Origin of the sequence: Nitrospina gracilis 3/211, assembly GCF_000341545.2 — a bacterium.
Taxonomy (GTDB): Bacteria; Nitrospinota; Nitrospinia; order Nitrospinales; family Nitrospinaceae; genus Nitrospina; species Nitrospina gracilis.
Genome location: NZ_HG422173.1, coordinates 596,313 through 679,633 on the forward strand (window position 1 = coordinate 596,313; position 83,321 = coordinate 679,633).

Annotated in this window: 70 protein-coding genes and 1 pseudogene (1 of these 71 only partly in view); 46 read left to right on the plus strand and 25 right to left on the minus strand. The window is 59.4% G+C overall.

From position 1 onward, the window contains the following. On the minus strand, positions 1-36 hold the 5' end (the start) of the coding sequence (locus tag TX82_RS02755) for a DUF4384 domain-containing protein (RefSeq protein ID WP_005006588.1). It extends 2,118 nt beyond the left edge of the window; 36 of the gene's 2,154 nt are visible here — the first part of the coding sequence; its start codon is at positions 34-36; its stop codon lies off the left edge, out of view. A gap of 609 nt (positions 37-645) precedes the next feature. On the opposite strand from TX82_RS02755, the gene TX82_RS02760 reads away from it, so the two are divergent. The 7 genes from TX82_RS02760 (at position 646) to TX82_RS15015 (ending at position 8,711) form a co-directional block, all read left to right on the plus strand. Next, complete coding sequence (locus TX82_RS02760) at positions 646-1,236, plus strand: LPP20 family lipoprotein (RefSeq protein ID WP_005006592.1); 591 nt, start codon at positions 646-648, stop codon at positions 1,234-1,236. 5 nt (positions 1,237-1,241) lie between these two features. Further along, positions 1,242-2,342 carry a trypsin-like peptidase domain-containing protein gene (locus TX82_RS02765; RefSeq protein ID WP_237100562.1) on the plus strand — a complete coding sequence of 367 codons (1,101 nt, stop codon included), beginning with the start codon at positions 1,242-1,244 and terminating at the stop codon, positions 2,340-2,342. A gap of 90 nt (positions 2,343-2,432) precedes the next feature. Further along, positions 2,433-2,993: an MORN repeat-containing protein gene (locus tag TX82_RS02770; protein ID WP_005006594.1), complete on the plus strand. Its 561-nt coding sequence runs from the start codon at positions 2,433-2,435 to the stop codon at positions 2,991-2,993. A gap of 126 nt (positions 2,994-3,119) precedes the next feature. Further along, the gene (locus TX82_RS17270; RefSeq protein ID WP_187291898.1) at positions 3,120-4,235 is read left to right on the plus strand and encodes a hypothetical protein; all 1,116 of its coding nucleotides are present in this window, start codon (positions 3,120-3,122) and stop codon (positions 4,233-4,235) included. 9 nt (positions 4,236-4,244) lie between these two features. Further along, positions 4,245-5,858: a caspase family protein gene (locus TX82_RS15010; protein WP_005006598.1), complete on the plus strand. Its 1,614-nt coding sequence runs from the start codon at positions 4,245-4,247 to the stop codon at positions 5,856-5,858. 9 nt (positions 5,859-5,867) lie between these two features. After that, positions 5,868-6,305, plus strand: a complete 438-nt coding sequence (locus TX82_RS02785; protein ID WP_005006600.1) for an MORN repeat-containing protein — start codon at positions 5,868-5,870, stop codon at positions 6,303-6,305. An 84-nt stretch (positions 6,306-6,389) separates the two neighbouring features. After that, positions 6,390-8,711 carry a caspase family protein gene (locus TX82_RS15015; protein WP_005006602.1) on the plus strand — a complete coding sequence of 774 codons (2,322 nt, stop codon included), beginning with the start codon at positions 6,390-6,392 and terminating at the stop codon, positions 8,709-8,711. 36 nt (positions 8,712-8,747) lie between these two features. Here TX82_RS15015 and TX82_RS02795 read toward each other — a convergent pair whose 3' ends face one another. After that, the gene (locus TX82_RS02795) at positions 8,748-10,622 is read right to left on the minus strand and encodes a polysaccharide biosynthesis protein (RefSeq protein ID WP_005006603.1); all 1,875 of its coding nucleotides are present in this window, start codon (positions 10,620-10,622) and stop codon (positions 8,748-8,750) included. 308 nt (positions 10,623-10,930) lie between these two features. Here TX82_RS02795 and TX82_RS02800 point away from each other — a divergent pair, with 308 nt between their 5' ends. The 9 genes from TX82_RS02800 to pbpC all read left to right on the plus strand — a co-directional run bounded on the left by TX82_RS02800 (position 10,931) and on the right by pbpC (position 27,825). Further along, positions 10,931-11,746 (plus strand): aldolase/citrate lyase family protein, encoded by an 816-nt coding sequence (locus TX82_RS02800; protein WP_005006607.1) that lies wholly within the window; start codon positions 10,931-10,933, stop codon positions 11,744-11,746. 122 nt (positions 11,747-11,868) lie between these two features. Then, positions 11,869-13,236 carry an aminomethyl-transferring glycine dehydrogenase subunit GcvPA gene (gene gcvPA / locus TX82_RS02805; RefSeq protein ID WP_005006608.1) on the plus strand — a complete coding sequence of 456 codons (1,368 nt, stop codon included), beginning with the start codon at positions 11,869-11,871 and terminating at the stop codon, positions 13,234-13,236. Continuing rightward, on the plus strand, positions 13,233-14,669 hold the full coding sequence (gene gcvPB / locus TX82_RS02810) for an aminomethyl-transferring glycine dehydrogenase subunit GcvPB (RefSeq protein ID WP_005006611.1): 1,437 nt from the start codon (positions 13,233-13,235) through the stop codon (positions 14,667-14,669). Before gcvPA ends, gcvPB begins: the two co-directional genes overlap by 4 nt. 38 nt (positions 14,670-14,707) lie before the next feature. Further along, complete coding sequence (asnB, locus tag TX82_RS02815) at positions 14,708-16,447, plus strand: asparagine synthase (glutamine-hydrolyzing) (RefSeq protein WP_005006613.1); 1,740 nt, start codon at positions 14,708-14,710, stop codon at positions 16,445-16,447. 24 nt (positions 16,448-16,471) lie between these two features. After that, complete coding sequence (gene glnT, locus TX82_RS02820; protein WP_005006617.1) at positions 16,472-17,767, plus strand: type III glutamate--ammonia ligase; 1,296 nt, start codon at positions 16,472-16,474, stop codon at positions 17,765-17,767. 30 nt (positions 17,768-17,797) lie between these two features. Further along, positions 17,798-18,427: an acetyltransferase gene (locus TX82_RS02825; protein WP_005006619.1), complete on the plus strand. Its 630-nt coding sequence runs from the start codon at positions 17,798-17,800 to the stop codon at positions 18,425-18,427. Beyond that, a complete protein-coding gene (locus TX82_RS02830; protein WP_005006622.1) occupies positions 18,424-19,575 on the plus strand; it encodes a DegT/DnrJ/EryC1/StrS family aminotransferase in 1,152 nt (383 codons plus the stop codon). The genes TX82_RS02825 and TX82_RS02830 overlap by 4 nt, the downstream gene beginning before the upstream one ends. 137 nt (positions 19,576-19,712) lie before the next feature. Next, positions 19,713-25,598 carry an alpha-2-macroglobulin family protein gene (locus tag TX82_RS02835; RefSeq protein WP_005006623.1) on the plus strand — a complete coding sequence of 1,962 codons (5,886 nt, stop codon included), beginning with the start codon at positions 19,713-19,715 and terminating at the stop codon, positions 25,596-25,598. A 4-nt stretch (positions 25,599-25,602) separates the two neighbouring features. Further along, complete coding sequence (gene pbpC, locus TX82_RS02840) at positions 25,603-27,825, plus strand: penicillin-binding protein 1C (protein ID WP_005006626.1); 2,223 nt, start codon at positions 25,603-25,605, stop codon at positions 27,823-27,825. Position 27,826: 1 nt separating this feature from the next. Here pbpC and TX82_RS02845 read toward each other — a convergent pair whose 3' ends face one another. From TX82_RS02845 to lexA, 3 genes are all read right to left on the minus strand, one after another. Continuing rightward, positions 27,827-28,960: an aminotransferase class V-fold PLP-dependent enzyme gene (locus tag TX82_RS02845; protein ID WP_005006629.1), complete on the minus strand. Its 1,134-nt coding sequence runs from the start codon at positions 28,958-28,960 to the stop codon at positions 27,827-27,829. A gap of 170 nt (positions 28,961-29,130) precedes the next feature. Beyond that, complete coding sequence (gene dinB, locus TX82_RS02850) at positions 29,131-30,300, minus strand: DNA polymerase IV (RefSeq protein ID WP_005006631.1); 1,170 nt, start codon at positions 30,298-30,300, stop codon at positions 29,131-29,133. A 247-nt stretch (positions 30,301-30,547) separates the two neighbouring features. Beyond that, positions 30,548-31,144, minus strand: a complete 597-nt coding sequence (gene lexA, locus TX82_RS02855; protein ID WP_005006633.1) for a transcriptional repressor LexA — start codon at positions 31,142-31,144, stop codon at positions 30,548-30,550. Positions 31,145-31,275: 131 nt separating this feature from the next. Between lexA and TX82_RS02860 the strand changes: the two genes are divergently transcribed. The 4 genes from TX82_RS02860 to TX82_RS02875 are packed head-to-tail and all read left to right on the plus strand — an operon-like array spanning position 31,276 to position 33,120. Next, positions 31,276-31,713, plus strand: a complete 438-nt coding sequence (locus TX82_RS02860; RefSeq protein WP_005006635.1) for an arsenate reductase ArsC — start codon at positions 31,276-31,278, stop codon at positions 31,711-31,713. Beyond that, positions 31,704-32,006 (plus strand): hypothetical protein, encoded by a 303-nt coding sequence (locus TX82_RS02865; RefSeq protein ID WP_005006637.1) that lies wholly within the window; start codon positions 31,704-31,706, stop codon positions 32,004-32,006. The genes TX82_RS02860 and TX82_RS02865 overlap by 10 nt, the downstream gene beginning before the upstream one ends. A 15-nt stretch (positions 32,007-32,021) precedes the next feature. Beyond that, on the plus strand, positions 32,022-32,750 hold the full coding sequence (locus tag TX82_RS02870) for a metallophosphoesterase family protein (RefSeq protein WP_005006639.1): 729 nt from the start codon (positions 32,022-32,024) through the stop codon (positions 32,748-32,750). Beyond that, entirely contained in the window at positions 32,659-33,120 is a 462-nt protein-coding gene (locus tag TX82_RS02875; RefSeq protein ID WP_144079063.1) for a metallophosphoesterase family protein, read from the plus strand. Before TX82_RS02870 ends, TX82_RS02875 begins: the two co-directional genes overlap by 92 nt. A 10-nt stretch (positions 33,121-33,130) precedes the next feature. On the opposite strand, the pseudogene mdh reads toward TX82_RS02875, so the two are convergent. Next, positions 33,131-34,076: pseudogene (mdh, locus tag TX82_RS02880) on the minus strand (malate dehydrogenase). 604 nt (positions 34,077-34,680) lie between these two features. Here mdh and glnD point away from each other — a divergent pair. Next, on the plus strand, positions 34,681-37,461 hold the full coding sequence (glnD, locus tag TX82_RS02885; RefSeq protein ID WP_005006646.1) for a [protein-PII] uridylyltransferase: 2,781 nt from the start codon (positions 34,681-34,683) through the stop codon (positions 37,459-37,461). Between the two features lie 23 nt (positions 37,462-37,484). Next, on the plus strand, positions 37,485-38,333 hold the full coding sequence (locus TX82_RS02890; protein WP_005006654.1) for a GNAT family N-acetyltransferase: 849 nt from the start codon (positions 37,485-37,487) through the stop codon (positions 38,331-38,333). A gap of 69 nt (positions 38,334-38,402) precedes the next feature. Here the strand turns inward: TX82_RS02890 and TX82_RS02895 are convergent, their stop codons facing one another. Then, positions 38,403-38,711, minus strand: a complete 309-nt coding sequence (locus TX82_RS02895; protein WP_005006655.1) for an MTH1187 family thiamine-binding protein — start codon at positions 38,709-38,711, stop codon at positions 38,403-38,405. A gap of 123 nt (positions 38,712-38,834) precedes the next feature. On the opposite strand from TX82_RS02895, the gene pheA reads away from it, so the two are divergent. From pheA to TX82_RS02940, 9 genes are all read left to right on the plus strand, one after another. After that, positions 38,835-39,908 (plus strand): prephenate dehydratase, encoded by a 1,074-nt coding sequence (pheA, locus tag TX82_RS02900; RefSeq protein ID WP_005006656.1) that lies wholly within the window; start codon positions 38,835-38,837, stop codon positions 39,906-39,908. 5 nt (positions 39,909-39,913) lie between these two features. Beyond that, positions 39,914-40,789 carry a prephenate dehydrogenase gene (locus TX82_RS02905; protein WP_042250416.1) on the plus strand — a complete coding sequence of 292 codons (876 nt, stop codon included), beginning with the start codon at positions 39,914-39,916 and terminating at the stop codon, positions 40,787-40,789. After that, positions 40,786-41,481: a (d)CMP kinase gene (gene cmk / locus TX82_RS02910; protein ID WP_005006658.1), complete on the plus strand. Its 696-nt coding sequence runs from the start codon at positions 40,786-40,788 to the stop codon at positions 41,479-41,481. The genes TX82_RS02905 and cmk overlap by 4 nt, the downstream gene beginning before the upstream one ends. A gap of 54 nt (positions 41,482-41,535) precedes the next feature. After that, a complete protein-coding gene (locus TX82_RS02915) occupies positions 41,536-43,227 on the plus strand; it encodes a 30S ribosomal protein S1 (protein ID WP_005006659.1) in 1,692 nt (563 codons plus the stop codon). Positions 43,228-43,266: 39 nt separating this feature from the next. Next, complete coding sequence (sppA, locus tag TX82_RS02920; RefSeq protein WP_005006660.1) at positions 43,267-44,181, plus strand: signal peptide peptidase SppA; 915 nt, start codon at positions 43,267-43,269, stop codon at positions 44,179-44,181. A gap of 230 nt (positions 44,182-44,411) precedes the next feature. Next, positions 44,412-44,726: an integration host factor subunit beta gene (locus TX82_RS02925; RefSeq protein ID WP_005006662.1), complete on the plus strand. Its 315-nt coding sequence runs from the start codon at positions 44,412-44,414 to the stop codon at positions 44,724-44,726. A 168-nt stretch (positions 44,727-44,894) separates the two neighbouring features. After that, positions 44,895-45,962 carry a chorismate synthase gene (gene aroC, locus TX82_RS02930; protein ID WP_005006663.1) on the plus strand — a complete coding sequence of 356 codons (1,068 nt, stop codon included), beginning with the start codon at positions 44,895-44,897 and terminating at the stop codon, positions 45,960-45,962. Positions 45,963-46,008: 46 nt separating this feature from the next. Beyond that, a complete protein-coding gene (locus TX82_RS02935; RefSeq protein WP_005006664.1) occupies positions 46,009-46,815 on the plus strand; it encodes a nitrilase-related carbon-nitrogen hydrolase in 807 nt (268 codons plus the stop codon). A 90-nt stretch (positions 46,816-46,905) separates the two neighbouring features. Then, positions 46,906-47,331, plus strand: coding sequence for an Lcl C-terminal domain-containing protein (locus TX82_RS02940; RefSeq protein ID WP_005006665.1), 426 nt, complete (start codon positions 46,906-46,908; stop codon positions 47,329-47,331). 21 nt (positions 47,332-47,352) lie between these two features. Here TX82_RS02940 and TX82_RS02945 read toward each other — a convergent pair whose 3' ends face one another. The 5 genes from TX82_RS02945 to TX82_RS16470 form a co-directional block, all read right to left on the minus strand. Beyond that, positions 47,353-47,979, minus strand: a complete 627-nt coding sequence (locus TX82_RS02945; RefSeq protein ID WP_005006666.1) for a hypothetical protein — start codon at positions 47,977-47,979, stop codon at positions 47,353-47,355. A 127-nt stretch (positions 47,980-48,106) separates the two neighbouring features. Continuing rightward, positions 48,107-49,348, minus strand: a complete 1,242-nt coding sequence (locus TX82_RS02950) for a cation:proton antiporter (RefSeq protein ID WP_005006667.1) — start codon at positions 49,346-49,348, stop codon at positions 48,107-48,109. Between the two features lie 30 nt (positions 49,349-49,378). Next, positions 49,379-49,816 (minus strand): hypothetical protein, encoded by a 438-nt coding sequence (locus TX82_RS02955; RefSeq protein WP_187291899.1) that lies wholly within the window; start codon positions 49,814-49,816, stop codon positions 49,379-49,381. 179 nt (positions 49,817-49,995) lie between these two features. After that, on the minus strand, positions 49,996-50,544 hold the full coding sequence (locus TX82_RS02960; RefSeq protein ID WP_144079065.1) for a hypothetical protein: 549 nt from the start codon (positions 50,542-50,544) through the stop codon (positions 49,996-49,998). A gap of 171 nt (positions 50,545-50,715) precedes the next feature. After that, the gene (locus TX82_RS16470) at positions 50,716-50,961 is read right to left on the minus strand and encodes a YHS domain-containing protein (RefSeq protein ID WP_042250420.1); all 246 of its coding nucleotides are present in this window, start codon (positions 50,959-50,961) and stop codon (positions 50,716-50,718) included. Positions 50,962-51,231: 270 nt separating this feature from the next. Here TX82_RS16470 and TX82_RS02975 point away from each other — a divergent pair, with 270 nt between their 5' ends. From TX82_RS02975 to TX82_RS02985, 3 genes are all read left to right on the plus strand, one after another. Next, a complete protein-coding gene (locus tag TX82_RS02975) occupies positions 51,232-52,248 on the plus strand; it encodes an RNA polymerase factor sigma-32 (protein WP_005006680.1) in 1,017 nt (338 codons plus the stop codon). Between the two features lie 73 nt (positions 52,249-52,321). Continuing rightward, positions 52,322-53,710 (plus strand): class II fumarate hydratase, encoded by a 1,389-nt coding sequence (gene fumC, locus TX82_RS02980; protein ID WP_005006683.1) that lies wholly within the window; start codon positions 52,322-52,324, stop codon positions 53,708-53,710. Between the two features lie 57 nt (positions 53,711-53,767). Beyond that, positions 53,768-54,547 carry a hypothetical protein gene (locus tag TX82_RS02985; RefSeq protein ID WP_005006684.1) on the plus strand — a complete coding sequence of 260 codons (780 nt, stop codon included), beginning with the start codon at positions 53,768-53,770 and terminating at the stop codon, positions 54,545-54,547. Positions 54,548-54,592: 45 nt separating this feature from the next. Here TX82_RS02985 and TX82_RS02990 read toward each other — a convergent pair whose 3' ends face one another. Together TX82_RS02990 and TX82_RS02995 are read right to left on the minus strand one after the other, a co-directional pair. Further along, entirely contained in the window at positions 54,593-55,366 is a 774-nt protein-coding gene (locus tag TX82_RS02990; protein WP_005006687.1) for an ABC transporter permease, read from the minus strand. Beyond that, positions 55,356-56,096, minus strand: coding sequence for an ABC transporter ATP-binding protein (locus tag TX82_RS02995; RefSeq protein ID WP_005006689.1), 741 nt, complete (start codon positions 56,094-56,096; stop codon positions 55,356-55,358). Before TX82_RS02995 ends, TX82_RS02990 begins: the two co-directional genes overlap by 11 nt. A 141-nt stretch (positions 56,097-56,237) precedes the next feature. Here TX82_RS02995 and TX82_RS03000 point away from each other — a divergent pair, with 141 nt between their 5' ends. The 4 genes from TX82_RS03000 to TX82_RS03015 all read left to right on the plus strand — a co-directional run bounded on the left by TX82_RS03000 (position 56,238) and on the right by TX82_RS03015 (position 63,250). After that, positions 56,238-56,708: a hypothetical protein gene (locus tag TX82_RS03000; RefSeq protein WP_005006691.1), complete on the plus strand. Its 471-nt coding sequence runs from the start codon at positions 56,238-56,240 to the stop codon at positions 56,706-56,708. Between the two features lie 128 nt (positions 56,709-56,836). Then, positions 56,837-58,210: a TolC family protein gene (locus tag TX82_RS03005; protein WP_005006693.1), complete on the plus strand. Its 1,374-nt coding sequence runs from the start codon at positions 56,837-56,839 to the stop codon at positions 58,208-58,210. After that, positions 58,207-60,018 (plus strand): efflux RND transporter periplasmic adaptor subunit, encoded by a 1,812-nt coding sequence (locus tag TX82_RS03010; RefSeq protein WP_005006696.1) that lies wholly within the window; start codon positions 58,207-58,209, stop codon positions 60,016-60,018. Before TX82_RS03005 ends, TX82_RS03010 begins: the two co-directional genes overlap by 4 nt. A gap of 16 nt (positions 60,019-60,034) precedes the next feature. After that, on the plus strand, positions 60,035-63,250 hold the full coding sequence (locus tag TX82_RS03015) for an efflux RND transporter permease subunit (RefSeq protein WP_005006698.1): 3,216 nt from the start codon (positions 60,035-60,037) through the stop codon (positions 63,248-63,250). A gap of 97 nt (positions 63,251-63,347) precedes the next feature. Here TX82_RS03015 and nadA read toward each other — a convergent pair whose 3' ends face one another. The 8 genes from nadA to TX82_RS03055 all read right to left on the minus strand — a co-directional run bounded on the left by nadA (position 63,348) and on the right by TX82_RS03055 (position 71,155). After that, positions 63,348-64,376 carry a quinolinate synthase NadA gene (gene nadA / locus TX82_RS03020; protein WP_005006700.1) on the minus strand — a complete coding sequence of 343 codons (1,029 nt, stop codon included), beginning with the start codon at positions 64,374-64,376 and terminating at the stop codon, positions 63,348-63,350. Between the two features lie 4 nt (positions 64,377-64,380). Continuing rightward, entirely contained in the window at positions 64,381-64,725 is a 345-nt protein-coding gene (locus TX82_RS03025) for a histidine triad nucleotide-binding protein (protein WP_005006702.1), read from the minus strand. Between the two features lie 139 nt (positions 64,726-64,864). Continuing rightward, positions 64,865-66,322 carry a proteasome accessory factor PafA2 family protein gene (locus tag TX82_RS03030; protein WP_005006704.1) on the minus strand — a complete coding sequence of 486 codons (1,458 nt, stop codon included), beginning with the start codon at positions 66,320-66,322 and terminating at the stop codon, positions 64,865-64,867. Positions 66,323-66,325: 3 nt separating this feature from the next. Then, positions 66,326-67,072, minus strand: a complete 747-nt coding sequence (locus TX82_RS03035) for a proteasome subunit alpha (RefSeq protein WP_005006706.1) — start codon at positions 67,070-67,072, stop codon at positions 66,326-66,328. Then, positions 67,073-67,876, minus strand: coding sequence for a proteasome, beta subunit (locus tag TX82_RS03040; RefSeq protein ID WP_005006708.1), 804 nt, complete (start codon positions 67,874-67,876; stop codon positions 67,073-67,075). It abuts the gene before it with no gap. After that, positions 67,873-68,052, minus strand: a complete 180-nt coding sequence (locus TX82_RS03045) for a ubiquitin-like protein UBact (RefSeq protein ID WP_005006709.1) — start codon at positions 68,050-68,052, stop codon at positions 67,873-67,875. The genes TX82_RS03040 and TX82_RS03045 overlap by 4 nt, the downstream gene beginning before the upstream one ends. Continuing rightward, on the minus strand, positions 68,043-69,536 hold the full coding sequence (locus tag TX82_RS03050) for a proteasome accessory factor PafA2 family protein (RefSeq protein ID WP_005006710.1): 1,494 nt from the start codon (positions 69,534-69,536) through the stop codon (positions 68,043-68,045). The genes TX82_RS03045 and TX82_RS03050 overlap by 10 nt, the downstream gene beginning before the upstream one ends. Further along, positions 69,533-71,155, minus strand: a complete 1,623-nt coding sequence (locus tag TX82_RS03055) for an AAA family ATPase (RefSeq protein ID WP_005006712.1) — start codon at positions 71,153-71,155, stop codon at positions 69,533-69,535. Before TX82_RS03055 ends, TX82_RS03050 begins: the two co-directional genes overlap by 4 nt. Positions 71,156-71,459: 304 nt before the next feature. On the opposite strand from TX82_RS03055, the gene TX82_RS03060 reads away from it, so the two are divergent. The 3 genes from TX82_RS03060 to TX82_RS15020 all read left to right on the plus strand — a co-directional run bounded on the left by TX82_RS03060 (position 71,460) and on the right by TX82_RS15020 (position 73,868). Beyond that, complete coding sequence (locus TX82_RS03060; RefSeq protein WP_005006715.1) at positions 71,460-72,746, plus strand: glycosyltransferase family protein; 1,287 nt, start codon at positions 71,460-71,462, stop codon at positions 72,744-72,746. Positions 72,747-72,924: 178 nt separating this feature from the next. After that, positions 72,925-73,167: a hypothetical protein gene (locus TX82_RS16130; RefSeq protein WP_005006717.1), complete on the plus strand. Its 243-nt coding sequence runs from the start codon at positions 72,925-72,927 to the stop codon at positions 73,165-73,167. Next, positions 73,113-73,868, plus strand: coding sequence for a TonB family protein (locus TX82_RS15020; RefSeq protein WP_005006720.1), 756 nt, complete (start codon positions 73,113-73,115; stop codon positions 73,866-73,868). The genes TX82_RS16130 and TX82_RS15020 overlap by 55 nt, the downstream gene beginning before the upstream one ends. A 129-nt stretch (positions 73,869-73,997) precedes the next feature. On the opposite strand, the gene TX82_RS03075 is transcribed toward TX82_RS15020, so the two are convergent. From TX82_RS03075 to smc, 3 genes are all read right to left on the minus strand, one after another. After that, complete coding sequence (locus TX82_RS03075) at positions 73,998-75,347, minus strand: leucine-rich repeat domain-containing protein (RefSeq protein ID WP_005006722.1); 1,350 nt, start codon at positions 75,345-75,347, stop codon at positions 73,998-74,000. Positions 75,348-75,692: 345 nt separating this feature from the next. Further along, the gene (locus TX82_RS03080; RefSeq protein ID WP_042250429.1) at positions 75,693-76,301 is read right to left on the minus strand and encodes a hypothetical protein; all 609 of its coding nucleotides are present in this window, start codon (positions 76,299-76,301) and stop codon (positions 75,693-75,695) included. An 8-nt stretch (positions 76,302-76,309) separates the two neighbouring features. Beyond that, positions 76,310-79,870 carry a chromosome segregation protein SMC gene (gene smc, locus TX82_RS03085; protein WP_144079066.1) on the minus strand — a complete coding sequence of 1,187 codons (3,561 nt, stop codon included), beginning with the start codon at positions 79,868-79,870 and terminating at the stop codon, positions 76,310-76,312. Between the two features lie 279 nt (positions 79,871-80,149). Here smc and TX82_RS03090 point away from each other — a divergent pair, with 279 nt between their 5' ends. The 5 genes from TX82_RS03090 to TX82_RS03110 all read left to right on the plus strand — a co-directional run bounded on the left by TX82_RS03090 (position 80,150) and on the right by TX82_RS03110 (position 83,286). Further along, positions 80,150-80,500: an arsenate reductase family protein gene (locus TX82_RS03090; RefSeq protein WP_005006726.1), complete on the plus strand. Its 351-nt coding sequence runs from the start codon at positions 80,150-80,152 to the stop codon at positions 80,498-80,500. A 28-nt stretch (positions 80,501-80,528) separates the two neighbouring features. Continuing rightward, the gene (locus TX82_RS03095; protein ID WP_005006727.1) at positions 80,529-81,080 is read left to right on the plus strand and encodes an NUDIX hydrolase; all 552 of its coding nucleotides are present in this window, start codon (positions 80,529-80,531) and stop codon (positions 81,078-81,080) included. A gap of 146 nt (positions 81,081-81,226) precedes the next feature. Beyond that, entirely contained in the window at positions 81,227-82,078 is an 852-nt protein-coding gene (locus TX82_RS03100; RefSeq protein ID WP_005006728.1) for a tetratricopeptide repeat protein, read from the plus strand. 17 nt (positions 82,079-82,095) lie between these two features. Beyond that, positions 82,096-82,797, plus strand: coding sequence for an orotidine-5'-phosphate decarboxylase (gene pyrF, locus TX82_RS03105; protein ID WP_338038030.1), 702 nt, complete (start codon positions 82,096-82,098; stop codon positions 82,795-82,797). Positions 82,798-82,830: 33 nt separating this feature from the next. Then, a complete protein-coding gene (locus TX82_RS03110) occupies positions 82,831-83,286 on the plus strand; it encodes a DUF4149 domain-containing protein (RefSeq protein ID WP_005006729.1) in 456 nt (151 codons plus the stop codon). Positions 83,287-83,321 lie beyond the last annotated feature (35 nt).

The following is an 83,321-nucleotide window of genomic DNA, read 5'->3' on the forward strand; positions in this document are numbered from 1 at the left end:
GAGAAAACTGACTGTGGTTCGGAAATGGTGGCGCATGGATGTCCCCTTCTCGAATGAGTCGTTGCCGGAAAGAAAGCAAAAGCCGTGCCCGGTTCCCCCCCGGCCCTGCGGATGGACAGGGAGGCGGTGTTGATTTCCAGATTTACGGCGGTACCCCGTTTCGCGAACCGCCCTTTATTTCCTTCAGCTCTGAGGTCGGCGTTCCTCAGTTTAAACAGTTTGCCCTGCAAAAGGCATTTCTTTTTGCCCACTGCTGCTGATAGACCGGAGGAAGTGCGGTTCTTTTACAAAAAAATCAACGCGTTTCCCAAAAAAGTTGAAATGGAACGCTGGAGACTCGGTCCCCGGTGTGGTGGCCCTGCATGAATCGTGCATGAATTCATGCAGGGCCGGGCGTCCTCATGCCGGAATTTGGCGCGTTTCGACAGACAACTTACTTTTGCCAAACCCACCCCCTTCCACTACACTAGAAAAATCAATCCTGGATGCCGCCAATCGAAGGGGGAGTTCGGTTTGGCACGCTTTTCGCTATATACACTGCATGGATCACCCGGCCTCCGGGCCCGGGGACGCAGTTTAAGAATCCATCGGTTTATCAGGTTTCCTTTAAATGACATTTCAATTTAATCCGAGGAGGGAGTATCGATGAAAACGATTTCACGATGGAACCTTGTTTTGATGGTGGTGCTGGCGGCATTTTTGAGTGCGTGCAGCAGCACTCCGGAAAAACCCACCGGCGGTTTCGTGCCGATTCAGGATCTGGGCGCTCCGGACTGGGTGCTGAAGGGCCAGGGCGCTTTTGACGACCGCGCGTTCTATGGCGTCGGTTCCGCCGTGGGCATCCGCAACACCTCCCTGTTGCGCACCGCTTCGGAAAACCGGGCCCGTGCCGCTCTGGCGGACGTGTTCGAAACCTACGTCAAGAAGCTCTATAAGGACTACCAGGAATCCGCCACCACCGGCGACATGAGCGCCACCTCCGAGACGCAGTACGTCGAGCAGGCGCTCAAGAACATCACCAACATGTCCCTGCGCGGTTCGACCATCGTCGATCACTGGCAGAACCCGAACAACGGGGAAATGTTCTCGCTGGCGAAGATCGACCTGGAGCATTTTGAGAAGAACCTGTCGCAGTACAATGACCTGTCCAAGCAGATTCGCGACCAGATCAAGGAGCAGGCGGAGAAATCCTTCGACGAGCTGGACGCTGAAATCGACAAAATGGAAGGACGTTGAATACCATGAGAATCTGGATCGCACTGACACTGGCCATCGTACTGCTGGCGGGGCCCGCCTCCGCCAGGGAGTTCAATCCCAAACGGGTGTACCAGACCGTCTCTCCCCGGGTCGTGCTCATCACCGGGTTTGAACCGGGCCAGAAGTTCCAGGGCATGGGCACGGGGAGCATCATCCGCGAAGACGGGCTGGTGCTCACCAACGCCCATGTGGTGGTCAACGCCTCCGCCGGGCGGCCGTATTCCGAACTGCGGGTGTTTCTGAAACCCCAGCGGCTGACCGGCAACCTGAAAAAGGACACGCAACACCGGTTCAAGGCGCGGCTGTTGATCCACAACCGGGATCTGGACCTGGCGCTGTTGCAGATCGAATCCCCATCCGGATCCTATTCCCCGGTGGGATTCCTCAACGCCAACCAGATCGGCATTGGCGACCGCGTGCTGGCCATCGGCCATCCGGAATCCGGGGGATTGTGGACGCTGACCACGGGCACCATCAGTTCACACATGCAGGATTTCCAGAACATCCCGGGCAAGAACGTGTTTCAGACCGAAACCAGCCTCAACCGGGGCAACTCCGGCGGGCCGCTTCTCGATGCCAACGGGTTGATGGTGGGCATCAACTCCAACATCGCGCGCAAAAGCAAGGACGGCCTGGCCATCACGGACATCAACTTTTCCATCAAGTCCAACGTGGCTGTGGCGTGGCTGAACGAGAACGGCTACCACTTCGGATTCACCGCACCGCAGATGGCCAAGGCGGAGGTGGAGGAACCGTACCAACCCTCCGGTATCGTGCCCACTCCGAAACCCAAGGCTCCGAAGGGCATGGCTGAACCGGAATCGAACGCCATCACCAATCCGGTGAAGGAAACGGTGCGTCCGAAGCCTGAGGTCGAGATGAAACCCAAGCCGAAGCCGCCGGTTCAGGAAACCGCGCCGGAGCCCGGTCCTCAAAAGGAAGCCGAAATCCTGACCGAGAAGCGTCCGTACAAGATGGACGACCTCTTTGCGGCGACAGAAGAGGAAATGGAAGAGATGATGGACGACATCAAGAAGAAGTTGAAGGGCCGCAACAAGGGCCGGTTCAATTTCGATGATTTCTAACAGGGACATCCGCTCCCCCCGGCGGCAGTCGCCGGGGTGGGGGGAACTTTTTCCACTTCATCCCGGTTTGCAGGGAAACGGGAGGCATTTATGAACAAATTGACCCTGATCCAACGCACATCGCGTTTCTGGCTGGCCTGCGGGGTGCTCGCCGCCTGCCTGTTGTGGCTCGCTCCGCCCGCGGTTGCAGGGTGTATTTCCGGCGATTGCAGTAACGGCTACGGTGAATTCCAGTACGACAACGGGGATCGCTACACCGGCCAGAACCTCAACAACCAGGCCCACGGTTACGGAAAGTACTTCTGGGCCAACGGCGATATTTATGAAGGGTACTGGGCGAACAACAAGAAAAACGGCTACGGCGTCTTCACCTGGACCTCGGGGGAACAGTACATCGGCAAGTGGCAGAACGACGAACGCAACGGCGCCGGGACCAACCTGTGGCCCACCGGGGAAAAATACACCGGCGAATGGGTCGGTAACAAACGCAACGGCTACGGCACCAATATCTGGCCCAACCGCGAGATGTATGTCGGACAATGGAAAGAAAATCGGCGGGACGGACACGGTATTTACGTGTACCCGGACGGCAAAATTCTGAACGGCACCTGGCAACAGGACTCGCTGGTCAAATCGTACGATCAGGATTGACTCCGGGCGGAGTCAACACCGCCCGATTATCAGAAATTCAACGTAAAGAACCCATTGGAGGCGAACCATGTCTTCCTTTACATACAACGCCCCCCTACCCCGCGGACCCTGCCTTACGCACTGGCCGTGCTGACTGCCGGATTGTGGCTCTCGGCGGCCGCACCGGCTTCAGCCAAATGCCTGAACGGGGTATGCAGCAACGGTTTCGGAACATTCGAGTTCGACAACCAGGACCGGTACACGGGTGAAAACCGCAATAACAAAATGCACGGCTTCGGCAATTACGACTACAACGTCGGGGACCACTATGCCGGAGAGTACAACAACGACAAGCGCAACGGATACGGTATCTATTACTATTCCAACGGCGACCTCTACGTCGGCAACTGGAACCAGGGTAAGAAACACGGCGTGGGCATGTTCCTCTGGAAACAGGGCGACCGGTATACCGGCAACTGGGTGATGGACAAGCGCGAAGGCCAGGGCGCCTACCTCTACGCCAGCGGCGACAAGTACGTCGGAGAATGGAAGCAGGACAAACGGCACGGTCAGGGAACCTATTTCTGGGCCAACGGCGACAAGGAAGTCGGCACCTGGGAGAACGGCGAACGTAAAAACGTCAACATGGTGAAAGCCGGAGAATCCGGCTCCTCCAACTCCCGCCAGAAGGAGCCCACACCCGAACCGCTGAATCAAAAGGACGTCAAGGCCGGGTGCTTATCGGGTGACTGCTCCAACGGTTTCGGTACCTATGTCTATAACAACGGCGACAAGTATGTCGGCCAGAACCAGGGCAACCTCCCCAATGGGCAGGGCAAGTACTATTACGCCAACGGCGATGTGTACGATGGCCAGTGGATCCAAAATAAAAACAGGGCAAGGGCACCTTCCTGTGGTCCAACGGCGAAAAGTACGTCGGCGATTACAAACAGGACCAGCGCGAAGGCTTCGGCAGTTATTATTACGTCAACGGCAACAAGTACATCGGCGAATGGAAAGACGGCCAGAAACACGGACAGGGCACCTTCACCTGGGTGGAAGGCGACAAGTACATCGGCGAGTGGATCAATGACAAACGCAACGGTCAGGGCACCTACCTCTATGCCAACGGGGACAAATACATCGGTGGCTGGGAAGAGGACAAGAAACACGGCCAGGGAACGTACATTCACACCGACGGCACCCAGGAAACCGGAAACTGGAGCAATGGAGAACTGGCCGAACGCTTCTGAACTGACATAAGGAAACGCTATGAACCCGCAACGCAACCCATTCATTTCCGCCCTGCCGGTTTCCCTGCGGGCGGTTTTACTACTGGTCCTCCTCACCATGCTGGCGGCAGGATGTGCCACCGGGCGCACCATGGCGGTCTGCCCGGACTGCACCTACACCGGCGACACGCAGGATGGCCAGATGCACGGACAGGGTTCCGCCCTCTACCACAGCGGTGACAAGTACGAGGGCGCGTTCGTCCAGGGGCAGCGCCACGGCCAGGGCGTCTACGTCTGGGCCAACGGCGACAAGTATGTCGGCGAATGGGTGGACAACTCGCGGGAAGGCCAGGGCACGATGACCTTTCACACCGGCGACCGGTATGAAGGCGCGTGGAACAACGACACCATGCACGGTCAGGGCACCTTCACGTGGGCGAACGGCGACCAGTACGTCGGTTCCTACGTCAACGGCAAACGGCACGGCGAGGGCACGCTGACCTACGCCGACGGCCGGGTGGAAAAGGGCATGTGGAAGTTCAACAAACTGCCGTCGGAAGAAGAAACCCAGCCGCCGGTCACGGTGGAAGAAAACAGCCGCGACACACAACCGCCCCACATCCGCATCACCTCGCACGAGATGTTTCGCGGTATCGCCATCGTTCCGGTGGTTCCCTACATCCTCGTCACCGGCGTGGCGGAGGACCCGAGCGGCGTGTCGAAGGTAACGGTGAACGGCGAGACGGCGAAGGTCGATCCTTCCGGCCGTTTCTCCATCAAGATCCCGCTGGTCGAAGGGCGCAACGAAGTGACGGTGCTGGCCCGCGACGCCTTCCAGAACCAGGCGCAGAAAATGTTCTGGCTGGAAGCGAAGGAAGAAACACGCAGCCTGCCGGATGAAATCGAGGCGGCGATCGAGCCGGTGGTCAAGACCGGCAAGTACCACGCGCTCATCATCGGCATCAACAACTACCGTCACCTGCCGCCATTGGAAACCGCCGTCAACGACGCCAAGGAAGTGGACCGCATCCTCAAACACGAATACGGCTTTTCCACCACGCTTCTACTGAACGCCGACCGCGCCGACATCATGAACGGCTTCAATGAAGTGCGCGAGCAGTTGACCTCGGACGACAACCTGCTCATCTACTACGCCGGGCACGGCGAGTTCGACAAGGCGGTCAACAAGGCGTACTGGCTGCCCGTCGATGCGCAACCGGACAACGACACCAACTGGATCATCGTCGACAACATCACCACCAACATCCGGCGCATGTCCACGCGCCACGTGCTGGTGGTCGCGGACAGTTGCTATTCCGGCACGCTCACCCGCTCGTCCATCACCAAGCTGACCACGGCGGATGAAAAACAGCGCTTCCTCAAGAAAATGATGGAACGCTCGTCACGCACGCTGATGGCCTCCGGAGGCAACGAGCCGGTGGCGGATGGCGGCGGCGGTGGACACAGCATCTTCGCCAGCGTCTTTCTGCGCGCGCTTCGAAGCACGGAGGAGAGCACCTTCACCGCCGAGCAGTTGTTTCACTCCTACATCAAGGAAGCGGTGGCGGGGCAGGCCCAGCAGGTACCGGAATACAACATCATCAAAAACTCCGGCCACGCCGGAGGGGATTTTGTGTTCATCCGCAAACCGTGAGGAAACGTCATGCGTCACCGCGTAGCCCGGCCCGCACCTTTTTTCCAGTTGGCCGCACTGGCTCTGTTGATCGGCATGACGACCCCCGCCTGCACCACGTATCCCAAATGCCTGGGCGAATGCGGTAACGGTCGCGGCACGCTTCTGCTGGAATCGGGCGACCACTACGTCGGCGAGTTTCAGGACGGGGCCTATCACGGTTACGGCACCCTCAACCAGGCCACGGGGGAGCACTATACCGGCGAATGGCGACATGGACTGCGCCACGGCCAGGGCACCCAGGTGTGGCCCAACGGCGACCGCTACACCGGCGGCTGGAAGCTGGACCGACGGCACGGGCCGGGCATTTTCAACAAAGCGGACGGTACGGGGCAAAGCGGCCGCTGGCAGGACGGACGGCTGATGGACCCGGATTCGGAACGTGCGGAATCGGGCCGGCGGTTCTGATTTTCCCAAACACGCTTGCCAACCGCTGCCGTCAGCCTTAACTTAGGAATATACGGCACACCGCGTTTTTGTGAAGGGGGCAGTATGAACGGCAGGAATGATAACTCTCGGCACACCGGTACGGGTGCGTTTCGGCGAGGCTTTGCCGCGGCGGCGCTCGCTCTTTGCCTGGTGTGGTCCGCCCTCCCCGCCTTCGCAGACAACTGCGTCTCCGGCGACTGCCGGAACGGATTCGGCACCCTGGTCCGCGACAATGGCAACAAGTACGTCGGCGAATTCAAAAACGGCAAGTTCCACGGCCACGGCACCTACTCCTTCAACGAGGAAAAGTGGAAGGGCGACCAGTACACGGGAGAATTCAAGAACGGGCAGTACCACGGACTCGGCACCTACTCCTGGGCCAACGGCGACAAGTACACCGGCGACTTCAAAAACGACGCACCCAACGGACATGGCACCTACACCTGGGGAAGGGAACCGTGGCTGGGCGACAAGTACGTCGGCGGGTTCGTCAACTGGAAAAAGGAAGGCTTCGGCACCTATTACTGGAAGGAAGGCGACAAATACGTCGGCGAATTTTCAGGCGATGCCTCCAACGGGGAAGGTACCTATTATTACGCAAACGGGGATGTGTACAAGGGCGAGTTCAAGGAATGGAAAAAGGACGGCCAGGGCGAGTTCACCTGGAAACGCAAGCCCTGGACCGGCGACCGTTATGTGGGTTCGTTTCAGGCCGACGAATTGAGCGGGCAGGGCACCAAGTATTATTCCAGCGGCGACAAATATGAGGGTTCCTGGGAAAACTGGAAACGCCACGGCTTCGGCACCTACACCTGGAAGAACGGCAACCGCTACATCGGCAATTGGGTTCACGGAAAAAAAGACGGCCACGGAACGCAGTACTACGCCAGCGGCGACCAGTACGACGGCGAATTCAAGGAAGACCAGTTCCACGGCCAGGGAGTGTACATCTGGGGGCGCGACCCGTGGAAAGGCGACCAGTACAACGGCGAGTTTTCAAAAGGCAAGTTGACCGGCTTCGGCACCAAGGTGTACGCCAGCGGCGACAAGTACACCGGCGAATGGAAAGACTGGAAAAAACACGGCTACGGCACTTATACCTGGAAAAAGGGCGACGCCTACACCGGCGAATGGGTGGACAGCAAAATGCATGGCCAAGGTACCTTCACCTACGCCAACGGCAGTCGTGACGTGGGTACCTGGGAAAACGACAAGCCGTTGAAAGTCATTCACTACGATCCGGGTGAAAAGAAGCAGGACAAGCAGCCGCCGATTGTCGTGCAGAAACCGCAAACCGTGAAGCCGATGGATAATTCCCCGCCGATCATCACCGTTACGTCGCATGAGGTGTCCCGCGGCATCGTGCCCGTACCCACTTCCCCGACCACCCACGTCACGGGCATCGCGCAGGATGAGAGCGGCATCGCCGAGGTCCTGGTCAACGGCCAGCCGGCCCAGGTTCAATCGTCCGGTGAATTTGCCGCCACCATCCCGATCAACCCGGGCAAAAGCGAGATCGTCATCCTCGCCCGCGACATCCACCAGAACACCACGCAGAAATCGTTCTGGCTGGAAAGCCGCACGACCACCGAGGAACAGACCGTCATCGCCAAAAAGCCGGACGTCAAGAAAAGCTTCATGGAAGAGATGGGGAGGCTGGACTCCGGCGACTACCACGCCATCATCATCGGCATCAACGACTACAAACACCTGCCCAAGCTGGAAACCGCCGTCAACGACGCGAAAGAGGTGGAGCGGGTCCTGCGTCAGAAATACGGGTTCAAGACCAACCTGCTGATCGACGTGTCGCGCACGGAGATCATGCGCGCCTTCAACAATGCCCGTAAGATGATGGGACCGAACGACAACATTCTTATCTATTATGCCGGACACGGCGAATTCGATAAGACCGTCAACAAGGCCTACTGGCTTCCCGCCGACGCGGAACGCGACAGCGACGCCAACTGGCTGATCGTCGACAACATCACTACCAATATCCGCCGCTTCGCCTCGCGCCATGTGCTGGTGGTGGCCGACAGTTGTTATTCGGGGACGCTCACCCGCTCGGCGATCACCAACCTGTCCACTCCGGACCAGCACAAGCGTTTTCTTGAAAAAATGCACAAGCGGTCGTCTCGCACGCTGATGGCCTCCGGCGGCAACGAGCCGGTGGCGGACGGCGGCGGCGGCGGGCACTCGGTGTTCGCACGCGCCTTCATCGACGCGCTACACATGGTGGAGGAGGAAATCTTTACGGCAGAACAGCTGTTCTATAAATACATCAAGGAGCCGGTGGCGGGACGCGCCGAACAGGTGCCGGAATACAACATCATCAAAAACTCCGGCCATGCGGGCGGCGATTTCGTCTTCGTCAAAAAACAGTGATTCAATTCGGCACAGGACGCGCCGTTCAGAGACAATTCAGGGTTTGTTATGGAAAGGGGACGGTGAGACCGTGCGGGTGCACTCTTCCTGAATAAAGTTCACCAGCCGCTGCCGGTAGAGAGCCGGTTTCAAGCGCGCGCCATCCGCCACCAGCGTATCCACCTTGTCGGCGAACCCCTCGCCGGGCGCGGTGCCGGAACACAACCGCTTGATTTTCTTGTGCAGGGTGTCGATCACCTCTTCGCCGTCGTCCACCAGCTCTTCCGACAACTTTTCACCAGGACGCACGCCGGTGATTTTGATTTCCATGTTCTCGCCCGGCGTGTAACCCAGAAGCCGGATCATCTTTTCAGCCAGGTCCATCAGTTTCACCGGACGGCCCATCTCCAGCATCAGGATCTCGCCGCCGCGGCCGATGGTCCCCGCCTGCAGGATCAACTGCACCGCCTCCGGAATCAGCATGAAAAACCGTTCCATGTCCGGATGCGTCACCGTCACCGGTCCGCCGCGCTCGATTTGCTTCTGGAACAGCGGCACCACACTGCCGTTGCTCCCCAGCACATTGCCGAATCGCACGGTCATGAAATCGGTTTGCGACCTCTGCGCCTTGTATTGAATGTACCGCTCGGCGATCTTCTTGGTCATCCCCATCACGCTGGTGGGCCGCACCACCTTGTCCGTGGACACGAGGATGAATTTTTCCACGCCATAGCGTTCGGACAAATCCGCGGTGATGCGTGTGCCCTGCACGTTGTTGAGCACCGCCTCGTCCGCATTTTCCTCCATCAGGGGAACATGCTTGTGCGCCGCCGCGTGAAACACCAGCTGAGGGCGGAACCGCTGGAACAGGGTTTCCAGTTTTTTCTCCTGCGTGACCGATAAAAAGAAATACTTCCGTTCGGCATTGGTCTTCTCCCCGTTCAACTCCATGTTCAGGTCGTACAGGTAGTTCTCGCACTTGTCGATCATGATGAGCATCGCCGGGTCGTACTCCAGCAACTGGCGGCACAGCTCGGAGCCGATGGACCCGCCCGCGCCGGTCACCATAACCTTCTTGCCTCCGACCATGTTCTGGATCATCGACAGGTCTAGATAGACCGGTTCGCGGCCGAGGAGGTCGGTGATTTCAATGTTGCGGATTTTCGAGATGTGCGGCTGATGGGTGGCCAGATCGAAAAACGAGGAGACGGTTTTGTATTTCACGTTGGCGTCGCGGCACACCTTCACCACCTCTTCCATGCGCTCCGCGTCCATGCTGGTCACCGCCACCAGCACCTCCTGGATGCCCAGCGACTCCTTCAACTCGGGCAGGTCCTTGTGCCCGCCCAGCACCTTGACGCCCATGACCTGGTGATGGAGTTTCTTGGGATCGTCGTCGAGGAATCCCCGCACAGAGTAGTGCGGCGAGAAACGGCGCAGGTGTTTGAGCAGGTAGGCGCCCGTGTAGCCCGCACCCAGGATGAGAATCGGCACCCGGCCCTTGCCGCGGATGCCGGCTTCCTGGTTTTCGCGGTCGGTGAGAAGTTTCCAGCCCAGGCGCGAAGAGCCGAGCATGAGGACCACAAGGATGAGGTCCATGAACAACACCGACCGGGAAACGAGGTGCGCGCGGTTATACAGGAACATGAAGATCAGCACCAGCGCCGTGCCCATCGCCGCCGCCTTCAGGATCTGCTGAAGGTCTTCCCAGCTCGCATACTCCCAGAACCGCGAATAAAAACGGCACAGGGCGAAAGAAAACGCGCGGCACAACAGGACAATGGGAGCGAGGTCCAGAAAGACCTCCATCTGTTCCTTGGGGAGAGTGCCTTCGAACCGCAGCAGAAACGCCAGGTACAGAGCCACCAGGCTAACCGTCAGGTCGAAACCCAGCAGGATGACCTTCCGGAATTTTTTCTTAAAAGCACGCATGACTGGTGTTCCTTCGTGCGACCCGGTTTTGGATGCCGGCGCTTGTAAAAATTGGTAGGGCTCCTCTTCGCCGACTGTTCAGGGGCACAATCTGGAATATCGAGTTTACCATAAACGGTTGTTTTTCATTATGAAAATCCCTTATAGAAAGTGGTGAGCCCAAACTTTCCCCGTTTTTGCGGAATGTGATACAATTCCTTGGTTTTATTGAATTTATTAAATTTGGAGCACTGCAGTCCGGTTTGTTACTGCCGCCGTGCCGCCCAACAGACGGAAATTCAATTTTTTTTTAATCCGAGGGAGCGTGCATGCTCACCCTGATGCTCATCACCAACCACCCCGATCTGGCGAAAAACGCCGTGGCCGCCGGCGTGAACCGCATTTTCGTCGATCTGGAGGTGATGGGTAAAAAGGAGAGGCAGGGGCATCTCGACACGTGGATCAGCGGCCACAGCATGGACGACGCCCGCCGCGTGCGCGAGGCCATCCCGGATGCGGAACTCCTCATCCGCCTCAACCCGCCGCACGACGGGCTGGGTGACGAAATCGAACAGGCGCTGGCCATAGGGCCCGAGTTGTTGATGCTCCCCATGTTTCGAACCGCGGACGAGCTGGCGCAGTTTTCGGAAATGGTGGCGGGACGTGCCGGGGTGGTGCCGCTGGTGGAAACGCCGGAGGCGGCGGACGCGCTGGAGTCGATCGTCCGGGTACCGGGACTCAAAGAGGTGTACATCGGCCTCAACGACCTGCACCTCGGGCTCAAGCAAAATTTCATCTTCCAGCCTCTGGCCGACGGCATGGTCGATGCGCTGGCCAAGACCGTACTCAACGCGGGCCTGCCCTTCGGCTTCGGCGGCATCGCTCGCATCGGTGAGGGGCAACTGCCAGGCGAGATGGTGCTGGGGGAACACCTTCGGCTGGGGTCATCGTCGGTTATCCTGTCGCGCACCTTCCAGCGCGGCCTGGTGGAGGAGGACGATCGCGTGGACCACACCAAATTGAAATACGAAATCGAAAAGCTGCGGGAACACGAGGAATACATGCAGGCACGCACGCCGGAACAAATTGAGCTGGACCGTTCCAAGGTCGTGGAGATCGTCAAACTGCTCAGTAAAGTGCGGTAGGCCCTGACTTTATGCCCGCTCGCCCAAAATGAGGTCTGCTATAATGTCGGGTCCGTTCACAACCGCCCGGCCGCCGCACCCGGAACAACCCGGAACAGTCCGGTCGTTTTTAAAACTTTGATATGATCGACGCACCCAAATCCTTCACGCCGCACCGACCCGAAGACCGCAGGGCGATGCTGAATTTCATCGGCGTCGAGTCCATCGACGACCTGCTCACCGGCATCCCGAAAGGCCTCCGGCTGCAACGCACCCTCAACCTGCCCGACCCGCTTCCCGACTGGGAACTGGAAAAGCACCTGCGCGGCCTTGCCGGAAAAAACGCCACGGTCCACACCCACCTCAATTTCATCGGCGGCGGCATGTACGATCATCACATCCCGGCGGTGGTCGATGTCCTGGCCGGCCGCGGCGAATTCCTCACCGCCTACACCCCGTACCAGCCGGAGATGAGCCAGGGCCTGCTGCAGATCCTTGCCGAATACCAGGAACAGATGGCGAAGGTGATGGGCCTGCCCATCGTCAACTGCTCGTCGTACGACGGCGGCACGGCGCTGTTCGAACTGGGCTGGATGGGCTGCCTCGCCTCCGACCGCGGAGACGCGGGTGTGCTGTATGCGGATTCCATCTGGCCGCAGTGGAAGGACATCATAATAAGCCACCTCACGCCCCGCCGCGTCGCCCTCGACACGGTGGAACACGAGGCGCAAAGCGGACGGCTCGATTTGAAATCGCTGGAAGACAAACTGAAATCCGAACGCCCCGCCGTGTTCCTGTTCCAGACACCCAACCGCTTCGGCGTGCTGGAAGACATCCCCGCCATCGTGAACCTGTGCCGGGCGCATGGGGTGCGGGTCGGCATGTCGTTCAATCCTTTTTTGAGCGGGCTGTTCCCCACACCGGGGTCGCTCGGTGTCGACTTCGCCAGCTGCGAGGGGCAACCGCTCGGCATCCCGCTGTCGGCAGGCGGACCCAGCCTGGGCGTCCTCGGCTGCAAAAAGGAGTACCGCAAATTCATGCCCGGGCGGCTGGTGGGCAGGGTTGCGGACATCTACGGCAACCCGGCTTACGCCCTGGTGTACGAAGACCGCGAGCAGCACGTGGCCCGGGAAAAAGCGACCAGCAATATCTGCTCCAACCAGGCGTGGTGCGCGCTCCGCGCGGTGATCTACCTCAGCCTGCTGGGCGAAAGCGGCTATGGCCGCCTGGCAAAAATCATCGCGCACAAAACCGATTACCTGATCAAACAGCTGACCGCCCTCCCCGGCATCGAACGCGGCCACAGCGGGCCGGTGTTCAACGAGTTCGCCTTAAAACTTCCCAAACCGGCGGACACGGTGCTGGATGCCCTGCGCGAAGAAAACATTTTCGGGGGGCTCGCCATCGACGACACACCGCACGGTGAACTGCTTTTGATCGCCGTCACGGAAACAAAAACCCGGCAGGATATGGATCGCCTCGCCCAAGCCCTGAAGAAGGTGTGCACATGATTCCTCATCTGACCGCAAAGAGCCGGCCGGGAATCGGCGGCAGTTGGGTGCACGACCTTGAGTTCGAACAGGAGGACACCGCCTGCCTGTTTCCCGGCATGCCCCTTCGAGAAGAACCGCTGGGCCTGCCTGAGGTTTCGGAGATTGAGATCGTCCGTCACTTCATGGAACTGAGCGCGCACAGCCACGGCGTGGACAACGGTCCCTACCCGCTCGGTTCCTGCACCATGAAGTACAACCCCAAACGCAACGACGCCATGGCGAACCTGGACGGCTTCCGGGGCGTCCATCCCCTGCAACCGGTCGACACCATGCAGGGCATCCTGGAGTTGCTGTACAACCTGCAGGGGTTCATCGCGGAATTGATGGGTGCAGACGCGGTCACCCTGCAACCATCGGCGGGTGCACAGGGGGAGTTGACCGGCCTTCTCATCATAAGAAAGTATTTCGAGAAGAAAGGCGAGGACCGCCGTGTCATCCTGATCGCCGATTCGGCGCACGGCACCAATCCGTCGTCCGCCGTCATGGCGGGATTCGACTGCGAGATCATCCCGACCAACGACGCGGGAATCATGGACCTCGACGTGGTCCGCGAGAAAATGAACGAACAGGTCGCCGGCATCATGCTGACCAACCCGTCCACGCTCGGCCTGTTCGAGGAGAACATCGCCACCATCGCCGAGATCGTTCACGCCAAGGGCGGGCTGTTGTATTACGACGGGGCGAATCTCAACGCGCTGATGGGCATCGCGCGGCCGGGTGACATGGGATTCGACGTCATGCACCTGAACACGCACAAGACCCTGTCCACGCCGCACGGCGGAGGCGGACCGGGTGCGGGGCCCTGTGCGGTGAAAGCGTTCCTGGAAGAACACCTGCCGGTGCCGCGCATCGCCAGGCGTGATGACGGCACGTACGTGTTCGAAAGCGACCGGCCACATACCATCGGCCGCCTGAAATCCTTTTACGGTCACGTGGCGGTGATGATCCGCTGCTACTGCTACATCCTGTTCAACGGGCCGGAGGGGTTGAAACAGGTATCCGAGGACGCGGTGTTGAACGCGAATTACTTTCAGCAGAAACTGCGCGACATTTTTCCTCCGATTTATCCGAAACCCTGCATGCACGAATGCCTGCTGTCGGGAAAAAACCTGCCGACCACGCCGTACAATTTCGCCAAGCGGCTCATCGACTACGGCGTGCATCCGCCGACGCTGTTCGGCGCGGGGTGCGTGTATTTCCCGAAGGACCTCGACCACGCCATGCTGATCGAACCGACGGAAACGGAAACCAAGGCCAGTCTCGACCAGGTGATCAACGTGTTCCGCAAGGTGTATCACGAATCGTTCTCCGACGCGGAGTATGTCAACACCGCACCGCATTCCGGGCGCACGCGCAAGATACCGGAAGGGTCGCAGGCTTTGGACGACTGATGAATTTAAAATTTTTACCGAGGTAACCAGTTTATTTTATGTGTGGACTCGCCGGAACCATAGGCACCAGCAATCCCGATCCAAAACTCGTCGAGAAAATGGTCGAGACCATCATGTACCGCGGCCCGGACGAATGGGGCGTGAAGCGACACGGGCCCGCCGTGCTGGGCCACGCACGGCTCGCCGTCGTCGATCCGGAAAACGGCCACCAGCCGATGTTCAACACCGACGGCACCGTCGGCGTGGTCTTCAACGGCGAGATCTACAACCACGTCGCCCTGCGCGAGGAGCTGAAGAAAAAAGGTTACGTCTTCAAGTCACGGTGCGACACGGAAGTGCTGGTCCACCTGTGGCGGGAGGAAGGCGAGGCCATGCTGCAACGCCTCATTGGCATGTTCGTGTTTTTCCTCTGGGACGAGAAAGAGCAGCGCGGCGTGCTGGTGCGCGACCACACGGGCATCAAACCGTGTTACGTCATGGAGCACGATGGCGGCTGGGCGTTCTGCAGTGAGATCAAGGGACTGCTCGCGCTTCCCGGCGCGAAAAAGGAAATCAATTACAACGGCCTCGTGCGCATGTTCGCATTGAACTACTGCCCGCCGCCGGACACCTGCTTCAAGAACATCCACCACCTCGAACCCGGCACTTACTGGCGTTTTGACAGCGAACTGAAAATCACGAAGCACCGTTACTGGGAATGGCCCTTTTTCGACGAACGCCACACGCCGGACTTCGATGAATTCGGCGCGCTTCTGCGCGACGCGGTGCGCATGCAGAAGGATTTTGACGTGAAGGGCGGGCTGTACCTGAGCGGCGGTATCGATTCCTCCGTCGTCGCCAAGTACCTGGCCGAGCAGTGGCCGGGCCGGTTGGAGGCGATCGGGCTGGACTTTCCCGTCGAGGGCTTTTCCGAATACGCTTATTCGCGACTGGTTGCCGATCAGCTGGGGCTGGGATTGAAACCGGCGATGATCGACCACACCCTCATCCCGGAGCTTGCGGAAAAGGTCATCTACCACACCGACCAGCCGCACGGCGACTTCTCGTTTTTCCTGTTTTACCTGCTCGCAAGCAAGGCCCACGGCGAAGACAAAATCGTCATGTTCACCGGCGACGGACCGGACGAGACGCTGTTCGGCTTCAACCACAACGTGGAATTTTTTCAGAACACCACACGCACCAACTTCGCACTCCGCGCCTACTACAACGTCATCTGCTACATGGACGACCACTTGCGCAAGCGGCTTCTGCGCGACACCGTTCACAAGCACACGCAGGACCCGTTCGATTACTTCGAAAAGAGCATCGAACCGTGGCGTGACCTGCAACCGATCGAGCAAATCATCGCCTACGAATGCACGCAACTGATGCCGGGCAACAACCTGGTGAAGGGCGACCGCATGGGCGCGTGCTGGTCCACCGAGGGCCGCTCGCCCTTCATGGACCACCGCGTCATCGAGCTGTTCACCCGCCTGCCGGTGACGGAGAAGATCTACCGCGGCATCGGCAAGAGCTATCTCAAGAAACACGCGGCGGAAGTGTTTTCCAGGGAATTCGTGTACGGCAAAAAACGGATGCCGACCACGCCCATCGGCAACTGGCTGCAGGATCCGCTTTACAACTGGGCGCGGGATCTGCTGGCGGGCACCAATGACGATCTCATCAACACTCAGGAAGCGGTGAAGCTGCTGGACGAGCACAAGGCGGGGAAGGCCAACCACACGCGACCGCTGCGCACCCTTCTAATGACCGCCCTGTGGCTGAAAACCTTTTTCTAATTTTCATCTAACCCGGACCCATTCATGCTCAGTGAATCCATCAAGAAACACAAAACCGAATACCTGTTGGTGAGCTTCGTCGACCTGTTCGGCGTGATCCGCTCCAAACTGATCCCCGCTTCCAAGGCCAAAGAGGCCGAGAAAGCCGGTGCGGGGTTTGCGGGATTCGCGGCGCACCTCAACCTGACTCCCGCGCACCCCGACATCTTCCTCATGCCCGACGCCAAAACGTTCACGCCGATGGCGTGGCAGCCGAACGTGGCGTGGATCACCGGCGATCTGTATATGGACGGCGAACTCATCGACCACGCGCCGCGCACGGTTTTGAAACGGGCGATGGCGGCGGCCGCCAAAAAGCGGGTGACGATGATGACGGGCGTGGAGGCGGAATTTTTTCTGCTGGCCCCCGACGGTTCCCGCATCTCCGATGAATACGATCAACTCAGCAAGCCCTGTTACGACCAGCTCGCGCTCATGCGGCGTTTCGACTTCATCAAGGAAGTTTGCGACGCCATGCAGGGGCTCGGCTGGGAGCCGTACCAGAACGACCACGAGGACGCCAACGGCCAGTACGAGATGAACTGGCATTACAGCAGCGCACTGGAGACGGCCGACCGGCACGTGTTCTTCCGCTTCCTCACCAAGTCCATCGCGGAAAAACACGGCCTGCGTGTGAGCTTCATGCCCAAGCCGTTCACCAGCCTTACCGGCAACGGCTGCCACACGCATTGCTCGCTATGGGACGCGTCGGGAAAAAAGAACCTGTTCCTTGACAAAAACAATTCGCATCAGCTTTCGGAGAAAGCGTACCAGTTCATCGCCGGTGTCCTGCACCACGCACCGGCCCTGTCGGCGCTGACCAATCCCACAGTCAACAGCTTCAAACGACTTAACGCCAAAACTCCGGACTCCGGCGCCACATGGTCCCCCAACGGCATTTCCTACGGCGGGAACAACCGCACGCACATGATCCGCATCCCCGACGCTGGACGCTTCGAACTGCGGCTCCCCGACGGCGCGGCGAACCCGTACCTCCTGCAGGCGGGAATCCTGACAGCAGGCATGGATGGGATCGAGAACAAAATGGACCCCGGCGTGCCGCGGCACGAAAACATGTACGACGTGTTCACCAAACTCAAGGTCAAGAAACTTCCCGCAACGCTGTACGACGCACTGGCCGCGCTGGAAAAAAACCACGTGTTCAAGACCACGCTGGGAGACGGGTTCGTTGACAGCTACCTGAAACTGAAACGCGAGGATTGGAGCCGTTACATGAGCCAGGTGAGCGAATGGGAGCGGCAGTCCACGCTCGATTGTTGAACCGAATCTTTTTTAAATGGATGGGTATCCGTGGCAGCGTTGCTGATATTCGGAGGCGGGGGACACGGCAAAGTGGTGGCGGCCATTGCAAAGGATGTGCAGAAGTGGGACCGCATTGCCTTCGCCGACGACCGCCATATGGAACTGAAACGGGTCGCCGACTTCGAAGTGCTGGCGGGATTCGATGATGCCGCATCCGGCCTCAAAGACTTCACGCATTTCTTCGTCGCCATCGGCGAAAACGCCCTGCGGCTGAAACTGCTCCTGCGTCACTGCGAAGCCGGACACACCGCCGCCACGCTGGTGCACCCCACCGCGTGGGTGTGCGAAACGGCAATCGTTGGCCAAGGCACGCTGATCGGTCCGCAGGCGGTGGTCCACACCGGGGCGCGGGTCGGCAGGGGGTGCATCGTGAATACCGCCGCAACGGTCGACCACGACTGCATCCTCGAAGACGGCGTGCACCTGTCACCGGGGGTTCACCTGGCCGGAGAGGTGAAAGTGGGACGGGAAACCTCCATCGGCGTCGGCGCCTCCGTGTCCAACCGCATGGACATTGGCCACAATTCCGTCATTGGTGCCGGATCGGCAGTGGTCGACCCGATTCCCGACAACGTCACGGCAGCAGGCGCGCCCGCCCGAATTTTGAAACAAACATGAGCACACAACCCCCACGCATTTATCTGTCACCGCCGCACCTGGGCGGGCAGGAACGCCAGTTTGTCGAAGAAGCGTTTCAGTCGAACTGGATCGCACCGTGCGGTCCCAACCAGGAAGCGTTCGAAGCCGAGATGGCGGCCTACGTCGGCGCACCGGGTGCGTTGGCGCTCAGCTCCGGCACCGCGGCGATTCATCTGGCCCTCAGGCTGTGCGGCGTGGAACCCGGCGACACCGTATTTTGTCCGTCGCTCACGTTCATCGGCTCCGCCACGCCCATTCAATTTTTGGGAGCGGACCCGGTGTTCATTGACTCCGACCCCGCAACGTGGAACCTGTCACCGCAGGCGTTGGAGCGCGCATTGAAAGAAGCGGGACAGCAGGGCCGCGTGCCGAAAGCCGTCATCGCCGTCAACCTGTACGGCCAGAATGCCGACATGGACGCGATCCAGAAAGCCTGCGACAAGTACCGCGTCCTCGTGATCGAGGACGCGGCGGAATCGCTGGGAGCCACCTACCGAGGCAAGGCCAGCGGCACGCTCGGCAAATTCGGCATCTATTCGTTCAATGGCAACAAGATCATCACCACGTCCGGCGGCGGCATGCTGGTCTCCAAAGACACCGCCGCGCTCGACAAGGCCCGTTACTGGGCGACGCAGGCGCGCGATCCCGTCCTGCATTACGAACACAGCGAGCTCGGTTACAACTACCGCATGAGCAACGTGCTCGCCGCCATCGGCCGCGGCCAGTTGAAGGTGCTGGACGAACGCATTGCCCAGCGCCGCGCGGTGTTTGATCGATACCGCACCGCACTGGAAAGTTTCGAAGGCATCGAGTTCATGCCGGAAGCCGGTTTCGGCACCTCGACGCGTTGGCTCACGGTGCTGACGCTTGATCGCGGTCTATCGGTGAAACCGCACGACATCATCGCCGCGCTGGACAGAGAAAACATCGAAGCCCGCCCGGTTTGGAAACCCCTGCATCTGCAACCGCTGTTCAAGGGGTGCACCTACCATACCCACGCGGACGACTGCAATTTCTCGGAAAACGTGTTTGAGCGCGGGTTCTGCCTGCCCTCCGGCTCCAACCTTGCCCCCGCCGACCAGGACCGCATCATCGATATCGTGCAATCCGTTCTTAAACGGGGTTGAGCTTCATCTCGCCCAACACAGAACACTCCTTTTTTCATGACATATCTCCCCGGCTGAAATTCAATTTGTGCATCTGCGCAAAACTCATTAACCTGTCTTCATACCTGCATTTCACAAATTCGAAGAGGAAGGGCTCCATGCGAAAATCTGCCGCCCCCGTGCTTGCGTGTCTGTTTTCCTTCATTGGCTTTTGTCTTTCATTCCCTCCAATCTTAGCCGCCGCACAGGGCCAGCCGCTGAAAGTGGTGCGCATCACGCCCAGTGGTACGGATGTGCCCTCCGGCCGGCAGATCGTCATCCAGTTCAACCGTCCGGTGGTGCCGCTGGGGCGCATGGAGCGGACGAAGGAGGAGGTGAAGGTCGGCGTTCACCCAGAACTCAAATGCCAGTGGCGGTGGCTCAACACCAGCGCGCTGGCGTGCCAACTGGGCGAGGACGACAAACTGCAACCGGCGACGCAGTATGAAGTCAACGTCCGTCCCGGAATCCAGGCCGAAGACGGCGCGACGATCGATCCGCCTTACCTGCATCGCTTCATCACGCACCGCCCGCGCGTGCGCTATGCGTGGTTCCAGACCTGGAAAGCGCCCGGCTGGCCGGTCATGCGCATCACTTTCGACCAACCCGTCACGCAAACGTCGGTGGCCGAACACCTGTATCTGCTGGGCGAAGGCAACAAACGCCAGCGGTATCCATTGAGCGTCGAACCGGACCCCAACGACCGCCAGCTTCCGGTGATCGTGCCCATCCCCGGTGACAAAGGATTGTTGCACCTCGACCGCCCACCCAGCCAGAAAAGTGACGACCAGACGACGGTGAAAGACGGCGTCGAGGCCCGGCGCGTGTGGCTGGTGCAACCGCAGAAAGAACTGTCGTGGGATGCAGATGTGTTCCTGAACATCGAGCCGGGACTGGTCTCGGCTCTCGGACCCGAACCCGGCGTCACCCAACGCACGGTGAAAAAGTTCCGCACGTTTCCTGAGTTCCGCTTTATCGGCGTCTCCTGCTGGAACAATGAGAACAGGCAAATCATCATCGATTCCAACACCACATTGTTGCCCAGATACAAATGCAATCCGTTGCGTGGCGTCTCCCTCACCTTCAGCGCTCCGGTCATCAACCAGGAAATCAAGCAGCATGTGACGTTCGTTCCCGACTTGGCCGGCGGCCGGACCGATTACGATCCCTGGGCCAACGCTTATGATCATTCGCGCCTGCGCCGTCCCCACCGAAAAGGCCGCCGCTACGACGTCCACCTGCCGGAAGCATTGCAAGCGGCGCAGGAATACAACATTTCTTCCAGCGCAGGAGCTTTGAAGGATGAGTTCGGCCGCTCTCTGCCCAAAGGATTCGACCTGACGTTCAACACCGATCACCGCAATCCAGATTTTCATCTTGAGCACACCACCGCCACACTGGAAAAACAGGAACAGACCGAAGTGCCGCTCGTGGTCACCAACCTGAAAGAAATCACACTCAAATACAAACGGCTGACCGCCACCGACCGCAAGGGCAACCTGGTGCACAAAGTGAAACCGGACGATGCGGAAGACATCGCCTACGCCCTGCCGCTCGACGTGCGTGGCGCGTTAGGCGGCAAGAGCGGCGTGCTGTATGGCCATTTGGATACAAAACCCGATGTCCCGAAACCGACTTACCAGCGCACCCTGTTGGCGCAGGTGACGCCATTCGGCGTGCACGTCAAGATGGGACATTACAACTCGTCCGTGTGGGTGACGGACCTCGCCACCGGCCAGCCGGTTCCCGACGCGCATGTCATGATCTACAAGGACAAAATCGCCGACCTCTCCGCCGATAAACAAATCCTTAGCGACGCGTTGACGGGGGACGACGGACTCGCCCTGCTCGACGGCACGCAAAAACTCGATCCCAAACTGAAAGCCATGGGCTACGGCTGGTACGATGACACGCGCGAACGCCTGTTCGTGCGCATCGAGCGCGGCGAGGACATGGCGCTGGTGCCGCTCGACGACCAGCGCTTCGGCGTCGATTCCGGACGGGTTTCCAATTACGAGGCCTACCCCAGCATGCAAAGGCAGTACGGTCACATCCAGACCTGGGGAACCACGGCGCAGGGCGTGTACCGCGCCGGCGACACCATCCAGTTCAAATTGTTTGTGCGCGATCAGGACAATAAAAAATTGATCGCGCCGCCGCTCGAAGGCTACCGGCTGGAAGTGCGCGACCCGATGGGCAAAAAAGTACACGAGATGAAGGACATCACCCTGTCGAAATTTGGCACGTACGCCGGCGAGTTCTCCGTGGCCAAGTCGGGCGCGGTCGGCTGGTACGAGTTCCGCCTGCGCGCCAAATTTTCCAAATCTCTGTGGACGCCGCTGGAGGTGCTGGTCACCGACTTCACCCCCTCGCCCTTCCGTGTGAGCAATTCGCTGAACGGCGAGGCGTTCGAACCGGGAAGTGAAGTGGAAATCACGACGCTCGCACGCATGCATGCCGGGGGACCCTACGCCGATGCCCCGGCGCGGCTCACCGCGACGCTTCGCGAACAGACGTTTTATTCCAGACATCCCCGCGCAAAACAATTCCGATTCACTGCGGAAGGCGGTCATTATTACCAGACGCTCACCCTGTACCAAAAAGAAGACGCGGTCAATGCCAAGGGCGATCTCCTGCGTTCGTTTAAAATCACCGACCAGAACGTGGAGAACATTTTTTACGGCACGCTCAGCGTGGAAAGTGCGGTGAAAGACGACCGTGGCAAGTTCGTGGCATCGCTGACCACGGCGAAGTTCCATGGACGCGACCGCTTCGTCGGCCTGCACAGTCCAAAGTGGCTCTACAAGGAAGACGAACCGGCGAACATCGAGTACATCGTGGTCGATGGCCACGGCAAGCCGGTGAGCGGCACGCCGGTGTCGATCAAAATCGAGCGGCACGTCACCAAGGCCAGCCGGGTGAAAGGCGCGGGCAACGCGTATCTGACGCAGTACACGCATTCATGGGAAAAGGCGGGCGACTGCAAAGGCACACCCTCCGCTGAGGCGAAGGTCTGCACGTTCACGCCTGAGGAACCGGGATCGTATCGCCTCACCGCGACCATCACCGACACGAAAGGCCGCACGCACACGGCAAGTCTGCGCACCTGGGTGGCGGGCAAGGGCCGCGTGGTGTGGGCGGAGGACAACACCCACGCCCTGCAGTTGATCCCGGAAAAAGAAGAATACCAGATCGGCGACACAGCGCGTTTCCTCGTGCAGAACCCGTTTCCCGGCGCGAAGGCGTTGATCTCCGTCGAGCGTTACGGCGTCCTCAAGCAATGGGTGACAACGTTCGACACGGCGACGCCGGTGGTCGAGTTTGATGTGGAACCGGATTTCCTGCCCGGATTCTATCTGTCGGTGCTGGTGGTGTCGCCGCGCGTGGAGAAGCCTCTGGATGAAACCGGCGTCGATCTCGGCAAGCCGACCTTCCGCATGGGCTACACCCGCGTGCCCGTCAAGGACCCGTACAAGGAACTGGTGGTCACCGCCCGGACGGAGAAAGGCCAGTACAAACCGCGCGACACCATCAAAGTCGCGCTCAACGTGAAGCCGCGTTTCGACGCGGGCGACCGGCCTTATGAACTCGCCGTCGCCGTGCTCGATGAAGCGGTGTTCGATCTGTTGCAGGGCGGACGCGACTACTTCGACCCCTACAAGGGACTGTACCACCTGGGCGCACTCGACCTCAAAAACTTCAGCCTGCTGACCCGCATCGTCGGACGGCAGAAATTCGAGAAGAAAGGAGCCAATCCCGGTGGCGATGGCGGCGCGGACCTCGCCATGCGGTCGCTGTTCAAGTTCGTCAGCTACTGGAACCCGGCGCTCACCCCCGACGCCAACGGCAACGTGTCGATCGAGTTCGAGGCGCCGGACAACCTGACCGGCTGGCGCGTGCTGGCGTTCGCGGTGACGCCGAACGACCTGATGGGTCTGGGTGAAGGCACGTTTAAAGTGAATAAGGAAACCGAACTGCGTCCCGTCATGCCCAACCAGGTGACGGAAGGCGACGCCTTCAATGCGGGTTTCAGCGTGATGAATCGCACCGACAAGGCCCGCGACATCACCGTCACCATCAAAGCCGAAGGTCACATCGACATTCGCAAACAAACCGCAATCACAAAAACCATCACTCTCGAACCGTTCAAGCGGCAGACGGTGTTCCTCCCCATCACCACCATCCACCTGCCGCAAACGCGGGACATCGAAAAGGGTGAAGTGCGTTTCCGCGTGACCGCAGGGGATGACACCGACCGCGACGGCCTGATTTACAAAACACCCGTGCTCAAGCGGCGCTCGCTGGAGACCGCCGCCAACTACGTCTCCACCATTCTGCCGCACACGGAGGAATCGATCGCGTTCCCGAAAAACATTCACCCAGACGTGGGCTCCGTCGGCGTGGTGCTTTCACCCACCGTCATCGGCAACGTGGCGGGGGCGTTTGAGTACATGCGCAATTACGCCTACATCTGCTGGGAGCAGGTGTTGAGCAAAGGCGTCATGGCGTCGCACTACCTTAACCTCAAAGACTACATGCCTGCCGATTTCAAATGGGAGGAAGCGGATGACGTGGCGCGCGATATGTTGAAGTCGGCGGTCAACTACCAGGCGCCGAATGGCGGCATGGTGTATTACATTCCCCAAGACCGCTACGTGAGCCCGTACCTGAGCGCCTACACGGCGCTGGCCTTCAACTGGATGCGGTCGGCGGGTTATGAGATTCCGTCGCACGTCGAGGAGGCTCTGCATAAATATTTAAAACGTATGCTCAAGCGCGATGTGCTGCCCACGTTTTACAGCAAAGACATGGCTTCCACCGTGCGTGCGGTGGCGCTGGCGGCGTTGTCGAAACACCGCAAGGTGAGAAAGAAGGACATCGAGCGCTTTCGGACCCACATGCCGTTCATGAGCCTGTTCGGCAAGGCCCACTTCCTACAGGCGGCATTGAACGTGAAAGGAACTCTGCCGGTGGTGGAAGAGACGCTGGATGCCATCCTCGCGCATTCGACGCAGAGCGGCGGCAAGTTCGTTTTCTCGGAGACGCTCGACGACAGCTACTCGCGCATCCTCGCCTCGCCGCTCCGCACCAATTGCGCCATCCTGACCGCGCTCACCCAGACGGCGGGACATTCCAACCTGAATAAAAAACTCGGCAACGCGCCGTTCAAATTGGTGCGTTACATCACGCAGACGCGCGGCCAGCGCGACCACTGGGAAAACACGCAGGAGAACATGTTCTGCATGAACGCCCTCATCGATTACAGCCGCGCCTATGAGCAGACCGACCCGAAATATCTGGTCACCGCCCTGATGGACGGAAACAAGCTGGGCGAGCATGAGTTCAAGGACAAGCGCGATCCCACGGCGCCGCTGACGCGTCCCATAGAACAAGGCGACCCTGGACGCAAGACCAAGGTCGTCATCAAGAAAAAAGGCATGGGACGCCTGTACATCTCGACGCGCCTGCAATACGCACCTCTTGAGGAACACGCTGAGCACATCAACGCCGGCATTGAGATCCGCAAGGAGTACGCAGTGGAACGGAACGGCGAATGGGTGTTGCTCAACGACGGAGATAAAATCCAGCGCGGCGAACTGGTGCGCGTCGATATTTTCCTGTCGATTCCCGCAGCGCGCAACTTCGTGGTGGTGGACGACCCGGTGCCCGGCGGACTGGAGCCGGTGAACCGCCAGCTCGCCACCGCCTCCACCGTCGATGCCGACAAGGGCACGTTCAAGGCGGCGGGCGGGTCGTGGTGGCTTCAGTACTCCGACTGGCGTTCGTACAACTATTCGCGCTGGAGTTTTTATCATAAAGAACTGCGTCACGACGCGGTGCGGTTTTACTCCGATTACCTGATGCCGGGCAACTACCATCTGTCCTACGTGGCGCAGGCCATCGCCACCGGGAAATTTCTCAAGATGCCGGTGCACGCGGAGGAGATGTACGATCCCGATGTGTACGGCAAGGGTATCCCGTCGCACCTGATCGTCGAGGAGTGATCCGATGCGCTGGCGCGAACGCTCACTGCGTTTTAAATTTTTCATAAGTGGCACTCTCGTTGCGATGGTTGGCGCGCTGTCATTGTTTGTCGCCACGGCGACTTCGATCTCGCCCGTTGAGAAAACCTTTCTTTCCGTTCAGACAAAAACGCAGGAGCGCCAGCAGGTGACCGACCGCTATGGCGCGCCGCTTCGCGTCACCTACCAGACACGCTGGAACACGCACGACACCGTGCCGCTTCACGCCATACCGGATTTTCTGAAACGCGCCCTCATCGTCTCCGAGGACAAACGGTTTTACGAGCACACGGGCATCGACTGGCTGGCGCGGTTGCATGCCGTGTGGCAGAACGTGAAGGCGCTCGGCAGGGTGCGTGGAGCCAGCACGCTCACCGAGCAGGTGGTGCGCATCCTGCATCCCCGGCCGCGCACAGTTTGGTCGCGCTGGATGGAAGGATTCGAAGCGCAACGTTTGGAAACCGCGCTCAGCAAGTCCGACATCCTCGAGCTGTATCTCAACCAGGTTCCCTACGCGTCGCAACGGCGCGGCGTGGCGCAAGCGGCGCATTATTATTTCAACCGCGATCTCGACACCCTGACGCAAAAAGAAATGCTGGCGCTGGTGGTGCTGGTGCGCGCACCGTCGCGATTCGACCTCTACCGCGACCCGCGAACGGTGAATACCGCCATTGGACGACTCGCCCGCACATTGCACGAACAAGGGGTGCTGACCGATGCGGAAGCCAAACGGATTCACACTGAGATTTTCAAGCTCGAACCGCCGTCACTTCCGGTTGGAGCGACCCATTTCGTGCGGCACGTCACGGCGCAGTCCGCACAGCAATGGCAACCCAGCCTGCGCACCACGCTGAACGGTACGTTACAATCGACCCTGCAAACCCTGCTCGACCAGAGGCTGGCGCAGTTGACGCGCCGGTCGGTGCGACACGGCGCGGTGCTGGTGGCCGACCACACCACGGGCGAGATCCTCGCGTGGGTGGTGGCGGGCGAACCGGATGAATCCGTGCCAGGCAGTTTCATCGATACCGTCACCACGCCACGCCAGCCGGGATCATCTTTAAAACCGTTCGTGTACGCGCTGGCGCTGGAGAACGGCTGGACGGCGGCGACACAAATCCTCGACGCGCCGCTGGCGGAGTCGGTGGGCACGGGCCTGCACGCCTACCGAAACTACAGCCGCAATTTTTACGGGCCCGTGACACTGCGCAACGCGCTCGGCAACTCGCTCAACATCCCCGCCGTGCGCGCGGCGAAATTCGTCGGCGTTGAAAACTACCACCGCTTTCTGCAGACGCTCGGCTTCACCACCCTCGACGAGCATCCGGATTTTTACGGCGACGGGCTGGCGCTGGGCAATGGAGAAGTGACGCTGTACGAACTGGTGCAGGCGTACTCGGCTCTGGCGCATGGCGGGGTGTGGCGTCCGTTGACGCCGTGGATGAACGACCCCGCGCCGCGTGAAGAGATGCGTGTGGTATCGGGTCCGGTGGCATCGCTCATCGCAAACATTTTATCCGACCCCGAAGCGCGACGGCTGGAGTTCGGCGCGGGAAGCGTGCTGAACCTGCCGGTGCAGACAGCGGTGAAGACAGGCACCTCCACCGATTACCGCGACGCGTGGGCGGTGGGCTTCAACGACCGCTACACCGTCGGCGTGTGGATGGGCAACCTCGACCAGAACCCGATGGAAGACGTGACGGGCTCGACAGGTCCGGCGCTCCTGCTGCGCTCCGTGTTCGCCGAGCTCAACCGGCATAGAGAAACGCGGCCGCTTTACATAGACCCGCGGCTGGTGCAACGCGACCTGTGCCGCGAGCCACAGAACGGAGTCATCAACGTGTCTTTGGATGATGAATCCGCTTGCAGGTGGGTGACGGAATGGTTCGTGCCGGGCACCGAACCGCAGGATGTGACGATGCGCCCCTACCGCGACCGCGAGGTGAAATGGGTGAAACCTGTGTGGGGATTGAGGATGGCGATGGACCCGCGGATTCCGGACGAACACGAAGCGTTCGAGTTCGCCATCCAGGGCGTCGAAGACACCGACACGGTGGAATGGAATTTAAACGGCACGCCGCTCGCGGTCACGGAAGGCGGAAAGTATTTATGGAACCTTGAGCGCGGACGGCAACACCTCACCGCCACCATCCACAAACCCACCCAGCCCACACCGCAAACACTTCACGTTGTTTTTTATGTGAAGTGATTCACTTCTTCAAAAATGCGTCGATATTTTCGAAGCAGAGGTCGATGTCCGATTCGTTGTTGTAGAAGTGTGGGGAGAGGCGGATGAGTCCGTCGCGGATGGTGAGCGACACGTTGGTATCCGCAAGGTAGGTTTTCAGTTTTTCCAGATCGCAATTCAAGGTGAACGACACGATGCCGGAGCGCTCGCCGGGCTCGGTTGAGTTGACGATCTTGCCGCCCCGCTGCTTGACGCGATCCATGATGACGTCGCCCAGACCCTTCACCCGTTGTTCGATGTTCTCAATCCCCACCTCCAGCAAAATATCCAGCGCCGCGCCGAAGGCGAAGATGCTCATCACGTTGAAGCTGCCTTCCTCGTAGCGCCGCGCGCCGGGACGGAAGGTGAAGTCGTAGTTCAAATAGTCATTGGCGTTGACAACGCTGTCCCATCCCACCACCGCCGGATAAATATTCTCCAGCACGCGCTTCGAGATGTAAAACCCGCCCAGGCCTTCGACGCTCAACAACCACTTGTGGCCGTCGGCGGCGAGGAAGTCGATGTGGTCGCGTTTCACATCCATCGGCAGAACGCCGAGCGACTGAATCGCATCGACACAGAAATAGATGCCCTTCTCCTTGCAGAACGCGCCGATTTTACCCAGGTCGTTGCGGAATCCGCTGTTGCATTCGACCGACGACACCGAGACGACGCGCGTGCGGTTGTTCACCTGCGCCGCGATCTGCTCGAACGGCACGCGGCCGCGGACGGACTTCACCCAGCGCACCTCGACACCGAGGCGTTTCAAATTCATCCAAGGATAGACGTTGGCGGGGAATTCGATGTTGGGGATGACGACGTTGTCGCCTGCTTTCCAGTCGATGCCGTTGGCGACGATGGAGATACCTTCCGACGTGTTCTTGACGAACGCAACCTCGCCTTCGTCGGCGTTGATGAGTTCCGCAAAGCGGGCGCGGACGCGGTCGGTTTCCGCCATCCATTTCGGATAGTTTGCGGTGCCGTGCTCGCAGGCGTCTTTGAGGAAGGCGGCGACGCGTTCCTGCACGCGCTCCGGCAGGGGCGCGACTTTCGCGTGGTCGAGGAAGATGCGGTTCTTTGTGACGGGAAATGCGTCACGCCATTGATCCCAATTCATAAGCATCCTTGAAACTGATTAAACCAAAAAAAATTTAACCACAGATGAAGACCGGACTTCGTCCGGATGAAGCATAAGGATAACAGAAAAGGAAGAACCCCCCTAGCCTCCCTTACAAGGGGGAACCGGGGCTGTACCCCGTAAGAGGAGAGGGAGCGGGCGTGACCCGGTTACTCTTCATTATGACTGGTGGCGCGGAGGATGGAACGGAAGCCGTACTTGGTGCGGATGCGGTCGATACCCGCATAAAGCGTTTCACGGCCGGCACTGCGCGCAGGCGTGTCGAACAGGTCCATCTGCTGGAGTGCTTCACGGGTGAGCGACGTCAACCCGACACCGATCAGCCGCACGCGCGTGCGCCGCGTGAACAGTTTGCGGAATAGATCGACAACGGTCGCGAACAGGATGTGGTCTTCACAGGCCGGGACGGTGAGCGTGCGCGAGCGGGTCACCGTCTTGAAATCCGAGTAACGCAGCTTCAAGGTCACGCACCGGGCGCGCAGGCCCTCGCCGCGCAGCTGGCCAGCGGCTTTTTCCAGCAGGTAACTCAGGACCGATTCCAGATACTGCGGATCGGTGGAGTCCTCTTCCAACGTGGTTTCGCGGCTGATCGATTTCGATTCTTCGCGCGGCTGGACGGGCGAATGACTGATGCCGCGCGCCTTGTCGTGCAACTGCGCTCCCCATTCGCCGAACACCTCTTCTAAAAACTCAAGCGGCAGTGCTGCGAGATCGCGCACGGTGCGGACACCCAGGCGGCGGAACTGCTGCACGCCTTTGGGTCCGATGCCCGGCAGGGTGCCTACGGGAAACGGCGCGAGGAAGCGCGCCGCCTGGTCCGGAAGCACGCGGAAACAGCCGTTGGGCTTGGCAAATTCCGACGCCACCTTCGCCATCAGCTTGTTGGCGGCGATGCCGATTGAAGCGTTGATGCCGACGGTGTCGCGGATTTCATCGTGCATGCGCTGGGCGGTGGCGACGGCGGGGCCGTGCAGTCGCTCGCACCCGGTGAGGTCGAGGTACGCTTCATCCAGCGACATGGGTTCGACCAGCGGCGAGTAGTGTTCGAGGATGGCGAAGACGCGCGCCGAGAACTCGCTGTAGCGTTTGTGCGCGCCGCGTAAAAAAATGGCGTGCGGGCACAGTTTGCGCGCGCGGGCGATGGGCATGGCGGAGTGCACGCCGAACCTGCGCGCCTCGTACGAGGCAGCGGCCACCACGCCACGGCCTTCCGGACTGCCGCCGACGATCACCGCCTTGCCCTTGAGCGACGGGTCGAGCACTTCCTCAACGGAAACGAAGAAGGCGTCCATGTCGATGTGCAGGATGGTGGGGGTCATGACTCATTTACCGGAAGGAAAAACATTGCAACCACCTTGGAAGAGTCATTAGTAACCCCTCCCAGCCCTCCCCTTGAAAAGAGGAGGGATGATTTAGGCCACCCCAGCCCATCACCCAAGGAGTACTCCCGCCAGGGGAGAGGGGAATGAATAAATAGGAATGTGCGTAAATCCAGAATTGCGCCCACGGACCATCGTTCGCTTACGAACGCATTAGCCATCTGTCACCGGACGCAGTCCGCGCCCGCTAAAACTTACGGAGGACGCCGACAACCACGCCCTGGATCTGGAAGTCGCCGTCTTTCACTATGATCGGCGGCATGGCGGCGTTGGCCGGTTGCAGGCGCACGTGATCCTGCTCCCGGTAAAACCGTTTCAGCGTCGCCGAGTCGTTGTTCACCAGCGCCACCACCGTCTCTCCGTTCTTCGCCTCACTGCGGCGCTCGACGATAACGTAGTCGCCGTCCTGAATGTGGTCGTCGATCATCGACTGCCCCCGCACCTGCAGGACGAACAAATCTTTCCCCTCCGGGCTGGGCAGGAGCGACATCATCTCCTTCGCCTCGAACACCTCCAGCGGACGGCCCGCGGCGATGGTGCCGAGCAACGGATACTCCGGCGTGCGCGGCGTGAGGTCCTCGACCAGCTCGATGGCGCGGCTCTGGTTCTGCTGGCGGCGGATGAGGCCTTTCGCTTCCAGGTGACTGAGGTGCTTGTGCACCGTCGCCGGCGACGACAACTGGAACTGTTTGGCGATCTCCATGATGCTGGGCGCGTAACCGCGCTGGCGGATGTGATGCTCGATGAACTGGTAGATTTCCTTCTGTCGCCGGGTGAGGTACATGACCGTCTCCTTAAAGAGGATGCGTCCCATGCTAGGCGAAATTTTAGCGAAAATCAAGAGGGTTGATTAACGCCGTATTTTCAAAGATTAAGGCTTTCCCGGCGAACCGCCTGTGCTACACTTGGGCCACCATGGGCCAGAAATGCAAAATCCTGTTTTTGTGCACCGGCAACTCGTGCCGGAGCCAGATGGCGGAGGGCTGGGCGCGCCACCTGAAAGGCGACGCCATCGAGGCCCATTCCGCCGGAGTGGACCCCAATGGCCTGAATCCGCTGGCGGTGAAAGCCATGCGGGAGGCGGGGGTGGACATCTCCGGCCACGCTTCCAAGCACGTCGATGACGTGATGTCCGTGCCTTTCGACTATGTCGTCACCGTGTGCGGTCATGCCGACGCCACGTGCCCGTCGTTTCCCGGCAAAGCCCAGGTGGTGCACCGCGGTTTCGACGATCCGCCGAAGCTTGCCGCCGATGCCAAAATCGAAGAAGAGGCGATGGCGCATTACCGCCGCGTGCGGGACGAGATCAAAACCTACATTCAAACCCTGCCGGAGAGCCTGCATTGCCCATAATCCCGCATAAAGTGTTTTACTGGACGTGCCCCTTGCCGCTGATCCTGTTCGGGGCGTTCTGGTGGTACGTCAACCAGTTCGAAGGCTGGGGCCAGTGGGCGGCGGCGCCGATGCTCATCCTGCCCATCGCTTTCAGTTTCCTGGTGTCGAGCTGGGGGGTGGTGCTGATCGTGCAGGAACGCCTGCGCGAGCAACCCGTCACCAACCTGGTGCTGGGTACGCTGGTGGGGGGATCGGTGGTCCTGCTCGCCATCGTCCGCTGGCTGCAGATGGAAGTGACGCAAAGTTTTTAGATCGAGGAGGCTCCCATGCTTCGCCGATTCCAACCGTACCGACATTGCCTTCTTTCGTACTTTCTCGCGCTGATTTTCAGTGTCACCGGCATCCAGCCCGTTGCCGCTCATAAAGAAGAACAGATCAAGATGGTGGTGGTGGGCGACACCGGTATCGGCGAACGCGCCTACCGTCCGGGCTTCGATGCCGTGGTCTCCGCCATGCGAAAGGAAGGCGCCATGGTCCTTTTGCACCTGGGCGACTTCGTTTACCAGGACCGGCTGTTTCCCGACACCTGCCCCCACCGTTACATCAATACGATCAAGCAGACCCTGACCGCCCCGTTTCCGGTGCGCGTGTTCGTCGCCGGGGACAACGACCTGCCGCCGGTCAAATGGAAACCGAAGGCTTCCGGTTGCTGGGACCAGATCGCGCCGATGGCCACGCCCTTCGATGCCTTTAAGGGCGAACCCGGCCCCGGTCCGCGGGAAGGCGTCATGAACCTCGAACTGGCCCTGATGGTGGTCCTTGATGCATACGACTGGAAGGACCCCGCGCCGTGGCTTGCGCCGCTGATCGAGAGAGCACGGGCGAAGCACCAGTGGGTGATCGTGGCGCTCCACGAACCGGCACTCACCACCGCGTGGTACGTGGAAAAAAAGGCAGACGGTGTTGAAACAGATCAACGCGCTTTCGCCCGACCTCGTCTTCGCCGGCAACCAGCATTCCTACGAGCGGTTTTATCCACTGGGTGTGCCGGATGACTACGGCAACCTGCCGTTTGTGGAAAAATCGGATTACCTGCAGGGGGAAGGGGTGACGCACATCGTGGCGGGGGGCGGTGGGGCGACCTTCAAACCGTTCGCCGACCTTTCCGGCAGGGACAAAAACGCGGCGCCGCCGGAGGTGAAACAGGCCTTGGCCAAACGCGCGCTCATGTTTCATTACCTGACGGTGGAGATGGACGACCACCGGCTGACCGTTAGAACCTTCCGCGTTTGCACGCCGGAGTCGGCGGAGGGGAACCCGCGCTGGCGGCCGAAGATGAAAGCGTGGAAAACCATACCGCTGGAATGCGACGGACAGCCGCCAGGGGTGACCCTTTACGATACGGTGACGATCCGCAACCCGTGAGCGGTAGCGGTCACACTTTCTTGCCGAGGAACGCGTCCACTTCGTCGATGGTGACCTGCACGTCTTTCGCCGAGGTGTCCAGCATTTCTTTTTCTTCCGCCGTGAGGTCGAGCTCGATGATCTTGGTGATGCCGTTGTAACCGAGCTCCACCGGCACGCCGAAGAAGATGCCCTTCCAGTTGTATTCCCCGTTGAGATAGGCCGTGCAGGGCAGAATGCGTTTTTTTGTCCTGCAGGATGGCTTCCACCATTTTCACCACCGATGCCCCCGGTGCGAGGAACGCACTGCCATTCTTGAGCAGGCCCACGATCTCCGCACCGCCCTTTCGGGTGCGGTTCACCAAGCGCTCGATCTGGTCGGGTTTCATCAGGTTGGTGATGGAGATACCGGAGACGGTGGTGTAGCGCGGCATCGGCACCATGGAATCGCCATGCCCGCCCAGCACCATGGCGTCCACATCCACCATCGAGCAGTTGAGTTCCAGCGCCACGAAGGTGCGGAAACGGGCGGAATCCAGCACGCCCGCCATGCCCATGACGCGTTCCCTCGGCAGGCCGGAAACTTCCTTGGCCAGGTACACCATGGCGTCGAGCGGGTTGGAAACGACTATGATGATGGGGTTTTTGGAGTACTTCATGATCTGCTCGGTCACATTCTTGACGATCCCGGCGTTGATTTTGAGCAGATCGGCGCGGTCCTGGCCCGGCTTGCGCGGCACGCCGGCGGTGATGACCACGATGTCGGAGTCGGCGGTGTCCTTGTAGTCGTTGGTGCCGACGATGAGGCTGTCGAATACCTGCAGGCACCCGGACTGTTGCAGGTCCAGCGCCTTGCCCTGCGGCATGCCCTCCACGATGTCGATGAGAACGACATCGCCGAGATTTTTGAAAGCGGTCAGCTGGGCGACCGTGGTGCCCACCTGCCCGGCGCCCACAACGGTGATTTTTTTACGCATCGTCCGATATCCTTATTCTACGGAACCACGGAATCAATAAGGTGGGGACGACTCCTGCGGGCCCCACGGCTGTTGTTTACCTGTAAAGCGGTCCGGAACCTGCCCGGTCCCCGTTTCCATACAAAGACCGATCCGTTGTATCCGGAACCGGCAATCCCACACTTCGCGTGTCCCGTTTCCGCCGCCACCGGCTTTCTCCTTCACTTCGTTTGGCAACAAACGCACCCGGTTTGTTATCTGAACGGAGGGAAGGGTCCAGTGAACTTTTGCAATCGGCCCCTGGACGAAAGAGCGGTTTGAACGGACAAGACCTGACGTGTAAGCCTGACACGCTTGAATGAATGGGGTAAACTAAATTATAAGGCCCCCTTTGTCAAGCAAATTTGGCCTTTCGGTCGGGCCCTCGGCACGCAGAATCAACCACTTCCAACGGGCCCCCGCAGGCCCGAAAATGACCGCGCCGGAAGACGTGCAAGGCCCCTTGGAATGTGGCACGCAACGAGTCCCGTTTCATTCAACCCGTCCGGTCCCCTTCGCCGGCCCTCTTTCGGAATCAACGGTTTTCCCTTTTCCCCATGGTGCAAATCGTTTATAAATCCAACCTTTGGTACGTGACGCCGCCGCCCTGGGCGGCAACGACCGCGCCGTCCCATCCGAACCGCAATCCGGGTCTTTCATGAACGAGATTTCCATACAATTTGAATTCGGAGCGGATTTCGCCCAGTTGGAGGCGATTCCCGAAGACCCCCGTCAGCGCTCGGCGTACTTTCAGCGATTCAAGGCCTTCCTCAATAACAGCCGCGACAAGATCAAAGCCTGGCACCGCTCCGGCGCGGGCGGCCGCGAGGTGATCCAGGCACACTGCGGCCTGATCGACGAAACCATCAAGCACGTGGTGCTGGCCATCGACGGACTGGGACCGTTCCGGGACGAAATCCTGGCCAACCGCTTTGCGCTGGTGGCGGTAGGGGGTTACGGACGCGGCGAACTCAATCCCTGCTCAGACATCGACCTGTTGTTCCTCCTCAACAGGAAGATGGACAGGAAGCTCGATGCCTTCATCCAGGAGGTCATCTCCGTTCTGTGGGGCATCGGCCTGGAGATCGGCCACAGTTGCAGAACGCTCAAGGAATGCCAGTCCCTGGCACGGGACGATTCCACCGTTCGCACCTCCATGATCGAAACGCGGTTTCTCATCGGCGACCGGCCCCTGTACGGCAGGCTGTGGGACACTGTTTACAAAAACGTGCTCAAAAAGCACGCGCAGGAGTACCTGGACACCACGCTTCGCAAATTTTTCTCCCGCCCGGACGGCGGTGAAGGCGTCACCAGCCATCCGGAGCCGGATATCAAAAATGGTCCCGGCGGACTGCGCGACTACCACGTCGCCATGTGGGCGGTGGCGATGTGCTTCGACGGAGCGTCTCTGAGCGAGATGAACCGCGACGACATCCTGGACGCAGACGAGTTGCAGACGCTCAAGAAATCGGTCAACTTCCTCCTGCGGGTGCGCAACGAACTGCATTACCTGACGGGCAGGAAAGCCGACGTGCTGACGCGTTCCATCCAGATGGACCTCGCCCATCATCTGGGGTATGAAGGCGGCGGCACGGTGGCGGTGGAGCGGTTCATGCGCGACTACTTCCGCCACGCCACACACATCCACACCATTTCCGAAGCGGTGTTCCACCGGTGCCTTGAGTCGCGTCCCCTCATCCAGAAGGTGATCACCTCCTTCCAGCAGAAAAAGCTGGGCCACGGGTTTTTCGCCTACAAATCGCAACTGCGCGTGGCCAACCACGCCGACGATATTTTCGAAAAAGACCGCTCGCTTCTCCTCACTGCGTTCACCCTGTGCCGCGACCATAAATTGGAGCCTGGAGCTCATCTCAAACGCCTTGTCCGCCTGAACAAACATTTTTTGGACGAAGACTTTATCCGCGGTCGACAGGCCATCACGTTCCTGTTCGACCTGTTGCGGTCCAACCAGGCATTCCCTCAGTTAAGGCAACTGCACGAGGCGGGGGTGCTGGGTCAACTGCTCCCGGAATTCGAGGAGTCGCTGTTTGAGGTGCATTACGATTTCTATCACCGTTACACGAGCGACGAACACGCCCTTCGCATGGTGCGGTTTCTGGAAGAACTGGAAACCTCAAAGGAGACCAACCTGGAAAAACTCAAACAGGTTTATACCGGGCTTGCCGACCGCAGCATCCTGAAACTGGCGTGCCTGCTTCAGACCTTCGGCAACCGGCCGGGAGATCTGGATGGAGGCGATCAGAAAAGCCCGCTCACGGAAGTGGCCCAGCGCCTGCAATTGACCCCGAAACAACAGGGCACGCTGCATTTTCTGGTCAAGAACAAGAACATGATGAACGAGCTCGCGTTTCATCACGACATCCACCATCCCCCCACCATTCGCGAGCTGGGCAGGCTGGCAGGTCAGCCGGAACGGCTGGACCTTCTTCTTTTGATGAGCTATGCGGACCTGCGGGCGGTGGCGCCGGAGACGTGGACGGAATGGAAAAACATCCTGCTCACTGAGCTTTACCACCGCACCCGCAACTACCTGGTGCGACCGGAATCCATCGACGAAAAGCCCAAGGCCACGCGCAACGCCGTGTACAGCCTGCTGGCGGACGAGTTCGACCGAACCGTCATCAGCGACCATATGGGGACCATGCCGGAGGATTATTTCCTGACCGAGTCCTCGGAGGACATCGCCGACCACATCCGCCTCATCCAGGGCATGGGGGAGCGGCCTTTCAGCCTGAAGGCGACGTATCACGAGAAAGGCGGATTCTACAACCTGGTGGTGGCCGGGCCGAGCGACATCCACCTGTTCAAAAACCTGGTCGGTACCCTCACCGCCAAGGCGACGAATATTCTGGGAGCCCAGATTTTTGCCGGCAACGGCGGCCTGACCATCCTCATCATCCAGGTCAGCGCGCGTAATATCCGGAACGCGTACGACGACATGCCCGCCGTCTGGCGCGAGGTGGAGGGCAACGTGATCCGCATTCTGGAACGCAAGGTCACGCTCAACGAACTCCTGCGAACCCGCACGCGTTTCCACAAACGGAGCGGGGAAAACGAGGGCATCGAGCCCAAGATCCAGATCGAGAATTTTCCCGAGGATCGCTTCACCCGCGTTCGCATCGAGGCGCGCGACCACCCCGGCATGCTGTACAAGATCGTGTACACGCTGGCGCAGTTCGGCATCGAACTCCACCGGGCGAAGATCGCCACCCGCGGCGGACGCGGCATCGACATTTTTTCCGTGTCGCTGCGCGGCGGCAAAATCCTGTTCCAGCCGCTCATCCAGCGCATCAAGGAGCAGATCATCCAGAGCCTGCTGGTGGAAAAACTGGAGGAGCTGCCCTGAACCGGATATAATGGCAGACCTGTATGGAGGCGTTTTCCAAAGAAGACCTGCCCGCACTCCAAAAGCTGTCTGAAGAAGCGGGCTGGGAACACACGCAAGCCGACTGGGAAGCCATCCTGGAATCCGGATACGTTTGCGGCGAGCGCGGTAAATCGGGCGTCCCCACCGCCTGCGGCGCGCTGTTCGATTACGGCCCCGCCTTGTGCGCTCTGGGCATGTTGCTGGTCACACCCTCCCGCCAGAAACAAGGCGTTGGCCAAAAAATCATCGAACACCTCCTCGACAAGCGCGAACCCAAAAACAAACCGGCCATGCTGGTGGCGGGAAGCCGCCTGAAGGCATATTACGAGAAGCTCGGCTTCCGCGAAGTGGAACGCATCCACAAACTGGAAGCCCCGCCCCAAACCAAACCGCCCGTCTCCACTTTCTCACTGCAGCAGAGCATCCAGCCGCTGAAGGAACAGGACCTCATGCCCGTGCTTTCGGTGGACCAGCAGGTGGTGGGCGCGGACCGGTCGAAACTGCTCCGCATCCGCTACCGGCAGACGGAAAAGACGCTCCGCATCACCAATCCGCAAGGAACCCTGCTGGGCTATGCGATGGGGGTGAAGCAGGACAAGCAGTTGCTCATTGGCCCGATCATCGCCTTCAACCGCTTTTCGGCGATCGACCTGCTCTCCGCGCTGATGGCGGAGCACAACGGCGGACCGGTACGCATCGATGTTTCCAGCCGCCGCGAGGACCTGGTGCAGACCCTGCTGGATGCGGGCTTCAAGGAACTCGACACCCAGCCGGTGATGGTGAAGGACGCCCCGTCGCTGCCCGGCAAACGCGACCACCTGTTCGCCCTCGCCTCCCAGGCGTGGGGGTAGGGAGAGAGCCACCTCCTTTGAGGCGGGGGAATCGGCCTTCCGTTAGCAAGAAAAGGCAGTCCAACCGCCCTATTTGTTCACTTCGCGGCCGAGTTGTTTTTCGACCGAGGCGATCTTCGAGTCGAGCCGTCCCGATTTGCCCTTGCGGTAGTCGATCTTGATCGAGCAGGTGATGCGGTTGCAGTCGGAGCTCATCTTCTCGTAGCACTGCTGGATGACGCTCATCACCTCGTCCCATTCGCCTTCCAGGCAGGTGCCCATGGGGGTCAGGCGGTAGGGGACCCCGCTTTTTGAAACAATATCCAGAGAACGGCTGACGTAGGGGCTCAGGCTCTCCCCCTTGTCCATCGGCGACATGCTGAATTCCAAAAGGATCATGATGGTTTCTCTCCCTGATTACAATGAATTAACCCGCTAAATAGTGCTTGCATTTTAGGCGGGAAGTATGGAATCATCAAGGCCTCCCTCAGGGAAATTCCAAGAAAAGGCGGTAACACACGTTTGGGCAAAATTGACGAGATCCGTGACCGGATCGACAAGATCGACGAAAAGCTGTTGGAGCTTTTCAATCGGCGCGCCGATCTGGCCATCAAAATCGGCAAAGAGAAAAGCAAAAGAAACGAGTCGAATCATTTCCACGTCCCGCACCGGGAACGCGAAATCTTCGAGCGCATGAAGCGCCTCAACACGGGGCCCCTGCCTGCGCATTCCATCGAATCCATCTTCCGCGAAATTTTTTCGGCCACGCTGGCACTGGAAAAACCCCTGCGCATCGCGTACCTCGGCCCGGAGACCACGTTCTCCCACCAGGCGGCGATCAAGGCGTTCGGCCATTCGTCCGTGTTCGAACCGGCGTCATCCATCGAGTCCATTTTCTCCATGGTCGAACGGGGTCACGTCGATTACGGCATCGTGCCCATAGAAAACTCGACCGAAGGGGTGGTCAACCTGACACTCGACTGTTTCGTCGATTCCAACCTGCACATCTCGGACGAAGTCCTGCTCGGCATCAACCTGTACCTGCTGTCGAAGACCGGCAACCTCGACGACATCAAGGAAATGTATTCGCACCCGCAACCATTCGCGCAGTGCCGGAGCTGGCTGAACCGCCACGCGGGCGGCATCGAACAGATTCCGACTTCCAGCACCGCCGTCGCCGCGGAGATGGCGAGCAAACACAAACACGCCGCCGCCATTGCGGGCAAACTGGCCGCCGAATTTTACGATCTCAAAATCATCGCGGAAAAAATCGAAGACCGCGCGCAGAACACGACGCGCTTTCTGGTGATCGGCAAGGAACCCGCGAAGAAAGCCAAGCGCAACAAGACCTCGGTCATGTTTTCCATTCAGGACGAGGCCGGGTCCCTGCTCAAAATATTGCAGGTGTTCGGGCGCAACGAAATCAACCTGACCAAGATTCAATCGCGGCCGTTGCGCAACCGGTCGTGGGAGTACCTGTTCTTCGTCGATTTCGAAGGCCACATCGACGACCCCGGTATCGACAAAGTCATCAGGACCGTCAGCAAGCGGTGCATGTATTTCCGCGTGCTCGGTTCGTACCCGTGGAACGGCTGAACGTTATGCAACGATTTTCAAAAATGACCATCATCGGCGTGGGCCTGCTGGGAGCCTCTCTCGCCAAGGTGTGCAAGGAGCGCCAGATCACAGGCCGCATTGCCGGGTTCGGCAGGAACGCCGACAACCTGAAACGGGCCGAGGAACAGGGCGTCATCGACCACGGCACCACCGATCTCAAAGACGCCGTCGCCGGGGCCGACCTGGTGGTATTGTGCTCGCCGGTGGCCAGCATCGTCGAACGCTTTCGCGAAATGGCGCCGCACCTGGACGCGGGTTGCATCGTCACCGACGTCGGTTCCGTCAAAGCGCCGCTGGTGCAAGACATCGAGCCGCTTCTTCCTGAAGGCGTGCACTACGTTCCGGCGCACCCCATCGCCGGGGCGGAGAAATCGGGCCTGGACGCCTCGACCGCCGACCTGTACGAAGGTGCGCGTTGCATCCTGACGCCCACGGACAACACCGATAAAGCCACGCTCGAACGTATTCAGCAATTCTGGGAAGCGGTGGGCATGCGGGTGCAGATTCTCACCGCAGAGGAACACGATTTCATTTACGGCGCGGTCAGCCACCTGCCGCACGTGGTGGCCTTCGCCCTCATCAACGCCATCGGCCAGCTTAAAACCTCTGACCAGGAGGATATCCTGAGCCTGTCGGCGGGCGGCCTGCGCGACATCACCCGCATCGCGTCCAGCGATCCCGTCATGTGGCGCGACATCTGCCTCGCCAACAAAACGCACGTGCTGGACATGATCGACCGGTTCTCCAAGTCACTGGAAGACATCCGCAAACAGATCGAACAGGACGACGGCGCGAGCCTGAAAGAATCTTTTAAAAACGCCAACGGACACCGCGGCAAACTGGTAGGACAGAATTCATGATCGTAGCCATCGACGGACCCGCGGGAAGCGGCAAGAGCACGGTCGCGCGCATGGTGGCGCGGCGGCTCAAATTCCGGTACATCGAGACCGGTTCCATGTACCGCGCCGTGGCGTGGAAAGCAAACCAGGTGGGGATCGATCCCACCGACGGGGAGGAAGGCGCGGACGAAGTGGCCGAGGTGGCGCGCAACCTCAACATTGAATTCAAACCGGCGGACGACGGCAGTCAGCGTGTGTTCGTCGAGGGCCGGGAACTCACCCGTGAACTGAAAAACGAGACCGTCGGGCGCATGGCGGCAGTGGTGGCGGCCAACCCCGAGGTGCGCGAGATCCTCGTCTCCAAACAACGGGAGATGGGACGCAACCACGACGTGGTGATGGACGGACGCGACATCGGTACCGTCGTTTTTCCCGACGCGCAGAAAAAGTTTTATCTCGACGCCGACCCGGTGGAACGCGCCCGGCGGCGTTACGACGAGATGAAGGGTACGGACCCGGACCTCGACTTCGACCAGATCGTCGAGCAGGTGCGGCAACGCGACCACGAGGACAAAACACGCGCCGCTTCGCCGCTTCGCAGGGCCGAGGACGCGATGTTGATCGACACCACTTCCCGTTCCATAGACGAGGTGGTGGAACAGATGGTGCGGGCCATTGAATCCGCACCCGAAGAATTGAAAAGCAAATCGTAACCGCATTACTAACCTTTAACAGCAGTACCTGGTGCATCCTGGAGGACCAACATTGTGAGTAACACAGATTTTGATCTCGACGAAACCGTCGAAGAAATGACTGAAGAAGACAAGCAGATCCGGGCGGAGATGGAAGCCTACCTGGAAAAAAGCATGACCGGATTCCGCGAAGGCGAAATCATCAACGGCCGCGTGCTCAACGTCGGCAACGGCATGGTGACCGTCGATGTCGGCTTCAAATCCGAAGGCGTCATCAACCTCAACGAATTCCCGGAAAGCGAAAAACCGCTCAACGTCGGCGACGAAGTCGAAGTGTACCTGGAGCGGGTGGAGGACCAGGACGGCATCGTCGTCCTGTCCAAGGAAAAGGCAAACAAGATCAAAATCTGGGAGAAACTGGTCAAGGCGTTCGAAGCGGAAGAAATCATCGAAGGCACCGTGGTGGCCAAGGCGAAGGGCGGCCTGACGGTGGACATCGGCCTGAAAGCCTTCCTGCCGGGTTCGCAGATCGACCTGCGACCGGTGCGCAACCTGGAAAAACTGATCGGCGAAAAGTTCAAGATGAAGATCATCAAGATGAACAAGAAGCGCGGCAACATCGTGCTCTCCCGCCGCGTTCTGCTCGAAGAGGAGCGCAAACACGCGCGCGCCGACACGCTCCAGAAAATGGAGGAAGGCAACCAGGTGGACGGTATCGTCAAGAACATCACCGACTACGGTGTGTTCATCGACCTGGGCGGCATCGACGGCCTGCTTCACATCACCGACATGTCCTGGGGCCGCGTCAACCATCCTTCGGAAATGTTCTCCATCGGCGACAAGGTCACCGTCATGGTGCTCAAGTACGATAAAGAAAAAGAGCGCGTTTCTCTGGGCCTCAAGCAGATCACCCCGGACCCGTGGGTGGACGTGGACCAGAAGTACCCGGTCAACACCCGCATCAACGGCAAGGTGGTGTCCATCACCGACTACGGCGCGTTCGTCGAGCTGGAAAAAGGCATCGAAGGCCTGGTGCACGTTTCCGAAATGTCGTGGAGCCGTCACGTCAAACACCCGAGCAAGATGGTGAGCATCGGCGACGGCGTGGAAGCGGTGGTGCTGACGCTGGACAAGGAAAAGAAACGCATCTCCCTCGGCATGAAGCAGACCGAGCCCAACCCCTGGGAGAGCATCGAGGAGAAGTACCCGATCGGCTCCACCGCCGAAGGCATCGTGCGCAATCTCACCGAGTTCGGCGCGTTCGTGGAACTCGAGGACGGCGTCGACGGGTTGATCCACATCTCCGACATGTCGTGGAACAAGAAGATCAAGCATCCGTCCGAACTGCTCAAGAAAAAAGACAAGGTGCAGGCGGTGGTGCTGAACATCGACAAGGACAACTGCCGCATCTCCCTCGGCATGAAGCAGCTGGAAGCCGACCCGTGGGACGACATTCCCGAACAGTATCCGCTGGGCAAGGAAATCGCGGGCACCATCGTGAAGGTCACGGGCTTCGGGGCGTTCGCCGAGTTCGACGACGGGCTGGAAGGCTTGATCCACGTGTCGCAGTTGAGTTCGAAAAAAGTCACGCACCCCGAGAAGGTGGTGAAGGTGGGTGACGAGATCAAGGCCAAGGTCATCAAGGTGGACACGGCCAACAAGAAGATCGGCCTCAGCATCAAGGCGTACGAGGAAAACCTTGATCCCTCGGAGATCGAAGACGTGCAACTCGATGACGAGTCGAAAGACGAAGGGGAATCCTCCTGAAAAGGAGGGTTTCTTTTTCATTCATAAAGGAAACGGCGCATGGACAATCCGGCGAAAGAATCCGGCAAGAAGGAACGCAGGAGTTTCAGTAAAGGATTCTGGTGGTTCCTGTTCATCCTGCTGGCATTGTTTGCCGGGTCGTCCCTGCTCGGCCGTTTCCTGGGCGGCGGCGAGTTCAACGGGCGCGAGCAGATCGCGCTGGTCGAGGTCACCGGTGTCATCATGGACTCGGGCGACATCGTGCGCCAGTTGTCCAATTACCGACGCGACGACGAAATCAAGGCCATCGTCCTGCGCGTGGACTCCCCCGGCGGCGGCGTGGCGCCGTCGCAGGAAATCTACGAAGAGGTCCTGCGCATCCGCGCCGACAAAAAACCCATCTACACCTCCATGGGGTCGATGGCGGCGTCCGGCGGCTACTACATCGCCTGCGCCACCGACCGCATCTACGCCAACCCCGGGACCCTGACCGGGAGCATCGGCGTCATCATGGCCTTCACCAACGCCACCGAACTGATCGGCAAGATCGGCATCAAACCGGAAGTCATCAAAAGCGGCAAGTACAAGGACATCGGGTCGCCCACGCGCCCCATGACCAAGTCCGAACGGCGCTACATGCAGAAGGTTTCCGACGACGTGCACGACCAGTTCATCACCGCCGTGGCGAAGGGCCGCGGGCTCGATAAAAAAAACGCCCGCAAATTTGCGGACGGACGGGTCTTCACCGGCAGGCAGGCCCAGGACTACAAACTGGTAGACGAAATGGGTGGGCTGGAGGAAACCATCCAGCAGCTGGCAAAGGCTGTCGGCATCCAGGGACGCCCCCGGATTGTGGTGGAACGGCCCGAAAAAAGCCTTCTGGAGCTACTGCTGGGAGCCAACGTGAGCGAAAGCCTTGAAACCTCCCTGTGGCCCACGCAACTGCCCCGCCTGCTCTACCTTTGGCTTCCCTGACCTTATTAATCAATAAGTTAAATCCGTGGCGCCAAGGCCCCTGACGCGGTATCCCTCCCCTCATCTATTTAGTATATCCGATATTTTTGTTTTTAATTCCACCCGTTTCACTCCATTCAGGGGAGTTTCGTTTTTTCGAATCAAATCCCGTAAAGCCTGCAAAACTCTTGACTTCGTTGACCTTAGTGTTATACTTTCGGCAAAAATCAATCTTTCATGGGGAGATTTGAATGACCAAGGCGGAGTTGGTTGAAAAAGTTTCGGCACAAATCAATTTGACCAAAAAGCAAACTGAGGTTGTCGTAAACACGGTTTTTCAAAGCATCACCGAATCTTTGGCGGAAGGTAAAAAAGTGGAACTGAGAGGCTTCGGCAGTTTTCGTGTAAGAAGCCGCAATGCCCGCATCGGCAGAAATCCGAAATCCGGAGACCGGGTGGACGTCCCGGCCAAACGGGTTCCTTTTTTCAAGGCGGGCAAGGAGTTGCGGGAACTGGTGGACGACCAGGCCCTGGGCAACGACAACTCTTCGGGCCACGACACCTAAACCCTTGATTTGACAGTTATCTCTCCCCCGACCTCAAGTATTTGGCAGATGGAGCAAGCAGGGTTTGCCCTGCTTTTTGTGTTTTGGACCCAGGCTTTCCCCGGGCCGTTCGCATCCCTGCGCCAGCCCGCCTGTACTCACTTGCATTAAAACGGAAACGCACGCCCCATGCCCGGCAATACCTTTGGACAACTGTTTCGTATTTCGACCTGGGGCGAGTCCCACGGCGAGTCCATCGGTGTCGTCATTGACGGCTGTCCGGCCGGACTGCCCATCACCGCCGAAGAGATTCAAAAGGAGCTCGACCGCCGCCGCACCGGGCAGAGCAAAGTCACCACCACGCGCAAGGAACCGGACCGGATCCGCATCCTATCCGGCGTGTTTCAGGGCAAGACCACTGGCACCCCGCTGGCCATGATGGTGGAAAACGCCGACGCCGACTCCTCCAAATACGAACTCATCAAACACCTGTACCGGCCCGGCCACGCGGATTTCACTTACGATAAAAAATACGGCTTCCGCGACTACCGGGGAGGCGGCCGCTCCAGCGCCCGCGAGACGGTAGGGCGCGTCGCCGCCGGAGCCATTGCCAAAAAACTGCTGGCCCGCCGCAAAATCAAGGTGTTCGCCTACACCCGCCAGATCGGCGACCTGGTCATGCAGTCCTTCAGCCAGAAGGAAATCGAAAACAACATCGTGCGCTGCCCCGACAAAAAGATGGCCGAGCAGATGGTCCAGGCCATCCTGCAGGCGCGGAAGGACGGCGATTCCCTGGGCGGCGTCATCGAGGTCGTCGCCAAAGGCGTCCCTGCCGGACTGGGCGAGCCGGTATTCGATCGGCTCGATGCGGACCTGGCCAAAGCCCTCATGTCCCTCCCCGCCGTCAAGGGCGTCGAGGTGGGCATCGGTTTCGAAGCGGCCCGCCTGCGCGGCTCGGAATGCAACGACGTGTTCATCGCCAAAAACGGAAAGATCACGACCAAGACCAACAATGCCGGCGGCGTGCTGGGCGGCATTTCCAACGGCAACGACATTGTGCTCCGCATGGTGGTCAAACCGACATCCTCCATCAACCGCGAGCAGGATACGGTGACGCAGAAAGGCAGGAAGTCGAAGATCCGCGTCGAGGGACGCCACGACCCCTGCGTCGCGCCGCGCGCCGTGCCGATGGCCGAGGCGATGGTCGCGCTGGTGCTCATCGACCACCTGCTGCGCCAGAAACAGGCGCAGTTATAAAACCCTGCAAGTTTGCCCGCATCCCTGCAAGTGATACACTGAACTCATGAAACATCCCCTGAAAGTCGGGTTCCTGCAAACCCAGCCGGTGTTCGGCGACATCGAAAACAACCTCAAACAGGTGGAACAACGCCTGCGCGGCATGGATGCCGACCTCGTCGTCCTGCCGGAACTGTTCACCACCGGCTACCAGTTCCGCAACCAGAAAGAAGCGCGGGATCTGGCGGAACCGATTCCCGACGGACCCACCACCCGCGCGTTGATGAAGCTTTCCGCCGACCTCAACATGCACATCGTGGCGGGGCTGGCGGAGGTGGAAGGCGACACGGTGTACAACTCCGCCGTGCTGACGGGTCCGGAAGGCTACGTTGGCAAGTACCGCAAGGCGCATATCTTCGACACGGAAAAAAACATCTTCGCTGCCGGCAACTTGCCTCTGCCGGTGTTCGACATCGGCAAGGCACGCGTCGGCATCATGATCTGTTTTGACTGGCGGTTCCCGGAAACGGCGCGGACGCTGACGCTCAAGGGGGCGGACGTCATCGCCCACCCTTCCAACCTGGTGCTCCTGACCTGCCCGCAGTCGATGATCACGCGCTGTCTGGAAAACCGCGTGTTCGCCGTCACCGCCGACCGCGTCGGGTCCGAATCCCGCATCGAGGGCGAGACGCTCCGGTTCATCGGCCAAAGCCAGGTGGTGGACCCGGACGGGCAGGTCCTGGTCCGCGCTTCCGAGGAAAACGAAGAGGACCACGTGGTGGAAATCAACCTCGCCGACGCGCGCAACAAAAGCATCAACCCGCACAACGACCTGATCGCCGACCGACGCGAGGACCTTTACAGAATCCCGTGAATTCTGCTATATAGAGTGGAATTCTGACACGCACCGAACCCACTCCGGACCTTTTCATCGGCCCGGTTTTTATTTTGCACAGGGAGACCCATGGAAAAACCCAAATCCCGTTTCATCAAAAGCGACAACGGCACCATCTACGACTCGCAGACCAGCCTCACCTGGAAGGCCACCGACTCTTACCTCGATCTCGAAAAAGAGGTGACGTGGGACGAGGCGCAGGAATACGCCAAACAGGTCAACGCGGAAAACTTCGGCGGACACAACGACTGGCGCCTGCCCAGCTTTCAGGAAGCGGCATCGTTGTATGACGAGGAAAAGCTGAACAAGGATTTCAAGGGTGGCGACATCCGCATGGACTCCATCTTTCCGCCGGGTGCGGGCAACACCACCTGGACCACCGAGGAGCGGGGCAAGGAAGCGCAGATCCTGTTCTACATCAACGGCTGTCCCTACTGGTACGAGAAGAACGACAAGACCATCTCCCATGCCGTCCGCCTGGTTCGCCGCGGGTAATACACCCTTACTAATCCGGATTTACTTTTCGGTCAGGTCGTAGGCGCGTTCGTCGCCGGAAAGTGCGGGTTTTTCGATGCCGGAAATGAAGTTTTTCAGCCGGTGGACGTCGTCCATGTTCGGGTAGGGTTCGCCGCGGCTGTGACAGAGGATGGACTCGAACAGCTTGCGGTAGTAGGACCGGTAACTTTTCAATAGAAGCGGTGCGTAACTGTTCTTGATGACCTGGTCGTAATAGCGGTCGAGGACGGCCTGAAACAGGGTTTGCAGGGCGGCGGAATACAGTTGGAAATACGCGGTTTTCTGCTGAAACTCACCAAACGGCACGTTGCCCCACGCGTCCTTGAAATACACGTAAATCAACTGCCTCTCGGTGTCCAGCCACCGTTTCTGGAAGAACTCCTCCCACATCACCCGGTTGCGGGCATGCCCCATCAAAACCTCCCTCAAAGCACACTTCTGTGCGTAATGATCCTTGCCGGCGCAGATGCGTCCCAACGTGTCCAGAAATTCCCGGCGCACGTCTTCATAGAACTCGGAATTCTCCTGCAGAGCCCGGGCAAAGGCATACTGGTGGGTTAATGCCCTGCTGCTGGCATACTGGTGAAACAGGCGTGCACTGTATGCCATGACGGTATCGTAATCCATGGTTCCTTGCGGGGTAGAGCGTGGAAAAACTGACTGCTATATTCATGGTAACGACCAAACCCGGACCGGTAAACTTGAATTTGGATCGCTTTAGAAATTAAATTTTCAGCGATTGATTTTGAATGACTTACGGCTTCAGGCTGGAACGCACCAGTTTGCCGATGGTCAGTCCCTGCACCAGCACCGAGAACACAACGACCACGTAGGTCATCATGAGGATGGTGTCGCGTTGCGGCGAGGGCGGTAAAGACAGGGCGAGGGCGACCGAGATGCCGCCGCGCAATCCGCCCCAGGTGAGGATGCGGATGGTCTTCGGCGGGAACTCGCGGCGGAATTTGAGCATGTAAACCGGGATGGACACGCCGGTGATCCGCGCCAGCAGAACCAGCGGAATGGCCAGCAGGCCCGCCAGCAGGCTGGAGCCGTCGAACACCAGGATCAGGACCTCCAGGCCCAGCAGGACGAACAGCACGGCATTCAGGATTTCATCGATCAACTCCCAGAATGTGTCCACGTGGACGATGGTCGTCTCGGACATGCCGAAAGTCCGACCGTGGTTGCCGATGAGGAGGCCCGACGCCACCGCCGCAATGGGCGCCGAGACGTGGATGGCCTCCGCCGCCGCGTAACCGGCGATGACCAGCGCGACGGTGATCAGCACTTCCACCTGGTAATTGTCCACCGTGCGGATCAGCCGGTAGGCGATATAACCTGTGACCAGACCGAACAACGCGCCCCCCACCGCTTCTTCTATAAACAGCAGGGCGATCGATCCAAACGTCGGCTCGTGCGCGCCAGTGGCAATGCCCGCGATCACCAGAAACACCACCACCGCCACTCCATCGTTGAATAGCGATTCCCCGGCGATCTTCGTCTCCAGTTCCTTGGGCGCATTGGCGGATTTCAGGATCGACAGCACGGCGATGGGATCAGTCGGCGAGATCAACGCGCCGAACACCAGACAATAAATAAATGGCAGGTCGAGACCCAGCACCCGCCCCACGCCGTAGATGAACCCGCCGACAAGGAAAGTGGAGAGCACCACGCCCACGGTAGCAAGCAGGGTGATGACCCATTTCTGCTTGGCAAGATCGCCGAGATCGATGTGCAACGCCCCGGCGAACAACAGCGCCCCCAACATGCCGTGGAGAAGGAGGCGTTCGAAATCGACGCCTTCCAGAATGACACGCGCGGTTTTTTCCAGCGCCGGAATGTGCGCCAGTTCGCCCACCGCAATCAGCAACAGCGAGAACATCAGCGCGATGGCCATGAGGCCGATGCTCGCGGGCATCTTCAGAAACCGGTGGTTGAGGTACGCAAACGTCGCGGTCAAAAACAGCAGGATGGCGATGAGGTCGAAGGTGGCCACAGGTTACCGGAGGGAAGGTTTAAAGCGGAATCATTTCATCAGCTTCGGGTTCGGCAGGTTCAGTCCGAAAGCCGGTACTTTAACATCCTGCACGGTGTATTGGCGATACAAACTTTGGAATTCGAACGTGCCGAGAGCGGGATCGAGCAGTCGTTGCAGCTGCTTGAGGGTGATGGGCTGAAACGAGCTTTCCGCGAATAATGAAGTACCGAGCCCGATCCAGTGGTCGTGGACGAATTTCTGGTGCACCAGAGCCTGCACGCCACCGAAATGATACAGGGCCTGCTGCAGGGCATGCCGCGCGATGTAGGCCGGGACACAGCGTCCGATAGCGACGACTTTCGACGGGTTCTCTGCCGCCGGATACGGCCACAACGCTACACGGGTGAACCCCATCAGCCCCATTTCCTTGCGGATGGCGGGAAACTGAGGCTCCAGCCGTTTCGCCAGCCAGGCCTCGATTTTCACCGGCTGCTCCTCGACGGGCGGGCACGGCACTTCTTCCGCCGCCATTGCGGGTGAAGCGGCCAAACAAAGTAATAACAGAAAAGGAATACCCACCTGCTTAAAAATTCCGGCCTTTCTCATCCCGCACCTCCCGCGAAATGCTTTCCTTGGCCCGGGCCCCTGACCCGGGCCATGCCCCCCTAGTCGACTTTTTTGACGTTGGGTTTTTTCTGACCGAGGAAAGGCACGGTGTCGTCCTGAATGGAAAACTTGCGATACAGGGCGTGGAACTCTTCGTCGCTCAATTGCGGATCGAGAAGTTGTTCCACCTGTTCTTTCGTCACGGTCTGCTGGGACGGCTCATCGAAAATGGTGACGCCGATGCCGATCCAGTGCGAATGCAGAAACGCCTGGTTGACGAGGCTCTCAATGCCTTCCGTGTATTTGAAACTGGTGTTCAGCACATGGCGCGCGATGTAAGCGGGCACACAGCGTCCCACCGCCACCACCTTGGAGGTCTTGCCCAGCGGGAACGGACGGATGCGCGACTGCGTATGGCCGATCTCCACAAACTCCTTGACGATCTGCCGCTTCTCCCGCGTGTGTTCGCGGTTGATGTACCCTTCCACCTTGATCTTTTTCGTTTCCACCGGTTCGCAGGACCTGGCTTCTTCCTCCGCTCCTGCCGGCGAAACCAGGCAGGCGAGCAACAGGGCAGCAAGGCCGATCCACTTCCTTAAATCCAACACATCGTTTCCTTTCAAAAAACGTTTTCCCCGCAAGGGGGCTTTCTTTTCCCCGATGCGGGTATGATACAATGAAAACACGCTAAACTTGGGTCGCCTTTGGAATCAACTATTTAACAAAGTATCCGGGCCTCGGTGAGGACCTCACGGTGGGAAATCGTGAAAACGGGCACCTCACCGCGCCGATGCCTGTTTGTTCCGGTATTCCTCGGCGCACTTCTCACTGCAAAAGAAGAGTTCGTTGCCCTGGATGGTTTTGCGGATGGCTTCGGGTTTGGGGACATACATGCGGCAGTTGGGATCTTTCACCATATCCGTCGCGTCCGGGTTGTCCGCCTTCTTCGAGGGCGAAGCGAACGCCCAGCGGAACAGGAAAAACAAAATCAGGATGCCCAGCGCAATCAACGCAAATCGTGCCATGAACTCATTGTACGTGGATTCCCCCACTGTGGGCAAGGCCCAGTGGACAAGGTCCACAGCAAATGGAGGCAGGCAATGCTGGATAAGGGGCTTCAAAACCATGCGGGCGAAACGATGGCCGGCGAGGCAACAGACCGGCTCCCCCTTCTCCGAAGGTCAGGCCACGCCTGAAGGGAACGGCTTCTATTTGGAACGCGCCCACGGATCAGCGTTGGTTCATTGGGGCAATAGCAGGCTTTCTCCCCACACAGTGGGGCTGATGGATAAAAAATGAACAAAGACTGGAAACACGAAGACGACAGCGAACAGGACGAGGGCCTGGACGATTCCGATTCCATGCCGCTGGAGCCGGATGTGCTCGACGCCGAAGACGAGGACGCCGGGCAGGCAGAGGACGGGGAGGAACGCCATCTGCCGATGGTGGGCGGCACCAGTGCGCTCGCGCCGCTCGATCCCCTGGCCGCCTACATTCAGGAAATCCGCCAGTACGGCGAACTCAGCCCGGAAGAGGAACACGAACTCGCCCTCAAGTACCAGGAAACCGGGGACGTGAAGGCGGCGTACAAGCTGATCACGCACAACCTGATGCTGGTGGTGAAGATCGCCCTCACCTTCCGCCGCGAGTGGCAGCACACCATGGACCTCGTGCAGGAGGGCAACGTCGGCCTCATGAAAGCGGTGCAGAATTTCGATCCCTTTCGCGGCGTGCGCCTGCCCGCCTACGCCAGCTGGTGGATCAAGGCCTACATCCTGAAGTTCATCCTCGACAACTGGCGGCTGGTGAAAGTGGGCACCACCAATGCGCGGCGGAAACTGCTGTACAACCTCAGAAAGACCAAGGAAAAACTGATCGCCGAAGGCGTCGACCCTTCGCCCAAGCTGCTGGCCGAGCATTTCGGCGTGGACGAGCAGGACGTGATCGATGTCGAAGCCAGCCTGGGCGCGGCGGATGTGTCCATGGAAACGCCGTCACAACCGGACAGCACCATGACACCGTTGAAAACGCTCACAGACGGCAAGACCCCGGACGAGGAACTGGAGGTCGAGCAGTTCCACCGACTCGTGAGGGAAAAGATCGAACAGATGTTCGACGGGCTAAAGCCCATCGAGCGCGAACTGATCGCCACCCGCATCCTGTCTGAGGACCCGGTATCGCTCAAGGAAATCGGAGAAAACTACGGCATCACCCGTGAAGCCGTGCGGCAGGCGGAACAACGCCTGTTGAAAAAGCTCAAGTTGTACCTTGCCGAGCAACTCCCCGAAGTCGAGAATTATTTCAATAATTGACCGGTCCGCCAAAATACGTTAATTAATCCCATCACTCAAACATTCCATCATCACCGCAGGGGAGGTCACCACAATGGAAATCCGCAAAGAAACCGACAGCATGGGCGCGATCGACGTGCCGGCGGACCGCTACTACGGCGCGCAGACGGCGCGGTCGCTCATTCACTTCGATATCGGCTGGGAAACCATGCCGCGCGAGATCATTCGTGGCATGGGCATCCTCAAGAAAGCCGCGGCCCAGGTGAATGCGGACGTCGGCGTGCTGGCGGCGGACAAGCGCGACCTCATCGTGAAGGCGGCGAACGAAGTGATCGAGGGCAAGCTGGACGACCATTTTCCCCTGCGCGTGTGGCAGACAGGCAGCGGCACGCAGTCCAACATGAACTCCAATGAAGTCATCGCCAACCGCGCCATCGAGATGGCGGGCGGCAAACTGGGAAGCAAGGACCCGGTCCATCCCAACGACGACGTCAACAAGGGCCAGTCTTCCAACGATACCTTCCCCACCGCCATGCACATCGCCGCCGTCGAGCAGATTCACGAACGCCTGCTCCCCGCCGTCAAGAACCTGCGCGACGCGCTGAAGGCCAAGGCGGACGAGTTCAACGACATCATCAAGATCGGCCGCACGCACCTGATGGACGCCACGCCGCTGACCCTCGGGCAGGAGTTTTCCGGCTACGTCCAGCAGATGGACAACGCCGTAAAGCGCATCGAGGGGTGCCTGCCCCGGCTGTACGAAATCGCCCTTGGCGGCACCGCGGTGGGAACAGGGCTAAACACTCACAAGGATTTTCCCGTTAAGGTAGCGAAGGCCATTGCGGACATCACCGGCCTGCCGTTCGTCACCGCGCCCAACAAATTCGAGTCGCTGGCGGCGCACGACGCGGTGGTCGAGGCCAGCGGCGTGATGAAGACCATCGCCTGCTCTTTGATGAAGATCGCCAACGACATCCGCCTGCTGGGCTCCGGGCCGCGTTGCGGGCTGGGCGAGCTCATCCTTCCCGCCAACGAGCCGGGCTCGTCCATCATGCCGGGCAAGGTGAACCCGACGCAGTCGGAGGCCATGACCATGGTGGCGGCGCAGGTGATCGGCAACGACACGGCGGTGAACGTCGGCGGGGCCAGCGGTCATTTCGAACTGAACGTGTTCAAGCCGATGATGATCTACAACCTTCTGCAGTCGATCCGCCTGATCGCCGATTCGTGCCGCTCGTTCACCGAACACTGCGTGGTGGGCATCCGGCCGAACCACGACCGCATCCAGCACTTCCTCAACGATTCGCTGATGCTGGTAACGGCGCTCAACCCGCACATCGGCTACGACAACGCGGCCAAGGTGGCGAAGAAAGCGTACGAGGAAAACACCTCATTAAAAGAGGCCGCCGTGGCGCTGAACCTGCTCACTGCCGAGGAGTTCGATGAGAAGGTTCAGCCGGGGAACATGATCGGACCGAAGTGATCGGTGATATAATGAGAACCGGGGACTCTGTTAAAAGCGAACTCTTATGAGGTATCCGTGAAAGCACAGACTCTCGTCAACCAGGCCCTGAAGCAGGGCTTCAAGGAATTCCTGGAAAAGGAAACCGGCACCGGGCGCATCGTGCACCTGAAGACCGAAGCGTTCCTGAAACTGATCAACGACAAGGTCCTTCGCCTGGGTGAGGAAGACTACTTCACTCACTCGGAGATGGACCTCGAAGACAACGACTACTGCTTCGTTTACAGCGACGGCTTCTCCGAAGACCTGTGGAGCTACCAGCCGCCGGAAACGCTGGACGATCTGCTTCATCACGCCTACTTCTGCCTCTACAACCAGCGTCCCAAACCCATGCTCACGCTGGCCTCGGTGGACAACGTGTACCTCATCCTGCTGGAATTGATGAAGGGCCTCGCCGGAAAACCCATCGTCCACATGTCGGAACCGAAGTTCCTCAAGTTCGACAAGGTGGACATCGCCAAGATCGCGGAACTGAAAGATTTTTCAGGACGGCTGGGAGGATGCGGCGACAGCTACGCGCCGACCGACGACGCCTGCGGCGAACCGATGTGCCAGTCCACATTCGCCTGGATCAAGGACCACATCTGCCTCATCTACATGGTGGGCAGTTGCGACGGGTTTCTCGAAATCAAGCTGTTTCCCTTCCGCACCACCGAACAAAACGAAGTGATTCCCCTGCAGGAAGAGGCGGGACCGGAGAAAGAAGGGGAAAAGGAAAACGGCAAGGAACCCAAAAAGATTGAAAAGACCCCGGCGGCTCCCAAAACGAAAGCCCTGCCCAAACCGTTCCGGAAATAATTTTTTCCTCCCAACACACCGGACACAAGGAACCTGTACCGTCCCTCACCCCATCTCCGCCTGCGGGCGGAAACGGTCGAGCAGTCGCATGTCTCTGGAAAAACAATACCGCACCGCAAGCAGGGTGACCAGCATGCCGGTCAAACTCGAGGTACCCGCGATCATGAACACGATGGCGAGCTGGTACTTCACCGCTTCCAGGGGAGAACCGCCGGCGATGATGAATCCCGTCATGATGCCCGGCAGGTGAACGAGGCCGATCACCTTCATCGAGTCGAGGGTGGGGATCATCGCCGCACGCAGGGTATCACGCACCGCCCAGCGCGCCGCCTGCGATCCGTTCGCGCCGAGGGCAAGCAGGGTCTCGATGCGCCGCCTCTGGTGGCCCAGTTCCGCCGTCAACCGGTTCAGCGCCAGTGACGCGGTGTTCATGGAATTGCCGATGATCATGCCGCCCAGCGGGATGATGTACTTCGCCTCATGCTCGATCACCCCGGCGAAGGTTAGAATGCCGAAGGTCACGCCGGAGCCGATGAGGATGCCGGTGAATGCCAGCAGGTAGGAGTTCGGGACGGTCTGGCCGCGCTTGCCGGAAATAGATGCCGCCACCCCGCACATGAACAGGAGGATCAGCAGCAACGCCCAGATCTGCTCGAGCGTGAAGATCGCCTCCAGCAGGAATCCCATGATCACCAGCTGCACCGTCGCCCGGGCCGAGGCGTAGAACACGTCCTTTTCCAGGCCCAGCCGGTTGTAGTATGAGACAAGCAAAGAAACGATGACCAGGCCGTAACACAGCAGCAGGGCTTCAACCCGCATGGGCCCCTCCTTCCGGTCCGGAATGCAGCGTACCTTCAAAAAATTGTCGCAGGCGTTCGTCCTTTCTGTCGTTCATCAGTTCCTGGATGTTGCCGTGGGCGACTATACGACCCTCGATCAGAACCATCGTCATCGCGTCGAAGCGCAGTGCCTGCGGCACGTCGTGCGTCACCCACACGGCGGCGATACCCAGGTCGCGGTTGATGTGCTTGATCAGGTTTTCGATAGTGAGTGCCGCCGTGGGATCGAGCGCCGAGGTCGGTTCGTCCATCAGCAGGAGCTCCGGTCCGTTGGCCAGCATCTGCGCCAAGGCCACGCGTTGCTGTTCGCCGCCCGACAACGTCTCCGCCTGCCGCGTGAGGTACGTTTTGGACAGGCCCACCTGGTTGAGCAGGTGCTCGCACTTCGCGTCTTCCATCACCTCGCCGCGCAGGCCGGGTCCGAGCGCGATGTTGTCGCGCACGCGAAACGGCAACAGCGCCGGAGCCTGGAACACCATCCCCATGCGCCGCCTGAGTTCGAGCACGTTCATTCTGGCAGTGTCTTGCCCGTTCAGGCGCACGGTGCCCGCGTCAAAGGGTTCGAGCCGGTTGAGGGAGCGCAACAGCATGGACTTGCCGGAACCGGACGGACCCAGCACCACCAGCATCTCGCCTTTTTCGACGTCGAACGACACGCCGTTCAAAATCGGCCTGCCGCGCGTCACGCTCAATTCCCGCACTTGCAGCATAAGACCTCGAAACGCTTTCCCGTATTCCGACACGCCGGCAGAAAGGCTTGAAATTACAAAAAATTTGTAGAACCCGGCCTGTTGTGGCTATAATCATGGTATCCGATTTTTCAATCCGTCACACCGATTTTGGGACGTTTCATGCCAACGCGTAACCGGAAACCCAGATCGCTGGTGGTCCATCTGCTCATTCTGCTGTGGACGTTCTATTTCTGCGTCGGGTTCACCTTCCATTACCATCCGGATTACGTACACGCACATGCGGACGAGCTGCAACCGCACGATCACGCCGGGCACCTGCATTCGCATGAGGTCGAAGGCATTGCCGCCGCCATTCACTCCGGTTGGCACCATCATGAAGTTGAGGAATCGCACCACCATTCCGAGTCCGCTCCGGGCAGTGATTCCGAAACCGTTCAGGTCGAGCTCAACAAGCACAGCCTGGTACCCGTCAAATTGAAGGTCGTCGCACCTTCCACGGTACTTCACGATTTACCGCAACACGATGACCGGGTTGCATGGCAACCCGTTCAGCACGATGTGCCTCTCACCGAGGTCCGGCAACTGCCCATTGCGCTTTCCGGCCGCGCGCCGCCCGCCCTTTTTTCCTGATCCGACTTTTCACTTACAGATAAAACAACTTCCGTTTCGCCTTCAATAAACCGGCGTGACGGGGACGCTCTTCTGTTTCTGCCTGCCATGAACATGGAGAGCGGTCCGGAAAAACAGGTAAAGAAACCATGAATGCATATCCATGGCGGATTGCCGCGTTTGCATTTGCAGTGATTCTGTTAGCGCCTCCGGCACTCGCCCAGACAACAAAACCCAACCCCCGTGGAAACGGGGAGGGACGCCTCCTGCTCGAAAAGGATGTTGACCGCGATGCGCAGGACCTCACCGGCGTGCTCACGCTCCGCCAGGTGGCGGCACACATTCTTCTGCACAATCCAGACCTGCAGGTATTTCAACTGGAAATCCGTGCCCGCGAAGCGCGCGCCCTGCAGGAAGGGTTGATCCCCAATCCGCAGGTGCAGGCGGTGGTGCAGGACGTCCTGGGGTCCGGCCGGTTCAGCGGCGCATCGGATTCTGAAAATCAGGTCCTGTTCACACAATGGATCGAACTCGGCGGCAAACGCATGAAACGGGAAACCGCCGCCAACCTGAACACGGAACTGGCAGAATGGGATTACGAAACCGTGCGCATGAACGTGCTGACCGACACGGCCAAGGCCTACGCCGACGTACTCGCCCGGCAGGAAGCGCTGAAACTGGTGCGCGAACTGGAAGCGTTGTCCGAACGACTGCACACCGCCGTGGACGAACGCGTGAAAGCGGGCAAGGTACCGCCCATCGATGAGGTCAAGGCCGCGGTCACCCTGTCCACCACGCGCATGCAGAGACTGCAGGCGAAAAACGAACTGCAGGCCGCACGGCGCCGTCTCGCCGCGCTGTGGGGTCGGCCCCTCGCCGCCTTCGATCACCTGCAGGGCAACCTGTACGGCATTCAAATCCTTCCCGAACTCGATGAACTGGCAGAACGGTTGAACCGGAACCCGGACCTCGCCCGCTGGGCCACGGAGATGATCCAGCGTGATGCGGTGATCGACCTGGAGGAATCGCGCGCCATTCCCAACCTGCAACTGGGTGTCGGCGCGCGCAGGGTGCAGGAGAGTCGCGACAACACGGTGATGTTCCAGATCCAGCTGCCGATCCAGCTGTTCGACCGCAACCAGGGTGCCATCGCCGAAGCGCGCTATCGCAAGTCCAAGGCCGAAGCGCAACAGCGGGCGGTGGAGGTTCGACTGCAGACCGTGCTGTCCAACCACTACGCGCGCCTGGTCAATGCCCACACCCAGGTGACCTCGCTCAAAACCCAGGTCCTGCCCGGAGCGCGGATGGCCTTCGACGCGGTGCAGGAAGGGTACCGTTTTGGAAAGTTCGGTTACCTGGAAGTGATCGACAGCCAGCGAACCTGGTTTGAGGCGCGAAAGCAATACCTGAACGCGCTGGCCGAATACCATTCGGCGGTGGCGGATGTGGAACGGCTCATCGGCGCACCCCTCAACCAGAAACTTGGCGGCGCCGTGCCAACTGCGGAGGAACCGCAACCATGAAACGCAAACAATCATTAACGGTGGTCACCATACTCTGTGTTGGCGCTCTTCTGGCATGGACCATTCTGAAACCGGAATCGATCCCGTTCCTGCACCTCACGCCCCACGAACACGGTGACGCAACACACACGCACGATTCCGGGAACGATCATGGCAGCGGGGGACATGGCGGTCACGGACCGGAAATGCCGCGCGGCCCGCACAAAGGCATGCTGTTCACGGAAAACGACCTGAAATTGGAAGTCGTGCTGTACGAAAAAGGCGTGCCGCCAGAGTTTCGGGTTTATCCGATGAAAGCCGACGGCACCGCCATTCCGCTTTCGGACATCAAGTTACAGATCGACCTCGAGCGCATGGAACGCGTGGACACGGTCCGATTCAAACCCGCCGGAAATTACCTGCTGGGCGATAAAGAAGTGGTGGAACCGCATTCGTTCATCATGAACATCCGCGCCGAATGGAAGAAAAACAAATTCCAGTGGACCCATGAGCACATTGAGTTTCGCGCCACCATCTCCAGAACGCAGGCGGAAAACGCGGGCATCGAGTCCGCCACGGCCGGACCGCGCGCCATCGGCGATGTGGTCACGCTCGACGGCGAAATCGGCCTCGATGAAAAACGCGTGGCGCACATCGTGCCCCGGGTCGAGTCTCTGGTCGTCGCCGTCCACAAGGACATGGGCGACCAGGTGAAGGTGGGCGACCTGCTGGCCGTTCTGCAAAGCCGTGAACTGGCTGACGCGAAAAACGAATACCTCGCCGCGGTCAAAAACGCGGAACCGGTGCGGCTGGACCACCAGCGACAGAAACAGATTTACGACAACACGCTGGTCATGCTGGACCTGCTGACCCGGAACCTCAGTCTTGATGAGTTGTATTCCAAAATCGACAACCTGTTCCTCGGCAACTCCCGCGCGGAAATCGTGCCCGCCTACGCAAAAGTGGTGCGAACGGAGGCGGTGTACGAAAGGGAGAAAACCCTTTACTCAAAGAAAATTTCCTCCCGCGCCGAGTACCTGTTGGCGCTCGAGGAATTCCAGTCCGCCAAGGCCCAATACGAGGCCTTGCGGGAAAAAGTCCATTACCAGGGCAAGTTGTCCCTAATGCAGAAAAAGCAGGCGCTGGAAGTGGCGGAGCTCAACATCAAAACGCAGGGGCAGAAACTGAAGACGCTGGGCATGACGGACCGGGACATCCGGCAGTTGACGTCGAAAAACCCGCCGCCGTTCACGCATTACGAACTGCGCTCGGAAATCGATGGACGCGTCATCGAAAAACACATCGCCGTCGGGGAAGCCATTAAAAAAGATTTTTCCGTGTTCGTTGTCGCCGATCTTTCCGAGGTCTGGGTCAACATCGCCATTCCTTCGCGCGATATGGGTCTCGTCGAACTCGGACAGAACATCCAGGTACGCGCTGAAAACGCAAACATGAAGGCGATGGGGAAGCTGTTTTTCCTCGGCGCGGTGCTGGATGAAAAAACACGCACGGTGACGGGGCGCATCGTCATCTCCAACAAAGACCTCAAGTGGCGGCCGGGCATGTACGTGAAAGTGGACCTCATCCGCGACACCCAATCCGTACCCGTGGCGGTGCCGCGCGATGCGGTGCAGACGTTCCGTGACTGGACGGTGGTGTTCATCAAGGTGGGTGACCAGTATGAGCCGCGACCGGTGACGCTGGGCCATTCCGACGGCACGTGGGTGGAGATCATAGACGGCCTGCGTCCCGGCGACACCTATGTGAAGGAAAACAGTTTCATCATCAAGGCGGAGCTGCAGAAGTCCGCCGCCACCCATTCGCATTGACCGGGAGAAACCTGCCGTGCTGAAGCGATTCATCGATTTCGCCATTCGCCAGAGGGTATTTGTCATTCTCGCCACCCTCTTTCTCGCGGTGCTGGGCGTGTACAACTTCCAGAAGCTTCCCATCGATGCCATGCCCGACATCACCAACATCCAGGTACAGATCAACACCGAAGCGCCCGGTTACTCCCCCATCGAAGTCGAACAGCGCGTCACCTACTACGTCGAGACCGCCATGTTCGGCCTGCCCCGGTTGAAAGAGACGTGGTCCATCTCGCGCTACGGCCTGTCGCAGGTGACGGTCATTTTCGAAGACGGCACGGATATCTATTTCGCGCGCCAGCTGGTGAACGCACGCCTGCGCGAGCTGGGCAACACTTTGCCCGATGGGCTGGAACCGATCATGGGCCCCATCGCCACGGGGCTGGGCGAAATCTACATGTGGGCGCTCAGCTGGCAGGAAGGCCATGACCACGGCAAAACCAAAAGCGACGTGGAACAGATGGCCGAACTGCGCACGGTCCAGGAGTGGACGATCCGGCCGCAGTTGATGACCATTCCGGGTGTGGTTGAAGTGAACAGCATCGGCGGCTACAAGAAACAGTACCACGTGACGCCCGACCCGAAACGCCTCACCGCCTACAACCTGACCTTCAACGACATCGTTGACGCCGTGCGAAGGAACAACGACAACGTCGGTGCGGGATACATAGAACAAAGCGGCGAGCAGTACCTGGTGCGAACACCGGGCCAGGTGAAAAACATCCAGGACATTGAAAACATCGTAGTCGGCGCACACCGCGGGGTGCCCATTTACATCAGGGACGTGGCGGACGTGTTGATTGGCAAGGAACTGCGCACCGGTGCCGCCACGCGCAACGGCAAGGAGGTGGTACTGGGCACGGTGTTCATGCTGAAAGGCGACAACAGCCGCCGCGTCTCCCGCGCCGTCGATGACAAAATGCAGGAAATCGCCCGAACCCTTCCCGAAGGGGTGCAGGTGACCACCACCTACGACCGCACCAAGCTGGTCAATAAAACGCTGACCACCGTGCGCAATAACCTTACGGAAGGCGCCCTGCTGGTGGTTGTGGTCCTGTTTTTACTGCTTGGCAATTTCCGCGCCGCGTTCATCACCGCCCTGGTCATTCCCCTGTCCATGCTTTTTGCTGTGACCGGCATGGTGACGCATGGTGTGAGCGGCAACCTGCTCAGCCTGGGAGCGGTCGATTTTGGAATCATCGTCGACGGCACCGTCATCATCATGGAAAACTGCATCCGCCGGCTTACGGAACGGCAAAGGCAAGCCGGACGCGAGCTTTCCGAAGCCGAACGGCTCGATGTGGCCAGCACCGCTGCGGCGGAGGTGTCGCGTCCCAGCATTTTCGGGGTCATCATCATCATGATCGTTTACATTCCGATCCTCACCCTCACCGGCGTCGAAGGCAAGATGTTCATCCCCATGGCCTTCACCGTTCTGGCGGCATTGACCGGGGCGCTGATTCTCTCGCTCACCTTCATCCCGGCAATGGTGGTGCAGTTCATAAGCGGTCGCGTGCCCGAAAAGAAAACGCGATTCTTTCAGTGGGCCCAACGGATGTACCGGCCCGTGCTCACTGCGTCGTTGAAGGCACCCGTCGCGGTGCTGACGCTCGCGGGAGTCCTCTTCGTGCTGACCATCATGCTGGCCACGCAACTGGGGCGCGAGTTCGTGCCGACGCTGAACGAGGAAGACCACGCCATCCATGCCCTGCGGATTCCCGGAACCAGCCTTTCGCAGGCGGTCAGCATGCAGCACAACCTGGAAAACAAACTCCACCAGTTCCCGGAAGTGGATTACGTGTTTTCCAAAATCGGGACCCCAGACATCGCCACCGATCCCATGCCCCCCAGCGTCGCCGACGTGTTTGTCATCATGAAACCCCGACGCGAGTGGCCGGACCCGAACCTCACCCGCCCCGGCATCATTGAAAAATTCGAGTCGGTGCTCAACCCGCTTCCCGGAAACAAGTACGAGTTCACCCAACCCATCCAGATGCGGTTCAATGAATTGATCTCCGGCGTGCGCAGCGATGTGGCGGTTAAGGTCCACGGTGATGATCTGGAAGTTCTGCTGGCCAAAGCCGAAGACATCGCCCACGCACTGGAAACCATCCCCGGCGCCGCGGACGTGCGCGTCGAGCAGGTAACGGGGCTGTCCATTCTCACCGTGAAACTGAAACGCGGCGAGATGGCGCGGCTGGGATTCAACGTGTCGGAAATCCAGTCCATCGTGCAGACTGCGGTCGGGGGCAGGAAAGCAGGCGTGGTGTATGAAGGTGACAACCGGTACGACCTTGTCGTGCGCCTGCCGGAAGACATCCGCGAAAAAATCCCGCACCTGCGCCGCATTCCCCTGCCGTTTCCAAAACAACTGGACGGTGGCCACTCCCACACGGTCGGCACCCAGCGCCCACAGGTGAAATCGTTACCCACCTTCATTCCACTGGAAGCGGTGGCGGACCTGGAAGTGGTGCAGGGTCCCAACCAGATCAGTCGCGAGAACGGCAAGCGCCGCGTGTTCGTCAGCGCCAACGTGCGGGGGCGAGACCTGGGAACCTTTGTGGAGGAAGCGCAAGCGTTGATCCGTGAACGCGTGACCGTTCCCTCCGGTTACTGGCTTACGTGGGGCGGGCAGTTCGAGCACCTGATTTCCGCGACGCAACGGTTGTACCTGGTGGTTCCGGTGGCCCTGCTCCTGATTTTCCTGCTTTTGATGGCGGCATTCGGCTCGGCCAGACAGGCACTGCTGGTATTTTCCGGAGTGCCGCTGGCGTTGACGGGCGGCGTGTTCGCCATCTGGGCGCGCGGCATCCCGCTTTCCATCTCCGCCGCCGTGGGATTCATCGCGCTGTCGGGCGTGGCGGTGTTGAACGGCGTGGTGCTGGTTTCCTATATCAATTCGCTTCGCCAGGACGGCATGCCTCTGGATCGTGCTGTGTATGAGGGATGCCTGACACGCCTGCGCCCGGTGCTGATGACGGCGCTGGTGGCGTCCTTGGGATTCCTGCCGATGGCGACCGCAACCGGCACCGGCGCGGAAGTGCAGCAACCGCTGGCGACCGTGGTCATCGGCGGCATCGTCTCCGCCACCCTGCTCACGCTGGTGGTTTTGCCCGTGCTTTACCGGATGTTCATGAAGGAACCCCTGCCCATGGAAGAACGAAAGCAACCCGCCTCCACACCGGCTGAGTAGCGCGCGTGGGTCGTAGCAGGGCGTCTAACCGCCATGTGGCCGATTCATGAAGACATGGATTCTTCGCAGTCGCTCAGAACGACAAAAAAGATAATGATTATTTAGAGGTGGGTTGTTCGGTGTATTCGAACATGGCCTCAACGCAACGCAGTGCGCCCTGCCGGACTTCCGGGGTGAGGGTGATGATCTGGTGCGGCTGGGGATTTTCCAGTACGCCTAAAACATCGGTGAGGGAATTGGCTTTCATGTAGCGACACATGGTACAGGAGCCGACAAATTTTTTCTGCGGAAACTCGGATTGCAGAACCCCCGTCAAGCCGCACTCGGTGAGCAGGAAAAACGTGTCCGCGTCCGAGCCGCGCACGTGGTCGAGCATGTTGGTGGTGCTCCCCACGAAGTCCGCCTTTTGCACCACGCCGGGCGCGCATTCCGGATGCACCAGCACATCGACGCCGGGGTTGGCCTTGCGGACGAAGTCCACCGCCTCCGGCTGGTACTCCTCGTGCACGTAGCAGGTGCCGTCCCAGTAATTGATTGTTTTGTCGATGCCGTTTCGACGGCAGTGCTCGATGACGTTCTGCGCCATCAATTTATCCGGGAGGAAATAGATGCGGTCGTTGTCGATGGCCTCGACGATGCGGTACACGTTCGACGAAGTCACGCACACATCGCACAGCGCCTTCACCTCCGCCGTGGTGTTGATGTAGCAGACGAAGGTGTGGTCCGGATACTGTTTGCGAAGTTTCTTCACATCCGCGGGCATGATGCCATCGGCCAGCGAGCACCCGCCGTTGGGGTTGGGGTCGAGCACCGTTTTCTCCGGGTTCAGGATCTTCGCCGTCTCCACCATGAACCGCACCGCCGCGAACACGATGACATCCGCATCCGACGCTTTGGCTTTCTTGGACAGGCCGTACGAGTCGCCGGAATAATCCGCCACGCCGTACAGCACTTCCGGCTCTACGTAGTTGTGGGCGAGGATGATGGCGTTCTTTTCCTTTTTGAGTTCACGGATGCGCTCGATGGTGGGCCAGATGCGCTCGCAGTGCTCGCGCGTGAACTCGCAGATCGGGTTGCCGACGCGAATGGGTTTCAGCTTTTCGTAAAGTTCGTCGAGGGTGATCATGATTTCAACCTGGAGGCCATTTCATGGGCCGTCCGGCCAGTAAATGGAAATGGACGTGAAAGACCGACTGCCCGGCGCCGGAACCGCAGTTGAGCACCAGCCGGAACCCGCCTTTCTCCAGACCCATCTCCGTTGCCAGGGTGTTGGCGACGGAGAAGATGGAACCGATCATCGGTTCGTCCTCGGAATCCATGTCCATGATGGTGCTCATGTGCTTTTTCGGACAGATGAGGATGTGCGTCGGCGCCTGCGGATTGATGTCCCTGAACGCGAAAACGTTGTCGTCCTCGTAAACCTTGTCACCGGGGATATCCCCTTTTGAAATTTTACAGAACAGGCAGTCGCTCACACCGTCTCCATAAAATGAATGTTGGCTATAAACCCATCTTATAACGTGGGAAGAGACAAAGCAACCGCCTCCCGGAAGGGAGACGGCCCTCAAAATGGCAGTGAAAAGGAGAATGCCGCCGAGCCGGCGGTGACGGGGATCAACGGAAAAAGCTGTCGCGGTCGAATGGTTGCTGCAGGTCCATGCGTTCCAGGTAAGCTTTGATGTCTTTTTTGTAGGACACGAACGGGTCCAGCATCAGAAACGGTTCTTCCTTATTGAGGCGGAAGCCGATCCAGTCGATGAGGTACCCCGTCTGGCTTTCCACCAGGCGCTTCACCAGTTCGCCGCGTCCGTCCGCCCGCGTGCCGCGCGGCGGGTTGTGCTTGGCATGCTCGACGGCGGCATCGGTGGTCTTGCGGTTGGCGTCGCCGGTTTCTTCCAGTCCCCAGTAAAGCCCGACGTTGCGATTGAGGTTGTGGTACTCGAGGTCGAGACTTTTCACCCAGGGGTCCTTCCAGCCCAGGTTTTCCGTTTCCATGAACTCGGTGAGGAGCCAGTACTTGGCGGCCCAGTCAACGCGCCCTATGAGATGCTCCGGACCCTTCGGCAGGTCGGTGAGTACGGACTCCCACGCCTCGATCACCCAGTCGGCGTCGGCGTTGGCCCCGGCGAGGTATTCCTTCGCCGTCTTCAGCATTTCCCACTGCAACTCGAGCGCGGTGCTCTGGTTGCCGTCGCGCATTTGAATGTGCCACTTGAAATCCTGGTCGCGCGAGATCGACCGCATGGCGGCGACGGAATCGGCGAGAATCCAGTCCGGGTTGGCGACGCCCAGCTCGATCAATTCCATCATGAGCGACGTCGTGCCCATCTTGAGCGCGGTGGCGAACTCGCTCATGTTCGAGTCGCCGACCAGCAGGTGAATGCGGCGGTACTTGCTGGGATCGGACAGCGGTTCGTCGCGCGTGTTGACGATGGCGCGGTTGTACTGCACCCAGCGGTAAAATTCGTTGGGAATGTGGTCGGCGCGTTGCGAGAGCTGGAAGTGGACTTCCTCCGTGTCTTTCTTCGCCTGGTGGATGTCGTCCCAGTCGCGGAACGGCTGCGGGTTGCAGGCACCGGTGCGCCCGGCCCCGGCGTAGATCTGGCGCGTCACCAGAAATGACGCGAGCAGGCGCAGGTTTTCGCGGTTGTCAAACTGGAACGCGCGGCTGACCAGGTAGTTCTCGTGACAGCCGAAGGTGGCGTTGGTTTCCAGATCGACGTTGTTCTTGATGAACGCCACCTGGTCGCCCCAGCCCAGATCCTCCAGCGCTTCCTGCACCACCATGTCGCCGGCGCGGTCGAAGGTGACCAGGTCGGTGAGGTTGGAGCATTCCGGCGAAGCGTATTCAAGATGACCCATATCGAGGTACACACGGCCGCCATTAACAAGAAAGCCGCCGTTGCCCGGCGGCTCGTCGTTGGCGCGGTAGTGAAGGTCCAGCACGCCCTGCTTTTTATCGAAGATGTGGTTCTTGACCCGCACCGCCACATCTATCGGGCCGTACTTGAAGTCCTCCTCTTTGATGAGGAGGCCGTATTCCGTTTCAATGCCGTAGATTCGCCGTTTCATAAGTCACACGCAGGTTTTTTTGAGCGTTTCCAATTCACTGGAAGTGACCCACCGGAATAGAGACTTTTTCCGGGTGGTGGTCAACACCGCCGCTTCCAATGTCCAATTCTCGAAAACTTCGGCCAGCGTCATGGCCGTTTCCTTTTCCGCTCCCGGTTCTTCCTCGGTCCCCTGCTTTTTGCTCTCTTCCCAAAGACGGCTGACTTCCACCAGTGCCTGTTCCAAGGGTAGCGAAGCGAAATCACGTTTTCCAATTTCTTTTTCGATGAACTCCGATTCCTTGCTGTTGCCCGCGATCACCGTGCCCTTTTTGAACATCTCCCAGTATCCGTCGTAATTGAGGCGGAAGAACAGGGGCCGGTCCTCGAAGTTCATCTCCATCAGCAACAGCTTCACCAGGTACGGCGCGCGCATGACCTCTTCAAAGTTCTGCTTGAGCGCCGGGGCCACGCCGAACTGCAGCAGGCGGGCGATGGTGACGTCTTTCTCCGATCGGTTGAAACCCTCCAGATGCGCCATGTCGAGCAGCGTCATGCGCAGGCGTTCCACATCCGCCGGATGACCGAGGCTGCCCAGCGCGATGCAGTCGTACACTTCAAAAATTTTTCCGGGCTGGGGCGTGAACCCAATCATCAACGCGCCTTCTTTGAACGGAACCGCGATGACCGGCTGTCCCTTGCGCAGTTTTTCCTGGACGTAGCTGTGCCGGGTGGAGATGGCCTCCATCCAGCGAAACGGTTCTTCGAACATTCAGGCGTTCCTCTTCATCGATTCCTGGAACAGGATTTCCATTTCGTTGTCTTCGAGGAAGCGGTAACCCTCCCCGGTGATGCTGGCCACGACGGGATAGATCTTGTCGTCGGGCCGGCCCTGCCCCGTGGCGGAATCGAACTGGCCGGCGGTCTGCAACAGGCGCACGGCGAGCATCGACGCTTCCTTGAAATCGCGCTCGGCGAGCGGACGCGCGCCCCAAAGGTCTTCGTGTTCCAAAACGCCGCGAATGACCGGCGAACCGGAACCCGTGGCGGTGTGCGTGCGGATCTCGAAGTTCGCGCCCAGGAGATCGTAAAAATAAATGTACGCTTTCTTTTCCTTGAGGTCGTAGGAGGCGAAGATGGGGCTCACCGCGCCCACACCCTGGATGGCCATGCCCATGTTGTCCTTGAGCAGTTTCGACAGCGCGCGGATCTTGCCTTCGGTGCTGAGGGACTGCAACTGCGAGCGACGGTAGTACTCGAAGTTGTGGGAAAGAATGCGGGCCATCTCGAAAGCCGTGGCGGGAACGCCCGCAATGGCCATGAGGGAATAGTCGTCGATGGGGATGACCTTGTCGCACCGGTCGTACATGATGGCGTTGCCGGCGGTGGCGCGCCGGTCGCCCGCAACCACCACCCCGTCTTTGTAATGAAACGCCAGCACCGTGGTGCCGTGCATCAGCTGCGACGCGTCCACCGGGGTTCCATTCTCCGGTGCGGAGGCCCACTGGTACCCCGACCGTTTGAGAAGTTCGTAGAAATCCCCCGGCCCCTGGGAATGAAGTATAGAATCGCTCATTGACCGGTTCGCTGTTTGTATTTCTCCGACTGCTTCGGGTCCACTTTTTTCATGCGCTTCAGCAGACTGTCGCGCCCGGGACGGGATACGTCCGGCCGGGACGGACCGCTTTCTTCCTTGGGATCGGGAGAAGACTCTTTCTTTTCTTCCCTGCGCAGGGGATCGGTCATTTCCATGCGAACAACTCCTTATTGGTTTCCAGGGCCTGTTCGACATCCTCCTGGTGGATGATGTCCGTCAGGTCCAGATAGTCACCGTTCTTGAACTCAATACCCGTCCAGTGAATGCTCCGGATATTGTCCTGCTCCTGATCGACCATGAGGCCGCGGATACGCGCCCGCGTGCCCTCCGGTGCATTGTGCATCGCTTTTTCCACGTCCTCTTCCGGAACGAAGGGAGCGAGCTCCCCGGTTTCCAGCAGACCGTAGTACAGGCCGCGCTCCGGATCCAGATTATGATACTCCAGATCGAGGCTTTGCAGAACCGGGTCATCCCACGAAAGCCCTTCGGTCTCGATGAACTGGGTGAACAGGCCTTCCTTTATGGCCCAGTCGATGCGGTCGCTCAGTTTGTGGGAGCCCTCTTTCAAATCGTTCAACGTGCGCTCCCATTCCTGAACGATCCATTGCTCTTCCTTGTCGTCACCCAAGCGGCCGGGGTTTTTCTTCGCCTGCTCCAGGTACCAGCCCTGGATTTCGAGCGGCGTGATGGTGCGTCCGTTTTCCCGTTTCAACAGCACCATGCCGGTGCGGTCGCGGGAAGTGCGCTGCACATCGGTTACCGGCTCGGCCAGCTCCGGCGGCATCTCCAGTGTTTCATCGGCAATGAGCGCCAGCACCAGCCGCGTCGTGCCCACCTTGAGTGCCGTCGCATACGGCGACATGTTGGCATCGCCCAGAATCAAATGCAACCGCCGGTACCGGTCGGTCGCCGCGTGCGGTTCGTCGCGCGTGTTGACGATGGGGCGTTGCGTCATCGTCTCGATGCTGAGCAGGCACTCGATGAAATCCGAGCGCTGTCCCAACTGCAAACCGGAAAACGGCTCGACTTTTTTTCCGTCGGTGCCGACCTTGCCCGAGCCCGCGTACAACTGGCGCGTGACCAGAAACGGCACCAATCCCCGCACCCACACATCGAAGTCGAGCCGGCGCGGGATGAGGTAATTGTCGTGCGTGCCGTAACTGTGGCCGCTGTAGTCGGTGTTGTTCTTGAACACCTGCACGTGCGGACCGCCCAGCTCCTCGTTCCGGCGGCGCACGCATTCGAGCAGGATGCGGTCGCCCGCCTGGTCGTGCGTGACCAGGTCGAACACGGTTCGGCACTCCGGCGTGCTGTATTCCGGATGCGTGTGGTCGTTGTAAAACCGTGCGCCGTTGACCAGCACCCGGTCGCACTTCATTTCCCAATAGCTGTACGGCCGCTTGCGGTCTTCCGCACAGAACTCGTCTTCCTCTTCATCCTGCGCCAGGTGGTTCACGGTGAACCCGCGCATATCCAGATGCGTGCGTTCCCGGCTGTACGCCCAGCCGCGGAACACGCTTTTCAGAGGACACTGCTGGAGGAGCGCCATTGACTCTTCAACGGGATCGGAATCCTCCAGGTCTTCGCGGATGATTCCGTATTCGGTTTCCAGTCCCAGCAGGGGAACGGCAACACTCATATGATCGACCGGCTCATGGTTTGGTGCGCGGCCTGATCCGAATCGCGCGGACGACGCACCCGCACGACGTTCTTCGGATCGAAATCGAGAAGCTGGAGCCAGTCTTCCATATTGGAATCCGCAGGCAGTACGTTGTTCTCCACGAACTCGTGTTCCAGCGACTTCAACAGGTCGTCCACTTTGATCATCAGCGGCTCCCCGGCAATCGCGCGCTCGATGGCGCGTTCCTTGGCGCGAAGAACGATGCTTTCCAGAATGGCGCCGGAGATGAAATCCTTCCAGTACAGTTTTTTGAATTCGCCGTTGCGCAGGGTGAGGAGCAGGGCCTCCTGCTCCGGCGCGGTGCCGAACAGGGTGTCGAGGAACGGCCCGATCAATGCGTCCAGCGATTCGCCCTCGATGGGCAGGTCCTTCTTGAGGTACACCTTCAGGATGTCCTCGCAGTCGCCGCGGTCCGGGCGCGATACCTTGATCTTGCGGTCGATGCGCCCCGGGCGCAGGATGGCGGGATCGATCAGGTCCGGCCGGTTCGTCGCCAAAATCACCACCATGTCGCGCACCGACTGGATGCCGTCCATCTCCGCGCAGAACATGGGCACCAGCGTATTCGAGATGTTGTTGACGCGAAGCGCCTGCCGTGTGCCGAGTACGGACTCGGCTTCGTCGATGAAGATGAAGGGCAGTTGTCCCTTTTCGCGGTAGTCGCGCGCTTTCTTGAAAATCTCGCGCACCTTGCGTTCCGACTCACCCAGCCACATGTTGAGGATCTCCGGACCTTTGACGTGGATGAAACGTCCTTCCAGGTCCTTCAGGTCGTGGCTCTGTTCTTTCAGTTTGTTCACGATATCGGAGAGGATGGCCTTGCCGATGAGCGTCTTGCCGCAACCGGGGGGACCGTAAAACAGGAATCCCTTGGGCATGCGGTATTCCATCTTGTCCAGGATTTCCTGGTGCAGGATGGGGTACTCGATGACTTTGCGCACTTCCTTGATGACGTCTTCCTGCCCGCCAACCTGCTCCCAGGTGACAGTGACGAACTCGTCTTCCACCACCAGCTTCTGCTCGCGCTTGGGCAGGGCTTTCAGGATGACGCGTTGCGTGGGATCGAGAATGATCTCGTCGCCTTCGCGGAAGTTTTCTTCTTTCAGGTCGTCGCAGGCCTGGACCATGAATTCGGTGTTGCCGGTGCCGCCATTGACCATCCAGTGGCCGTCCTTGAGGCGGGTGACGACGCGCGCGATGGGTCCCTGCTGGGGCCGGGGCAGTTTGATAATGGCGACGAAGCCTTCGTTCACCGCCACCTGGTCGCCGACCTGCAGGGGACCGTTCTCCAGAATCTCCGGCGAGACCGCCGCCTGGTATTCCGTGCCGCCGACGTTCAGGCGCACGAGGTCGTCGTTGCCCGGTCCGAGCACCGTGCCGATGCGGTGCGCGGGCGACTTGAGCTGGCGGATGGTTTCCTCCAGCGTCTTGATCTTGAGATTGTACTGCTGGGCGGACTGCTGGGCCGCCAGGAGCGCGTCGCGCAGGTCGAAGATCTTCTGCTGCAGCTCCGGCTGGTCCTCGGTCTCTTCCAGAATCCGGTCAATCAATTCAATGATGTGAGTCGGGTCGCCCATTTCACAAATCCTTATTTCCACGAATGATACTTCAATTGTATGATTAAAAAATCAGATAGACAAGCTTTTACCCGAACCCCCTCGAAAACCCCAACTTACGGAAATATAAAAGGTCAAGGTTTTTTTGCGGACCGCAAACTTTGCCTGTTTCCGCTTCCGGACAGGCCGGTTTGCGATTGGTGCGCCGCTTCCGGTTGTGTATAATTAGACCTTTAAAATCAACCCACTGTTTTGAATTTAAGAAAACCCTCCCGTACCGGACGCCGCCGGAAGAAGGGTCTCTGCCTCCGCACGGTTGTACCGCATGAATCACCCGACCATTGAAAAGTGCATCGTCAGCTTTTCGCACAACGCCTACGAGTCGCGCAAGCTGGCCGACAAGGAAGCCATCGAAAAAGCGCGCCGCGAAATCGCGCAGGGCAAGAAAGGCATCAGCCACCTGATCCTGCGCGCCCGCGACGACGAGATCGACCGCCTCAAGTTCCTGTTCCCCATCTACGGCATCCCGCTCATGTGCTACGCGCTGGGCAACCTGATGGTGTCCGGCCTGAAAGAGATCGTCGTCGTCGGCTCGAAGGAAGTGAAGACGGTGCTCGACGCGTTTCTGGATGTGATTGGACCGTGCGGCAAGAACGTCCAGTTCGTGCACGAGGACCCGGACAACCTGGTGCTGATCAACACGCTGGTGCTCGGACGCAACGCGTTGGCGCTGGCGCCGAACGAGCTGGTGCTGTTCCAGCCCGGCGACCTGCCGTTCATGTACGACCTGGATCGCGTGCTGAAAGACAAAGACCTCAAAACGCACAATCTCATCCTGTGGCTCAACTCGCGGCAGGCGATGTTTTCGCGTTTCAAGGAAGACCCGGCGAGCGAGTTCGTGCAGCGCAACTACCATTACCGTGTGATCGACGAAAAGGCCGGGCGTCTGCACGACGTGAAGGAACCGAACGTGTACCCCATCAACCTCGCGGCGATTGAGGAGGACATCATCGAACTCCTGCACGAGACGCGCAAGGACGGCAAGATCCTGAACGCCGGCATTCACAAGGTTCTCACCTCCCCCGCGCGCATGTTGCGCCTGCTCCCGGTGCTGGCGTCGCACTTCCGCCACTTCGACTCGGACCTGCGCACCTACCGCATGAACGACGAACACAAGTTCGGCATGCACCTCAAGAATTTCAACAAGGGCGCGTCCATCTTCCTCGACACGCCGTTCGTCGCCAAGTTTCACGACGACCCGGCGTACGTCTCCGACGTCGATGCGCTGGAGGACTGGGAGGACTTCGAATCGCTCGTCCACTTCGCAGTGCGGGAGGAAGGCGAGGAAAACGGGCTGGCGTCGATCCATCCCTTCGGCCGCGAGCTGATGAAGTTCAAACGGGAAGCGATGCCGGCCTTGAAAGAACGAATCGCCATGTACGCCGATTTCCCGGCGTACCTGAACGGCCTCTACCGGACGCTCGAGATGCCGCACGTCCCGTTTCACGACGGGCACCGCTACGACACGCCCAACCTGCACTCGCCGCTGGTACCCAACGCACACCGCTGGTACAGGGAAAAAACCGCAGCATTCAAACCGGTGGGAAAATAAGGGCCAGCGGGCTTTAAGGTTGCCATAACACATTGAATATTATAAAGTTATAGAGGCCTTTCCGGCTGCAAACCCGCTCTCCAGATGGTCCGACCCGGGTTTCTTTCAAACGGGAGTTTGCGGCACAGGCCCTCATTTTCCCCTCCCTGGCCAGAGGAGGGCATTACAATAGGGACCTATGCGATTTCCTATCAAACCGCCACCGAAGATCAAGCAGTACGTGGTGTTGTCGCTCGGCCTTCATCTGGCGGCGTTCACCGCGTACCAGATGATTCCGCCCGGTCCGCCGGAAGCGCCGGAGCATCCGCCGGTGAAGGTGAAATACGTTCCGAAAGAACCGGAAGAGAAAAAGAAAAACCGCCGCAGGTGGTGGACCCGGTCCAGCCGCAGGAAAAGGAACCGCCTAAGTCATCCGAACTGATCTCCAACGCCAACAGCCAGTCCAAGTCGAACATCGAAAAAAGAAACAACCATCTTCACGCCAGCAAGAAATCGCTCATTCCCAAACCCAAGCCGGAAACCATGCCGAAGCCGGAGAAGAGGATGGAGTTGAGCAAGGAGTTCCTGATCCCGCCGCCCAAAACGCCGCGCGAAACGTTTGAGGAAGCGAAAACCGGTTTTGACAAACCCAAACCGGAAAAGACACAGGAAAAGAAAGTGACGAAGAAGTATTCGGAGAGCACGCTGGCGCTGTTGGACGGATTCGATCCGGAGAAGTACGCCGCCATCGACGCCGATTCCATGAAATCGGAGAATCCGGACGACGAGGACGAGGTGATCTCGCTCAACACCAAGGAAGCCAAGTACGCATCATACTTCCAGCGCATCAAGCAGCAGATCGAGCGGGTGTGGACGTACCCGGAAGAAGCGGCGCGCCACGGCATCAACGGCCGCCTGTCCCTGCGCTTCCGCATCTCGCGCGACGGACGCCTGCTGGAAGTCCTGCTGGTGGACGCATCGGGTTCGAACCTGCTGGATGACGCGGCGGTGAACGCGGTGAAAAACGCCGCACCCTATTATCCTTTCCCCGTCACCATCGACCGCGACAATTTGTCGATCCTCGCTACTTTCATCTACAGCCCCGCCTACAGCACCTACTACCAGGACAAGTACGGCCGCTGATTTTCAATTGAAGAGAAAACGGATTCCCCCTTCCTTTTCATAAATGGAAACCAGCCTTGCGGCGCACGTCAATTTTCTCAGGCATCGCCTTTTTGCTTCGCGCCTGACTCGGTTCCCCACAAGGCCCGGTCATACCAGTTCGAGTTGTTTCAGCTTCAGGGTTTCGGAGTAACGCAGGGTGTCTTCACCGGCATTGCTCAGCTTGTTGCCGATGACGTTGAGAAAGGTGAGGCTTTTGAGGGTGGTGGACTCGGCCAGGTAACGCGCGCCTTCGTCTCCGATCACGTTCAGTCCCAGCACCAGCACGCGCAGGTTGGAAAACGTGGTGGACTCGGCAATGGCTTTGGCACCGGGCGGACGGATCCAGTTGTCCTGCTCGAGGTACAGTTCCTCCAAAGCGGTGAGGTACTGCGACTGCGCCAGTGCGACGACGCCCTCGTCGGCGATGTTGTTGTTGTTGAGCCGGAGTTCCTTGAGGTGCGTCACGTTCGGGCTTTCCGCCAGCGCCACCGCACCTTCCGCGTTCAACTGGTTCTCGCCCAGGTCCATCGCTTCCAGGTTCTTCACGTTGGCGGAGGCGACCAGCGCGGACGTGCCTTCGGCACGGATGTCGTTGTTGTTCAGATTCAGCCTGCGGATGTTCTTGAAGTGCCGGGACTGACCGAGGGTGATGGCGCTGTCCGCCGTCAGTCCCGCGCACCGCAACTCCAGCTCCTCGATGTTTTCGAACAACTCCGATTCCGCCAGCGCGTACACGCCGTCGTCCCCGACGGGATTGTTGCTCAGGATCAGCCGCTTGAGGTTGGGAAACACGTTGGCGCGCGCGAAGTACTCCACGCCGCGGTCGGTGAGGTTGTTGTCGGAAAGGTCGAGCGTCTCCAGCCCCGCCAACTGACCGCACTTCGACAACTGCTCCGCGCCGTCGTCACCGAGGCCGATGTCCGCGAGCTTCAGGCAACGCAGGCGGCGTCCGAGGTCGGAGTTGGTCAGTGCCTTGATGCCGAGCGGGGTGATGCGGTTGTAGGAGAGGTCGAGCGTTTCCAGGTTGGCCAGCGTCTTGCTCAACGACAGGGCTTTTGCTCCCACCGGGCCGATTTCGTTGCTGGCGAGATTGAGGGTCTTCAGGTTTTCGAACAGGGAAATGCGCGACAGGAAGAACAGGCCGTCGTCATCGACGTTGTTGTTTCCCAGCTCGAGGGTTTCCAGCCGGCCCAGGTGCGGCGACGTGCACAACTGCTGGATGCCGGCGGTCTTGAGTCCCGTCTCGGACAGGTTGAGGTAACCCACGCGTGCCAGCGGTTGCAGTTCCGCCAGCATTTGGAAATCGCTCTCGCTCATCACCTGCCGGGTGAGGTCGAGGCGCGCCGGGTCTTTTTCCAGGCGGTGCTGGATGACCTGCAAAAGGTCTTCCTTCTCCGTGTACTTCTCGAAGAACCGCAGGAACTCGAGACTGTCGTCGATGTCTTTCGCTTCCGCCATGATGCCGTGTGCAAAAAATATGAAAGGATCGCGGTGAGGGGATTATACCACCGGACCTCGTCCGGAGGAAGCAGGTTGGATTTATAACGCACTGACAATCTGCAATTGGCGATGGAGTCACAGCCCGTTGCCACTCCCTGCAAGGGAGCCGGGCCACGCCTGGAGGGAACAGGCGACGCCTGAGGAAATGGGCTAATACGGGGAAGTGCGAACGCGGGTCGGGGAACATAACTCAGGAAAAGGGAGGGCATCGGCTCCCCCTTCTCCGAAGGGGTCTGGGGGGCTTTTTCCTTCAGTTCTTTTCCTGAGGAGCCGCAGGCGACGAAGAACCTTTATGAGGAATCCTCACTCGACGATCAAAACCTTCGGAGTCATGATCTTTTTAAAAGGTCCTGTCCACTTCGCTAGTTTCTTTTCGTCTTCGGGATTGAAGAACTTCATTTTGTGGCCCTGGCTATCCTGCACGATAAGATATTTGTCTTGTTTTTCAATCAAGGTCCCGGAAAATTTTTCTTCCTGAAGACCTTGGACTATTTCTTCCAATGTCCAAGGCTTGATATAAAGCTTCATGTCCTCATCAAACCGGTATGAAGCGAGCATGTGAATGGGAATTTCATTCTCTTTGATTTCGAACCTATAAGTGAGCTCAATATTAAGAAAACTCTCCGCACCCACTTTTGCGCTGAAAACCCGGCTCGCCAAAAAAGACAACCCTCCACTATCCCTGAACTCCACATAAACCATTTCTTGCGCCTGTCCCTTGGGATAGTTGGAGAAATGTAGAATAGTTTCTCCACCATCAAAACGATGGACCCAGGCACCGGGCAAGCGGGGATCCTTTTCGACCTTTTCCTTATCCGAAAGGGGGAAATGTGTGAAAGGAATGCAGGCGGACAATGCCAGCAGGCCCAACACCGTCATCCACTTTAATAGGTGGTGATGACGGGAAATCATAGCGGATTTCAGTTATTCAAATGGACGGAGACGACCTTGCTGGCACCGCGTTCTTCCATGGTGACGCCGTACAGGGTGTCGGCGAAGCTCATGGTCTTCTGGTTGTGGGTGATCATGATGAACTGCGTCTTGTCGGCCATCTCGCTCAGCATGTCCTGAAAACGCGTCACGTTCGCTTCATCCAACGGCGCGTCCACCTCGTCGAGCAGGCAGAACGGGCTGGGCCGCACCTGCAAAATGGCGAACAAGAGGGAGATGGCGGTCATCGCCTTTTCGCCGCCGGAGAGCAGTTGGATGTTCTGCATGGTCTTGCCGGGAGGGCTGGCCTTGATATCGATGCCCGACTCCAGCGGATCGCTCGGGTCGAGCATGATGAGCTCCGCGCGGCCGCCGGAGAACAGGCGCTCGAAGTTCGCCTTGAAACGTTCGTTCACCAGCTCGAAGGTGTCGGCGAACAACTGCCGCGTGGTCTTGTCGATCTTCTCGATCGTCTGGTGCAGGCTGAGGATGGATTCGGCGAGGTCCTCCTCCTGCTTCTGCAGGAACAGGTAACGCTCGTTGGCTTTCTGAAAGTCGGACAGCGCGGCGAGGTTCACTTCGCCCATCTTGGCGACCTTGTCTTTCAGCCCCGCCAGCTGTTCGGACGCGACGTCTTCGTCGATGTCCTTTTCCTCGCGGCCTTTCATCTCATCCACCGACACGTGGAAATCTTCCCACACCTTCTCTTCGATGTGGGCGATCTGGATGCGCGTCTCGGAACGTTTCAATTCGATCTGCGAAATTTCCTCGGTGATCTCCTGAATCTGTTTCACCAGTTCGCGCGCCTGCTTTTCGTGGGCGTCGAGGGTTTCTTCCTTTTCGTTCAGCGTTTCTTCCTCGGAGACGATCACCTGGCTGAGCTCGCCCTTCTCGCGCACCTGCTCCATGATGGCCTGTTCGTATCCTTTAATTGCTTCCTCACACTCGGTGATCTTCTGCGTGTTGCTGCGGCTGTCTTCCTGCCGCCGCGCAATGCGTTCTGCGAGGTTGGCGCTCTGCTGTTCGAGGCGTTTGACTTCCAGCAACAGGTTTTCGGCTTTCCCCTTGAGTGAAGTGATCTCGACGTTGAGCTGGTTCGCCTCCTGCCCCTTGCGGTCGAGTTCCTCCCGCTGCAACGCCAGTTCGCGGCTCTGCGATTCGCGCATCGTTTCAGCCGACTGCTGTTCGGCTTCCGCCGTGGTCACCGTCTCCTGCAACGCCTCCTGCTCGCGGGCCAGCCCCTGCAACTGCTGTTGGCCGCTGGTGCGTTCGTATTCGATGGTCGATCGCTTCTGCGACAGGCGCTCGGCTTCCTTTTTCATCTGCTCGAGTTCGTTGTAACGGTGCGTGCGTTCGATGTCCGCCGCGTGCACCGCCTTGCTTCCCGCCTGCACCTGCTCCTGCAATGTAGCGAGATCCGTTTCCATGCGCAGGGCCTCGCCCTGCAGGGCGTCCATCTCCTGCTTGAGATCGGCCACGGTGGCCGTCAACTCTTCCATCTCGCGGTTGCGCGACAACAGCCCCGCGTCGTTGTCATCCTGCGCGCCGCCGGTGACGACGCCCTCGTCGTCGATCACCTCGCCCTTGAGCGTCACCACGCTTCCCTGGAACTCGCTGTGGCCGTGCAGTTGCAATGCGGTTTCGAGGTCGCGCACCAGCACCACGTGACCCAGAAGGTGGTTGAGGATGGGGCGGTACTCCTCGCGCGTTTGAATGAGGTCGGCCAGCCGGCCGATGACGCCCTGGTTGCCGTTCATGTACAGCGGCGGGCGCACTGCGGATTTCGGCTGGAGCGGAATGAAACTGCCGCGTCCGGATTTGTTCTGGTCGAGGTAGCGGATGGCCTCCACGGAATCGGTGTACGAATCGACGATCATGCTTTGCAGTTTTTCGCCCATGACGGCTTCGACCGCCGCTTCGAACTCCGCCGGCGCTTTCACCACGTCCACCAGCACATCATGCAGGCCGTTGACGTGCTCGCCCGCGCCGTTGGCCATGAGCGCGCGGACGCCGTCGCCGAACCCTTCGAACTTGCGGCGCAACTCCTGCATGGACTGCAACAGCGAGTTCTGCGCCAGATACCGCTCGCGCGCGGCATGGGCGGCTTCTTCCTGCTGGTCGAGACGCTGTTTCAATTCAGCGGCACGCTGGGTGAGTTGCTCCTGCTCGCGTTGCAGCCGTTCGAACACCTCGGCCTTTTCGCGATACCCCGTGTCGGCTTCGCTGAGCGCGGTCTGGAGTGCGGCGATCTGTCCGGTCACTTCGTTCAGTTCGGTCTCCAGTCGCTGATCGCGGTCGGTCAGTCCCTGCCTGCGTGTCTCCAGCGCGGTGAGTTCATTTTTCTTGCGCGAGATGTGGTGCACGCGTTCCATGATCTGGCGGTCGAGTTGCTTCACCTGACCGTCGAGCTCGTTCAGACGGTTGCGGGTCTGTTCGTACTGTTGTTGCAGGGCCTGCCGCGATTGTTCTTTTTCCGCGATGACTGTAGTCAAACGTTCGCCTTCCGCCCTTTGTTCCCCGCACTGGGATTGATTCTGCGCGATCTCGGCGTTCATGCTCTCCACTTCGCCGACCGCGGATTCGATGTCCTGCCGCGCGCGTTTCATCTCGCCCTGCTTGAGTTCGATGTTGTGTTCGTTCTTGCCGATGGCGGTGTTGAGGCTGTGCACCGTTTCTTTTTTGTGATTGAGTTCGGTGGCCAGTTCGTCGATTTCGAACTTGAGCGTCTCGATGTCTGTCTCCAGCGTCGAGGCCTGCGCGTTCCACTCGGTTTTCTGCTCGGTGCGCGCCTTATGACGCTGGTCGATTTCTTCCAGGTCGCGCTCGGCGCGGCGGATCCTGCGGCTGAACAGGTCGAGGCTCAATTCCTTGATCTCCGCCTGGTATTGCTTGTAGCGTTCGGCTTTCGCCGCCTGGCGTTTCAGCGATTCCACCTGCCGCGACAACTCCTGCACGATGTCGGAGATGCGGTCGAGGTTCTGTCCGGCGGCATCGAGTTTACGCAGGGCTTCGTTCTTGCGCGCCTTGAACTTGAGCACGCCCGCGGCTTCCTCGATCCACATCCGGCGGTCGTCGGGTTTGGAGGTGACGATGTCCTGGATGTTGCCCTGCTCGATGACGGTCAGCACCTTGGGGCTGATGCCGATGTCGAGGAACAGGTCGGTGATGTCTTTCAGGCGGCAGGGCACCTGGTTGATGTAGAATTCGCTTTCGCCGGAGCGGTGGTAACAGCGCGTCACCTTGATCTCTTCCGACAGGTTCGGGATGTTGGCGATGCGCAGGCCCGGCGGCACGTCGGCGAGGGTCATCGAAACCTCGGCGCGGTTCACGGGTTTGCGGCTGTCACTGCCGTTGAAAATGAGGTCGGCGATGCGCGTGCCGCGCAGGTGCTTGGAGCTCTGCTCGCCGATGACCCAGCGGATGGCGTCGGACACGTTGCTCTTGCCACAGCCGTTGGGGCCCACCACGGCGGTGAAGCCGCGGGTGAAATCCAAATGCGTGGGGTCGGCGAAGGATTTGAACCCGGAAAGTTCGAGTTGCTTGAGGATCATAAGCGGAATAAACCCTTTAAAAATAATGGTGTTGTGGTGCCTCGACGTGTCAGGCCACATTATACCACGCCCCTGTGGAAGTAAAGCAAAATATACTATCCTTGGTGGCGAGAATGACCTAAGGCCCCCATATATTGTGGTTTACGATGGGGTGGGGGCGACCCGTGCGGGGTGTTCCCGGCTACCGGGTTTTGCCCTTCCGATAATTCCCGGTCATGCTATAAATGGCACGGCAAACCGGAACGTTGTGGATTTCATAGATTAGGAGTGAATTCAGTTATGAAGTTTTACGGTTACAACAAATGCGGCACGTGCAAAAAGGCTGAGAAGTTTCTCGACGGCAGGGGCGTCGCCTACCAGTCGATCGACATCACCGAAACCCCGCCGCCGAAAAAAGTGCTCAAACAGGCCATCGCCCGTTACGGCCTGAAAAAACTGTTCAACACCAGCGGCGTCCAGTACAAGGAACTCAACATGAAAGACCGGCTGAAATCCATGACCGAGGCCGAGGCGGTGGACCTCCTCGCCACCAACGGGCGGCTGGTGAAGCGTCCCATCGCCGTCGATGGCGACACGGTGACGGTCGGTTTCAACGAAGACGAATACAAACAGACCTGGGCGAAGAAATGATCGGGCCAGGCCCGGCGGTGAGGGTGGTATGAACTGGGAGGGATGGATCGCGCGCCTGCGCACGGATTTTCCGATGCGCGGGGGAGGCGTGGAGACGGGCGTGGGGCAGGCGGCGGTGCTGGTGATCCTGTACCGGCAGGAGGCCGTCCCGCACACGGTGTTGATGAAACGCTCGGAAGCCCTGCGCAGTCACCCCGGCGAGATCGGTTTTCCCGGCGGGCTGTTCGAGGAAGGCGACCGTGATCTTCTCACCACCGCCCTGCGCGAAACCGGCGAGGAACTGGACCTGGACGTGTCGCCGGAGGACGTGCTCGCACGCCTGCCGGGGGTGCGCACGCTGACCGGCATCGACGTCACCCCTTTCGTCGCTCTATGCGACCCGCCGCCTGTCTGCACGCCCAACCCGGAGGAAGTGGAAGCGGTCCTGCAACCACCGCTGCTGCCGCTGTGGCAGAGCTTCCGCGAGGAAGCGGTGGCGGACCCGCCTTCCGATTTCGCGTACTGGTTCGGACCCCACCGCATCTGGGGCGCGACGGCGCGCATCCTGCGCCACCTGGGCGAAGTGGTGCAAACCGATTGAAATTCTTCACCCATTGAGACCCCGCATTGCGGTAAGCCCCCATGATTTGGCGTGGCTTTACAAAACGCCTGCCCGGACTTATTTTTAATAACAAGACCCCAATACAAGAACCCGGTTGTGAAACTCTTTGCACTGGGAGGTTCAGAATGCGAATGAAAGATTGCAGACATGGAGTTTTTGCCGCCGCCCTGGCGATCCTGATGACGTTGGCGACCGTCCCCGCCGTCCATTCTGCAGAGGATGCGGCGAAGTCATACCAGCAGGGGGTCGCGCTGGCCAAGAAAGGCAAATACGAACAGGCGCTTCCAAAACTGGAAGCCGCGGCCTCGCAGGACCCCGCGAATGCCGAGTACCAGGACTACCTTGGGCTGGTGTACACCAACCTCGGCCGTTACCATGACGCCATCCGCGCCTCCAGCCGCGCCCTGCAACTGAAGCCGGGCCACACCGAGGCGCTGGAAAACCTGGTCGCCGCCTACGAAACCCTCGAGGACTGGCGCGGCATGGTCGAGCCGCTGGAGACGCTTTCCCGCGCCCAGCCGCAAAAAGCCAACTACCACGCCAAACTGGGCCGGGCGTATTTTCAGCTGGGCAACGACGCCAAAGCCATCGACGCCCTCACACAGGCGGTGAAGTGGAACCCGCACGACGAAGCCTCTATGTACAAGCTGGGGGAAATTCACCTGCGGCAGGGTCATTATGACAAGGCCGTCGATTACCTCGAACGCGCGGTTTCCGGGTTTCCCTTTCCATACCAAAGGTATTACAATCTGGGGCTGGCTCACGCGCACCTGAAGCAATTCGACAAGGCGCTTCAAAATTTCAACAGGTGCGTGGAGGAGCAACCGGATTTCGCCCCGGCGTACTACAACATGGGCGCGGTGTACCAGAACACGGGACGCCGCCAGCAAGCCATTGAAATGTACAACCAGGCGCTGGAGAAAAACCCCACCCTGGCCGAGGCGCAGAACAACCTGAACGCTCTCAATAAAACCTGAACCCGGAAAAGACCGCATTGGCCGCTGACCCCACTCCGCAGGACCGCCTGATCTTTGCGCTGGACGTACCCGATCTTCCCACCGCCGTCCGTTACATCCAGACGCTGGGCGATTCCGTGGGGTGCTTCAAGGTCGGGCTGGAGTTGTTCACCCGCGCCGGACCCGAGGCCATCCGCGCCGTGCACGACCACAGCGGCGCGGCGGTGTTCCTCGACCTCAAACTGCACGACATTCCAGCGACGGTCCAGCGCGCCGTCACCGCCGCCGGCGAGCACAAGGTGAAATTCCTCACCGTGCATTGCAGTGGCGGCGAGCCCATGCTGGAAGCGGCGCTCAAGGCGGTGCAGCCCGGACTGCAGCTGCTCGGCGTCACCGTGCTCACCAGCATGACGTCACACGACCTCGACCCGGCGCTGGGTTATTCGGATGGGATCACCGTGAACGAGCTGGTGATGGACCGCATGCTGATGAGCCGCGACGTGGGGCTGACCGGGTTCGTCTGTTCCGCTGAAGAGGTGAAGGACATCAAGAAGCAGTCCGGCGGACCCATCCTCACCGTGGTGCCGGGCATCCGCCCGGCGGACAAGACGGTCCTGCAGGACGACCAGGGCCGCGTCGCCACCCCGGCCGCGCGATCGAACTGGGCGCGGATTACCTGGTGGTGGGCCGGCCCATCCGCGACGCGAAAGACCCGAAGGACGCGGCGCAACGCATCGTGAACGAAATCGCTTCCGCTTTGAAGGCATGACCTCATGAACACTTTTCTCGCTTTCGTGCATCTGCTGGGGCTGGTGATGTGGCTTGGCAGTGTCATCTTCTTCTCGTTTTTCACCGCGCCGTCGATCTTCAAGGTGCTCGACCGCCAGCAGGCGGGCGACGTCATCGGCGCCATCTTTCCCAAGTATTACGGCGTCGGTTACACCTGCGCCGTGCTGACGGCGGGAACCGCACTGGCCACGCCCGGCGGCGCCGGGGGACTGCGCCTGCCGTTCATCGCCATCATGGCGGCGTGCACGTTTTATGCGGGACTGGTGATCAATCCGCAGGCACGGCAGTTGAAACACCAGATGCGCGAGGCGGGCGGCGAGGACGAGGCGTTGCAGAACAAATTCCGCTCGCTGCACGGCTGGTCGGTGCGGCTGAACGCGACGGTACTGATGTTCGGCCTCGGCCTGCTGTGGATCACGGCGATGGGCCTGCGTTTTTAGAGCGAACGGATTTCTCCTCCCTTCCTTACCAAGGA

Coding starts and splice junctions, on each gene's coding strand:
- TX82_RS02760 (WP_005006592.1), top strand. CDS start 646: ATGAAAACGATTTCACGATGGAACCTTGTTTTGATGGTGGTGCTGGCG.
- TX82_RS02765 (WP_237100562.1), top strand. CDS start 1,242: ATGAGAATCTGGATCGCACTGACACTGGCCATCGTACTGCTGGCGGGG.
- TX82_RS02770 (WP_005006594.1), top strand. CDS start 2,433: ATGAACAAATTGACCCTGATCCAACGCACATCGCGTTTCTGGCTGGCC.
- TX82_RS15010 (WP_005006598.1), top strand. CDS start 4,245: ATGAACCCGCAACGCAACCCATTCATTTCCGCCCTGCCGGTTTCCCTG.
- TX82_RS02785 (WP_005006600.1), top strand. CDS start 5,868: ATGCGTCACCGCGTAGCCCGGCCCGCACCTTTTTTCCAGTTGGCCGCA.
- TX82_RS15015 (WP_005006602.1), top strand. CDS start 6,390: ATGAACGGCAGGAATGATAACTCTCGGCACACCGGTACGGGTGCGTTT.
- TX82_RS02795 (WP_005006603.1), bottom strand. CDS start 10,622: ATGCGTGCTTTTAAGAAAAAATTCCGGAAGGTCATCCTGCTGGGTTTC.
- TX82_RS02800 (WP_005006607.1), top strand. CDS start 10,931: ATGCTCACCCTGATGCTCATCACCAACCACCCCGATCTGGCGAAAAAC.
- gcvPA (WP_005006608.1), top strand. CDS start 11,869: ATGATCGACGCACCCAAATCCTTCACGCCGCACCGACCCGAAGACCGC.
- gcvPB (WP_005006611.1), top strand. CDS start 13,233: ATGATTCCTCATCTGACCGCAAAGAGCCGGCCGGGAATCGGCGGCAGT.
- asnB (WP_005006613.1), top strand. CDS start 14,708: ATGTGTGGACTCGCCGGAACCATAGGCACCAGCAATCCCGATCCAAAA.
- glnT (WP_005006617.1), top strand. CDS start 16,472: ATGCTCAGTGAATCCATCAAGAAACACAAAACCGAATACCTGTTGGTG.
- TX82_RS02830 (WP_005006622.1), top strand. CDS start 18,424: ATGAGCACACAACCCCCACGCATTTATCTGTCACCGCCGCACCTGGGC.
- TX82_RS02835 (WP_005006623.1), top strand. CDS start 19,713: ATGCGAAAATCTGCCGCCCCCGTGCTTGCGTGTCTGTTTTCCTTCATT.
- pbpC (WP_005006626.1), top strand. CDS start 25,603: ATGCGCTGGCGCGAACGCTCACTGCGTTTTAAATTTTTCATAAGTGGC.
- TX82_RS02845 (WP_005006629.1), bottom strand. CDS start 28,960: ATGAATTGGGATCAATGGCGTGACGCATTTCCCGTCACAAAGAACCGC.
- dinB (WP_005006631.1), bottom strand. CDS start 30,300: ATGACCCCCACCATCCTGCACATCGACATGGACGCCTTCTTCGTTTCC.
- lexA (WP_005006633.1), bottom strand. CDS start 31,144: ATGTACCTCACCCGGCGACAGAAGGAAATCTACCAGTTCATCGAGCAT.
- TX82_RS02860 (WP_005006635.1), top strand. CDS start 31,276: ATGGGCCAGAAATGCAAAATCCTGTTTTTGTGCACCGGCAACTCGTGC.
- TX82_RS02870 (WP_005006639.1), top strand. CDS start 32,022: ATGCTTCGCCGATTCCAACCGTACCGACATTGCCTTCTTTCGTACTTT.
- TX82_RS02890 (WP_005006654.1), top strand. CDS start 37,485: ATGGAGGCGTTTTCCAAAGAAGACCTGCCCGCACTCCAAAAGCTGTCT.
- TX82_RS02895 (WP_005006655.1), bottom strand. CDS start 38,711: ATGATCCTTTTGGAATTCAGCATGTCGCCGATGGACAAGGGGGAGAGC.
- TX82_RS02905 (WP_042250416.1), top strand. CDS start 39,914: ATGCAACGATTTTCAAAAATGACCATCATCGGCGTGGGCCTGCTGGGA.
- cmk (WP_005006658.1), top strand. CDS start 40,786: ATGATCGTAGCCATCGACGGACCCGCGGGAAGCGGCAAGAGCACGGTC.
- sppA (WP_005006660.1), top strand. CDS start 43,267: ATGGACAATCCGGCGAAAGAATCCGGCAAGAAGGAACGCAGGAGTTTC.
- TX82_RS02925 (WP_005006662.1), top strand. CDS start 44,412: ATGACCAAGGCGGAGTTGGTTGAAAAAGTTTCGGCACAAATCAATTTG.
- aroC (WP_005006663.1), top strand. CDS start 44,895: ATGCCCGGCAATACCTTTGGACAACTGTTTCGTATTTCGACCTGGGGC.
- TX82_RS02935 (WP_005006664.1), top strand. CDS start 46,009: ATGAAACATCCCCTGAAAGTCGGGTTCCTGCAAACCCAGCCGGTGTTC.
- TX82_RS02940 (WP_005006665.1), top strand. CDS start 46,906: ATGGAAAAACCCAAATCCCGTTTCATCAAAAGCGACAACGGCACCATC.
- TX82_RS02945 (WP_005006666.1), bottom strand. CDS start 47,979: ATGGATTACGATACCGTCATGGCATACAGTGCACGCCTGTTTCACCAG.
- TX82_RS16470 (WP_042250420.1), bottom strand. CDS start 50,961: ATGGCACGATTTGCGTTGATTGCGCTGGGCATCCTGATTTTGTTTTTC.
- TX82_RS02975 (WP_005006680.1), top strand. CDS start 51,232: ATGAACAAAGACTGGAAACACGAAGACGACAGCGAACAGGACGAGGGC.
- fumC (WP_005006683.1), top strand. CDS start 52,322: ATGGAAATCCGCAAAGAAACCGACAGCATGGGCGCGATCGACGTGCCG.
- TX82_RS02990 (WP_005006687.1), bottom strand. CDS start 55,366: ATGCGGGTTGAAGCCCTGCTGCTGTGTTACGGCCTGGTCATCGTTTCT.
- TX82_RS02995 (WP_005006689.1), bottom strand. CDS start 56,096: ATGCTGCAAGTGCGGGAATTGAGCGTGACGCGCGGCAGGCCGATTTTG.
- TX82_RS03000 (WP_005006691.1), top strand. CDS start 56,238: ATGCCAACGCGTAACCGGAAACCCAGATCGCTGGTGGTCCATCTGCTC.
- TX82_RS03005 (WP_005006693.1), top strand. CDS start 56,837: ATGAATGCATATCCATGGCGGATTGCCGCGTTTGCATTTGCAGTGATT.
- TX82_RS03010 (WP_005006696.1), top strand. CDS start 58,207: ATGAAACGCAAACAATCATTAACGGTGGTCACCATACTCTGTGTTGGC.
- nadA (WP_005006700.1), bottom strand. CDS start 64,376: ATGATCACCCTCGACGAACTTTACGAAAAGCTGAAACCCATTCGCGTC.
- TX82_RS03030 (WP_005006704.1), bottom strand. CDS start 66,322: ATGAAACGGCGAATCTACGGCATTGAAACGGAATACGGCCTCCTCATC.
- TX82_RS03035 (WP_005006706.1), bottom strand. CDS start 67,072: ATGTTCGAAGAACCGTTTCGCTGGATGGAGGCCATCTCCACCCGGCAC.
- TX82_RS03040 (WP_005006708.1), bottom strand. CDS start 67,876: ATGAGCGATTCTATACTTCATTCCCAGGGGCCGGGGGATTTCTACGAA.
- TX82_RS03045 (WP_005006709.1), bottom strand. CDS start 68,052: ATGGAAATGACCGATCCCCTGCGCAGGGAAGAAAAGAAAGAGTCTTCT.
- TX82_RS03050 (WP_005006710.1), bottom strand. CDS start 69,536: ATGAGTGTTGCCGTTCCCCTGCTGGGACTGGAAACCGAATACGGAATC.
- TX82_RS03055 (WP_005006712.1), bottom strand. CDS start 71,155: ATGGGCGACCCGACTCACATCATTGAATTGATTGACCGGATTCTGGAA.
- TX82_RS03060 (WP_005006715.1), top strand. CDS start 71,460: ATGAATCACCCGACCATTGAAAAGTGCATCGTCAGCTTTTCGCACAAC.
- TX82_RS16130 (WP_005006717.1), top strand. CDS start 72,925: ATGCGATTTCCTATCAAACCGCCACCGAAGATCAAGCAGTACGTGGTG.
- TX82_RS03075 (WP_005006722.1), bottom strand. CDS start 75,347: ATGGCGGAAGCGAAAGACATCGACGACAGTCTCGAGTTCCTGCGGTTC.
- TX82_RS03080 (WP_042250429.1), bottom strand. CDS start 76,301: ATGATTTCCCGTCATCACCACCTATTAAAGTGGATGACGGTGTTGGGC.
- smc (WP_144079066.1), bottom strand. CDS start 79,870: ATGATCCTCAAGCAACTCGAACTTTCCGGGTTCAAATCCTTCGCCGAC.
- TX82_RS03090 (WP_005006726.1), top strand. CDS start 80,150: ATGAAGTTTTACGGTTACAACAAATGCGGCACGTGCAAAAAGGCTGAG.
- TX82_RS03095 (WP_005006727.1), top strand. CDS start 80,529: ATGAACTGGGAGGGATGGATCGCGCGCCTGCGCACGGATTTTCCGATG.
- TX82_RS03100 (WP_005006728.1), top strand. CDS start 81,227: ATGCGAATGAAAGATTGCAGACATGGAGTTTTTGCCGCCGCCCTGGCG.
- TX82_RS03110 (WP_005006729.1), top strand. CDS start 82,831: ATGAACACTTTTCTCGCTTTCGTGCATCTGCTGGGGCTGGTGATGTGG.